This is a genomic window from Streptomyces sp. NPDC102283, from assembly GCF_044766265.1.
Taxonomy (GTDB): Bacteria; Actinomycetota; Actinomycetes; order Streptomycetales; family Streptomycetaceae; genus Streptomyces.
This window is the reverse complement of record NZ_JBIWLQ010000008.1, coordinates 227,346-342,180: the sequence shown is the minus strand read 5'-3', so window position 1 is coordinate 342,180 and position 114,835 is coordinate 227,346. Positions and strand designations below refer to the sequence as shown.

Genomic DNA, 114,835 nt, shown 5'->3' with positions numbered 1-114,835 from the left:
GTGGAGACCTCCCCCAGGACCTTCGCCGGGTCCATCGGGTCACGCCACGCGCAGGCGGCGAAGCGGGACTTGAGGTCCTCGACCGCGACCCTGTGCTCAGCGGTACCCGGCTCCGGCACCGTGCTCGGGAAGCCGCCGGAGCTCAGGAAGAGACGGGCGTTGTCCGCGCCGGTCGGCTCCCACGTGTCGTCCGTCAGATGCTCGTAGGCGTCCCGCAGGGCGATCTGCCGGTCCCAGTCCGGCTGGGCCGGGTCGGGTTCGCCGTACAGCGGCTGCCCCAGAGCCTTGACCGCCGCGACGGTCCCGGCGTCCGCCGGCGGCGTCGCGTCCTCGTAGAAGTCGCCCTCGTCCTTCCAGAACCGGTCGGCGATCCACCCCATCAGGCCGGTCTGGGAGTGGAAGTCCTCACGGTCGTCACTACCGGTCCCGGGCGGCCACTCGAAGTCGACGACGGAACCGAAGCCGCCCGGCGTCTCCAGCCCGGTTATCTTCCAGCTGTCGTGGAGCGCGTGGAGCCGGTCGAGCTCAGCACTGGCGGCGTCCCTGTCCGCTTGGTAGGCGGTGGCGAGCGGCGTGTCCTCCCAGTAGTCCCGGTCCGCCAGCTCGCGCAACCGCTCCGGACTCTGGTTGAGCCCGTCCTTCGCGGTGGCGGCCATGGACGTCCCGCCCAGCCGCAGCACGTCGCTCATCAGGCACTGGTCCTGCCGCAACTGCTCGGCGGAGGTGTCCTGGTTCCAGTCGTAGTCGCTGACCGGCACGGTCGCCGGCGCGGCGTAACGGTCGATCAGCTCCGGAGAGACGCCGACGCCGGCCAGGAGGACCCCGGCGAGCAACGGCGGGAGAACGCGGGCGGGCCATCGTGACAGCCGTGATGGGGATTTGGGCAACGCCCTTGGTCTGGAACGCACGTGCGCATCCTCTGTGTGATGGTGAGTGAGAGCGGAAGAGCGGAAGACAGCCGGTGGCAGCGATCGAGGCGGCGGAGAAGGCCACTCGGTCCGTCACCGCATCAGGAGCGGCGCGGCCTGGCCGAAAGAGGATGCACGGAGTGTGGACAACGCGCCACGACGGCGCGCCTTCTTCCCCCGCCGAATCAGCCGCCCCGGCCGCCCAGTTGATGTACGCAAGCACGGAGCAGGTCACTATCCGGCCCGGCGCGGCGTCATCTTAGAGAGCCGTCTACGCAGGTGAACAGGGGCGAAAGTGCTGTTGGCACAAGTTGACGAAAAGTCTCCCCGCCAAGGATCGGCCGAGTGGGTGCCCTCTGCATCCGCATCGGCCCGCTGCCCCTAGGAGAACCCTGTGCGCGAGATGTGTTCAAGCAGCGTGGATGAGAGCTCGGATGTGTACGTGGTTGGCTGAAACTCGTGGGTAAGCTTCAGCCTTTCGGACAACCGGTCCCGCTCCGCCCGGACGGCCCGTCACCCGTCCCCCGTCACCCGTCACCCGTCACCCCGGGACCTTCCAACGCGCCGAGGCGTCCGGTCGGTGGCTGCCCGTATCGCAGGCCGGGTACGGTGCGCCCGTCCTGGACGGGACGGCGGACGCGCGGGACAGCCCACCAACGCGCGCCGGTCAGCCGCCGCCTTGCTCGCAGGTAGAGGCAAGAGCCCTGGCGGCGGGGACCTCCGAGCGCGACGCGACGGTGGGACGCGCCGCCTTCGATGCCGCCACGAGGGCGTCAGAGCCCTTCCGGCGAGTTCGTCCTCCAGTCGGGGAACGGGGTCGCCGGAGCCGGCACGACCGCCGAACACGCCTGCCTCGGCTTCACATCATTACGAACCGGACATCACGCGACTACGCCGAAGCCTTGAGCATGGCCAGGGAGGCCGCGGCTATCACAGGAAGCGCGAGTTTGCGCACGGTGTTCCCTTCGGTCAAGTTGACCAGCTCTGATCAACATTCCGGGAACTCATGCGATCCGAACATGTGTCTGCGAGACCATAAAAAATGGAGCCAACTCCTCCATTCATGGGCGTTGCTGAAACCCGGAGCAATACTCAAGACCTGTGGATCGGCGTCGGGCGACCCGCGAAGGGGGAACCTTGTCGAATGGTCCTGGGCCAGTCTCGAGTCCCCTCTGTCAGCGTCGGGGGACTCCCGCTTCGGCAGGTGAGCCCGAGAGGGCACCGACAGGAGAACCACCCCGTCGTGACCAGCACCAAGCCCACCTGATCCGACCCGGACGTCACCTTCCACGAGGACGACTCCCAGGTCGGGACCGGTACGGCTCCGCAGTCGACGGCCGGCTTCCGCAACCTGGCCATCAGCACGATCCGCCTCGCCGGACGAGCCGGCATCGCCCACGCCCGCCGCTACCTACTCCACCACGGGACGCTTGCGCCGTTTACGACATCTAATCAACCATCATGAACCGGGCAGAACGGAACTACGCCGGGCCGTTCCTGGAGAACGACGACAGCTTCGAAACCGAACTCGCCGAAATCAAGCCATCACAACGAGGCTGAGATCAATCGGCCCACAGATCTCGACGACTGCTTTTCGCCCGCGATCAAGCCATGAGTACACATACTCATGCGCCCCATAAGAGCGTGTGGCGAAGATTCATCTATGCCATCAATTCGCTTCACTGCGTCCGTCGTCATAGCGGCTGCGGGCTCCCTCGCCCTGACCGCCTGCGGCACCCAGACGGCCTCATCCGCATCCACCGCCCCGGTCGGCTCCCAGGTCTCCGCCTCACCCGCCCGGCAGCCCACCGAGAAGCAGTTCCTCGACATCCTCAACAAGTTCGCGCGCCAATGCTCCCCCGACGCCCCCAGCGGCAGCGGCGCCGCACCAGATCCCGGGACACTGCCCGGCGGCATTCCCAGCGGTGTGGCCCCGCGCACCGACAAGCCCGCCGGGACACCTGACGTGAACGGTGACATACCCATCCCCGTCGATGATTCAGGTGAGATGCCCGACAAGCCCATGCAGTCCGGCCCACCACAGGAAGTCGAACTCGGCGAAATCGAAAAGTGCGCCGCCGCCAAGCACGCCGAGCGCCTGACCACCAAAGCAGCCGGAGAGCCGCACACCACCTACAGCACACTCCAGCAGACCATTATCGCCGCCGGATACCGTACCGACCGCATCCACAAGATGCCCGACCTCGGCGGCGACCCGCGCGCCCGAGTGGACCTTCGGTTCATGGGCTCCGGCCTGGCAGTGGAAGTCATCGGCACCGGAACAGGCTTGATCGCGGAACCCTTCGGCGCCCCCGAAGACGAGAGCGTTTCCGTGACTGAGGTGAGGCGGAAGCCGAACCTGGACGCACCGTCCTCCTGAACTGCGAGTGCCCCGTTCCGGGTTCGGTGGAGACTCGATTTTGTGAAGGGATTGAGCCATGGCGCGCCCTTCCCGCTACCTGCTTGAGCTGTGCCGTCGCGCGGTGCCGAGCAGATGCCCTCCTAGGCGTCATCTCACGTGGTGAGTTTGGCGAGCCGCTCGTAGCAGATCAGGGTGGCGGCGAGGCTGAGGAAGGCGGCAAAGTGGCGGCTCTTGCGCTCGTAGTGGATGGCCAGGCGCGCCGGTAGTTGAACAGCCAAGAGATGGTGCGTTCGACCTTCCAGCGGTAACGGCCGAGGCGTTCGCTCGACTCGATGCCACGTCGCGCGATCTTGGGTGCGATGCTCCGGTTCCGCAACCAGTGCGGATCTCGGGGTAGTCGTACCCTCTGGCTGCGCGGAGTTTGGAGGGTCTGCGGCGTCGAGGCCCGCGCGGCGAACGCACACCCACGACAGCCATGACCCGTAGCTTGAGGGCAAGGCTGTCGTGGGTGTTCGCAGCAGAGACCGCCGTGAGCAGCGGCAGCCCCTGGGCGTCAGTCAGGATGTGGAGCTTGGCGCCGGGTTTGCCCCGGTCGACCGGATTCGGACCTACGATCCGGCCCCCCTTTTCGCCCGGACCGAGGCAGAATCAACGAGGGCAGCGGACCAGTCGATCGCCCCTGCGGCCCCCAGCCGGTCAAGGACTTCGTTGTGGAGGCGCCGCCACAAGCCGGCTCTTGTCCAGGCAGCAAATCGGCGGTGCCGAGTAGCCGGGCTCCCGCCGAAGCTGGGCGGCAAGCGACGCCAAGCACATGAGGTGGTCAGCGCATACACGATTGGGCAGAACACCGTCCGGTCCGCCACCGGAGCCGTTCCACCGCCCTGCCGACGCGGCTTGAACGGCGGTATCAGCGGCGCCCACAATCTCCCACAGCCCGTCAGGAACGAGTGCGCGCTCAAGATCCATAGCCATGGCTGGTGATCATGCCTCAAAGTGGCTACGCCCGATGTCGGCCCTCCCGAGAGTGCGACGGCTGCCCAGCCCGGTCTTCTAACCTGATCGCGTGATCGACTACGACGGCGCCGGCCTCCCTATGGTTCAGGTGGGAGGTTCCGGGCCCGCACGCCTACTGCTCTCGGACCCGGCCCGACGGTATGAAGACGAACCAACGCTCGACTTCCTAGTCAGGGCCCACGGGCCCTGGGGGAATGTCGAGACCTTGGTGGAGACCTGGGACGGCGACGGACTCGACACCTTCCTCGCATCACTTGCCGAAGACTTCCGGGGCTGGGAAGGAGTGCGCACGTGGCACTCCCTCTGCTACGACCTGGCCATCTCAGCGGAACACCACCCTGGGGGCCGCGTCCAACTGACCTGGGGCATCCGCGACCGGGCGCCCTCCGAGGAATGGCAGTTCGAGACCAACACGGCGCACGCGGCAGGGGAGGACATGCGCAACCTCACCGCCGAAATCCACACGTTCATTGCGAGCGTTGCGGAGTAGCTGGACGAGCCCCGATACCGCGCCCCCACCACGTGAGACGACGCCTTAGGGTCCCCTGCCCGTCCAGGGTTCCGTGACAGCAATCGACTCGTGACTACTGATGGTGATATCCGGCTACATCCCAGTTGACGCAGCCAGGGCGCCTTCCGTCGGAGGCGACGAAGTCTTTTGCGACTTCCCGCACTTCTTCGATCGGGATTTATGAGAACAATGGAAAGTCGAAGGAGCTGCCATTTTGGCAGCAGTACACAGGTCCTCGGCCTAGTTCTCGGTTCCCGACGGAAACGACGTTTGGCACTTCGCAGTCCCCGTCGGCCGATGACACAACACCAGCCCTTCGGTCTGCGCGAACTCCAATCATGAAGGAGCGGTCAAGGACTCCAGAGGGAAGGCGGGGGCGGTCCAGCGAGTACATTCGAGCGACCTATTCCGTGATGCCACCCCCAGGAGAATATTAATCATTTCGTCAACGTCTTCGGGAGTAATGAGAATTTGAGGATTCTCACTGTGCTCGCGTCGATACACCGCCGCAATTCCGAGCATGCCCATTACTGTCTATTCCATCTTCTGAGACCGCGTTTGAGATCTGTCGTGTCCCGGTGCGGGAGGGGTCGTTGAGCCTTGCGTGAGTGACTCTGGGGGTGGGTACCCGTCGGATCTGGCGGAGGAGCAGTGGGAGCTGGTCGAACCGTTGCTGCCTGCGGCGAGGGCCGGGCCGAAGGGCGGGCGAAGGGAGAAGCACCCACGCCGGCGGATCGTGGACGCGATCTTCTCTGTGGTGCGGACCGGGTGCGCTTGGCGCCAGCTGCCGAAGGACTTCCCGCCCTGGCCCACTGTGTACTGGTACTTCACCTGGTGGCACGACGATGGCACCGTCGAGCGGGTCCACGACACGTTGCGCGGCCGGGTCCGTGAGGCTGATGGCCGTGCCGCGGAGCCGAGCGCCGGGCTGATCGACTCACAATCCGTACGCACGGCCGATACGGTCCCGGCGGGCACTCGGGGCTTCGACGCGGGTAAGAAGGTGAAGGGTCGCAAGCGGTTCATTGTCACGGACACCCTGGGCCTGCTGCTGGCGGTTCACGTAGTCGCGGCGAGCATCCAGGACCGCGACGGCGCGAAGCGTTCGTTGCTGTGGACACGCCTGGACCATCCGGGCGTGCAGAGGATCTGGGCGGACCAAGGCTTCGCCGGCCGCCTCGTGCAGTGGTTACGCACGATCCTCGGCCGCGATCTGGAGATCGTGCGCAAGGCCCCGGACCAGCGCGGATTCCAGGTCCAGCCCAAGAGATGGGCGATCGAGCGCACCTTCTCGTGGCTCACTGCCCACCGCCGCCTCGCACGTGACTACGAGACCAGCCCGGCCCGCTCAGAGACCATGATCCGCTGGGCAATGATCGGCATCATGGTCCGCCGACTCACCCGTGGCGGACCGGCGACGCGTCCCGGCGCGCGCTCGCTCCTGCGAAACGTTACGTAAAAATGCGCCGACCGTCCCTTCGAGGGGGAACCTCCTTCGTCGGTGCTCTATGGATCCAGGAAGCGCTCAACCTTCTGCTGCAGGTCAGTGGCCAGGCCAGTCAACTTCGAGACGATCCCGCGAAGCTCTCTGCCGAGTTCGGGGAACTCGACCCAGACCGATGGGTTCCTGGTGAGGACTGCAGACAGCAGATCACCTTCGTACATGTGCCCCTCTGCCATCGGGTTCTCCCGCAGTACCTCCACTGCCAGTGGCAGGAGGTAGGGCAGGCCGATGTCCTGCCCGATCAACAAGCGCCTGTCCTCGACGGTCAGCTCGCCGATCGGCCGACGCCGCAAGGCGTGTGCGGTAGTGACAAGACGGGTGTCGTCGGCTGTCGGGGCTGGCCAGCGGTCGCGTTCAAGCTCTTCAAGCGAGCGGTCACGATTCAAGGGGTGCGTCACCGGTCGATTGTCCTACGAGCAGATCTCAAACGCGGTCTGAGGGTTCGTCTCACGTGGTGCTTCTACGATGCGGCATGTTGCCGCATCGTGAAGGTCAGCTTGTCGCGTCTGTTGGTGCCGGACGAGCTGTGGGAGCTGACAGCTCCGTTGCTGCCAAGGTTCAAGTCCCGCCTGCAAGGTGGGGGGCGAAAGCTCCGGTGGACGAGCGGGCAGTGATCACGGCCGTGGTGTACGTGCTGACGAGCGGGTGCGCGTGGCGGTGTCTACCAGGGCCGTTCGAGGTCTCGTCGGCCACCACGCACCGTCGGTTCACCCTGTGGACCGAGGCCGGGCTGTGGCACAGCTCGCATCGGGCGGTGCTGGGCAAGCTCGGCGTCCGGGGGCCGGACCGGTCGTCCGCGATCGTCGATGCCGCCTCGGTGCGGGCGAAAGGCAGCCCCCTCCGCGCCTTCCTTGGCCTCGCCGCCACCCTGGCCTGCTACATGAGACTCGCCAAACTCCCCTTGTGAGACCCATTCGCAAGGAATCGACCAGGCCGAAGCCGCCTTGGCAGGGGCAGACTCTGTCGAGGACGTGGCCTCTCTCAGCTCGCGCGTCCCGCACCTGGTCCTCAGTGTCCTTCAAGCTCAGCAGTCATGCGCGGGTCGTCCGTCATCATGCGGGCCGCGAGCTGCCGTACTTGCTCCTCCACGGGCTGCTCGCGGGTGGTGAACAACTCGTACCAGTAAGAACGTGCACGCGCCCCGGATGCCTGAACCTCGTGGAAGTTGACATCGACCCCCTCGGGACTGGTGAGCCCCTCGGGCATGTCGGGCTCCTCGCGTCGTGGCGACACATTCGTGAGGACGCAGCCCCACCGCTCGAACCAGCCGCTGCCCTCAAGGGTCTGATGAAGCAGCCGGGCGACGGTGTCGACCGGCTCTTCCCAGCTGCGGTCGGCTGCGGCCCGTGCGAGTTCGGCTTCGTACTGGGCGGCATCGAACCAGAGGTCCGCGGGCACCGCAATGACGTTGCTGGTGTTTTCCCAGGCATCCCAGATCACCCGGTCTCCCTCGCGGCGCATGGTGACGTACAGAGCGCCGCAGCAGCCGGCGGTGCAGGGCGGCTCGGCGATGTTGACCCTGCGCGGCTCCTCCGTGACCGCCAGCGGCCAGCTCTCGGCAGGACCTGTCCAGTGCCGACGACTGAGTGCCATCCCTTCCGGGTGGACTGCCTTCAGAACGTCCACGCCATCGATCAGGGGGCGCACCTCGGCCCATGGGTCGGCCGCCCAGTCGTCCGAGAACCTGTGCTGCAAGGTCAAGGTACTAATCGCCAACTGGTCGGTCATCATTACATGATCGGCTAACGCCATGCAGCGGCATAATCATTTCTTGGGCGTGATCGGCCTCGTATAGTCGCGCCAGGGCAGTCACCACTCAGGGACGAAACTTCTCGAACCCGCCACGTGAGACACGGCCTGAAAGAGCTTTTTGTCCCGGCAGGGCTGTTTGCGAAGTCGACGGTTGGTCGCCGCTCGGGACTGCTTTGATCCGAAGAAGGGTGGCTCTGGCAAGATGACGTCATGTTCGATTTCGGCATCGCGGGCTACCAGCCAGCATGGTTGGACGGTCGTAGCGACGTCGTGCAGGAGCATGGGCACCGTCTGCTTGGTCTTGCTGGCCGGACGCTCACTAGGGTCTGGATGGTCTGGGACGTCAGGGATGACGAGTGGTTCTGCGATTGCCCGGTGCTGTTCGGCTTCGATGGCCAGCAGGTCGAGATCAACCATCAGAAGCTGGGCGATCTCTCCCTGACCTGGAACATGATCGACCCCACCTGTCCAGTCCGGTGGCCTGGCTTCGACCTGCAGTGGCGCCGCGAGCCTTTTCCCGAGCTGCAGGCTCTGCGGGGGCTGCCACTCAAGGGGGCCGAACTGCTCGAATGGACGGGCGGGGACGTCGCTCAGGGAAACGTCGACATCAGCTTCGCCTTCGAGGCGGGTCGCGTGTCCATCTTCAACGCGCTCGACGAGAACGGGGTGAGCTTTCACCTTCCCAGTCCGAGCCAACGCTCCCACCCGTTTCATTGACGCACTCGGAGTTCAGGTATCGCGCCAGTTCGGGGGGGGGATTGCCCGGTCAGCCGGCGGCTCATCAGGTCGACCATCGCCAGCTTGATCATGGCTTCAGAGCGGTGCGGTTGGGTTTCGTAGTCGCGGACGACGCGGCGGTGGTGCATGAGCCAGTCGAAGGTCCGCTCGACGACCCAGCGCCGCGGAATCACCTCGAAGCCCTTGTGAGCGGGGGCGCGGCGGGTGACTTCGACGTCGACGCCGAGGCGGGCGCCGTGGTCGATGACCTTGGTGCGGTAGCCCGTGTCGGCCCACGCCTTCGTGACACGGGGATGGTCTGAGACGATGCTCGAGAAAACCTGACTGCCGCCGACGCTGTCGGAAACGTTGGCGGCTGTGACCAGCACGGCCAGGAGGAGACCGAGCGCGTCGACGCCGATGTGCCGTTTGCGGCCCGCGATCTTCTTGCCCGCGTCAATGCCCTGGCCGGCCGCGGGCACATTGGCCGAGGTCTTGATGCTCTGGGCGTCCAGGACGCAGGCGCTCGGCCCGGCGTCGCGACCTTCGGCCTCCCGGACCAGTCGCCGCAGGAGACCGTTGAGCTGGCCGAAGACCTCGTCCTTCTGCCGGGCGGCGAAGTACCCGTAAACCGTCTCCCATGGGGCGAAGTCATGCGGCAGGTACCGCCAGGGAATCCCGGTCCGGTCGACGTAGAGGATGGCGTCCGTGATCCGGCGCAGATCGTGCTCGGGTGGCCGCCCGATGTCCAGGCCCTTCCCTCTCCGCTCGGCCCGCCAGGCTGTCAGAGTCGGTTCCAGCAGTCCCCAACGGGCATCGGACAGGTCACTCGGATAGGGCCGCTGCTTACGAGGCATGCTTCTGTAGTACAGATGGCCGCCGCCCCGCCACAGGGCGCAAACCGGTGCGACCGGAGGCGCGTTGGGATCAGACAGGAGCGAAGGGACTGCCCAGTCGACACGAAACGGTCCGTCACCTGATCTGCGATGAAGCGCCCCCGACAGGACAAAACGCTCTTTCAGAGGGTGCTTACGCAACACTTGATGCAGTTTCAGGTGCTATGCGACTCGGCTTGGGTGAGATGGGAGCTTCTCGAGGTCCCGGTGGTGCCAGTAGGGTGTTGATGCCGTGGTCTCGCCCGCATTCCTCCTGCCTCATCCCAGGACGCGCCGTCGTGCACCGTTCGCTTCGCGCGCCTGATGCATGTGCCTGGGCCGGATCCGCGGCCGGCCGGCACTCCAGAATCATGACTGAGCGCCGTCGCTGTCCAAGTTACCTCTCCGATGCCCGACGGGAGCTGGCCGAGCCGGTCCTGACCGCCTGGCGGGCAGAGCGCCGAGGCCGCGGACTGGACATCGGCAGGCCACCGAATCACGGCCTGCGAAGCCTGCTGGACGCGGTCCTCTACGTGAACCGCACCGGGATCCCCTGGCGCTATCTGCCGCACGAGTACCCCCACTGGAAAACCGTCTACGCCCACTTCGCCCGCTGGCAGGAAGAAGGCGTACTCGACCAGCTCAACAGCCTCCTCCGACGCCAAGTCCGCAGGCGGAAAGGCCGGGACGACGAACCGCCCAACTGCGTCATCGACTCCCAGAGCATCAAGACCTCCACCAACGTCCCCGCCACCGGGCAAGGCATCGACGCGGGCAAGAAGATCGTCGGCCGCAAGCGGAGCATCGTCATCGACACCGTCGGACTCCTCCTCGGCGTACTGGTCACCGCGGCCAGCGTGCAGGACTCGACCGCCGGCTTGCCCAGCGAGCCCCGGACCGTTGACGGTTCGGGGCGCACAGGCTGTTCACGGCGCTCGTCCGTAGGTCGGACGCGAAGTGCTCGATGACGGTGAAGCACACCTCGTTCACGGTTCCGACGAGGCGGCCGCCATCCTGGAAGTACACCTCCTTGGGCGCTCCGGCCGCGATCTCTTGGAGTCGGTTGGTGGCGTCCTGCTCCTGAGCGGCCGTCACGACTGGGTTTGGTGCCTTGCCATCAACTCCTGGAGATCTCACCCACGGCATACGCGCCGGCCGCGATGAAGCAGACCACGCCTACTCCCAGGAAGAGGACTCGGGTGACCGACTTGCCGATCACCGCGTTGCGCTCGTCCTGTCGCGCCGCGATCATTCTGCCTTGCGCCCGGGATGCGTAGATTCCGATGGCGACGAACAGCACTCCGAGCAGGACGAGCACGACAGCGACAATCATGATGGGTCTCCTGGTCTAGAATTGCCTGTTGGTAAAGTCTTCGGCGACATAATTCCCGATTTTCGTCGCTGCGTAGCAGTCGGCTCGGACCGCAAGGCCCACGCCACCGGTGGTGACGCCGAAAGTGGCTGCTGTAACCCCGCTGGCGGCCTCGACGAGCGCGCCACCAGCCATGCCCGCCAGCCCGGCAAAGCCCGCTTTCGTATCACCACTGGCGAAATCACCCACGACTCCGCCGATGTCGAATGCTGTTCCAGCCTTGTCCACGAATCCGCCCAGGCTGAGAAGTCCGGTGGGGTCGATCTTGTTGACGGGGTCGCCTGCGCGTAGAGGTAGGGGTTCTGTTCCTGGCCGGAGGGGTCGGGGGTGGTGAAGCGGCCGATGTTGGGGTCGTAGAAGCGGGCCGCGAAGCGGTAGGGCTGGGGGACCTGCTCCGTGGTGGTGGCACGCTGGACGCCGCTGGGGCTGTAGGCGTAGGTGTTGACCTTGGTTCCGGTCTCGTCGGCCAGGGCGACGACACTGCCGAGGAGCGCGCCGACGGTGCGCTCCTGATCAGCAATCACGGCCTGTACGGGCCCGGCGGCCGGTCCGACTCAAGGCCCGGCCCGACGACCCCGACCGGTGGGACTGGACCGGCGACACCCCTACCAGGAGCGCGTCGGGACGGGCTACCGGGCGATGATCGGCCGTGCATACGTCCTGCTCAGCGCCGACGCTGGAGGAACCTGCCGGCCCGGAACGTGGTCAGCGGACCCGCACAATAGTCAGCGTGCCGTGTCGGCCCGACCCGGCCAGCACCTCGACGACCAACCCAGTGTCGACACGGACGTACACCTCCCCCTCCGTAGGGGCGTTGGCGTCGTCCGGAAGCCCGGCAATGACCCGGCCGACGTGGACGGCAACCCCGGCAGCCAGCGGACCCGACAACCGCCTCGGATGAATGCGGAGGGCCCTCTGCCGCGGCTGTAACGGAGAAAGAGGCGTCGGCTTCCCGGACCCGCTGCCCCACCCCCGCTGACCTGCGGCGACCGGCTAACTAGCGGATTAGGAACTACGTTTTTCTTTGCGTATTACCGCGAAGGGAAGCAGAGCAATCCCTAGCAGTCCCATGCCCCCCAAGAAAAGATACATCCCGTCACCTGTCTGCACGCCAGCCACCAATGCCGCGATAGATATCACAACGCAAACGACGGAGAATACTTGCAGCTTGACCTTATCGTTCACCCTGAACTCCATATTCTTGCATGCTTGCCCTTAGTCGCGGCAACGGATGAATCCGTTGCCGCGACAGAGTTTGTGGCCAACGAGCTATCGGCACTACCGCACAATCATCCGTAGCTGATTATGTCCCATGCCTGCGTAGCCCATTGTGCTACCAACCGCGCAGCTGGCAGCTACCGCGCCTACCGTCCCGAGGGGGCCACCGAAAATGCTTGCGGCCTGGATGACTCCCGTTTCGGCTGCGGCACCAATTCCGCTAATGCAGCCGACAGCAGCTCCCACCCTATTCTCGTGATCGCTCAGGAAGTCTCCTGCTTTCTGAAGCCATCCAAAGGCCCGAAGGGTCGATGTTGTTGACGGGGTCGCCTGCGGCGTAGAGGTAGGGGTTCTGTTCCTGGCCGGAGGGGTCGGGGGTGGTGAAGCGGCCGATGTTGGGGTCGTAGAAGCGGGCCGGGAAGTGGTAGAGGCCGGTGGGGTCCTGGTAGCCGCCGGCGAAGCGGTAGGGCTGGGGGACCGTCTCGGTGGTGGTGGTGCGCTGGACGCCGCGGGGACCGTAGGCGTACGTGTTGACCTTGGTGCCGGCTTCGTCTGTCAGGGCGACGACGCTGCCGAGTGCGTCGGTCAGGTGGTAGTGGTTCTTCGCCCCGCGGGTCATGGAGTTCAGCGTGCCCCCGGGCTCGCGGTTGAATCCCGTGTCCACACCGGCTGTTGAGGTGGCGGCCAGGCCGAGGGGCCCGTTGTGGAAGAAGGTGTCGCCGAGCTTGATGCGCTCGGACTGGTCGGTGGAGCCGTACTGCCCGGCATAGGTCTTGCCGCCGGTCGTGATCGACGTCATCTGCGAATAGTCGGTCCACCTGACGCCGGTGCGGGTGGCCTCCGGGGTGGAGGCGCCGGCGGTCTCGTTGCCGATCTTGTCGTAGGACCAGTTCGTGGTCGAGCCGTCCTTCGCGGTGATCTGCTGGGCGTCGTTGACCGTGTAGGTGGTGCCGCGCGGGCAGCCCTTGTCCACGCCCTGCGAGGTGAGGTTTCCCGCGAGGTCGTAGCAGTACTGCCGCATAGTTGAGTCGGCACTCGCGGATGCGCATTCTGAGAAATTCACTGTGGATTCCGACGGATCCGTGACGTATCCGGCAGGCCCGGAAAAGGCCGACGGTGAGATCCCCGCTGGCGGCACAGCGGACGGTACGACTGATTCTGCGGCGCAGGGCATCTACGACCAAGCGGCCCTGTTCGACCTCAACACCCACTTCGGCCGCGCGCAAGCAATCGCCAGCCGTATCGCTCGCGCATTGAAGGAAGCGACAGCCGTAGACGAGAAGTGGGCACCGAAACTGCGAGCTCTGAAGGCTGGCGACGACCTGACCGTCTCTGACCGTGACTGGGCAGATGTTGGAAAAGACATGCGCGGCGTGCGCCAGAGTGCCGGAGACTGCCTCGCCGCACTTCCCGTCCCTCCGAAGGGCGGTGGTCCCGCAGACAACGCAGCGTGGTGGAAGGGCCTGACGGACGACCAGCGCGCCGACTACATCGCCATATAGCCGGTATCGGTGGGCGCTATGGGCGGCCTGCCGGCAGACATCCGCGACGAAGCCAACCGAGCTGCGTTCGCGGAGACCCGAGGGAATTACCAATCAGAACTCGATGGAATTCGCCAGCAGGAACCGCCGAGGTACGCAGTCACCCCGCAGGGCACAGTGCGGAGTGGGAAGTGGAAAGAATGGGATGAACGCTACTGAACTTGATTGAGTGATGTCGGTGCCGTTCGCCTGACAGCTGGCCATCGGCACAGGTAGCCGTTGGGTGTGAGGTATGCGCAGGGCGGCGGGCTGACCGACGCCGAGAGGACGACGCGGGAGCGGTTGCGGCTCCAGGCCGTGGAGCGTTTTGCGGGCGGGCGGAAGAACGCAGAGATTGCCGCTGCCCTGCGGATCAGCTTGCGGTCGGTCGAGCGGTGGCGCCGCGCCTGGCGCGAGAGCTGCGAGACGGGAGTCCTGTCAAGGGGGTCGCCGGGAAGACCTCGACTCAGTGAAGCCCAGATCGCCAGACTGGAGCGGGAGTTGGAGTATGGCCCGCTGGCTCACGGCTGGGCGGACCAGCGCTGGACCCTTGCACGTATCAAGACGTTGATCGGCCGGCTCTTCCACGTCTCCTACACGGTCGAGGGCACCTGGCGGCTGCTGAAGCGCCACGGCTGGAGCTGGCAGCAGCCCGCCAGGCGCGCGATCGAGCGCGACGACGACGCGGTCGAGGTGTGGAAGCAGGAGACCTGGCCGCGGGTAAAAGCACCGCGGCGGAGCGCGGGGCCTGGATCGTCTTCGAGGACGAGGCCGGGCAGTCGATGACTCCGCCTCGCGCCAGGACCTGGGGCCGGATCGGGCAGACCCCGGTTGTGAGGGTGAGGGGCCGCGGCTCAGGGCGCGTGTCGATGGCAGGTATGGCCTGCTACAAGCCGGGCCAGCGGTCCCGGCTGATCTACGCGATCCGCGAATACCGGGGCCGCAAGGACGAGCCGAAAGGCTTCGGCTGGCGCGACTTCCGCGACCTGATCCTCCGCGCTCGCCTCCAGCTCGGCGGACCGATCGTGCTGGTCCGGGACAACGTCCGCCTGCACCTGACAGCCGGCATGCGCGAGTTCATCGACGCGAACGCCGAGTGGCTCACCGTCTTCCAGCTCCCCACCTATGCCCCAGACCTCAACCCGGCCGAAGGCGCCTGGTCGCTGGTCAAGCGTGACATCGGCAACCTGGCTGCGGCCGACCTCGGCCAGATCACCCGCGCGGTGAAGCGCAAACTGAAGATGCTGCAGTACCGGCCGGAGGTCATCGACGGCTGCCTCGCCGGCACCGAGCTGGCCCTGTGAGCGTCGGGTCGACGGACACGAAATTGGCCTGAGGCCCAAAGCTGCTGGTCAGCTACGGTGGCGACATGACTGACAGCTTGTCCGAGGACATAGCCGACGTGCTTGACCTCGTCCTGAACCCGGACGAGCCTATTCACGTCGCCCTCCGACGGCAGGTGCCCCACCTCAGGATGAAATCCCGCTGTAAGTGCGGGTGCGGCACTGCCTACTTCGACCTTGATGCCGACGTGGTGGAGCCCGCGCCAACGGGCCCCGGCATCGTCGTGGCTGCCGACATGCAGCTGTTCACCGAAACCGGCGAGTGCCCTGGCGAGGTCCTGGTCTTCGCGCAAGGTGGCTACCTCTCATGGCTGGAGGTCTGCTCTTGGAGCGATGACGTCGAGGTGAATCTCGCCGCGGCGCGGCGCTGGCTACAGCCTTCGTCCTGGCCCCGAGCCGGTAACAGCAGGCATCTCGGACCCTGAGGCCGCCACCACGAGTCGACCGACATCACGAGTTCAAGTTCAGTAGTGACGCAAGAGACCATGGGGCCTTCTGGGATGCAGGCGTAGATGGCCCCTCGGTGAGCCTGAAGAATCAAGCCAATGTAATAGTCGGAGAATACGGCGATGCGACATTGAAGGAAGAATAGATAATTGAACCCGAAATCTGCGAAGATACTCATAGGCGTCGTAGCGATGTCGGCGATACTGATGGCGGGGTGCTCGATGTCAGGCAGTGGTGAGGGAAATACCCTAGAGCGGTGTTCCGGTCCGGAAGTCGAGGTCGAGATAGCAAATCGGTCCAGCGAGATCATGGACATGATGGCCACGAAAGGGAAGACGACGGAGTTGGGGCCGCGATCTTTCACATGCTCTCGTGAAGTCCAGGATGGTCGGATGGTCAGGCATCCCTGGTCTCTTTATGGGGTGAGCAACGACCGCCTAGAAACTGCTATGAAGAACCTTGCGGCCAGCCTTCCGGGAAAGGGTTGGAAAATTGTTGAGGATGGCGACGACGGAAGTAGTAATCGGAACCGGCAGATCCTTGCCGTTCACCTCGATACGCTCACTCAAATGGATGCCCGAAGGGTCTTGATACCAACCGCCCGATGATCACTGCCAGTGTATATTCGCACTGCTTCCTCGACGCCAATCGGTGATGGCGTCAATTGATTTTTCCTGCGTGATTCCGCTGGTGAATGAATTTGCATGCCCTGGCGCATCCTCAAGCGGATCCAATTCGGGCCATGCCTGATCGTCTGCTGCCCCCTCAGGTGCTGGCCTGACCTTGACCGGACGACGGGCCGTTCAAAGACGGGTTCTAGTTTTGTCCTGGCACGGGTGCATCCACAGGACACGACGCTTTCCGGGCGCTCGTCACAGATCGGACATGACATGCGCACGGGATAGTCAGGTTGCTGAAGGACTCCGAGGAGCACCTCCTCATCCCTACCCAGCAAAGCTGCCGCGAGGTCAGCCAGCCACGCAGCTGTCATGCGAATGCGGTTCACCACTTGTCCTCCGGGTGCTGACGTGGTGCCGGGGGTATGCGGGCGGAGTCACGGAGTATCAGCTGGCTGGTCGTCCTGCCACACCCAGCGGCCGTTGATGTCGGGCGCATAGATGCTCCTGCCGCCCGGGAAGGTGCAGCCGTCGTCAAGAAGCGCAGCGCAGGGGTTCTCATCATCCGTGAGGGTCACGGAGGGGGTTGCCCATCCACTGGTCCGCCGTGCAGTTCGACTGCTATCGAGATGGTTTGGTCGCTCATGCCGCTCTTCCGCCCCGATAGATACAGACCAATTATTGGTGGCCTGCCGACAAGAGCCGAAATCCCCTCGTGTCGCCCGCCTTCAGGCCCCGGAGCTGTGCTCCTGGACCTGGCCTCCCGGCCGGTTCACGCTTCCTGCGTCCAGAGGAACCGGAGTTCGGGATAGCGGTGGGTGGGGGCGTCGAGCAGCGGTCGGTGGAGCCCGAGCAGGAACCGGTCGAAGAACGCGGTGGCACAGGCGCGGGTGACCGTCGCTGCCCGGTGCGGTGCGATCGTGCCGAGGTAGTCGCTGAACAGCGGCTCGGGCCACCGCTCCCGGAGCCCGGCGGCGGCCGCGAGGGCGGGCACATCGGTGGCCGAGAGGTGGCCGCCGCCCGTCAGATGCAAGTGACGACCCCAACTTCGATGGTGGTCCCGCCACCGCGCCCATGTCTCGTGGTCCGGTGAGGAGGTCAGCAGCAGGAAGGGCCGGTCGAGCCCGGTCACGGCCACCGTGGTGCCGAACAGGCCGCCGTCCAGGTCGAGCCCGGCAACGAATCGGCGGTCGGTCCGCATGGCCTCGGCTGCGGCGGCACCGCCCAGGGAGTGGCCGAGCAGTCCGATGCGCTGGACGGCGCCCCCGGCGAGGGGGCGTGTGCGACGGCACAGCGCATCCGCGACGCAGCGCAGGTCCGCGGCGCGCACGGCGACTTCCAGCCGGTCCTGGGCGTCCCAGTCCTCAGGTTCGGCCGGCAGGGCGCCGAGCACCAGGCGGCCGTCGGGGAAGCGGACGGCTGCGGCATCGTAGGTGTGGTCGACGGCCGCGACGAGGTGACCGTGAGAGGCGAGTTCCTCGGCCAGGCCGCTGGTGAGGATGCGCGAGGCGCCGCGTCCGTGGCTCAGCACCACGGCCGAACGGGTCCCGGGGGTCGGGCGGCCTCCGGAACGGGCGTGCGTGCCGACGTCCTTCAGCACGTCCGGCCGCATTCCCCAGTCACCCTCCAGCGCCGCGGCGGTACCCGGGTCGGTGTAGGGGGCGACGGGGTTACGGCGGTGGGGCGAGGGAGCCCGGGACCCGGCGGGGCACCAGAGCTGCACCATGAGCCTGCGGGGGCCGGGACGCGAGTCGAACGGGTCAGTGCGCCCGAGATCGGTGAGCGGCAGGGAGCGGGTGGAGACGGAGTGCCTGCCGGTGGGACGCGGCAGCACGGCGCGCGTGACCGGCGGGGTGGTGGCCGGGGAGCGAGGGAGAGCGGCGGCGGCGGTCGGCAGTGCGCCGGAGCCGAGGGCCGCGAGGGCGACGGTGAGCGCTGCGCGTCGGGTGAACACCGGTATCTCCTCGGAGGAGGGCGATCGGGGGAGGTATCCAGCCACACCATATTTGGTCTGGACCAATAGCGGGAGGGGTTCCGTCGCGCGCTTGCCGATCCACCCGAGGGCACGATCAGTCGGCCGACTCACCATCGCTCGCGCGGAGGTGAGCCGGCTATCTCGGGCTCACCATCGCCACCTGCGCGCTGCTCGCCCTGACCGGCGAGCAACTTCAGCACCCCGGTGCCGGCGTCGCCATCCCCGGGGCGATCTGGCAGACGGCCGCCGCCCCCATCCTGCGCACGTGCCATCGTCAAGTAGCCCAGCCTTCCCCGCCCCTGCCCGGTCGTGCTCTCCGCGGGAGCGGAGGTGAGCCGTGGTTGCGTGCGTTGCTCGCCGAGGTACGCCGGTGGTCTCCGTGCGAGCGGAGGTGACCATCCACCGGGGCGTGAGTCGGGGCGCCCCGGCGAGGTGTCGACGGCGTCGTGTTATCAGTGGTGCCACCCTGCGATGCAGTTCTGCCCCGGAGCGGTATCAGTCGTTTTACGATGGACGTTCGCCGAAGCTGGGAGCCCATCGTGTCGGAACACACTCCGGACTGCCCGCCGAAGACTCCACCGCCACCAAAGCGGCCGATTTCGCCGCCGCGCCCGGAGACGAGCCTGGAGGGGACGGGACGGGCGCGGATGCTGGTGCGGAACCGGCGTTCGGCGAACTGGTCGTTGGAGGCCGCCCCGTGGGCTGCGCGGAAGGCGTCGGGGTGGGTGTTGGGGCAGTTGCACGATTGGGGTTACCGAGAGGCTGACGAGGCCGCGGCTGGACTGACGGAGCTGCTGGTGCGTACTGCGGTCGCGGATGGCGGCCGGCGTGTGTCCGTGCACCTCGCGGACCAGGATCGGCAGGCGTTGATCGTTGCGCTCTCCCACCTGCCGGGCCTCGCGGCCGCAGGCACGGCGGCGCTGCCAGAGCTGACCGGGCTGGGTGCGGTGTCGTGCGGGACGGACACGGCGGAGGACGGGCGCAGGGTGTGGGCGGTCCTCGACCTGTAGGCCGTGCGGTCCCACCCCGGCGGCGGGCGCCCGCCCACGCCCGGGGGTGAGTTCCGCTTCGCCAAGCCGGACACCTGGGGCGCACCGCGAGGGCCATGGCCCTCGACCGCCTCCACCTCCGGCTCACCACCCGCAGCGCGTGAATCGACCACACCGACGCACAGCCCGTCATCGAGGGCACGCTGATCCGCCTTCAGGTCGATCGTCTGCCCGGCGGCCACGATCCGCTGCCTCTGTGGCTGTGGTCCTCCCGGACCGGGATGACCGGCACGGATGTTGACCGGCGCTGGCAGACATTTCTCCGCCGGTTCGATCTGGAACACACCTTCCGCCCTCCCCCGCAGCCTCCGCCCCCTCAGGAGGCCCGGGGGTGCCCCGTCGGCGTCAGTGCGCTGCGGAGTGGAAGGGTTCGTGATCCCGTTCGTAGTTCGCCAGGGCCAGTCCGAGAGCGAAGAAGGTAGGGGCCCACTCCCCGACGAAGATGCCCCAGCGGTCCGCGCGTGCGGTGCCGGCTGCCTCGGCCTTCATGGATCCGCACCAGGAGGCGACGGACAACCCGATCGACGCGAACGCCGCGGTGTAGGCGTGCTCGGACTTCAAGCCCTTCTCGTGCAGCATCTTGACGATCATGGTGCTCCTCTGGGCAGACGGAACAGCGGTCTGTATCCACAGTCGCTCAATAGCTCCGGGCCTGCATCTCTGACCGGGCTCGGAAGTTCCCATCGGCCTGCACCCGGTGGGGATGCCGAACCCCTCCGAAGGACAGGGAACGATGGGCGAGGACGCGGCCGTCGGCCTGAGCAGGACGACTGAGTATGCACGAGGTGGCGCCCGGTTCGAGTAATTCACCTCATGCTCGGTGGCACGGAACTGGCAAGGATGCAGGGCATGGCCCCTCGCGGGTACGACGCTCTCTACCGACCGGCCCGAATCGCTCCTGCGCCCCGGCGCACCGCTGTGGTGCTCCTTGCCGCAGGACTGTGGGTGCTCACCATGACGTCCCTCGCTTTGCTGGGCTTCGTGGTCGGGATGACGACGCTGTGGAGCGCCGCGGAGGGCATACCGGTGGGGGGCTTCCTCCTCCGCTGCTTCGGCGGCCTGTCCGGCGGTGCGGCCGTGCTCGTCGCGGTGCGCCTGGCGCCGGGGGCGAAGCGCATGCCCCCCGACACACGCAGCCTCCTGCTGGCGGTCCTGGCCTGCCCTATCCCACTGGTCCTAGCGATTGCCATGTGGTTCTACGTCGCTTGACCGCTTTTCGGCGAAGAGGGCGGGAAGGTGCGGGGTGGAACGCGGAGCCCGTCCGGACACCCTTCGCACGTTGACCGGACGGGACGACCACTCCCCCGCCGCCTGAGCTTGCTCTTTAACCTGTGGTGCATCGAACTGTGCCGTTGACCTGCGCATTCGCCACACCAGCCGTGACTACCGCCGCCCCCTTAACTCCCTGGACTTCGCCGTGATCTGCTCGCGAGGTCACACACGCGCATGACCTCCCGCAGCGTCGGCCCCGCGGGGGTCCTCGCCGCGCCTGGCCGGTTCACGGGCGGGTGCCGGTGCGGGCGGTCGCCGTGTGGCGGTGATCGTCGGGGCTTCGTGACGCCAGAACCGGACTCCACGAAAGCCGGAGCGACGCTCCGCACCCTGACCAGCCTCTCGTGCGGTGAGCGCCACGCCGGCGACGTCGAGTGACCGGTAGGCGGCCTGCTCAGGCGCGTGGGCCCGCGCCGTGCAGCAGGGTGTCGATGATGCGGGCGGCGAGGGTGTCGGTGTCGATGCCGGTGTCGTCCGGGCTTCCGCGCAGCGACTCCCCGAGGAGCGCGTAGTAGACCCGCCGCAGCCAGTGGAGGTCGGCCGCCTCGTCGATGAGCTTCTCCGCCCGGGCTCGTTCCAGCACGGTGATGCAGCGTCGGCCGATGTCCTCGTGGAGGGCGGCCGCTTCGCTGCCGGGCTCGGCCGGAAGTTCCAGGGCGAACGCCCAGGCGCCCTTCACCTCCAGCACATTGGCCGTGATCCGGTGGAGTGCCACCAGGGGAGGGGCGGTGTCCGGCCGGCCGTCCTCCACGGCTTGGACGAGCCGGCGGGCGGCTGACGCGGCCAAGGCGTCGATCAGTACCTGCCGATGGGCGAAACGCCGGTGGATCGTTGTCCTGGCCACCCCCGCGGCAGTCGCGATCTGCTCCATCGACGCGGCGGGATCCACCGAGAGGACGCGTTCGGCTGCCTCCAGAATCGCGCGCACACTGCGTTCCGCGTCCGCTCGCAAGGGCCGTGCGGCTGTCTCACCCATGGCGCCTCCCACTCCTCTACGTGACCGCCGAAACGGTACACCACTGGGCCGTAACTGATTTAACTGCATCTACTCTGTTGCAATTAAAGGGCCATTGGATACTCTCTTGCCCTATCTACTCAATGGACGAAGGAGACCCCCGTGCAGAGTGCAGCGCTCATCACCGGCGCCTCATCCGGACTCGGGGCGGAGTTCGCCGCGCAACTCGCCGCCCGTGGGCACGATCTGGTCCTGGTGGCGCGTTCCGAGGGCAGGCTCACCGCCCTCGCCGAGCGCCTCGCCGCGCAGCACGGCATCCGCGCCCACGTCCTGGTCCAGGACCTCGCCGAGCCCGAGGCGGCCCAGCGGATCGCCGACAGCCTCGCCGCCCGGAGCCTGAGCGTCGACCTGCTGGTCAACAACGCCGGATTCGGCACATGCGGCCGCTTCGAGGACATCGCCGCGGACCGCGACCACGACCAACTGATGGTCAACGTCGTCGCTCTCGTCGGCCTCACCCACGCACTGCTCCCCGCCATGCTGCGGCACGGCACGGGCGCGGTCGTGAACGTCGCCTCCACCGCGGGCTTCCAGCCCTCCCCGTACTTCGCCGTCTACAGCGCGGCCAAGGGCTTCGTGCTGAACTTCGGCCTCGCCCTGCGCCAGGAGTACCGCGGGCGCGGCATCCGCGTACTCACTCTGTGCCCCGGCCCGGTCGACACCCCCTTCTTCGAGGCCATCGGCACCCGCAAGGCGGCCGTCAACGGCTCGATGACCACACCGGAACCGGTCGTACGGGCCGCTCTGCGCGCACTCGACCGCGACCGCGGCTACGTCACCCCCGGACTCGGCAACGCCCTGGCCGCACACCTGCTGCCGCGCCGACCGCGCACTCTGGTCGCCGCCCTCGCCGAGCGTGTCACCCGCAAGGTCCTCAGCCCCGCGGGCACCGTCCAGCAGCCGAAGGAGCACGCGGCGTGAGTTCCTCCACGGTTCCCGCCGCGGGGGCCGCGGTCGATGCTGCTCGTCGGTACCTCGACGGCCGTCTCGGCGACGATCGCCGACTACCCCGTCCTCAGCGACCAAGCCCTGCGCTACGCGCTCGCCGCGGCGATCCTCCTCGCCGTTGTACGCCACCGCCGCCTACCCCGGGCCCACCTGACCCCCCGTGACTACCTGCTCCTCCTGGCGCTTGCCGCCACCGGGCTGGCGGGCTTCAACATCTTTCTGGTCGAGGCCACCCGGCACGCGAGCCCCGCGATGATCGGCGCGGTGGTCGGAGCGATCCCCATCGTCCTCGCACTCGTCGGGCCCCTGACGGAGCGCCGCCGGCCGACCGCGCGCCTCGTCGGCGCCGCGGCCGTCGTGACCCTGGGCGCTGCCGTCGCCGCGGGACTCGGCGACGGCAGCCCGCACGGCCTGCTGCTGTCGCTGGGAGCGCTCGTCGGAGAGGTCGCCTTCTCACTGCTCGCTCTTCCGCTGCTATCCAAACTCGGCCCCATGAGAGTCGCCGCCTACCCCGCGGCGCCGGCCGTGCCCATGCTGCTGGCCGCGAGCATCGCCCTGGACGGCACGAACTCCCTCCGCCTGCCGACCCCCACCGAAGCGGCCGCCTTCGGTTACGTCGGCGTACTCGTCACCGCCACCGCCTTCTTCCTCTGGTACGAGGCATTGCGCCGCTTGGGCGCCGCGCACGCCGGGCTCTTCGCCGGGCTCGTCCCCGTGGGTGCGCTGCTCACCACCCTCGCACTCGGGCTCGGCGAGGTGGGCCTCGCCGATGCCGCCGGCGCCGCGCTCGTCACCGCAGGTGTCCTGATCGGCATGCGGCAGCCCGCGCCGACCGACTCCGCTGGGCAGGCCCCTCGTCCTGACCAAAAGTCCGGAACCGGGGACGAGAGGCGGGTGGCGGCTCCACGCGAGCGTGCTCAGGGCGGACTGCGAGGCATCTGCGATCCATTCTCCGATCGACAGCCACATGATCACCGGCACCGTGCCGCACTGTGCCTGCACCGTTTCCCGGACCCACCCCCATGAGAGCCGAGCGAGACCGTGCCTGCCTCCCCTCGCCGGCGCCCGCTCCCTCACCCATGCCGGGGCGCCGGGAGGGTGACCTCGACCAGGCCCCTCTCCCGGGCGGCACCGTTCAGACCGCAGGGTCATTGCGTGAAGAGGGTTGGTCTGGTTCGCCGGTCTCGTCTGTGACGTGACGTGACGTGACGTCCCTGTTCGTGGCGCCAGCAGACGAGTGCGCATCCCAGGCTCGGGAAGGCTTCGTGGATGTCATCGCGGATCCCAGCGGATGCGCAGGCGGCGGAACCAGTGCAGGTGAGCGAAGGCGCGCTCCACGACCCAGCGTTGAGCCCCGAGCCCGGAACCGTGCTCGGGGCCTCGGCGGGGAGCAATAGCCAAGACTTGTGGATCAAGTCAGCCCGATTTCTCGAGGTGTTGGAGTCGGTGGTGGGCCGCCTTGCGGACTCGGCGGGTCCGCCCGCGTTCTGCGAGTAGTCGCAGGACGTCGGGTGCGGTGACGATCTGTGTGGTCACGGCTGTGCGCTGAGCCAGTCGGAGGCGTCGGCAAGCTCCTCGGCGGCCCACGGTTCGCCCAGAGCGAGGGTCCTGAGCAGGCACCATTCGAGGAGTCGGGTGGTGAGGAAGTCGTGCTGGTCGATCACCCTGGACATGGCCTGGGCCCATGCCGTGAATGCCGGGTCGGTGAGAAGTTCGGTGGCCCGGCGGTCCATGTGTCGGCTCACCGCGCTGGCGGCCATGGTGGTGTCCTCGTCGCGCAGAACAGCAGCCAGCAGGTCGGCTTCGTCCGCCCCGGCGACGGTCTGCAAGGCCTGCGTGTAGTGGGTGAATCGCCGGTGCTCGGCGGGCTCGTCGCTTTGGTGCCGGCTGTTCATGCTGCCTTGCCTTCCGGCCGTTCCATGAGGTGGCCGTTCTCGAAGCGGGCGCCGGCCCGGACGAGGGCGACGAGGTGGAGTGCGGTGACCGCACGCCGGCGGCCGTGGGCGGATTCCACGAGCTGGAAGACCATCGCGAGGGCGGCGGCCGGGCTGCCGGCACCACGGGTGACCTTGGTCCGAAGCTTCACCGTGCCGAACGTCGACTCGATCGGATTCGTCGTGCGCAGATGCACCCAATGTTCGGCGGGGAAGTCGTAGAACGCCAGCAGTTCGTCGACCTCGCCGGTGATCTTCTTGGTGGCCTTGGGCCACTTCGCGCCGTACGCCTTCTCGAACGCGGTGACCGCCTTCCCCCGCGTGCGCGCGGTCCTCGGCGTTGCCGATCTCCCGCAGGGCCGCCCGTGCTCCGGGCTGCGCGGACTTCGGCAGCGCGTTCATGGCGTTCCGCGTCTCGTGAACCCACCACCTCTGGTGCCTGGCCTGCGGAAACACCTCCGCCCGGGCCCGCCACCGTCGCATCGCGCCGTCACCGACGACGAGTATCGGATCCGTCATCGGCTATGTACTGATCCACCTCCGCCTCCAAGGTCGGCGGCCAGCATCCGCCGGGCACCCTCCCGGACGATCTCGTCGATCAGGAAATGGCCTCGGTGGTGCCGTCCTCGTTGACTGCGCTGAGCATGGGCGCGCCGTCCCAACGGACGGTGCAACGTCGGTCCACTCGGTGACCTCTCGATCGCTCGGGAAGGTACGCCCTTTCACGTTCCAACCCGAGGCCGATCCACCGGTCCTGAGCATTGCTCCACTTCTTCATCAATCTTTTGAGCCGCACTCCGGCCCATCCGGCGCGGTCGTGCAGCGCGGACCGCCGCTGACGCTCCACCAGACTCCGCCGGCCGCGAGGTGTGAGCCACCGGGAGGCGAGGGGCCTTCCCGACGATCCCCTCCGCGGGCCCGGTGACGTAGCAGCGCCGAGAACCCTCAGTACAGCAGGTCCAGCTCCGCCCGGAGCGTCTTGCCCGGGTTGCGGTCGAGAACGGCCCAGCGGTCGGCCAGCGCGTCCACGATCAGCAGTCCGCGCCCGCTGTCGGAGCCGTCCTGCGGCGCGGAGATCTCGCCGGGTCCGGGCGGTCGGCACTCGCCCCGGGTGTCGGACACCTCGATCCGCAGGAGGCCGGGCGTCTCCGGGTCGCCGGGCAGGTGCGACAGGCGCAGTTCGAAGTCGCGGTCGGGTACGCGGCCGTGGGTCGCGGCGTTGGCCGTCAGCTCGCCGATGATCAGGGCCGCCGACTCCCAGGCGTCACTGAGGTACGGGATGCCCCAGGTGTGCAGCTTGTGGAGCCCGACGCGGCGGGCGAGCCGGGCACCGCGTGGATCCGCGTCGAAATGACGCTTGAACACATTTACGGTTACGGGGGGTTGGGTTGCCGTAGGCGCTTCCATGCCCCCAGGTTCCTGGCCTCACCCCCTTTCCACCAGGTCACCGACCCGTACGCTGAGTCAGCGTACGGGTGCGAAGGGTAGACGGTACGGGTCACGTTCCGTGAGCATGGACGGGTCGCGGACCAGGACAGGCGCACGGGGAGGTAGCCGTACATGACGCACGGCACGCACGACACGGACGGCATCGACAGCACCACGTACGGGACTATCGGCAACGGCGGCACACGCACCGGCGGCGAACCCGAGCCGCAGTACATCCTCAAGATGTTCGGAGAGGTGGTCAAGACCTTCCGCAAGCGGGCTCGGCTGACACAGGAGCAGTTCGCGCCACTCGTCGGGTACTCACCCGAGACCGTCGCCTCCATCGAGCAGGGCCGCCGGCTCCCGCCTCCGGACTTCGCGGAGCGCGCGGACAGTCTGCTCGACGCGTTCGGCGTGATTCTAGCGGCGGCAAAGCATCTGACGCACCGGAAGGGGCTGGCGAGCTGGTTCCGGCAGTGGGCGGAGCTGGAGCTGTCGGCGCTGAGTCTGTACACGTACGAGTGCCGGTTGATTCCGGGACTGTTGCAGACGGCCGCGTACGCGCGGACCTTGTTCACCGACCAGTTGCCGCCGCTCGCCGACGAGCAGATCGAGGCCCAGCTCGCGGCTCGGCTGGATCGTCAGCAACTGCTGCGCGAGCGACCGAACACCTCTTTCGGCTTCATCCTCGAAGAGCACCTTTTCCTCAGGGATTTGGGCGGCGACGAGGTCACCAGAGAGCTGCTCGACCACATCCTCGACCTGTCCGAGCTGCGCAACGTCAACATCCAGATCATGCCGCTGGTACGGCATCACCATGCTGGGCTGGACGGGCCGATGCAGTTGCTGGAGACGCAGGATCACCAGTGGTTTGGCTACCTGGAAGGGCAGAGGTACGGCCAGTTCGTCTCCGACCCCGGAGTGATCAGCGCGCTTCAGATGCGGTGTGCCAATATGCGTTCACCGGCTCTCTCGTTGGACGACTCCCAGAGCCTGATGCGGCGGATGCGAGGAGCGAGATGAGCACCACCCCCCTGGCCTGGTTCAAGAGCAGCTACAGCGGCGGCGACGGCGACTCCTGCGTGGAGGTCGCGCTGGAGTGGCACAAGTCGAGCTACAGCAGCGGATCCTCGGGCGACTGTGTCGAGGTCGCCACCTGCCCCTCCACCGTCCACGTCCGCGACTCCAAGCTCGACGAGAGCCCGCAGCTCGCCCTCGCCCCGGCCCCCTGGGCGCACTTCCTCGCGTACGCCGTCCGGGGCTGAGCCCCGGACGGCTCGTGGAGGGCGCGGCGGTCACGCGCCGTCCCGACCGCCCGTGGGCGTCGGCGGGGGCGGGCGCTGTGCGCGGCACCGCCCCCGATCGGCGTCTCGTCGGCGCCCGGACGTCAACGCCAGGGCGCTGCCTTGGCGTGGAAGGTCAGGCCCGGCCACGCCTCGACCGGTGTGGGTGAGTACACGATCCGCCCCGGGCACAAGCCCCGCTCGGCGAGCCCCTGGACGATCTTCGGGATCGCCGCGAGGGTCGTCGGCAGACCGTCGTGCATCAGGATGATGCCGCCCGGCTTCACGGTGAGCGCGTTCGCCACGATCGTCTCGGTGGGGATACCGCTCCAGTCGACGGTGTCGGCCGTCCAGATCACCTCCGTCATCCCCAGGCGGGCCGCGTCCCGCCGGGTCCGTGCGTCGGTGCTCCCGAAGGGTGGCCGGAACAGCGTGGGCGTACGCCCCGTCTGGGTCCGGACGACGCGGCTGGTGTCGCGGAGTTCGGCGAACGCGGTGGCCGCGTCGAGCTGTACGAGATCGGGGTGGGTGTAGGAGTGGTTCCCGACCTGATGGCCCTCGGCGACGATCCGCCGTGTCCCGGCCCGCTGCCCGTCGGCCAGTGTGCCGGTCACGAAGAACGTCGCCCTGACCCGTCCGGACTCCCGCAGCGCCTTCAGGTACTCGGTCGTGCGGTCCGTCGGGCCGTCGTCGAAGGTCAGGGCCACGTAACCCCCGGAACAACGGCTCCCTGAGTCTGCTGCCTGCGCGGACGCCTGCGGTAACGCGAGCGACGCCATCAGCATCGCAACAGCCGCGCTGAACCCTATGCGCGTTCTGTATCGCCTGCTCATACGGGGATCCTCTCCAGGGATGGACCGGTGAACCAGCGAGGCACCGGAGCCGCACGAAGCAGCGGCTCACTCACCCATATCCGCCCTGGGTATGGCTGCGGCCGGACGTCACACACATGACGCAGGACAGTCCTGTCCCACGGAAGAACGCGGCAAACGCGGAAAGCCGTGTGCGGGCCCCGGAAGAAACCGGCGGGCGCCGTCAGTCCAGGTTCAGCTCGGCGAGGAACGCCTCGGGGGTCACCGCGTAACCCATGGGGTTGATGACGGTGACGGGGCGGCCGTCGAAGACCACGGTGGGCGTGCCGGTGACCCCACTGGTCTCGAAGGCCGCCGAGACACGGCGGGCCCAGGGGAGGTAGAAGCCCTCGGTCACCTTGCGGTCGAAGTCGGGACCGCGCAGTCCGTCGACCTCCTCGGCCAGGCGCAGCAGGACAGCGGTGTCGGCGAAGGCGTCGTCGTCCTCGGCGGGTTGGGCGGCGAAGAGGTTACGAGGGAGCTGCTCGGCCACATCCTCCGTCTGTCCGAGCTGCGCAATGTGGAGGTCCAGATCATGCCTTTGGTACGGCACCACCACATGGCCATCGACGGGCCCATGCAACTGCTGGAGACGCCGAAGCACCAGTGGTTCGGCTATGTGGAAAGGCAGGAGCACGGGCCGTTCGTCTCCGACCTCAAAATGATCAGCGAACTCCAGATGCGGTGTGCCAGTATGCGTTCACAGGCTCTCTCGTTGGACGACTCCCAAAGCCTGATGCGGCGGATGCGAGGAGCGAGATGAGCACCACACCCCTGGCCTGGTTCAAGAGCAGCTACAGCGGCGGCGACGGCGACTCCTGCGTCGAGGTCGCCTCCTGCCCCTCCACCGTCCACGTCCGCGACTCCAAGCTCGACGAGAGTCCGCAGCTCGCCCTCGCCCCGGCCCCCTGGGCGCACTTCCTCGCGTACGCCTCCCAGGGCTGAGCCGGCCCCTGAAGGGCCAGGCCGTGTATCGGACGTGAAGCGCGCGGCTAGGGTGCCCGCATGACGCTCAGCCACATAGCCCTCTCATCAGGCCGTTCCATCGAGCTCACCGAGCTGCGGATGTCTTCGACCTACGGAGGCTTCCTGGAGGGCTACCCGTGCAAGCTCCTCAATGACATGAAGGTCAGCAGCCTCCAGCAGCAGGCTGAACACGCGTTTCCGTCCACGCCGGTCCATCTGGTTCCGCCGGCTCGCGAGTACCCGGACGAGGCCCCCGGCGGCTTCGGTCCCGTCGAGGTGCTGCCTTCCGTCGCCTGCATCGGCTTCTTCCGCTCGACACCGGTCGCCCCCGAGCTGGACTCGGTGCTGCATCGTTCCACTCTCACGGTGGTCTGGTTCCAGAACGGCTTGAACGTCCCGTCGGGCGAGGACGCGGACCTCGCGCTTCGCGGCATTCGCTGGCAGGAGCTGGCCCAGGACGGCGAGGTCTAGCGCCGGATGCCGGTCATGGCCGGGACACCAGCTCCAGCATCGTCCGCGGCGGCAGCGAAGGATTGGCGGCTGCCGCTTCCGCCACCTCCGGGTCGGAGTCGGTGAGCAGGCCCACGATGACCGCTGGTGGGAGGGCGGGGTGACCGGCCGCCACGGGCCTCGCCCTTCCGTTCTCCAGGCAGGGGAGCAGCGCGGGAGCCGTCGCCCGGCGGTGCCGGGCGATCTCCCGGAGCGCCTTGTTCACCGGTGGTTCGTGCCGGGCCAGCTCGGCCAGAAGCTCCGCAGGCGCGTCCGGGTTGGCGGCGACCTTGGCGAGGACCCTGATGCCGTGCCGGCCGGCCATGGAGCGCAACTGCGCCGCGGAGAGACCCGGGTGCGGGGCGATGCACGTGAGCACCTTCGCGTCGGGGTCGGCTGCCAACGCGTCGCGTATCGCGGCCGGAAGGTCGCGCCGTCGGGCCACGAGCATCCGTACGGCCGGGTGGGGCGACCGGGCCAGTTCCGCGGTCTCGGTGGCGGACGCGGTGGCGATCCGCGGCAGCAGGGCTTCGCCGGTCTTCGTCGTGCCGGCCAGCTCCGTGAGCACGTCCAGCGGGACGCGGGGGTTGTGCGCTAGACCGCGGCGCACGTCGGAATCGCGGTCCTTGGCCAGTACGCGGATCAGGTCGTCGTCCAGCGCGGGGTTCGCGGCGAGGTCCTCGCGTACTCCGGGTACCGGGTCCTCGGAGAGCCGTCGGCACACTGCCGGTGGCAGGTCGGGGCGGGCCGCCAGGGACCGGCGCAGCTGCGTGGAGAAGTGTTCGGCGAAGCCGACGGCGACCTCGGTCGGCGTGGCCGGGTTCAGCAGGGCCGCCTGCCACAGCTGGTGGGTGACGGATTCGTGGGAGCCGTCGCACGCGGCGTCCGGGAGCAGCTCGCAGTCGGGCCTCGGGCACTGCCGGTCGTGCGTGAACGGAATCTCCTCGTGGTCGCAGACCAGGCAGTGGAGCGCGGGAGGCAGTCCTTCGCCGGTGATCAGCGCCGCGAGCGTCTCCGGAGGCGTCGCCTCGTTGGCCGCCACCGCACGCCGGACCTCGGCGTGGGGGTGCCCGGCGAGCCCGGCGGCCACTTCCGGAGGAGCCCACTCGGCCAGCTCCGCGACCACACGGACCTCCGGGTCCGCGGCGAGCCGCTCCACCACATCGGGCGGGAGGCCGGGGCAGGCGGCCAGCTTCTCCCTTCGCCCGGCGTCCGCATCCGATGCGAAGAGCCGTGCCCATTCCGGGCGGCCGGCGCCTTCGTCGAGCAGGGCGAGTGCGGCCATCGGGTGCGTCGCGGGATCGATGTCGGCGGCGGTCAGGCGGCCCTCGTACGCGAGGCCGACCGCGCAGTCCCCCACGCGGGAGACCAGGGCTACCGCTTGGTCCCGGCTCAGATCCGCACGGCCGGCGAGGGCTTCGGCGAGGTCGGCGTCCGCGACCGCGATCAGCCGGTCGACCGCTGCGGACGGCAGTGACGGGTTGGCGGCAAGACCGCACAGGACATGGTTCACGGAGGCATCCTGCCGGTCTCCCGGCCGCAGGGCACGCGAATTCCGGGGCTCCGCAGGTCTGCCCGGCCGCCCGTCGCGGTGGCGGGGCCGCCCGTCGCGGTGGTGGAGCCCGGCGTCGACGGGTCAGGGCGTGACGATGGGGAAGTCGGGGTCGGGGGTGTCGAGCAGGCCGGTCAGGGTCGCGAAGACCTGCTGGTCGCCCTCGACGCCCACGCCGTCGAGCCCCTTGCCCGCGAGGATCCCGAGCAGTTGCGGTTTGGTCAGGGTCAAGGTGAGGTCGGCGGCCGGTGCCGGCCCCGCCGTCCCGGGGGCGGCACCGGTGCTGCGGTGGGTGAGGGCCCCGTTGGACAGCAGGAGGTGCCAGGCGCGGCCCTCGTCGGTGACGTTCCAGGTCATGGTGAGCTTCTCGTCCCACGCCCGGGGGCCGTCGACGCGGACGGCCAGCGAGTCGATGAGCATGTCGACGGTCAGGGCCATCGCCATCTCGGGGTTGGTCGTCACCAGCGAGGTGTGCGCGACGGTGCCGCGCAGTTCCTGGGCGCCCATCAGGTAGAAGTTGCGCCAGGTGGCGTTCTCCGCGCCGAAACCCAGCTTCTCGTACACCGACGCCAGCGCCTGCTTGGCGAGCGAGTCGCCGGGGGCGGCGAAGACCGCGTGTCCCAGCAGCGTCGCGGCGAACCGGAGGTCCCCCGAGGCCGCGTACTCCTCGCCCTTGGCGACCAGCGCCGGGACACCGCCGTAGTCGGCGGCGAACCGCTTGGCCTGCTCGACGGGCGGGTGCTCCCACAGGTGGGCCGGATTGCCGTCGAACCAGCCCATGTAGCGCTGGTAGACGGCCTTGGCGTTGTGGCTAACGGAACCGTAGTAGCCGCGGTTCGCCCAGCGGTTCGCGATCGCCGGCGGAAGCTCGATCCGCTCGGCGATCTCCGGTCCGGTCAGCCCCTGGTTGGTCATGCGCAGGGTCTGGTCATGGAGGTAGGCCCACATGTCGCGCTGGCCCGCCAGGTGGTCGACGATGCGGCCTCGGCCCCAGGTGGGCCAGTGGTGGGAGGCGAACGCGACCTCGGACTCTTCGCCGAACAGGGTGATCGCCTCGTCCAGGTAGTGCGCCCAGATGCGGGTGTCGCGGACCACCGCCCCGCGCAGGGTCAGGATGTTGTGCATGTTGTGTGTCGCGTTCTCCGCCATGCACAGGGCGCGCCGGTCGGGGAAGAAGAAGTTCATCTCCGAGGGCGCCTCGGTGTCCGGCGTCATCTGGAACACGATCCGCACTCCGTCGACGGTCTCCTCCTGGCCGGTGCGGGTGATGTCCAGCGTCGGCGGGACCAGGGTGATCGTGCCCGTGGACGTCGTCATGCCGAGCCCGGCGCCGATCTGCCCGGTGGGGCCCTTCTTCAGCTCGGCGCCGTACATGTAGACCGCGCGGCGGGTCATCGCGCCGCCCGCGTACACGTTCTCCGCCACGGCGTGCTCCAGGAACCCCGCGGGGGCGATCACCGGTACGGGGGCGTGGCCGTGCGGCAGAACCCCGCGGGAGCCGCCGAAGTGATCGCCGTGGGAGTGGGTGTAGATCAGTCCCGTGACCGGGCGGTCGCCGCGGTGCTCGCGGTAGAGCGCGAGGGCGGCGGCCGCGGTCTCCGCCGAGATCAGCGGGTCGATGACGATGACGCCGGTGTCGCCCTCGACCAGCGTCATGTTCGACAGGTCCAGGTTGCGGACCTGGTAGATGCCCGTCGTCACCTCGAACAGGCCCTGCTTGGCGCACAGCCTGCTCTGCCGCCACAGGCTCGGGTCCGCACTGGGCGGGCAGTCCTCGTCCAGGAACCCGTACGCCTCCCCGTCCCAGATCACCCGGCCGTCCTCCGTCCGGATCACCGCCGGGGAGAGAGCGGCGACGAAGCCCCGCTCGGCGTCGTCGAAGTCGGACGTGTCCGCGTAGTCGAGATCATTCGTGGAGAGCATGGAGCCCAGAAGACCCCATATCGACCGGACTCGCATCACATGTCCCGTGGTGCCCGCCCCGCGAACCGGATACCCGCCCGGTCCGTGCGCCGGTGCCGGGCGGGTAACGTAAAGAGGTACGGACTGATTGACTCATGGGCCTCCTGGCGGGCTGCGTGAACCCAGGAGGAGCAACATGACGACCAACCGCGGACGCAAGGACGTCATCCGCGACCGGATGGCCGCCACCGGCGAGTCGTACAACGTCGCCGCCCGCAACCTCAAGGCCATGAAGGACATGGGCGCGACCCGCGAGGCCGTCCTCGTGCAGCGCTGGAAGCCGGCCGACGGCTTCGACGTGCCGTGCCCGTGCGGCGGGACCTGCGAGCCGGGCGAGACCTGCGATCACTGCCACGCCCGCCACCGTCACATGAAGCGCTACCCGGGCTCCACCACCGAGGTCGAGACCTGGGCCGACCGCTACGAGTGCACCGGCTGCTCCTCCTCGTACACCCTGACCATCCACCTGGCCGGGCGGCCCTGGGGCGTCGCCGAGACCGTCGTCCGGGGCGGTTCGGCCGAGGAGGTCGTGCGGGCCCGGGTCTTCCCCGGCGTGATCCATCCGCTGCTGCGTTCGGAAGCGGCCGAGGCGGGCGGGAGCGGCGACGACGAGGAGTGATCGTCGGGGCCGCGCCGCTGTGGTGGAATCGGCCCCGTGACCGCTCAGGACATCGCCCGCAAGCTGCCGGGCATACCCACCCTTCGCGACCGCTGCCGCTCGATGGCGATGCTGGACGCGATCATGCAGCCGGACAAGCCGCATCTGCGCCGCCACGCGTTCGACGCGCACTGGTCCCCGGGCCGCGTGCTGGCCTCCATGGACAACGGGGGCGGGGACACCTACTCCATCGTCTTCTCCGCCGCGGGCGCGTACGTGATCGGCTTCGACCACACCTCCCCGCTGAACCCCTGCGCGAGCGACGACGAAGTGCCGTTCCCCGGAGTCCTGGACTCCGTTCCCGAGGTGTTCCGGTCCTGCGTTCAGGAGCCGTCGTTCCGCCTCGACGACATCTCGCTGGTGACCGCCTGCCTGTGGCGGGAGACCGGCGACACGGCCTGGCGCACGGGCGAGGTGGACCCGGCGCTCGGCGACGACGGGGCGGGCTGGCTGTTCGGGATGCCGGCCGGCGGGACGCCGGCGGCGTACGCCGACTGGGCCGCGTACTACTTCGACGCCCCGGTCGACCTCGACGCCGTACAGGACGTCTACGAGCTGCGGCCGCTCACGCCCGAGCTGGTCGGGGCCCTCAACCCGGCGGTGACCCCGGAGCGGCTCGCTGACGCCGTCGCGGGCATCGGGTATCCCCGGGCGGGACAGCGGACAGCACTGTGCCCCCGCCTCTTCCCTGCCTGCGCGAGGAGGGGCGGGGGCACACGTGAGCCGTCACGGCTCAGCTCTCGTCCGGCGCCAGGGTCAGCGAGATCGAGTTGATGCAGTAGCGCTGGTCCGTGGGGGTCTGGTAGCCCTCGCCCTCGAAGACGTGGCCCAGGTGCGAGCCGCAGCGGGAGCAGCGCACCTCGGTGCGGACCATCCCGTGGGCGCGGTCCTCGACCAGCTCGACCGCGTCGGTGTCCTTCGGGTCGTAGAAGGACGGCCAGCCGCAGTGCGACTCGAACTTGGTGTCGGAGCGGAACAGCTCCGCCCCGCAGGCCCGGCAGGAGTAGACGCCCGCCGTCCTGGTGTCGGTGTACTCACCCACGAAGGCGGGTTCGGTGCCGGCCTGGCGCAGCACCGCGTACTCGGCGGGGGTCAGCTCTTCCCGCCACTGCTCGTCCGGCTTCTCGACGTCGTACGACACGTCCCGCTCCTCAGCTCGACAGGGGGTCGCTCGATCCGGTCGCCACTCGGCTACCGGCCGCTCGACAGGTGGTCCAGGATGCGCGGGCCGAGGTCGGTGACATCGCCCGCTCCCATGGTGAGAACGAGATCGCCGGGCTTCGCCATTCCCGCGACGGCTGCGGGGACGTCGGCCTGGTCGTGGACGGCGGTGACCTCGGCGCCGGCCGCCTTCGCCGGGTCGATGATCAGGGCGCTGGTGATGCCCGGGACCGGGTCCTCGCGGGCCGGGTAGATGTCCAGGACGACGGAGGCGTCGGCGAGGGCGAGGGCCTGGCCCATCTCGGTGCCCAGCTCCTGTGTACGGGAGAACAGGTGCGGCTGGAAGACGACCAGGATGCGGGCGTCGGCGGCCGCGCCGCGCATGGCCTCCAGGTCGGCGGTCATCTCGGTGGGGTGGTGCGCGTACGAGTCGATGACCTGCACGCCCGCCGCCTCGCCCTTGAGCTGGAGGCGACGCTTGACCCCGGTGTAGCTGCCGAGCGCGGAGGCCAGGTTGTGCGCCGGGATGCCGAGGGCGACCCCGGCGGCGAGGGCTGCGACCGCGTTGTGGGCGTAGTGGCTGCCGGGCACCGAGACGGTGAAGGTCAGGAACTTGCCGTTGAGCAGGACCGTGACCTCGCTGGTCAGGCCGCGCGGGGTGACCTTGTGGACGGTCACGTCGGCGTTCTCGGCGGAGCCGTAGGTGACGACCTTGAGGTCGGAGAGGTCGCGGACCCGGCGGGTCAGCTCGATGGCGCCGGGCTGGTCGGCGGAGACGACCAGGGTGCCGCCGGGGACGACCTTGCCGACGAACGTCTCGAAGGAGTCGTAGATCTCGTCCATCGAGGCGTAGTTCGCGTGGTGGTCCAGCTCGACGTTGAGGACGATCGCGACCTCGGGGTCGTACTTCTGGAAGCTGCGGTCGCTCTCGTCCGCCTCGGCGACGAAGATGTCCCCCTCGCCGTGCGTGGCGTTGGTGCCGGGGCCCTCCAGGTCGCCGCCGATGGCGTACGAGGGGGCCAGGCTCAGCGAGGAGAGGGCGACGGCCAGCATCGACGTCGTGGTCGTCTTGCCGTGGGTCCCGGCGACCGCGATGGCGCGCAGGCCGTTCATCAGGGAGGCCAGCGCGTCCGAGCGGTGCACCACGGGGACCGCCAGCTCGTTCGCCCGGAGCAGCTCCGGGTTGTCGGCGCGGATGGCGCTGGAGACGACCACGCAGGACGCGTCGTCGGCCAGGTGGCCCGGCGCGTGTCCGATGTGCACGGTCGCCCCCAGCGCCCGCAGGGACTCGGCGGTGGCGGGCTCCTTCGCGTCGCTGCCCGCCACCTTCGCCCCGCGCTGGGCGAGGATCTTCGCGATGCCCGACATTCCGGCGCCGCCGATGCCGATGAAGTGGGGTCGTTCCATGGCGGCGGGAATGCCGGGTGCCATCTGTGCTCCTGCGTGGTCGCTACGGTTCGGACGGCGGCCGGGGGCCGACCCGGACCGCGGGGTCAGCCTATTCGCTGTGCGCGAAGAGCTTGAGCACCGGGACGCCGACCTTGTGCCGGGCGCGGGAGGCCCAGTCGCGGTGGAAGAACTCCTCCACGTAGTGCGGGGCGGTCAGGACGATGACCTCGTCCGCGCCTGCCTCCTCGACGACGGTCGTCAGTTTGTCCAGGGGGTGATTTTCGATCACCTGTCCGATCGCTTCGGAGCCCGCGTCGCGCAGGGCCCGGAGGGAGTACTCCAGGCCGATCTGCGCGGTCTCGCGGGCCTCGTCGCCCTGCGGCTCCTCGCCCTCGCGGACCGCTTCCTTCAGCTCCCCCATCGCCACGTCGTCGATCGCGCGCAGCAGGACATCGGCCTGGTCACCGCGCGGCTGCAACAGAACGACGAACGAGATCCGCTCCTCGCCGTGGAGGGTGGTGACGAAGTCCACGTCCTCGGGAGTGAGCGGCTTCTCGATCATCAAAACGCTTGTGAACACGACAGGCGCCCTTCCGCTTCTTCGTCTCGTCGACCGCCGGCTCGACCGTCGACGGTCGTTTGCTGAAACCATCCTTCCCCGCGCCTCCACGGGGACTGCAGGGGTAAGTGTGCCCAGCCGGAGCTAAGCGGAACGGTAAATTCCGCTATCTGTCGGTCCGACGGTACCGAGTGAAGAGGAACCCGGCCTCTTCCAGCAGTGATGCCAGGAAAAAACGTTCCGGCACGGTGACCCCGGGACCCCCCGCGATCCGCTGCGCGTCCCCGGCGGTCAGCATCGGGGACACCGTCAGGCACAGCTCGTCCAGCACACCGGCCGCCACGAACTGTCCGAGCAGCCGGGGCCCGCCCTCGGTGAGCTGCCGCCTCAGCCCCCGGTCGGCCAGCTCGCGCACGGCACGGGCCGGGTCCACCCGGGCGCCCTCGCCCGCGATCACCACCTCGGCGCCCGCCTTCCGGGCCGCCGCGACCCGGTCGGCCGAGGCCCCGGACCCGGTCAGCACGAGCGTCGGAACGAGCGGCTCGGTGAACAGCGGCAGCGAGAAGTCCAGGTCCATCGAGCCGGTCACCACCGCGACGGCGGGCGCGGGGCCCTGTCCGGCGGCGGCCCGCCGCGCGGCGAACGCCTCCCGGGCACGGGCCGGACGGTACCCCTCCAGCCGTACGGTCTCCGCCCCGGCGATCACCACGTCGGCCAGGCCCCGCAGGGTGCCGAAGATCCGCATGTCCGCCGCGCAGGAGATGGGCTGCGAGCGGCCGTCGTGCTGGGCGGCCCCGTCGAGGGTGGACACCATGTTGGCGCGCAGCCAGGGGGTTGCGGACCCTTCGGGCGGGCGGTCGGAGGGGTAGGCGTAGGCGTCCGCCAACTCGTCGAGGCTCCACTCGCGGTCGATGAGCGGCCCGGACGGGTCCTCCGCTCCCGAGGCGCTTTTTGTCAGGTCCGTCACAGGGAACAGGCTTCGCATGGGTTGCAGTCTGGCATGAGCCTTAGGGTGGAGAGTTGTGTCGTCATCCACCGCGTTTCCGGGGCAGAGCCCCCTTGCCGAAACGGCCCCACTGTCCCTGTGCGCCCGTGAGCCGCACGTTCCCGCAGACCGTCTGGTCGCCGAGATGGTGCCTCCGCCGCGCTTCGACTCGGTGCGCTTCGACACGTACGTCCCCGACCCGAACCAGCCCAGCCAGAGCGAGGCGGTCACCGTCCTGGCGGGCTTCGCCGCCGGGCTCGGCGGGGCGCACGCGACGGGGTCCGGGCGGCGCAAGTGGTTCAGCAGGAAGCCGGCCGCACCGGCCGGGCCGCGCGGCGTGTATCTCGACGGCGGCTACGGCGTCGGCAAGACCCACCTGCTGGCCTCCCTCTGGCACGCCACGCCCGCCGAGCCGTCGCTGAAGGCGTTCGGCACGTTCGTGGAGCTGACGAACCTCGTGGGCGCGCTGGGCTTCCAGCAGACCGTGCGGACCCTCAGCGGGCACCGGCTGCTGTGCATCGACGAGTTCGAGCTCGACGACCCGGGCGACACCGTGCTGGTGTCCTCGCTGCTCAGCCGGCTCGTGGAGGCCGGGGTGGCGCTCGCCGCCACCTCGAACACGCTGCCGGGCAAGCTCGGCGAGGGCCGGTTCGCCGCCGCCGACTTCCTGCGCGAGATCCAGGGCCTGTCCGCGCGCTTCCGCCCGCTGCGCATCGACGGCGAGGACTACCGCCACCGCGGTCTGCCCGAGGCGCCGCCGCCGTACGACGACGAGCAGGTCACCCGGGCCGCGTACGCCACCGCGGGCGCGTCCCTCGACGACTTCCCCGGGCTGCTGGACCACCTGGCCCGGGTCCACCCGAGCCGGTACGGCGCGCTGACCGACGACATCGCGGCGGTCTGCCTGACCGGGGTGAGCGCGGTGCCCGACCAGTCGACCGCGCTGCGCCTGGTGGTGCTGGCCGACCGGCTGTACGACCGGGAGGTCCCGGTGCTCGCCTCGGGGCTGCCGTTCGACCAGCTGTTCAGCGACGAGATGTTGAACGGCGGGTACCGGAAGAAGTACTTCCGGGCGATCTCCCGGCTGACAGCGCTGGCGCGTGACGCGAAGGGGCTGGTGGCGCAGTAGGTTCGGGGGCGTAACGCAACGGGACGCCGCACTCTGTGGGGCGCCCCGACTTATCCCGTACCACCGCGCACACCGTTCGAAGGGATTCAGCATGGCTACCACGCGTCAGGCGCACACGAACTGGGAAGGCAACCTGATCGAGGGCAAGGGGGTCGTCACCTTCGACTCCTCCGGCATCGGCGACTACCCCGTCTCCTGGCCCGCACGTTCGGAGCAGGCGAACGGGAAGACGAGCCCCGAGGAGCTCATCGCCGCCGCCCACTCCAGCTGCTTCTCGATGGCCCTCTCCCACGGCCTCGCCGGGGCCGGCACCCCGTCGACCCGTCTGGAGACCAAGGCCGAGGTGACCTTCCAGCCCGGTACCGGCATCACCGGCATCCACCTCACCGTCGTGGGCGAGGTGCCCGGTCTCGACGAGGACGCCTTCCTGAAGGCCGCCGAGGACGCCAAGGCGAACTGCCCGGTCAGCCAGGCGCTCACGGGCACGACGATCACCCTGACGGCCTCGCTCGCCTGACCTTCCGCGGACGGCTGCTCCCATCGGGGCCGCCACAGCGGCAACACGGGGCGCGGGGGTAGGCATGGTTCCCCCGCGCCTCTGTGCGTGCTACACACGTGCGGGTCACTTCACCTGTCCGCCAACAGGGAGTCACCTCATGTCATCCGCACCCCGCTCCACCGCGACACGACGCCAGGTCCTGGCAGGCAGCGGCGCAGCCGCCGCGATCGCCTTCACGGGAGCCTTCTCCGAACTCTTCGCGGGCACGGCCGCCGCACGCGGCCACGACGGCTACGGCCCTCTCGTCCCCGACCCCGACGGGCTGCTCGACCTGCCGAAGGGATTCCGCTACCGGGTGCTGTCCCGGGAGGGCGAACCGCTGCGCTCCGGCGAGGGGCCGGTGCCCGGCAACCACGACGGGATGGCCGCACTGCCCGGCCGCAACGGCCGGGTCCACCTCGTCCGCAACCACGAGAACCGGCACAGCGCCAAGATCGGCGTACCGACCGTCGACGGGCTGACCTACGACCCGGCGGCCAAGGGCGGCTGCACGTCCCTGGAGCTGGACGGCCGCAACAAGGTCCTCGGCGAGCGCGTCGCCATCGCCGGTACGGCGGTGAACTGCGCGGGCGGGCCCACCCCCTGGCGCACCTGGCTGACCTGCGAGGAGAACGAGGACAAGGCCGGGACCAACGGGTACACCAAGGACCACGGCTTTATCTTCGAGGTGGACGGCGCCGATCCGCGCCGCACCGGGGCCGTCCCGCTGACCGCGATGGGCCGCTTCCAGCACGAGGCGATCGCCGTCGACCCGAAGTCCGGGATCGTGTACGAGACGGAGGACGCGTTCGACAAGCCGTTCGGGCTCTTCTACCGCTTCCTGCCCGAGAAGCCGCTCGGCGGCACCGGTTCGCTCCGGGCGGGCGGGGCGCTGGAGGCGATGCGGGTCCCGGGCGTGCCCGACCTCTCCGCCGTCCGGGAGACCGGTACGAGCTTCGACCGGATCGAGTGGGTCCCCGTACCGGATCCGCTGGCGGCCCGGACCCCGATCCGCTTCCAGGACTTCGGCCCGAAGGGCGTCACGCACGCCCAGAAACTGGAGGGCTGTTACTGGGGCGGCTCGTCCGTCTACTTCGTCTCCAGCTTCGCCCGCAGCGACGAGGGTTCGGCGGCCGACCACTACGGCCAGGTCTGGCGCTACGAGCCGAAGAAGCGGCGGCTCACCCTGGTCGTGATCTTCGGCCCGGACACCGACATCCAACTGCCCGGCGAGTCGCCCGACAACATCTGCCTGGCGGGTGACGGCGGGCTGATGGTCTGTGAGGACGGCGGCGGCGCGCAGCACGTGCTCGGGGTGACCCGGCGCGGCGAGGTGTACACCATGGCGCGCGGGCGGCAGAACATCGGGACGCCCGAGGAGCCGGAGTGGGGGGAGTTCGCGGGGGTCGCCTTCTCCCCGGACGGTTCGACGATGTTCGTGAACTGCTACACGCCGGGGACGACGTTCGCGGTGACGGGGCCGTGGTGCTGAGGTAGCCGGGGTGGGACTCCGGACGTGACCGGGGCGGGACTCCGGAGCCGGCCGGCCGGGGCGGCACTCCGCCGGACACCGGAACGCCACCGTCCGATATAACCCGATTATCAGACATTTTCCGTTATTTTCCGTGGGTGATCACTGCTGCGCGGAAGACGCGGAAGATGCGGAAGACGACGACTCTGACGATCGCGGGGGTACTGACCGGCGCCGCCCTGGCCGGGTGCGGGGGCCCCGCCCCCGCACCCGCTCCCCCTCCCACCCCAGCGGGCTCCGTTCCGGCATCCGCTCCGGACTCCGCGGCACCGAAGAAGCCGCCCACGATGGCCCCCGGTCCGGCGGGCCGCACCCCGGTCTTCGAGCGGAGGCCGACGGGCGGGGGCGCGGCCGGCCGCGCGGCGGACAAGGTCGTGGCGCTGACGTTCGACGCCGACATGACGGCCGATCAGGGCCGCCGGGCGGCCTCCGGCGAGCGCTTCGACAATCCGGAGCTGGTCGCGCTGCTGCGCCGGCTGAAAGTTCCCTCCACCGTCTTCATGACCGGGCGCTGGGCCGAGGAGTACCCGGCGCAGGCGAAGGCCATCGGCACGGACCCGCTGTTCGAGATCGCCAACCACTCCTACAGCCACCACGCCTTCAGCTCCCCCTGCTACGGCCTGCCGGTGGTCGGGAAGGACACGATGGCCCGCGAGGTGGAGCGTGCCTTCACCGCGTTCCGGAAGGCGGGTGCGCGGAACGTGGTGCCGTACTTCCGTTTCCCCGGCGGCTGTTACGACGACACCGCGCTGCGCGCGCTGGCCCCGGCGAACGTGACGGCCGTGCAGTGGGACGTGGTCAGCGGCGACGCCTTCGCCACGGACGCGGACGCGGTGGCCGAGCAGGTGCTGGACGGGGTGCGGCCGGGCTCCCTCGTGGTGATGCACTGCACCCGCAGCGCGGCCCCGGCCACCGAGGCGGCCGTACGCCGGATCGTGCCGGAACTGCGCGCACGCGGCTACCGCTTCGTGAAGGTGTCGGAGTTGATGGAGGACAGGCCCTGAGCGTCGGCCGAGCAGCGTCGGCACAGCGGCACAGCGGCACAGCGGCACAGCGGCACAGCGGCACAGGCAGGGAAATCCAGGTGCGCCTGCCCCCACCGGCCCCATACGTTGGGTGAACAGGACATTCCCTTCCGAGGAGCCGACCGCTTGCAGGCCGCAGTAACCGTCACCCCCACGCAGATCCCGGACCTCCTTCTGGGCCTCGCCACCGTCCGTCCGGTGTTCCTCTGGGGCGCCCCCGGCATCGGGAAGTCCTCTCTGGTGAGGAAGTTCGCCGAATCCCTGGGACTGGAGTGCGTCAGCCTGCTGGGCACACAGCTCGCCCCCGAGGACCTGATCGGCGTGCCGCAGATCCGCGACGGCCGCTCCGTGTTCTGCCCGCCGGAGGCCATCGCCCGCGACGAGCCGTACTGCCTCTTCCTGGACGAGCTGAACGCCGCGACCCCGGACGTGCAGAAGGCCTTCTACTCACTCATCCTCGACCGCCGGATCGGCAGCTACGAGCTTCCGGAGGGCTCGATCGTGATCGGCGCCGGCAACCGCGCCACCGACAACGCCCTGGCACGCCCCATCGCCTCCGCGCTCGTCAACCGCCTCACCCACGTCCACCTGCGCGCCTCCGCCACCGACTGGCTGGTGTGGGCGGGCGAGAACGGCATCCACCCCTGGGTGGTGGACTACCTCGCCGACCGGCCCGACCACCTGTGGTCGCAGCCGCCCAAGACCGAGGAGCCGTTCTCCACGCCCCGCTCCTGGCACATGCTCTCCGACGCGCTGCACTCCTTCGGGCCGGCGCTGGACGAGGAGACGCTGAAGATCGTGGCCCACGGGACGCTGACCCCCTCCCACGCCGTCTCCTTCTGCGGGTACGCCAAGATCGTGCGGCACACCTACGGCATCGAGGCGATCATCAAGGGAGACGCCTCCTGGCCCCGCCGCACCGAGGACCGCGACCTGCTCTACTACCTCGCCGAAGCGTTCCGGGGACGGCTCGTCAAGGAGCTCCCGGTCCAGCGCGAGCACGCTTCGGCCGCCGTGCGCGAGACCTCGTACCGTGCGAAGTCGCTGCTCGTCCAGCTCGCCGAGATATCCGTCGAGGTCGCCCAGACCGTCATCGCCGAGGACGCCGACGGCAACCCGGTGCTGCCCGCCTGGTTCCTGGTGGAGGCCGCCCGCGACATGCCGCGGCTGGTCGAGGCCCGGCGTTGAGCCGGTCCCGCAAGCAGGGCGCGGACCGCCCCGACCCGGCCGCCGAGGCCTTCGCCGCCGGCGCCGAACTGGTGCGCCGCAACCCCGCGCTCGCAGCCGTCGACGCCGACTTCATCCGGGCCAAGGCCAATGCCGACGCCCCCGGCCAGGGCCTCGTCCGGGCGGACTCCAACGGGCGGGTGCACGTCCACCCCACCCGCCGGGCCGAACCGGGCGAGTGGGCCTGGGCGCTCGCCCACGCCCTCCTCCACCTCGGCTTCGGCCACCTCCCCGCCGCCAAGGAGCTCCGCGAGCAGCCCGACCGCTTCGCCCTCGCCGCCCGCTGCACCGTCGTCAACCGCTTCCTCGCCACCTTTCCCATCGGCACGGCCCCCGACCACCTCCCCGAGAGCTACCCCGACGGCGACGAGGATCAGCTCGCCGCCCGCTGGCGCAGGACCGGCGTCCCGGCCGTCTACGAGCGGTGCGGCACCGCGGACGGCGAGCCCGACCAGCTGCTGGTCCAGTGGCCGCGCTGGGACACCGCCCTGCCCGACCGCCAACTCGCCTTCGCGTACGCCCTGACCCGTACGGTCTCGGCCGCGATGGACGTCGCGGGAGGGCGACGCGACCGGCTCACCGGTGAACGCGTCGCCCAGCATCCCTGGGACCGCGCCCTCAACTGGTTCGTCTCGTCCTACCCGCTGCTCGGCGGCCTCGCGGCCGGACTGACCGTCGTCGCCGACGCCGAACTCGCCCGGGTGCACGCCATCTCCGTGGCCGCCGTGGACGCCGCCGCCGGCGAGATCTACATCAATCCCCTCAAGCGGTTCACGGACGAGGAGTGGCGGTTCGTCCTCGCCCACGAGATGCTGCACGCCGCACTGCGTCACGGCGGGCGCCGCGGCGCCCGCGACCACTACCTGTTCAACGTCGCCGCCGACTACGTCATCAACGGCTGGCTGGTCGAGATGGACGTCGGCGCGATGCCCGAAGGGCTGTTGTACGACCCCGAGTTGAAGGGGCTGTCGGCCGAGGAGGTGTACGACCGGCTCGCCACCGGGCTGCGGCGCGGCCGGCGCCTCGCGACCCTGCGCGGCAAGGGCGTCGGCGACATCCTGGGCGAACCCCTGCCCGGCCGCACCGGCGATCCGGTCGACCTCGACGCTTTCTACCGGCGCGCCCTCGTCCAGGGCCACCAGCTGCACACCGACCGACAGCGCGGCCTGCTGCCGGCCGGACTGATCCAGGAGATCCGCGCGCTCGCCCATCCGCCCGTCCCGTGGGACGCCCGACTGGCCCGCTGGTTCGACGAGTTCGTGCCCCGCCCCGAGCCGGTCCGCAGCTACTCCCGGCCCGCCCGGCGCCAGGCCTCGACCCCCGACATCCCGCGCGCGGGCCGCTCCTTCCCGCCCGAGGAGGTCGCCCGCTGCACCTTCGGCGTCGTCCTGGACACCTCGGGCTCGATGTCCGGCCCGCTGCTCGCCAAGGCGCTGGGCGCGATCGCCTCGTACGCCGAGGCCCGTGACGTGCCGGCCGCCCGCGTGGTGTTCTGCGACGCCGCCGCCTACGACGCCGGATACCTGGCACCGACGGAGATCGCCGGGCGGGTACGGGTGCGGGGGCGCGGCGGCACGATCCTGCAACCCGGTGTCGACCTGCTGCAACGGGCCGACGACTTCCCGCCGACGGCCCCGGTCCTGGTGATCACCGACGGCTGGTGCGACGTGCTTCGGGTCCGCCGCGAGCACGCCTACCTGATCCCGGAGGGCGCGGGGCTGCCGTTCACCCCGCGCGGACCGGTCTTCCGGGTGCGCTGAGCTGTTCCGGACGCGCTGAACGGCGGGGCCGGGCACGGGCGAGCAGCCGGACACGCCCTGGCTGTATCGGCCTAGCCGGAGCAGGCCGTGCGGCCCGCCTCCTGCCAGGCGCAGACCGGGCACAGCGTGGTGCCCTTCGTCGACTCCGGGTATTCGGTCGGCTCGCGGCACAGCACGCACTCGGCGTACGGAGGGCCTTCGGCCGCCCCGGCCGGCGGGGCCGGGGCGATCGGCCCCGGGGTCTCGCAGTACGTGTCATCCGTGTCCACACCCACGAGCCTACTCACCCCCGCCGGGCGGCGATCCGGCAGACGAGGAACGCCGCGGCAGCTGCGAGGACCGCCGCCCCGAGCAGGGGCAGGACGGGCGGTTGGACGGTCCCGGTCCGCGATCCCGTGACCAGGGCGGTGACGGCCGGGCGGGCCGGGGATCCGGCGGTCACGAGGGCGAGGAGCGACCCGAGCACGGCCGCCGCGACGGACCAGCCCCGGCGGAGCGGCACCGGACGGGTGCTCAACGCCCCCACCGCCGCGCCCAGCAGCACGCAGCACAGGGCGGCGAGCAGTCCGGCGAGCGCGGCGGCCGGGCGGGAGACGGCGCCCCCGTCGTCGGTGACCGGTTCGCTGATGAGCAGGACGACGACGGTGGTCACCACGGCGAGCGCCGCCGTACAGCCCGCGGCGGTGAGCAGCGCGGCCAGGTGGACCCGCCGGGGTCCCGCGGCGGCCGAGGCGACCGCCCGGGCGGCGGGCGGTTCCTGGGCGACGCAGAGGTGTACGGCCCACGCGGTGACGGGCAGCACGGCGGCGGCCGCGACGCCGAGCGAGCCCAGCACGGGCTGCCCGCTCCGCACGCCGACGGCGAGAACGGCCGCGTACAGCAGGAGGGGCGCCAGCCAGCGCTGGGAGCGGGCGAGCAGGGCGGCCTGGTAGCGGAGGAGGGCGGTCATGGCACCTCGGCCTCCTCTGCCTCTTGGGCCTCCTTTGCCTCTTGGGCCTCCTGGGCCTCCTGGGCCGGCGCGTGGCCTTCCGCCGGGGAGACCCGGCGGATGTGCCAGGGAGGACGGGCCGTGAGCAGGGCCGCCAGGAGTGCGTCGGAGTAGGGCGTGGGAACGCTGAGGCACACGACACCGGAGCCGGTCCCGCCGTCCGTGTCCGGGCCGTCCGTGTCCGGGCCGCCCCCGTCGAGACCGCCCGCACCCGCGCCGGTCCGGCTCCCCCGCTCCCGGACCGGGTCGCCCGGGAGACCGGCGGGCAGCGGTGCGCCGGGCGGGCCCTCGGCCTCGATCAGGACGCGGGGGCCGGGGTCGCGGCCCGTCGGCGTCGGGGCCGTCACCCGGTGGACCCCGCCGCCCCCGGTCCGCAGGACGAGGTCGGCGGCCCCGCCCAGGCGTCGCGGGTCGTGGTCGACGAAGACCACGGTGGCGCCCGCCGCGACGCGTTCCGCCACCGCGCGGTCCAGTTCCGCGCGGGCTGCGGTGTCGAGCCCGGTCCAGGCCTCGTCCAGGACCAGCAGGTCCGGTGCGGCGAGCAGCGCCTGGGCGACCGCGACCTTCTGGCTGGTGCCCTTGGAGAGTTCGGCCAGTGGGGTACGAGCGTGATCCGCCGCTCCGAACCGGGTCAGCCACTCCTCCGCGCGCCGCTTCGCCTCGGCGCTCCGCAGCCCGTGGATCCGGCCGAGGTGGACGAGATAGCCGGTGGCGGTCAGGGGCAGCGCCGCCGGAAAGCGCTCGGGGACGTACGCCGTACGGGTCCGGCGGCCGGTGATCCGGCCCTCGGCGGGAGCGTCGATCCCGGCGAGCAGCCGCAGCAGGGTCGACTTCCCGGCGCCGTTGGCCCCTTCGACCCGGACGAGCGTGCGCGCGGGCAGCGTGAGATCGACCCCACGCAGCACCCAGGCGCCGCGGAGTCCGTACCGGTGGCCCACACCCCGTAGAAGCACGGTCAGTTGGAGGTCTTCTCGGGCCTGGCCTCGCTCGGCCGCACGATGACGAAGCCCTCGCCCTGGAGCATCAGCTGGACGGCCTCGCCGGATCCGCCGCGCACCATCGAGCCGACGCTCTGCGAGCGGTTCAGGCTGGTCGTGAGCTGCTGGCTCCAGCCGACGACCGCGTCCGTGTCCACGTACACCGGCTGGGCGGCGGTCACGGGGATCACGATCGGGGTGCCCTCGCACATCAGGCCGAGCTTGCCGTAGCCGGTGAAGACGCTGTTGAAGAGGCCGCCGCCGACCATTCCGGCGCCCTTCACGGTCTTGATCTCGTAGGCGAGCGTGGGGTCGAAACAGAGGACGTTGCGGCCGTTGATGGTGATGGAGTCGCCCTGGTCCAGCTCGACGATGAAGCAGTTCGCCGCCTCGTGCGCGAACCACGCCTCGCCCTGGCCCCGGACGGCCATGAGGGCCAGGCCCTCGCCCGTGACCGCGCGCTTGAGCATCCCGCCGATGCCCTGACCCTTGCGCTCGAACTGGAGGTTGCCGCGGAAGGCGATCATCGAGCCCTGCCGGGCGTGCATCTCCCCGTTGACGGCGTACTTGATCGATTTGGCGTTCTGCAGGGTCATGCCGGGTGCGGTGGCCGGCTGGGCCATGTGCTCGCTGGAAAACAGATCGCTCTTCATGCGGAGCATCCTCACCCGGAGCCGGTCGTTCCGCCAAGCAGGTGACGCTTCCCGCCTGGCAGACTGGGACGGTGACCAGCAACGACACCTCACCCCCCGCCCCCGAGAGCCCGTTCCGGAGCGGCCGGACCGACCGCGACCAGGCACGGCAGTTCGTGCTGCCGCTGGTGATCCACCTGGAGAAGACGGACCCGCCCGCCCGCACGGACGCGCTGCGGGCCGCCGCCCGTGCGGTGCTGACGATCCTGTCCGACGAGCGGTCTCTCGGGGACGGCGAGTGGGCCGGGGCGATGCGGGACTGGGAGGACGCCCGGATCCGCAAGGTCGTGCGCCGGGCGCGCGGTGCGGAGTGGCGCAAGGCCGCGGCGCTGGAGGGCATCACCGTGACGGGCGAGGAAGGCGCGGAGGTACGGGTGTTCCCGCCGATCCCGCTGGACGGCTGGCCCAAGGAGCTGGCCAAGCTCCAGGTGTCGGGGACCGAGCTGGAGGACCCCGAGCCGCCCGCCGCCCCCGACCCGGCGGGTCCGGTGCTGTGGCTCAACCCGGAGCTGGAGATGTCCGCGGGCAAGACGATGGCGCAGGTCGGCCATGGCGCCCAGCTCGCCTGGTGGGAGCTGGGCGACACCGAGCGTAAGGCGTGGCGCGAGGCGGGCTTCCCGCTGTCCGTGGCCACCGCGACCCCGGAGGGCTGGCGGGAGCTGACCGCGAGCGGCTTGCCGGTGGTGCGCGACGCCGGGTTCACCGAGATCGCCCCGGGGCCGACCGTCGTCGCGGAAGGGGGCACGCACTACTGCCCCACCCCGCGCCTGCGACGCCCCTGAACGTACCGCTCTGCAGGAACCGGTCGTGGGCCGCGGCCGGAGCAGGCCGGGGTGCGGGGCTGTGCGTCTTCGGGGTGCGCGGTGGTCGTGGCCGAGATGCCCACCTCACCACAGACCGCACATGGCCAAGCACTACGTGTACTCCAGTAGCGTGGCCGCGGATGATCCGTGCGGGTACGTGGAGGTAGCAGTTGAACGGCTCCGGGGCGGCGGGGACCCGTCGGCGGCAGGTGTGGGCGCAGTCCGTGAAGAAGGCGCGGACGTGCCTGAGGAGCCTGGCGGAGGGCGACACGACCTCGCGCGAGCTGAAGGCCGTGATCGAGGAGGTACTGGCCCCCGAGTACAAGGGCCGGGTGCTCGTCGAGCTTCTGCAGAACGCCCATGACGCGCACCCGGCCACACCGGGCGACGGGCGGGTGGAGATCGTGCTCGACGAGACCGAGGGCGAGCACGGGGTCCTCTACGTGGCCAACGGCGGCCATGAGCTGACGCCGCAGCGCTTCGGCGCGCTGCGCCGGGTGGCGTCGTCCAGCAAGCGGCCGGACGAGGGCATCGGGCACAAGGGGGTGGGCTTCAAGAGCGTCCGTCAGCTGACCGAGGCCCCCGAGCTGTACAGCGTCTCGAGCCCGGCCTCGAAGACCTTCGACGGCTACTGCTTCCGTTTCGCCCGGCCGTCGGACTTTGACCGGCTGGCAGCCGAGGCCGCCCCGGACGACCCCGGAGCGGCCGACAGGCTGCGCGACAACCTGTCCGCGTTGACCCTGCCCGTACCGGTGGACGAGATCCCGGAGCCGGTGCGGCAGTTGTGCCGTCGCGGGATCGTCACTGTCGTCCGGCTGCCCCTCAAGGACGCGGAGGCCTGTGCCTCGGCCGTCCGCCAGTTACGCGAACTCACCGACGACCGCGCGCCGTTCGAGCTCTTCCTCGACCGGTTGGCCACGGTCGTGGTGACCCGGGTCGAGGCGGGCGCCGCCCCGAAGCGCGTCGTTTTCGGGCGGCGGGTGACCACGCTGTACAAGGCCCGCGGCCTCAGGATCGAGGAGGTGGCGCTGCGCCGCGGACGCCTGAAGTTGGTCCTGGTACGCAGCAGGGTGCCGGAGGAGCGCGTCCTCCCCGCCATCGCGGCCAGCGGTGACATGGGCAAGGCCTGGGACCGGTGGCGCGGGTCCGCCGAGGTGGTGGTGGCCGTCCCGGCGGGCGAGCCGCTGACGCGCGGCCGGCTCTACACCTTTCTGCCGATGAGCGCCACGACCGAGTGCCCGGTCGTCGGATACGTCAACGCGCCCTTCTTCGCCCACGTCAGCCGCCGTACGATCGCCGTCGAGACGCCGTGGAACCAGCTGCTGCTCGACGAGGTGGCCACGGCCTGCGCCCGGGCGGCCGTACTGGTCGACGAGGGGCGGGTGCGGCTGCCGGGCGGGGCCGTGATCGACCTGGTCTGCCGGAACGGCGCCGAACTGGAGCGGCTGCGGGAGGCGTTCCGGAAGCTGGACCGCAAGCTCAACGAGGTGGCCTTCCTACCGAGGGTGAGCCCGGAAGGCTCCCGTACCTCGTTCGACCACGGCTACCTCATGGAGCAGCCCGAGGGTGTCGAGGTCTTCACCTCGCAGGCCGTCGGCGCGACCGGCAGGGCGGCGGTCATCGACCCGGCCCTGCACCCGTTACGCGCTGAGAGGCTGCGGACGATGGGCCGTCTGCTCCGACTGCGGCTGGAGCCCGGGGCTCCCCAACTCGCCGAGTGGGCGGAGGCCGTGGCCGAGGGGCTGGCGGCGGCCACCGGGGCGGGGGAAGTCGACCACGAGCGCTGGGCCGACTTCTACCACGACCTGGCGGTCTCGTTCCCCGACGCCACCGGGCTGCGCGGCAAGCGGATCGTCCTCGACGCGGGCGGCCGGCTCGTCCCTGCCGGTGGCGAGCACGTCTTCTTCCCCGACACCGGCGACGTCCTGTTCCAGCCCGACGCGCTGCCCTCCCGTGTGCGCGAGCACCTCTCCTTCGTCCATGGCGCGATTCCGTGGTCGTCAGGCCGGGGCAGGACCCGAAGCCGACGCGTCGCCGGGCGCCGGTGGCTCGAACAGCAGGGCCTCGTGCAGACGTACACCCCGGCGGCGCTGCTGCCCGTTCTGACCGCGGTGATGCGGCAGGACGGGCAGGACGACGCGACCCGGCGCGAGTGCCTGCACCTGGCCTGCCGCCTGTGGATCGCGCAGGGCCCGCGCGCCGGACGCATCGAGGGCCTGCTCGTTCCCACCAGGAACGGCTGGTCGCCCAGTTGGCGCGCGATGTTCGGCCAGGGCTGGGCGGGAGCGGCCTCGGCCGTCGACGACACCCTCGTCCGCTTTCTGGACCTGACCCGGGCCCTGGACGGCTCGCTCCGGCAGGCCCACGACTCACTCCTGCGGCCGGCCGCCGAAGTGCGCGACGGCAGCGGCACCGACCCGGCGGCGTACCAGCGCTTCCTGGAACACCAGGGTGTGAGCCACGGCCTGCGCCCGGTCTACCTCGCGACCTCGGAGTCGGTGAAGGGGAGCCAGCTCAACCGGCCGTGGTCCTTCGATGCCTACAGGTCGATCTGCCGTACCGTCCAGGCGCACCGGGACTGGGCAGGGACCGCCCAGAACTGGCGGAGCCGGCACCAGGTCCGCTACCCGACCGTCGCCTACCAGCCCCAGAAACGTCAGCTGGCGAAGCTCCCGGGCCAGGACGTCTACGCCGAGTTCTCCGACGAGAGCCGTCGGCTCTACGCCGAGCTGATCATCCACGGCCTGGACAAGTGGCGCAACAGCGCCCTGGAGGCCAAGTTCGTCGGAGGCAGCGACAGCTCCGGCACCCTGTGGCCGACCCCGCTCGCCGCCTTCCTCTGCCGGGTGTCATGGATACCGCAGACCCTTGACCAACGGGGCCGGAGCACCTTCGCGCCGGTCTCGACCGCGTGGTGGTGGAGCGAGAGCGAGCAGCCGCCCGCCTACCTCTCGGTCGCGCCCGCGGGGCTGCGACAGCTGGCGACCGGCAAGGTGCTGGAACGGCTCGACCTGCTGGGCGTGCGCCACTGGTCCGACCCCCGTACCGCCCTCGACCGGCTCCGTCACCTGCCTCACCTACTGCTGGCGGCACCGCAGTTGCGCCATGGGGTGCACGTCAACGCGATCCGCCGCGCCTACGAGCAGGCCTGGTCGGAGCTGCTCCCGCCGCACCAGGGCCGGAACGGGCTGCCGACCGGCGGCCGATCCACCGGCCTGGAAGCCCTCCTGGTCTCCCGGGCCGGTGTCCTGGAGGTCCTCCGCGCCGCCCCCGACGACGAGGCGACCGAACCGGTCTACCTGCCGGGTCCGGGCAGCGGCCAGCAGCGCCGGCTGCTCGACCAGGTCCACGTACCCGTGGTGCCGTTGGACGATCGGGCCCTGGGCGGCCGGGTGCACGAGCACCTCGCGGACCACGACGGCTTCGAGCCCCGTTCGTGCGGCGAGGCGGCGGTCCAGGTGATCGCGGACCAGCTGCCCGCGTCGCAGGCGCCGAGCACGTCCCTGCTGGAGTTCACCGGCCCGTGGCTGCGCGTCCTGGTGGCCGCGGCGGTGGAGTACGACGAGGACCGCGCCCTGCGTCCGGAGATGGTCACGGTCGCCCGGCTCCTCCGGCGCCTGGACTCCTGCTCCCTGGTGCTCGCGACCGAGGCCGTCACCCATGTCGCCGGACACGTACTGGCCACCACTGACCGCTCGGTGCTGCACGACGACCCCGAGCGCCCCTGCCTGGTCGTCGTCCAGCCACCGCCGCGGGCGGACTGGCCGGTCCTCCAGACGGCCGCACCGGGCATCGCCGAGCTGATCGGCGCCCCCTACCTGGCCCGGGAGCTCGAACTCGCCCTGATGAGGCTGGAGCAGCGGATGCAGGGCCGGGGAACCGCCGACGTGACAGCGGCCGACCTGGCCGCCGCGCTCGACCTGCCGCTCCACCGGCTGGAGGCGGTGCTCTCCGACCGCGCCTCCGACCGCTCGGGCAGCGCCCGGCTGGTGCCCGTCCTCGCCTGCGAGGACGTCGAGTTGGCGGAACAGCTGCAACAGCTCCAGGAGACCTTCGACAGCCGTGAGGAGCTGCGGGGTTGGCTGGCGGGGAAGCTCGGCGCCGACCGGGCCGAGCTGCTGCTCTCCCTTCCGGAGGACGACTGGCAACGGCTGCTGCCGCGGCTCGGCGTGCCACTGGAGCGGGCCAACCGCGCGTGGGAGGCCCTCGGGCTGGCCACGATCGACAACTCCGCCATGCACACACGGCAGTTCGAGGCCTGGCTGCAGGGCGACCGCTCGCGGCTGGTCGACCGGGTGCGCGATGCGTTCGTGGCCTCTCACCGCGCCGGGCGGGAGCTCGGGGAGTACGTGCGGCTGCGCGAACTGCCGGGGCCCGCCCCCGACCCGGCGTGGCACCGGACGCTCTGGGAGCTCCCCGCCCGGCTGCTGGCCGACCACGCGGACCGATGGCTGGCCGAGCACCTGCCCCCGGCGGGCAAGGGCTCGGGGGCACTGGCGCCGGTGAGCGAGACCCGGGGCGTGTGCGTGGGCTTCGTGCACGCCCGGCTGCCGGAACTGCGCACCCTGATCGAGCGCTGGCTCACCCGGCAGGGGGCTGCCACGGAGTCCGCCTGCCCCGGAGCCGCCCAGGTGGCCCGGGAGATGGAGGCGGAGGGGCTCCTCGACTTCGCGCCGCTGACCCGCAAGGCACTGATCGATTGGCTGCGTTCGCGCGGCCACTGGCCGGAAGGGATGCCGGCCACGACGCGCCTCGGCGCCCTCGGCCCGGAAGGCGGCGCGGCGGGCCGACAGCTGTCGGCGTCGCGCGACGGGAGGGAAGCGGCACCGTCGGTGCGGTCCCAGGCGGCGACGCTGGAGTTCAACGGCGAGCACCTGCCCATAGGCAGGGACGACCTGCGCGAACTCGCGCGCCGAGTGGTGGCCGACCTCACCGAGGCGCAGCTGGCGACGCCGGTCGACGTGGTGACCCCCGAGGCGCCCTGCCCTGCTGCCGCCGTCCCGCGCCAGCGCGGATCCGGCGGCTCATCGAGCGGCACGAGCGGGATCCGGGATTCCGACAGCGGCGAGAAGCCCGTCGCGGTCGGCCTCGCCGGCGAGGCAGCGGTCGGCGCCTGGCTGGAGCAGCGCTTCGGGGTGCCGCCCGAGGTGTCGTGGAAGTCGGAGATGCGCCGCCACGTACTCGCCGACGGACAGGGCGACGACGACCTCGGCTACGACTTCCTGATCCGGGACGGCGAGCGCACACTGCTGTTCGAGGTCAAGTCGTCCACCGGCGCGGACGGTGACATCAACCTCGGGGACACCGAGACGAGGGCGGCGCGGGCGAGCCAACTGGAGTCCGACGTGGAGTACCGCATCGTCTACGTCTCCCACGTCAACGACCACGAGCGCCGGAGGATCACCCCGCTGCCCAGTCCGTTCAGCGAATCCGGCCTGACCGGCTATCAGGTGGTCAGCACCGCGATGCGGCTGCGCTTCGTCCTGCCGCGGGAGGGGTGACGGCTCTGCGCCGGCGCCCGGTCCGGAACGACATGCCCGGTCCGGACCGCTCATCCCGATCACTGCCCTCGTGGACCCGCCCACGGCAGAGGACGACTCCGACGGGAAACCGCCCGTGGGGCGCGTTCTCTCAGGTCTGCGTTCCGCAGCTCCTGCCTGCCGGAGCCTTCAGCCCCAGCCGGATCGCGTGCCCCGCGTTGACGCCGTACGCGATGTCGCGCAGGAGGTTCCAGGACTGTCGAAGCAGCATCCTCATCGGGCATCTCCACACGGTGTTGGCCCGGGATCGGGCGACGGAAGGACCCCCTCATCAACTATACCCACCTGTATAGCAACTGACAGTGCGCCGAACGGCTCCGCCCTTCCCCGGGTCGCGAAACCCGGGGAAGGGCGGAGCCGTTCGGCCGGCGGGCGCGGTCAGGACACCCCGGCGAGCCGCGGCTCGGCGGCGCGCGCCGCGTCGGCGCCGTACGCCCGGTCGATGCGGGCGATCAGATCCGACGAGGTCGGCTCGTACTCCTGGGTGCCGACCGATTCGAGCACCGTGGTGGCCATGGCACAGCCCAGCCGCGCCGCCTGCTCCCGCGTCCACCCCCATGCCGTACCGGCGAGGAAGCCGGACCGGAAGGCGTCCCCGGCCCCGGTGGGGTCGGCGATCCGGTCCGTGGGCACGGCCGGGATCCGCAGTACGGGGGCGCCTCGGTCGGCCAGGCGCACTCCGTTCTCCCCCAGGGTGGTGATCCAGGTCCCGACCCGTCCGAGCAGCTCGTCCTTCGTCCATCCGGTGCGCTCGACGAGCAGGGCCTCCTCGTACTCGTTGGTGAACAGCCACCGCGCTCCGTCGACCAGTCGGCGGGCCTGGTCCCGGTCGAGCCGGGCCAGTTGCTGGGAGGGGTCGGCGGCGACGGGGATACCGAGGCGGTGGGCGGTGGCGGTGTGCCGGAGCATGGCTTCGGGGTCGTCGGCGCCGACGAGTACCAGTTCGGGCCGAGCCGTGATCCCTGCCAGGTCGATCTGCGCGGCCTCGGCCATGGCCCCGGCGTAGAAGGTGGCGATCTGGTTCTGGTCCTGGTCGGTGGTGCAGACGAACCGCGCGGTGTGCAGGGACGCGCTGACCCGGACGGCGGACGTGTCGACGCCGTGCGTCCGCAGCCAGGCGTCGTACTCGGCGAAGTCCAGGCCCGCCGCGCCGACGAGGGCCGGTTCCAGGCCCAGCCGGCCGAGCCCGAACGAGATGTTGGCGGCGACGCCTCCTCTGCGCACCTCCAGCCCGTCGGCGAGGAACGACAGGGAGATCCGCTCCAGCCGCTCCTTGATCAGCTGCTCGGCGAAGCGGCCGGGAAACACCATCAGGTGATCGGTCGCGATGGATCCGGTCACGGCGATACGCATGGACAGCACTCCTTGGTCCGGTGGCCGGGAGGGAGGTGCGGCACCGGGGGGCGGGTGCCGCGCCGGGCGGGGGGGGGGGGGGGCCCCCCCCCCCCCCCCCCCCCCCCCGGGGGGGGGGGGGGGGGGGGCCGGGCCCCGCCCCCCCCCCCCCCCGCCCCCCCCCGCGCGGGGGGGGGGGGGGGGGGGGGGGGGGGGGGGGGGGGGGGGGGGGGGGGGGGCGGGGGGGGGGGGCCCCCCCCCCCCCCCCCCCCCCCCCCCCCGGCCGGTGTGCCGGGGTCGGTCCCGGCGTTGCACCGTCAGCCCGCCGCGACCGCCCTGCGCAGCGCGTCGGCGCGGTCGGTGCGTTCCCAGGTGAAGTCGGGCAGCTCGCGGCCGAAGTGCCCGTAGGCGGCGGTACGGGCGTAGATCGGGCGGAGCAGGTCGAGATCGCGGATGATCGCGGCCGGACGGAGGTCGAAGACCTGCCGGACGGCGTCCACGATCCTGGCCACGGCGACCGTGTTCGTACCGAACGTCTCGACCAGCAGACCCACCGGTTCGGCCTTGCCGATGGCGTAGGCGACCTGGACCTCGCAGCGGGCGGCGAGGCCTGCCGCGACGACGTTCTTGGCGACCCACCGGGTGGCGTAGGCGGCCGAACGGTCCACCTTGGAGGGGTCTTTGCCGGAGAACGCGCCGCCGCCGTGACGGGCCATGCCCCCGTACGTATCGATGATGATCTTGCGACCGGTGAGGCCCGCGTCGCCCATCGGGCCGCCGATCTCGAAACGTCCGGTCGGGTTGACCAGGAGACGGTACTCGTCCGTCTCCAGCTTGATGCCCTCGTCCGCCAGCTGGGCGAGAACGTGCTCGACGACATGCTCGCGGATGTCGGGGGCGAGGAGGCCGCCCAGGTCGACATCGCTCGCGTGCTGCGAGGAGACCACGACCGTGTCCAGGCGGACCGGTCTGCTGCCGCTGTACTCGATGGTGACCTGGGTCTTTCCGTCCGGCCGCAGATACGGGACGGTGCCGTTCTTCCGGACCTCGGTCAGCCTGCGGGCGAGGCGGTGGGCCAGCTCGATCGGCAGCGGCATGAGGCTGGGCGTCTCGACGGTCGCGTAGCCGAACATCAGCCCCTGGTCGCCCGCGCCCTGCCGGTCCAGTTCGTCGGGCTCCGCGGCGGTCCCGGAGCCGGCCTGCCGGGACTCCTGCGCGGTGTCGACGCCTTGCGCGATGTCCGGGGACTGCGCGCCGATCGACACCGACACGCCGCAGGAGGCTCCGTCGAAGCCCTTGGCCGACGAGTCGTATCCGATGTCGAGGATCTTCTTCCGCACCAGGGACGCGATGTCGACGTAGGCGGAGGTCGAGACCTCGCCCGCGATGTGGACCTGGCCGGTGGTGATCAGCGTCTCGACCGCGACGCGTGATGCGGGATCACGACTCAGCAGCGCGTCGAGAATGGTGTCGCTTATCTGGTCGGCGATCTTGTCGGGATGCCCCTCGGTCACGGACTCCGAGGTGAACAGGGTGCGGGACATGGCACTCCAAGGAGGTGGCGGACGGGATCGGTGGCGTCTGGCTCCGCTACGCCGTGGAGGCGGTCCTGCGGAAGACCCAGTAGTCGGCGCCCTCTTCCGCGATGTAGCCGGCGTCCGGCAGCTTGAACTGCAATGTGGCCAGCGCGGCGACCTCGGGCGACAGGGCGAACTCCTCGAAGCCCGTCGCGGTGGCGTAGCTGCCGCGGGTGGAGACCAGGATCAGCCCGCCCGGCAGGGCGTACTCGATCAGGGTGCGCAGCGCCGTCGGGCGCACATGGCCGAGGGTGAAGACACCGCTGGAGACGACGATGCCGTACTGGCCCAGCCGCTCGTCCCGCTCCGGTACGGAGAGGTCCACACCGCCGTAGACCTTCCGGTAGGCGTTGGTCCTGCGCGCCTCGGCGGCCATGTTCTCGGAGAGGTCGACGCCGTCGATCTCGTACGTGCCCAGGGTGGCGAGGACGCTGCCGACGAGGCCGGTGCCGCAGCCGGCGTCGAATATCTCCGTCTCCGGTGTTCCGTAGGCGGAGGCGAGCAGATGCACGAAGTTGGCCGCGACCCTCGGTGCCACCCACTTCTGGTCCGCCAGGTCCACGTCGTAGCCCGATGCCCAGTCCTCGTAGTACTTCTTCAGCCCGGGGGCGTCCCCGAAGAAGACGTGGGACTGCTTGATGTTCGTGAAGGAGGTGCTCATGGAATTACCTCTCTGTCAGGCCGAACCGACGATCATGACCGTTCCTTTTCTCGTCCCGCCAGGGCGGCGGGCACATCTGGCGCGTCCGCGTTCCTCTCCTCCTCACTCCCTCCCCCGCCGCCGCGCAATCGGGAGTTCCTCACGTCGAAGACCATGTAGACGCCGATTCCGGCGAGTACGAACAGGGCGCCGATGATCTCCGACCAGGTGGGCAGCCGGTTTTCCACCGGCAGACTCAGGACCGCTCCGAAGATCGTCTCCGTGGCGAGCAACGGCCCCACCAGGGGAACCGGAATGCCCTGCGCCGCCTTCACCCAGATGAGAGTCCCCCACCAGGAGGCGATGACGCCCAGGAAGACGCACCACGCGATGATCTTGAACAAGGGATACGGCTCGAACGTCTCGGGGGGCGTGGAGGCGATGGCGAAGGGCAGCAGCACCATCGAGGCTCCGCCGGCCCCCATCGCCACCAGCCCGGCCCAGAGCGTGGGGTCGGGCTTCGTCTCCCAGGTGCGTTGCGACTGGGCGTTGCGGACCACGAAGTAGGACCAGGTCAGCATCGCCCCGATCGCCAGCAGAATCGCGAAGATCGAATCGTTGGCGCTTTCCAGGTCCTCTCCCTGGATGAGGTCGGAGACGCTGAGGAGCCCCAGACCGACGATGATCAGCACGACGGGGGCGATCAGTTCACGCCAGGCCAGCCGCTTCTCCGCGAAGTTGCCCGCCACCGCGATCGTGATCGGCGACGATCCCACGACGACCGCGGTGATGAACCCGCTGTCCATGGTCGCCGAGTACGAAACGCAGACGTAGAAGATGAAGTAGCCCACGAAGCCGATGTAGAGGCCGAAGATGATTCTCCGGGTCGGCATCAGCCGGAGCTGCTTCCAGCCCCTCCACAGGACATAGAGACCGCACAGGCCGAACAGGGAATACCGGCCGGTGACCAGGAGGAGTTCGCTCGCGGGCCGCACGGCCGCCGGGGCGACGAAGGCGAAGGCCCAGAGCAGGGCGGCCGTCAGCGCGGCGAGGACGTTCTTCGGCGTACTTCCCATTACAGGCTGTGTTCCCGTTCGCGAGATTCCCCGGTGCCGAAGCCGTTCTGCTTCAGCCAATCAGGGTTGTAGATCTTGGAGATGTACTTGTTTCCGCTGTCCGGCAGGACCGTGACGACGGTGGCCGGGCCTTTCAGCGACCGGGCCACCCGCACCGCGCCCCACACGTTGGCGCCCCCCGTCCCACCGCAGACGAGACCCTCGCGCTGCGCCAGGTGGTGGCAGGTGGCGAAGGCGTCGGCGTCGCGGAAGCGCATCACGTCGTCGATCAGCGAGAAGTCCATGCACCGGGCCAGGTGGTCCTCGCCGACACCTTCCACGAAGTACGGGGCGATCTGCCCGGGGTCGACGACCCCGTCGTGGAAGTAGCGGTAGTAGATGGAGCCGACCGGGTCCAGCAGGACGGAGGTGACGGCCGGGTTCTTCGCCTTGAGGAACCGGGAGACCCCGGAGATCGTCCCGCCCGTACTGCCCGACGCGACGAACGCCGTCACCGCGTCCCCGAGCGCCTCCCATATCTCCGGGCCCGTGGAGCGGAAATGGGCTTCGGCGTTGAGGGGGTTGTCGTACTGGTTGAGCATGAACGAGCCGGGTGTCTCGGCGTGTATGCGCCTCGCGCAGGTCACATAGTGCTTCGCCGAACCGGGAGCGGCCGAGGTCGGACAGACGATGACCTCGGCGCCCATGGCCCGAAGGGCGTCCCGCTTCTCCTTGCTGACCTTGTCGGGCATGGTCAGGATCGCTCGGTAGCCGCGCGTGGCCGCCATCATCGCGATCGCCGCACCCGTGTTTCCGGAGGTGTTCTCCACGATCGTCCCGCCCGGTTCGAGCAGGCCCCGTCGCTCGGCGTCAGCGAGGATGTGACTGACGATCCGGTCCTTGATGCTGCCGCCCGGATTCATGAACTCGACCTTGGCGAAAAGGCGAATGCCGGCAGGAACATCGAAGGTCGTCAGTTCAACAAGGGGCGTTCCGCCGATGATCGACTGAATGTTCATTCCGAGTCCTTACTCAGTGGCACCGCGGGGAGAATGATCCGGGCACGGCGAGGAGACGTCAGAGAGCGGAGTCCGGGACCTTGACGGAGTCGAGTATCGCGACGGTGTGACCGACCTTCTGGCCCTTTTCCACCAGGGCCAGGGCGTCCACCGCCGATATCTCGTGCGGCGCCAGCTCCTTCTCCATCTGGAGGGCCTGTGCGCCGGCCGCCGCGACCGTGAGGCCGTCGAATGCCTCACGCAACACGTTCACCGGGTAGAAGTGGAACGGCCCGAGCCCTTCCCTCTCCCACCGGGCGTAGCCGCCGACGACGTCGTGCGGCTCGGACTGGACCTTCCACGTGTAGGTCAGAATGCTGCCGTTGTATCCGGCGGCGCTGGAGAGGGACAGGATCTCCGACAGTGGCACCCTCGCCCCGATCGACGAGAGCACCCGACCGCCGACGCGCAGGAGCGGGTGCGCCTGCTGGAGGGCCAGGTAGTGCAGGGTGACGAGGTTCTTCTCGGCGAAGCCGGGTATTTCCTCGCCGCGTTCCGCGATGAACGTCGAACTCGTCTGACCGTCGTCGAGGTCACCCGCTCCCCCCATGGGGATGTTGGGGAGGTTCTCGTAGACGACGTCGACCTGCGCGATTCTTCCGGCGAGCGGCGCGAGGATGTCTCCCGCGCCTCCGATCAGTTCGACGTCCTGGCTGACGAGGTTGTTCTGGATGTTCTGCCGCGCGCAGTCGAGGACGTCGTCGTGAAGGTCCGTGAAGCCCACCGTGTGCGCCCGGAGTATCTCCACGGCCGCCAGGACGTCCAGGCCCGCCCCGGTGCCGATGGTGCAGAACTTCGGGGCGAGGACGCCCATCCGGGCGAGGGTCCGGAACGCGGGAACGGCGACGCTGGCGACCCAGTCCGCGCGCGGATCGTCCGCTTTCGGAAGGTACGAATGGTCGGAGAGCTTGAGTCCCACGGATGACTTGATCCGCTCCGTGTCCCCGATGCGGAAGAACTCGCCCGGCGACACGACCAGTTCTACATAGTCGGCTTGCGTACCCATTTCAGCCTCCTGTGACGTGGCGACAACTCTGCTTCTGCGAAACCTTCCGGCCCGCCCCGGACCGACCGTCGGTCGGTCCGGGGCACGAAGCGGCCTGCACCGAAGGAATGCGGAAGTGGGTGAACGCGCCTGTTGAGGAACGGCATCCCTGCGGTGGAAGTGATTTCACTATCACCACCCCCAGAAGCCCTGTACAGGGCCGCCCTGTTGCCTCTCGACAGGCAACAGCAACACCACCGGACAGCTTGATCGGAGACAGGCGGCACGGTCACGGAAAGCGGTCCACCGGGAAGGCTCCGGGCACGCGTTCCGCCGCACGGACGCGGCGGCCGCCCTCCCGGACCGCACCCGCGATGACCCTTTCCGGCCATGCCGACGGGTGCCGTTGACACAGTGAGAATCGGCTCCCTAACCTGTAGCTATACCGGTTGGTATACATCGATGCCCCTCCCCCCACACCGAAGGAGAAACACGCGTGTCGTTCCGCGTGTCCGGCCGGGCACCCGACCGGCCCCCGAGTCCCCCCACCTCGGCAGAATCGGCAGAAGAAGAGAGCCCGTGAAGCCCGTACACGTCCACGAGGACGCCGAACTCCACCGCGAACTGCTGTCCCTCGCCTGCCGGTCGCTGGACCGGCGCGGCCGGCCGGACAGAGCCTCCGGCAGCATCTCGGTCCGATCCGGTGGGGCCGTCATCATCACCACGGGCGACCTGAACGAGGAGTCGCTCCGGCAGGACGCCGTGATGGTCGACCCCTCACAGGGGCTGCCCCTGCTCGGAGAGACCGATTGGCCTCCCCCCGAGACCCCGGCCCACCTCGCGCTCCACCGCCGGCTCGCCGGCCGCGGAGCTGTGGTCCACACCCACGAACCGCGCTCCCTGGCCCTCGCCGCCGCCGTTTGCAGAGCGCCCGGGCCCATCGGCGCACTGGTGCGGGTGGTCGCCCCGGAGTCGCGCGACCCCTCCCACCTCGTCGACCTCCCCGGCCGCCTGGAGCTCTCGGACGAGGTGCTGGCCCTCCTCGTCGAGGGAAGCGGGGTCCTCACCTGGGGGCGGGACACGGGCGAGGCCCTCAGCAGGCTGGAGCGGATCGAGGAGCTCGGTCGTCCGCTCCTGCCGGAGCACCCCGCCCACGCCGACGCGGCCAGGGTGACGGTCCGGTGACACTCCTGCAGGTCATGGCGGCCGCCGACCCCGGGTCGGTGCGGGTGCGGTCGGACGACCCGGACGTCATCCGCGGGGAACTGCTGAAGATCGGCGCGCGCTACGCGCGGTGGCACGCCGCCCGCCGGATTCCGGCCGACGCCGACGACGCCACCATCATGAACGCCTACCGCAGTCATATCGACCACGTCAGTGCCGAGATCGGCTACCACGTCGTCGACATAGCGCGCCTGACTCCCGCGTCGTCCGACCCGGGCCGCCAAAGGCGTAACCGGGCGAACCGCGAGAAGTTCCGCCGGGAGCACTTCCACGACGAGGACGTGGTGCGCTTCGTCGTGGCGGGGGCCGGCTGCCTCTACCTCCACGCCGCGGGCCAGGTGCACGCGATGCTCTGTACGGCCGGAGACCTGCTGTCGGTGCCCAGTCGTACGGCGCACTGGTTCGACGCCGGCGCGGACCCCCACTACACGGCGGTCCGCTTCCTCCGGGAGAGCGACCGGCACGGCGCCCGGTTCCCGCCGGACAGCATCGCCGCCCGCTTCCCGACGCTCGACGAACTGCTGGCGCCGTCCTGAGCGGTACGGCCCCACCCGGCAGACCGGCGCCGCCCGTGAGATCCGAGGCGCAGACAACGTGTGCGACTTTAGGGGATTCGCAGTGCTACGGAATTCAATGCACAGCACAGCAGTGACCCGGCCCGCCCACAGCGAGTCGGGCTGCCCGCCCGACACCGGCGACCCCGGGACCTTCGGCCAACTGCTCCGCGCCCACCGCGAGCGGCACGGGTTCTCGCTCGCCCAGCTCGCCACCCAGGTGCATTTCAACCGGGGGCACATCAGCAAGGTCGAGACCCACAAGCGGACGCCTTCGGTGGCCTTCGCGGAGGCGTGCGACCGTGCGCTGAACGCCGGGGACACCTTCACCTCCATCGCCACGGCCCTGGAAGCGAGCGCCCGTCAGCAGCCGGGGCGGGTGTACCCGGCCCAACTCCCCTCGGCCAAGCGCTGCTTCACAGGGCGCCGGGAGTGCCTGACCCAGCTGACCCGCCGATTGCAGGACGCCGGCCAGTCACTCGCCGTGCCGGTCGCGGTGATCAACGGGCCGCCGGGGGTGGGGAAGACCGCCCTGGCGGTGCAGTGGGCCCACCAGGCGGTCAGCGACGGCCGCTTCGCCGACGGGCAGCTGTTCGTCAACCTCGAAGGCCCCGAGCCGGGGACGGCGGCCGACCCGTTCGACGTCCTGGAGCACCTGCTCCGCGCGGTGGGCGTGCCGGGCGACAGCATGCCGGCGGACCTGGGCCAGCGCGCGGCCACCTTCCGCTCCTACCTGCACGGCCGCGAGATGCTCCTGGTGCTGGACAACGCCGCCGACGCGCAGCAGGTCCATCACCTGCTGCCCGGCTCCGCGGGCTGCGCCGTCGTGGTGACCAGCCGCTCGCGCCTGCCCGGGCTGCTGTCCCGGGTGGACGCCGTCACCGTACCCCTGGCGGAGCTGGGCCGACCGGAGGCCGCGATGCTGCTCCGCTCGATGATCGGGGACGCCCGTGCGGACGCCGACCCCGCCGCGGTGGCGGTCCTGGCCGAACGGTGCGGTCGGCTGCCCCTGGCCCTGGTGCTGGCCGCAGAGCACATCGTGAGCTGCCAGCACCGCAGCGCGGACCAGCTCGCCACGGAACTCGAGTTGGACAAGGCCCGGCTGGGACTCGCCGAGGGGGACGTGGTGCTCCGCAACTCGTTCGACACGTCCTACCGGGCCCTCGACGAGCAGAGCGCCCGGATGTTCCGGCTGCTCGGGGTACTCCCCGGTCAGGTGATCGACGCCGCCGCCTCCGCGGCGACCGCGGGGGTCAGTCAGGACGAGGCGGTACGGCTGCTGCGCGGCCTCGCGAGCGCGCACCTGATCCGGCGGCAGGACGAGCGCCACTACCTGATGCACGACCTGCTGCGCGCGTATGCGGCAGACCTGTCACGACAGTTGGACGGCGACTCCGCGAAGGCGGGACGGCAGGCGGCCGACACGGCCCTCGTCGCCTGAGGCCTCTCCGCTCCCCCACCCGCGGGTCACGCGGTGAGCGACCTCTCGACGAGGATCGCGGCCACCTGCTCGGCGCGCTGCACGGCCCGGTCCACCGACTCCATGGAACCGGCGATGGACGCTCCCTCGTGAAGGATCAGCACCTGGGCGGCCAGCTCGGCGGGCGCCTGGGCGTTGCCTTCCTTCGCGAGGTCCTCCAGATAGGCGAGGAACCAGGTCTTCTGATCCCGGGCGACCTCCCGGCCCGGGTGGTCGTCCGGAAGCTCCACGGACGCGTTGATGAAGGCGCAGCCCCGCCGGTTCCGCTCGTTCATCCAGTCGTGCAGGGCGCTGAAGGTGGCCAGGATCCTCTCCCCGGCGGGCCCCTCCTGACCGTTGACGTGCTTCACCAGCGTGGACCGCCACAGGCCGTCACGGGCCCGCAGGTAGGCGACGATGAGGTCCTCCTTGGAACCGAAGCAGTCGTAGAGCGTCTTCTTCGTGACGCCTGCCTGCTCCGCGATCGCCTCCACGCCGACAGCCCGGATGCCCAGATCGTAGAAGAGCCGTGAGGCGGTCTCGAGGACCTTCACGCCGGCCGGCGTCAGATGCTGGTTGCCGCGGCGCTTTGTCCTTCTGCCGGTGGTTTCGCTGCTGATGGTCACCCATCGAACGGTACACCCAGCGGTATACAGAGGATAGCTTCCGGACCGCCCCCGACTCCGGGCGGCGCGGTCGCGTCCGAGGGTACCCCGGCCCGCTCCGCGACCGCCTCCGCCGGCCGGGCAGGCGCCCCGGGGACATGCCGCCGATCGGCCCAATCGGGCCCCCGCGCCGGCCCGGGGGCCAGCCTGTGCCGGGTGATGGCGCTCGCGTGGTGCGGCGCCCGGACCCCGGAAGGGGAGGGTGGATGCCCCAGGCACACGAGATCGAGGTCGCCGTCTTCGACGTCCTCGGCACGATGGTCGACCAGCCGGGCGGACTGCGGGCCGCGATCCGCGCCGCGGTACCCGCCTTTGACGAGACGTCGGCCGACCGGCTGCTCGCCGTGTGGGAGGAGCACGTCGAGCGCGAGCAGCAGCGCATCGAGGACGGCGAACGGCCCTACGCGGACTCCGCCGCCCTCGACCGCGAGGCGGCGGCACGGGTGGCCGAACGCGCCGGGCTCACCGACCCCGCCGCCGTCCGGCGCCTGGCCACGGCGAGTCAGCGCCTCGACCCCTGGGAGGACTCCCGCGCCGGACTCGCCGGCCTGGCGCGGCTGTTCCCCGTCATCGGCCTCACCCATGCCAGCCGCGCGACCCTGCTCCGCCTCAACGCCCATACCGGCCTGCGGTGGCACCAGGCGCTCTCCGCCGAGGACGCCCGGGCCTTCAAGCCCGCGAAGGAGGTCTACCAGCTCGCCCTCGACACCGCGGGCTGCCCTCCGGAACGCATGGTGATGATCGCCGCCCACGCCTGGGACCTCCGGGGAGCCCAGGCGGTGGGCATGCGCACGGCCTACGTCCACCGGCCGGGCGGCGACCCCCCGAAGGAGACCGACACCTTCGACTGGCGGGCGGACGGCCTGGAGGAACTGGCCGCCGTGCTGGCCCCGGCCGCGTAGAGGGGGCGAACGGAAGTGCGCGGCTGTCCCGCGGGCCGCCCACGATGATGCCGATGCCCGGACGGGGACGGCGGTCCGGGAACCTCAAATCCAGCTCTGAACGTCTCCCTGGTCGGGTTCATCGCCGCCTGACGGGGCCATGACCCCTGAACAGAACGAGGTGAGCAGCGGGGGGACGGGGAAACGCCATGGAACTGGGCATCGGCATCGGCTGGCGGCCGGAGATCGCGGACGAGGTGGAGGCGCTGGCGGGGATCGACTGGGTCGAGGCCGTCGCGGAGAACCTCTGCGACGGCCATCTCCCGGACTCCCTCCTGCGGCTCCGGGAGCGCGGCGTGCGAGTGGTGCCGCACGGGGTGGCGCTCGGTCTCGGCGGCGCCGACCGCCCGGACCTCGTGCGCCTCGCCTCCCTCGCGGCGCGCGCCGAGCTGCTGGGGACACCGCTGGTGACCGAACACATCGCGTTCGTACGCGCCGGAGGGCCGCTGACCGCATCGCCGAGGCTGGAGGCGGGGCACCTGCTGCCCGTGCCGCGCACCTGGGACGCGCTGGACGTGCTGTGCGAGAACGTGCGGATCGCGCAGGACTCGCTGCCCGTGCCGCTCGCCCTGGAGAACATCGCGGCGCTGATCACCTGGCCGGACGAGGAGCTGACCGAGGGGCAGTTCCTGGCGGAGCTGGTCGAGCGGACCGGGGTGCGGCTGCTGATCGACGTGGCCAACCTCCACACCAACCACGTCAACCTCGGCCAGGACCCGGCGAAGGCGCTGGACGAGCTGCCGGTGGAGGCCATCGCGTACGTCCATGTGGCGGGCGGCGTCGAGCGCAACGGCGTCTGGCACGACACGCACGCCCACCCGGTGACCGCTCCGGTCCTTCAGGTGCTGGCCGAGCTGCGCTCCCGGGTCGACCCGCCGGGCGTGCTGCTGGAGCGCGACGACGCCTTCCCGCCGGCCGCGGAGCTGGCGGGCGAACTGGACGCGATCCGCGCGACGCTGCGGCGGGCGGCTCCCCCGGCGGAGCCGCGTCCCACGACCCGTCCCGCGCCCCGGGGCGCGACCGGCGACGGCGACGGCGACGGTGACCGTGTGCCCGCCGCCCCCGCGCCGGCCGGAACCCGCGACCGTACCGCCGTCGCGCAGACCGCGCTGCTCTCCGCGCTGGTGGCGGGAACCCCGGCTCCCGAGGGCTTCGACCACCGCCGGCTGCGGGTGCAGAGCCGGGCGCTGGCGGCCAAGCGCGCGGACGTCGTCGCCAAGGTCGCACCTGAGCTGCCGGAGATCCTCGGCGACGGCTACCGCGCCGCGTTCCTCGCGTACGCCGGGGGCCGCCCGCTGTCCGGCGGGTACCGGCGCGACGCCCTGGACTTCGCCGAGCACGTGCTCATCGCGGGCGGTCCCGCCGATCCGGCGGCGCGGCGCCGCCTGACGTACTGGTGGCAGGACCGGTCGGGCGCCCGGCCCCCGCGTCGTGGCACCCGCCTGGTCCGGGCGGCCCGTACCGCCCTCGTGGGGAAGTGAACGCCGTGAACGTGCTCGCGCTGCTGGTGACCCTCGCGGTCGTCGTCGCCTCGGTCCTGCTCATCGTCAAGGCGGTGGCCGTCCGGTCCCACCGCCCGTCGGCCCACGCCGGGCTCACGCTCCACCACCTGTACGAGGCGGCGTTCCTCAACGGCGGTCCGGCCAGGGTGGCGGACACCGCGCTGACCTCCCTCCAGTCGAACGGCCGGATCCTCATCGGCGGCCCCGGCATCGTCCGGGTGCAGTGGGCGGAAGCCAACGACGCGGTGGAGCACGCGGTACTCCAGGAGTTGTCCGCGGCACCCAGCGGCGCCCTGCACCTGGTGCGGGAAGCGGTGATGCGGCACCCGGCGGTCCAGGAGATCGGCGACGGGCTCGCCGCGCGCGGTCTGCTGGTGCCGCCCCAGCGGACCCGCCCGGTGCGGCAGTGGGCGCTGGTCCACAGCTCGGTGTGCCTGGGCGGCCTGCCGCTGGGTGTGGTGCTCACGTTCGTCCAGTACGCCGTGCACGACGGTTCCACGGGCTACCCCGTACCGTTCATCGTCACGATGCTGCCCGCGGTCCTGATCGGCGGCTTCAGCGGGCTCGTGGTCGCCGCCTCGCTCCGTTCCCGGATCACCCGGGCCGGCCACGACGCCGCCGGCTGCTTCCGGACCGCGTACGCCTCCGTGACGACCCCGGCCCATGTGGTGGCCACGGTGGGGCTGCGCGGTCTGGCGGACCCCGGGCTCCGGGCGCAACTGGCCACGGCCGCACGGATGTCCGCTCCACGCCGGCGGCTCGCCACGGCGGGGGCGGCCGGGACCGGGGCGGCGGACGCCGCCGTCCTGACGACCGTCTGGTGCGCCGCCTCCACTCCCGGCGGCTCCAGTTGCGGAGGGTCCAGCGGAGGCGGCTCCGGTTCGAGCTGTGGGGGCGGCTCCGGATGTTCCTCGGGGTCCGGCTGCGGGGGCAGCGGCGGATCGAGCTGCGGCGGGGGCGGCTCGGGAGGTTCCAGTTGCGGCGGCAGCTCGGGCGGATCGAGCTGCGGCGGGGGCGGCGGTTCCTGAACCGGGCCCCGTACCGGCGAGGCTGACCGCCCATCGGGGTCACGATCACGGACATGCTCGGACGGTGCTGGACATCATGTCCCGCCCGCCCGACCATCCCTCTCCGCATCCGCAGAGAGGCACCGCGCGTGAGAACTGCTGCGCTGTACACATCGATCGGCTCCCTGGTGCTGTCCGCCCTGGCCGCCGCTCCCGCCGGAGCCTGGGAGGGCCGGGGCCCCGCCGAGGCCCGGGGCACCGCGATCGCCGCCGCCCGCGCCACGGCCGCCGGGATCGATTTCGTCTCCTGCCCGGAGAAGGAGATGCTCCCGGACTCCCTGAAGTGCGGCACGGTGAAGGTGCCCCTGGACTACGCCGAACCGGACGGAAGGCAGCTCGAACTGACCGTCAGCCGCACCGGGGCCACCGGCCCGGCGGAGAACCGGCAGGGCGCACTCGTCTACAACCCGGGCGGTCCCGGCGCGTCCAGCATCACCTTCCCGATGGCCGGGGAGCTGCCGGAGTGGAAGGAGATCGCCGGGGCGTACGACCTGGTCGGCTACGCCCCGCGCGGGGTGAACGGCTCCTCCGCCCCGCTGACCTGCCAGGACCCGGCGGCGTACACGAAGGGCCCGACCGACGCGCCGACGCATCCGACGCGGGAGTACAAGGAGCGGCGCGTCGCCCGTGCGAAGGCGTACGCACAGGGCTGCGCCGAGCACGCGGGCGAGACGTTGCGGCACTACACGTCGCTCAACAACGCCCGTGACCTGGACGTCCTGCGGGCCGCGCTCGGCGAGGAACGGCTGACGTTCATGGGGGCGTCCTACGGGACGTACTTCGGCGCGCTGTACGCGACGCTGTTCCCCTCCCACGTACGGCGGATGGTCTTCGACTCGGTGGTCGACCCGGACCCGGAGCAGATCTGGTACCGCTCCAACATGGGCCAGTCGCTGGCCTTCGAGGCGCGCTGGGAGGACTTCCGCCGCTGGGTGGCCAAGCACGACGACGTGTACCACCTGGGAACCACTCCGGAAGCGGTGCAGACGCACTACGACGAGGTGCGCGCCGCGCTGGCCGAGAAGCCCGCGGGCGGGAAGGTCGGGCCGGGGCAGCTGCACTCGGCGTTCCTGGGGGCCGGTTACTACGACGACTACTGGGCGATGCGGGCGACGGCGCTCTCCGAGTACGTCCGGGGCAACCCGGAACCGCTGGTCGCGCAGGCCTCCCCGCGTGCGGTTGCGGCCGCGGACAACGAGAACGCCCAGGCGGTGTACACGGCCGTCGAGTGCAACGACGCGCCCTGGCCCGAGGACTTCGAGGTGTGGGACCGCGACCACACGGACCTGGCGCGCGTCGCGCCGTTCGAGACCTGGGACAACGCCTTCGCGAACCTGCCGTGCGCCTTCTGGCCCGCGCCGAGGCAGCGGCCGCTGGAGGTCGGGACGCGGTGGGGCGAGCTGCCGCCGGTGCTGATCCTCGCGGCGGAGCGGGATGCGGCGACCCCGTACCAGGGGGCGCTGGAGCTGAGGAAGCGGCTGCCCGGGTCGTCGCTGGTGACCGAGCGGGACGCCGGGACGCACGGCATCGGCGGGGCCGGGAACACCTGCGTCGACGATCATCTGCGGCGGTATCTGCTGACCGGTGAGGTGCCGGGGCGGGGTGCGGACTGCGCCGCGCACCCGGAGCCGAACCCGGTGTCGCTGGACTGATCGTCCGGCTGTCGGCGGGGCGGTACGGAGCGGGGGCCGCCGCACCATCTCGGTGCGACGGCCCCCGAAGCCGAACCCGGTGTCGCTGGAAGGCCGGGCGGCACGATCGGTGCCTCGTGCCCGCCCTTCTGATCTTCCGGGTTGGGGTGGTGCGGGACTCGCTGGTTATGCGAGCCCGGCCACCAGGTCGGTGACGCTCTTCCTGCGGCCCGTGTAGAACGGGACCTCCTCGCGCACGTGGAGACGTGCCTCGGAGGCGCGCAGGTGACGCATCAGGTCGACGATGCGGTACAGCTCGTCCGCCTCGAAGGCCAGGACCCACTCGTAGTCGCCCAGCGAGAACGAGGCGACGGTGTTGGCGCGGACGTCCGGGTAGCCCCGGGCCATCTTGCCGTGGTCCGCGAGCATGCGGCGGCGGTCCTCGTCGGGCAGCAGGTACCAGTCGTAGGACCGGACGAAGGGGTAGACGCTGATGTAGTCGCGCGGCGTCTCGTCGGCGAGGAACGCCGGGACGTGGGACTTGTTGAACTCGGCCGGGCGGTGCAGCGCCATGTTCGACCAGACCGGGTCGAGGGCGCGGCCGAGCTGGGTGCGCCGGAAGAGGTTGTACGCCTCCTGGAGCTCGTCCGAGGTCTCGGCGTGCCACCAGATCATGAGGTCGGCGTCGGCCCGCAGCCCGGACACGTCGTAGGTGCCGCGGACGGTGATGTCCTTGGCCGCGAGCTGGTCGAACAGCTCCTGGACCTCGTCGGCGTATCCCGCGCGGTCCAGCGGGAGCACGTCGCGCAGTTTGAAGACCGACCACAGGGTGTAGCGGATGACCTCGTTGAGGTCCTTGGCCTTCTTGCCGGCGTTCGGACTCTTGCTTGATGTCACAGTCTCAGGAGCACTCATACGGCTATTGTCCCGCCTCGCTCCCCGTGCCCCGAACCAGGGTCGACGTGGCGATGATCTCTCCCGTGATCTCCCGCGCGATCTCGTCGGCCGCCCGGCGCGCGCTCGCGATGCAGGCGGGGATGCCGACCCCGTCGTAGACCGCGCCGCAGACCCGCAGCGCGGGGAGACCCGCGACCGCGTCGCGGATGCGGGCGACCCGGGCGAGGTGGCCGACGGGATACTGCGGCAGGCCGCCGATCCAGCGGGTGACCTCGGTGTCCACGGGCCGGGCGGTGAGCCCGGTGGCCGCGGCGAGGTCGCGCAGGGAGACGGCGACGAGCTCCTCGTCCTCGCGGTGCAGATGGTCCTCCTCGCCGTACCGGCCGACGGAGGTGCGGAGCACGAACAGGTCGGGGGCGCTGTCCGCGACCCACTGCCATTTGTTGCTGGAGAACGTGGACGCCTTGATCGTGTGCCCGTCGACCGGCGGTACGAGGAAGCCGGAGCGGCCGCGCAGGGCCTCGTAGCGCTCGATGTCGGCCCGCCGGAAGGCGAGGGTGACCAGGGCCATCGAGGCGTACTCGACGCCGGACAGCTCGGCGGACGCGGCCGGGGACTCGGCGGCCAGCAGGGTGGCGGCGGACCAGGCGGGGGTGGCCAGGACGATGCCGTCGGCGGCGATCGTCCGGGTGTCGGTGCGGACGGCCCAGCCCGTTTCCGTACGGGTCAGGCCCAGGACGGGGGTCTCGGTGCGGATCTCGCCGCCACCGGCCCGTACGGCGTCGGCGACGGCGGCCGGGAGGGTGCCGATGCCGCCCTCGATGCCCTGGAAGACGGGTCCGGTCTGCTGCCGGGCCGCGGCCCGTTCCTGGATGCGGCGTACGCCTTCCAGCAGCGGCCCCCCCTCCTTCACCGCCTCGAAGAGCTGGGGGACGGCGGCGCGCATCGAGATCCGGTAGGCGTCGCCGGCGTAGACACCGCCGAGGAGGGGCTCCACCAGCCGGTCCACGACCTCGCGGCCGAGCCGGTCGGCGACGTACGCGCCGACCGCGACGTCGTCGCCGACGGGGGTCGGGGTGAGGTCGCGCTCCTCGGCGATCCGGGCCAGGCCCTCGGGTGACAGCACCTCGCCGAGCACCGCCGGGTCGCCGGGGACGCCCATGACGTGCCCCTTGGGCATGGGGCGCAGCGCGTCGCGCGTCCAGAGCGAGGCGGTGGCGGTGGCGGGCGGCTGGAGGCGGTCGGCGAGGCCCACCTCGCGGGCCAGGGCGACCGCCTCGGGGCGCCGGGCGAGCATCGACTCGGCCCCCAGGTCGACCTGGACGCCCGCGACCTCGCCGGTCATGAGCTTCCCGCCGAGCCGGTCCGTCGCCTCCAGGAGGGTGACCCGCAGTCCGGTGGCGACCAGGTGGTGGGCGGCCGCCAGGCCGGCGATGCCGCCGCCGATGACGACGACGTGGCCCGGGGGCGTTTCCGCACGCTGTTGAGAACGCTGCATGGGACCACTCTCTCAAACCCGTTCCGCGTCCTGACCGTGACCACTTCGAAACCGCCCACCGGCAACCGGTCCCGGAGCGGGCACGTCGAACCGGCACCATCAACCACCGTCCTGGGGGGACCAGTCATGGAATGGGACAGCAGAACCGATCGATCCTTCGCCCGAGGGCGAGCCGCGCTCGCCGCCGGGGTGCTCGGCCTCCTGCTCGCCGTCGGCGGCTGCGGGGCGTCGGGCGACGCGTCGGACGGCGCGAAGGCGGCGGACAGCAAGTACGCGCCGCCCGGGGAGCAGGAGGGAGCCGTCGCGGACGCGGACGGGGCCGCGTCGTCGGCCGAGAAGCGGGCGGACGGGAAACCGTCCGGGGCGAAGGCGGCGCCGAAGCCGGGAGCGGCGGCCACCCACGTCATCCGTACGGCCACACTCTCCGTCGAGGTGAAGAGCGTGCCGAAGGCGGCCGCCGCCGCGCGCGGCGCGGCCGAGGGCGCGGGGGGCATCGTCGCGACGGAGGAGACCGAGCGGCTCGACGACACGTACGAGATCTCGCACCTGGTCCTGCGGGTGCCGCAGGACCGGTTCCAGGAGGTGCTGCGGGAGCTGTCCGGTTCGGGGAAGCTGCTGTCGCGCGCCTCGAACGCGAAGGACGTCACCGACCAGGTGGTCGACGTGGACAGCCGGATCGCCACGCAGCGCGCGAGCGTGGAGCGGGTGCGGGAGCTGATGGACCGGGCGGAGAAGATCAGCGACGTGGTCGCCCTGGAGGGCGAGCTGAGCAGCCGTCAGTCGGACCTGGAGTCGCTGCTCGCCCAGCAGTCGAGCCTGAAGGACCGCACCTCGCTGGCGACGATCACCCTGGACCTGACGCCGCCGGACGCCCCGGACGACGACGGGCGGGAGGAGGGCACCGGGTTCCTGGACGCGCTGGGCGGCGGCTGGGACGCGTTCGTGACGATGCTGCGGTGGATCGCGGTGGCGTTCGGGGCCGCGTTCCCGTTCCTGCTCACCGCCGCTCTGGCGCTGGTGGGCTGGCGGGTGCTGCGGGCCCGGCGGGCGGCCCGCAGGGCCCCGGCGGCGCCCCGGACTGAGGCGGAGGGCACTTCGGCCCCCTGACCGCCGTAGCGTGGGGCTCCGACTCGGCGACGCGCCGAGCAGGCGCATCGGCGAAAGGGGACCCGGCATGGCAGCGGAGCGACTGGTGGTCATCGGCGGTGACGCGGCGGGCATGTCCGCGGCGTCACAGGCCCGCAGGCTGAAGGCGGCGGACGCGCTGGAGATCGTCGCCTTCGAGCGCGGCCACTTCGCGTCGTACTCCGCGTGCGGCATCCCGTACTGGGTGAGCGGCGACGTCGCGGCGCGCGACGACCTGATCGCCCGCACCCCCGAGGAGCACCGGGAGCGGGACATCGATCTGCAGATGCGGACCGAGGTGACGGAACTCGACGTGCCCGGGCGGCGGGTGAAGGCGCTGGACCGGGAGAGCGGGAAGACGTACTGGACGGGCTACGACAAGCTGGTGATCGCCACCGGGGCCCGTCCGGTGCGCCCGGCGCTGCCCGGGATGGACGCGCCCGGGGTGCACGGGGTGCAGACCCTGGACGACGGGCAGGCGCTGCTGGACTCGCTGGACGCCCTGGGCGCGCAGGAGAGCCGGCGGGCGGTCGTGGTGGGCGCGGGGTACATCGGCGTCGAGATGGCCGAGGCGATGCTCAAGCGGGGCTTCGAGGTGACCGTCCTCAACCGGGGCGAGCAGCCGATGGCGACGCTCGACCCGGACATGGGGCGGCTCGTCCACGACGCGATGGACGGGCTCGGGATCACCACGGTCAACGGGGCGGCCGTCACCAGGATCCTGACCGGTCCGGACGGCCGGGTGAGCGAGGTGGCGACGGACGCGGGGACGTATCCGGCGGACGTGGTGGTCCTCGGCATCGGTGTGGAGCCGGAGACGGAGCTGGCGCGCGGGGCCGGGCTGCCGGTGGGCCCGCACGGCGGGCTGCTGACGGACCTGTCGATGCGGGTGGTGGGCCACGAGAACATCTGGGCGGGCGGCGACTGCGTGGAGGTCCTGGACCTGGTGGCGGGCCGGACCCGGCACATCGCGCTGGGCACGCACGCCAACAAGCACGGCCAGGTGATCGGTTCCAACGTCGGGGGCGGCTACGGCACGTTCCCGGGCGTGGTCGGTACGGCGGTGAGCAAGGTCTGCGACCTGGAGATCGCCCGGACCGGGCTGCGGGAGAAGGACGCCCGCGCGGTCGGGCTGCGCTACGTCACGGCGACCATCGAGTCGACGGGGCGGGCGGGCTACTACCCGGGGGCGAAGCCGATGACGGTGAAGATGATCGCGGAGCTGCGTACGGGCCGGCTGCTCGGGGTGCAGATCGTCGGCCGGGACGGGGCGGCGAAGCGGGTGGACGTGGCGGCGGTGGCGCTGACGGCCGGGATGACGGTGGAGCGGATGACGGCGCTCGACCTGGGGTACGCCCCGCCCTTCTCGCCGGTCTGGGACCCGGTGCTGGTGGCCGCCCGCAAGACGGTGACGGCGGTGCGGGGAGCGGGGAGCTGAGAGCCCCGGGGGCCGGTTCTTTCGTCCGGCCCCCGTACGACCGGTCGTTCAGCGCGCGGTCTGCTCGTGGACGTGGCCCACGAGGCGGGTGAGCGCGTCCGGGTCCATGTTCGGCATGACGCCGTGGCCCAGGTTGAAGATGTGGCCCTCCAGACCGGCGGCGGCGTCCAGCACCTCGCGGGTCTTCGCCTCGACGGCCGGGGTCGGCGCGAACAGCACCGCCGGGTCGAGGTTGCCCTGGAGCGCCTTGCCGGGGCCGACGCGGCGGGCGGCCTCGTCCAGCGGGACCCGCCAGTCGACGCCGACGACGTCCGCGCCGGCCTCGCCCATCAGGCCCAGCAGCTCGCCGGTGCCGACGCCGAAGTGGATGCGGGGGACGCCGTAGGGGGCGACGGCGTCGAAGACCTTCGCGGAGGCGGGCAGCACCGCGCGGCGGTAGTCGGCGGGGGCCAGCGCGCCGACCCAGGAGTCGAAGAGCTGGACGGCGGAGGCGCCGGCCTCGATCTGCACCTTGAGGAAGGCGCCGGTGATCTCGGCGAGCCGGTCGACGAGGTCGGCCCACAGCTGCGGGTCGCCGTACATCATGGCCTTGGTGCGCTCGTGGTTGCGTGAGGGGCCGCCCTCGACGAGATAGCTGGCCAGCGTGAAGGGGGCCCCGGCGAAGCCGATGAGCGGGGTGGCGCCCAGCTCGGCGGTGAGCATCCCGATGGCCTCGGTGACGTACGGGACGTCCTCGGGGGTGAGGTCGCGCAGCCGGGCCAGGTCGGCGCGGGTGCGGATCGGCTCGGCGATGACGGGGCCGACGCCGGGCTTGATGTCGAGGTCGATGCCGATGGCCTTCAGGGGCACGACGATGTCGCTGAAGTAGATCGCGGCGTCGACCTTGTGGCGGCGTACGGGCTGCAGGGTGATCTCGGCGACCAGCTCCGGCATCATGCAGGAGTCGAGCATCGCGATGCCCTCGCGGACCTTCAGGTACTCGGGCAGCGAGCGCCCCGCCTGGCGCATGAACCAGACCGGCGTGTGGGGGACGGGTTCGCGGCGGCAGGCTCGCAGGAACGCCGAGTCGTGGGTGGCGTGGCGGACCGCGTCGAGGCTGGCGGAGGTCGTCGTCTGCTGGCCCGAAGGGCTGTCGTTGGCACTCACGCACAGAATCTTCGCACGCGCGCCGAAGGAGCCGGGCCCCGCACGGGTGTCTCTCCCTGCGCGGGGCCCGGCTTCCGCCTACTCTTCCCCGCATGGCTCCGGCTCAGGGACAATTTTCCGATCATTCCGACGGCGTGGAAAGCGAGGACCGCGCGGAGGGACCTTCCGTGCCGCCCGCGTTCCTGGCGGCGGTCGACGCGCTGCGCTCCGCGCGGCTCCGCCCGGAGCTGGAGGTGGAGGTGACCAGGCCGCCCCAGCGCCTCGCTCCGCACGCGCACGCCATGGAGGCGGCGGTGGTGGACGGCGAGGACGACCTCGCGGACGGCAGGCTGGTCCTGCTGCACGATCCGGCGGGGCACGACGCCTGGCAGGGCGCGTTCCGACTGGTGACGCTGGTCCGGGCGGAGCTGGAGCCGGAGATGGCGGCGGACCCGCTGCTCCCGGAGGTGTGCTGGTCCTGGCTGACGGGCGCGCTGGACGCGCGGGGCCTGTCGTACGGAGAGGCCGGCGGGACGGTGACGCGCGCCGGATCGCACTACTTCGGTGCGCTGTCCACGCGCCGCCCGGTGACGCAGATCGAGATCCGGGCCTCATGGACGCCGAGGGAGTCGCGCGGCGGCGTGCCGGACACGGCGGCGCACCTGATGGCCTGGGGCGACCTGCTGTGCCAGATCGCGGGACTGCCGCCGTCGGATCCGGCGGACGCGGCGGTGGTGACGTTGCCGCAACGGCGCGGGCCACAGGTTTCGTAACACTCCGTCACCCGTTTCGCACAAGCACCGGCTCTCTTTTCGTACAATCGATCGCGCGTCCTATTTGCCCGAATTGTTACTCATCAAATCGCGATCTTCCCCTAAAGGAGGACGGGTCCGCTGCCGAAGAGGTCAATGACCCTTCAAGCACGGTTCGCCCCCGGCTTCACCCCCCGAGCCGGCCCGTCCCGCCACTCCCCCAGGAGGCCTGGTGTCCGTTCTCCTTGAGCAGCCCGCAAGCCTGGTCGCCTACCGCCCGAACAAGCCGACGGCCATGGTCGTCGTGGCCGACCCGCGCGTCCGTTCCACCGTCACCCGCCATCTGTGGGCCCTCGGAGTACGTGACGTCATCGAAGCGTCGTCCATCGCGGAGGCACGCCCCCGCGTCGGCAACCCGCGCGACATCTGCATTGCCGACGTCCACCTGCCCGACGGTTCCGGGCTGACCCTGCTGTCCGAGACCCGTGCCGCAGGCTGGCCCAACGGTCTCGCCCTCTCCGCCGCCGACGACATCGGCGCCGTTCGCAACGCCCTCGCGGGCGGCGTGAAGGGCTACGTCGTCACCGGCACCCGAACCAACATCGGCCACCCCACCCGCCCCGGCGTCGCCCCCATCGGCGCCAACGCGGCCCGTATGCACCGCAGGCCTCCCGGCTCCCCGAGCCACCCGGGCGGCTACCGCGAACTGTCCGGACGTGAGGTGGAGGTGCTCCGCCTGGTCGCCGAAGGCCAGTCCAACAAGGCCATCGGCGTCTCGATGGGCCTCTCCGCCCTGACCGTCAAGTCCCACCTCGCCCGCATCGCCCGCAAGCTCGGCACCGGAGACCGTGCCGGAATGGTCGCGGTCGCCCTGCGGACGGGCATCATCCACTGACCGCACCCCGCCGGGACGTGCACCGATGTGCCTCCGGCTGGAATACGCGCATGGCCGCCCGTCGACGGAACGTTCCGTCGACGGGCTCCGTGCATACACAGATACCCTTGACACGTGACCGACGCCCAAGAGACCGCAGCAGACACTTCACTGCGAACCACCGGGGGCGCTCCCCCGGACGACGTCGCCCCGGCGCCGATCCCCTTGCTCGAACCGCGCGAGGGCATTCCCCCGGTGGTGACGTCCGACGACGCCCTCGCCGGGGTGATCGCGGCCTTCGCCGCGGGCACCGGCCCGGTGGCCGTCGACGCCGAGCGCGCCTCGGGGTACCGCTACGGCCAGCGCGCCTATCTCGTACAGCTGCGCCGCGAGGGCGCGGGCAGCGCCCTGGTCGACCCGGTCGGCTGCCCCGACCTCGCCGGACTCGGCTCCGCGCTATCGGGCACGGAGTGGATCCTGCACGCGGCGACCCAGGACCTGCCCTGCCTGCGGGACATAGGCATGACCCCCACCTCCCTGTTCGACACCGAGCTGGCCGGGCGGCTCGCGGGCTTCCCGCGCGTCGGCCTCGGCGCGATGGTGGAGAACGTCCTCGGATACGCCCTGGAGAAGGGCCACTCCGCGGTCGACTGGTCCACCCGCCCCCTGCCCGAGCCCTGGCTGCGCTACGCCGCGCTCGACGTGGAGCTCCTGATCGACCTGCGCGACGAGCTGGAGGAGGAGTTGGAGCGGCAGGGCAAGCTGGAGTGGGCCCGGGAGGAGTTCGACGCCATCGCCTCCGCGCCGCCCGCGCCGCCCCGCAAGGACCCCTGGCGCCGCACGTCGGGCATGCACAAGGTGCGCCGCCGCCGTCAGATGGCCGTCGTCCGGGAGCTGTGGACCGCCCGCGACCAGGTCGCCCAGCGCCGCGACGTCTCCCCGGGCAAGGTGCTCGGCGACGCCGCGATCATCGAGGCCGCGCTCGCGCTGCCGGTCGACGTACAGGCCCTGACCGCGCTGCCGGGATTCGGCCACCGCATGGGACGCCGTCAGCTGGAGCAGTGGCAGGCGGCCGTGGAGCGGGCCAAGGCGCTGCCCGAGACGGCGCTGCCGCAGCCGGGTCAGCAGCCTGCCGGACCGCCGCCCCCGCGCTCCTGGGCCGACAAGGACCCGGCCGCCGCCGCCCGGCTCTCGGCCGCCCGCACCGCCGTCTCCGAGCTGGCCGAGCGCCTCCACATGCCCCAGGAGAACCTGATCACCCCGGACACCGTGCGCCGGGTCTGCTGGGAGCCGCCGAAGAACCCGACCCCGGGCGCCGTGGAGGACACCCTCGCCGGGTACGGGGCGCGGAACTGGCAGATCCAGCAGGTCGCCCCGCTCCTGGTGCGGGCGCTGGACGCCTCCTGATCCCGTGACGCTGCGGACACCCTCGGTCACCGACCGAGGGTTTTCCGCTTCCCGGACCCCGCCCGCGGACCGAACCGATGGTCGAAATCGCGCCAGGTTCAGGGGCCCTTGCCTCCACGGCGCGGCGGCTTCGGCCCCCCTGCCGGGCGCCGGGGCGGTGTGACCTTCGACGCTCCGGCCGCGAGGGGTGGGCAGTCTGGTTACCCGCAAGTAGTATGAGGGCAGGCGGTGCGCCCCCGTGGCGTGCCCCGCAGCAGTGCCATCCCGCACCCTGGAGGAGAGCCACCGTGCCTCGTACCATCCGGGACGTCGTCTTCGTCGACGGCGTCCGCACCCCGTTCGGCAAAGCGGGCCCCAAGGGCATCTACCACGAGACCCGCGCCGACGACCTCGTCGTGAAGGCCATCCGGGAGCTGCTGCGCCGCAACCCGGACCTGGACCCCAAGAAGATCGACGAGGTCGCCATCGCCGCGACCACGCAGATCGGGGACCAGGGCCTCACGCTGGGCCGTACCGCCGGAATCCTGGCCGGTCTGCCGCAGTCCGTCCCGGGCTACTCGATCGACCGCATGTGCGCGGGCGCGCTGACCGCCGTCACCTCGACGGCCGGTTCCATCGCCTTCGGCGCGTACGACGTCGTCGTGGCCGGTGGCGTCGAGCACATGGGCCGCCACCCGATGGGCGAGGGCGTCGACCCGAACCCGCGCTTCGTGTCGGAGAAGCTGGTCGACGAGTCCGCCCTGTTCATGGGCATGACCGCGGAGAACCTGCACGACCGCTACCCCACGATCACCAAGGACCGCGCCGACGCGTACGCGGTGCGTTCGCAGGAGAAGGCCGCCAAGGCGTACGCCAACGGCAGGATCCAGCAGGACCTGGTGCCGGTCTCGGTGCGCCGCACCAACGCCGAGGCGGGCGAGACGGGCTGGGGCCTGGTCACCGCCGACGAGCCGATGCGCCCGGGCACGACCATGGAGTCGCTGGCCGGTCTGAAGACCCCCTTCCGCGCCCACGGCCGCGTGACGGCCGGTAACGCCGCAGGGCTCAACGACGGCGCGACCGCCTCCCTGCTCGCCGCCGAGGACGTCGCCCGCGAGATGGGCCTCCCGGTGAGGATGCGCCTCGTCTCCTACGCCTTCGCGGGCGTCGAGCCGGAGGTCATGGGCTACGGCCCGATCCCGGCGACCGAGAAGGCGCTGGCCCAGGCCGGTCTCTCGATCGAGGACATCGGTCTCTTCGAGATCAACGAGGCGTTCGCCGTGCAGGTGCTCGCCTTCCTGGAGCACTACGGCATCGCCGACGACGACGCCCGCGTCAACCAGTACGGCGGCGCGATCGCCTACGGTCACCCGCTGGCCTCCTCCGGTGTCCGGCTCATGACGCAGCTGGCCCGGCAGTTCGAGGAGCAGCCCGAGGTCCGCTACGGCCTGACGACCATGTGCGTCGGCTTCGGCATGGGCGCCACGGTCGTCTGGGAGAACCCGCACTTCAACGCTGACGGAGGCAACAAGTGAGCTCCACCACTGAGCTTCTGAAGGGTGCGGCCGAGCTGTTCCCCGGCGAGGTCGTCACCCAGGCACACGTACGCCACCTGGACCTTCCGGCCGGCGCGGGCAACTTCGCGCTCATCACGCTGGACAACGGCCTGGACCACACCAAGCCGACCACCTTCGGACCGCAGTCGCTGGCGAACCTGAACGCCGCGATCGACCAGGTCGAGAAGGAGGCGTCCGAGGGCACCATCACGGGCGTCGGCATCACCGGCAAGCCGTTCATCTTCGCGGTCGGCGCCGACCTCAAGGGCGTCGAGCTGCTCGGCCGCCACGAGGACGCGCTGGCCATCGGCAAGGGCGGCCACGACGTCTTCCGCCGCCTGGCCGGCCTCGCGGTCCCCACCTTCGCGTACTACAACGGCGCGGCCATGGGCGGCGGTGTCGAGGTCGGTCTGCACTGCACCTACCGCACCGTCTCCACCGCCATCCCGGCGTTCTCGCTGCCCGAGGTCTTCCTCGGCCTGGTCCCCGGCTGGGGCGGCTGCGCGCTGCTCCCGAACCTGATCGGCGCGGACCGCGCGGTCTCGGTGATCATCGAGAACTCGCTCAACCAGAACCGCCAGCTCAAGGGCAAGCAGGTCTTCGAGCTCGGGATCGCCGACGCGATCTTCGAGGGCGCGGACTTCCTGGAGCAGTCGCTGATCTGGACCGCGGCCGTCCTCAAGGGCGAGCTCGCGGTCGAGCGGCCCGCGATCGACCGCGGCGAGGGCTGGGACGCGGCCGTCGCCCGCGGCCGGGCCATCGCCGACTCCAAGGTGCACGGTGCGGCCCCGGCCGCGTACCGCGCGCTGGACATCATCGCGGCGGCGAAGGACGGCGACCTGTCCGCCGCCTTCGACGCCGAGGACCAGGCGCTGGCGGACCTGATCATGGGCGGCGAGCTGCGCAGCGGCATCTACGCCTTCAACCTGGTCCAGAAGCGCGCCAAGCGCCCGGCCGGCGCCCCGGACAAGAACCTGGCCCGCCCGGTCACCAAGGTCGGCGTCGTGGGCGCGGGTCTGATGGCCTCGCAGCTGGCGCTGCTGTTCCTGCGCCGCCTGGAGGTCCCGGTCGTCCTCACGGACATCGACCAGGCGCGCGTCGACAAGGGTGTGGGCTACGTCCACGCCGAGATCGAGAAGCTGCTCGGCAAGGGCCGTATCAACCAGGACAAGGCCAACCGCCTCAAGGGCCTGGTCTCCGGCGTCCTCGACAAGGCCGAGGGCTTCGCGGACGCGGACTTCATCATCGAGGCCGTCTTCGAGGAGATCGGCGTCAAGCAGCAGGTGTTCGCGGAGGTCGAGGCGGTCGCCCCGGCGCACGCGATCCTCGCCACCAACACCTCCTCGCTGTCGGTGACCGAGATGGCGTCGAAGCTGAAGAACCCGGAGCGGGTCGTCGGCTTCCACTTCTTCAACCCGGTCGCGATCCTCCCGCTGCTGGAGATCGTCCGCGGCGAGCGGACGGACGACGCCTCGCTGGCCACCGCGTTCGGTGTGGCCCGCAAGCTGAAGAAGACCGCGGTCCTGGTGAAGGACGCCCCGGCGTTCGTCGTCAACCGCATCCTCACCCGCTTCATGGGCGAGATCCAGAACGTCATCGACGAGGGCACCCCGGTCGAGGTCGCGGAGAAGGCCGTCGAGCCGCTCGGCCTGCCGATGTCCCCGCTGGTGCTCCTGGAGCTGGTCGGCCCGGCCATCGGCCTGCACGTCTCCGAGACCCTGAACCGCGCCTTCCCGGAGCGCTTCACGGTCTCGCAGAACCTCGCGGCGGTCGTGAAGGCCGGCAAGCGCGGCTTCTACGTCTACGACTCCGGTGCGCCGGTCCTCGATCCCGAGGTCGCGGCCCTCCTCAAGCAGGGCGACACCGTCCTCACCGAGGAGCAGACCCGTGACCGCGTGCTCGACGCGGTGGCGCAGGAGATCGGCCTGATGCTGGACGAGGGCGTCGTCGCCGAGGCCCAGGACATCGACCTGTGCCTGATCACCGGCGCGGGCTGGCCCTTCCACCTGGGCGGCATCACGCCGTACCTGGACCGTGAGGGCGTCTCCCAGCGGGTGAACGGCAAGCCGTTCCTCGCGCGGGGCGTGGCGAGCGTGCCGGCGTAACGCTCACGACGGACGGAACGCGAAGGGTACGACTCGGCGACGGGCCGTACCCTTCGTGCCTGCCCGGCCGGTCCCGCTGGAGTGATGACAGAATGACCTGATCCCATCCCCGAGCAGCCCCGGAAGTGGACGGTCGCCGTCCATGGGCAGGACGGCGTTCACGCACGGCATGACGGACACCAGGAATCACCTCGGCCGCAGAGCGGTCCTCCTCGCGGGCGGTGGCGCGGCGATCGCCGCGACGGGCGGCGTGCTGAGCTGGGTGAGCGGGCGGCGCGAGGACCGCGTACCGCCACCGGCGACGGTCGGTCTGTTCGCCGTGGAGGAGGCCGTGGCGCTGCTGCCGCCCAGTCCGTTGCGCACCGTCAGCGGGCCCCAGTCGTTCGCCTTCGACGCCGCGGGCGACCGGGTGTACGCACTACAGGTGATGGCGGACGGGCTCCGGCTCCCCGACGAGGAGGAGCCCGTCTCCGGTCGCGACCGGAAGATGGCGGGCGATATGTGCGTATCGGTGCTGTCCCTCTCGGGGAGTGCCGCCGGGCACATGTACCTACGGGGGTTCGGCCATGGGGTCTCGATGGGCGTGGAGTCCTCCGGCGAGGGCGTGGCTCTGTGGGTGGAGTCCGATGTGGACGAGCGGACCGGTTACGGCCGCGCCGTCGCCCGGGTCCCCTTCCGTGACGGGGCCGTCCTGGACAGTTCGTCGCCCGCCGTGCGGCACCACCGGCCGCTGCCGGGCAGCCGGCAGCTCCATCCCGCGTTCGACCCGGTGGACGACCGGGTCCTGGTGAGTCACTGGGTCGGCGAGGCGCACCACTACGCGGTCTACCGGACGGACGACTTCCTCGACGGGCGGTACGAACCCCTGCACACCGTCGCGGACGGCGCCCTGCGTGACGGCGAGTGGGTCCAGGGGTGCGCGCTGCACGGGAATCACATCTACCAGCTGACCGGCAAGGGCTACACGGACGAAGCCGGCGCCAACCCCCCGTCGGGCGGGGGCGACACCTTCGTGTCGGCGCTCGATGTGCGCACCGGTGAGGTCGCGGGCCGCCGCAAGGTGACCGTGGCGCCCGAGCTGGAATACCGCGAGCCCGAGGGGATAGCGGTGCGGGCCGCGCCGGAGCCCCAGCTCTGTGTGGGCTTCTCCGTCAAGACACCGGAGCGTCGGCGTCTGGCCGTCTACGCGTGCCCGGCTCCGGGCACCGCGGCCTGAGCCGACGCCACCGCCATCACATGTGGCGCAAATCCCGCAATTCGATCACGTGACAGCCAACCGTTCATAACTGTTCGGTATCCAGACGACAATTGTTCTACTTTTAACCCTTGAAAGTTCTCTGTTGAGTCCGAGCAGTGTCTAAAGTTTGATCGGATGCTTCACAAGTTCCTTACACACCGTCCGCGTCGGAGTCTCATCGCGGCGCGGCCCCCACTGTGACGTGCGGCAGTCCCTGTTTCTGGCCGGCACCGTAGCCAGCGCCGCACAAGATCATTCGAGGGAGGGGTCGGCAGCCCATGGGCAAGCAAAAACGTCAGGCCGTGCTGGGGGTCCTGATCGCAGCTGCTCTGGTGCTGAGCTTCGTGACCATGATGGCCGCGGTCGTGATGGTGTCGCTGCCCGTCTTCGCCGCCGCGGCGGCCGTCAGCTATCTGGCCGACCTGCTCCTGCACACCGCCGAGTCCTCCACCCTGGACCGGCTGCGCGACTCGCGGTTCGGACTCACCATCCGCTTCCTGATCCGCCAGTTCCTGCTGCTCGCGCTCTGCGGCGCCATCATCGACCTCGACTCGTTCGTCATCCAGATGACGGCGGTGGGCCTGCTGCTGCTCTTCACCCTGCAGCTCGTCTACGGGGCGATGATCAAGCGGGTCAAGTCCGAACGCGCGGCGCTGCCCTTCACCACCCGCGGGCTGGACCTCGAAGCCCTGGGCATCCGCCGCCTGCCGCATCCGTTCCTGACGAGCAAGCACGTCCGCAAGATGCTGCACCTGGACGTCCCACTGGTGGCCGGTGCGATCGGCACCGTCGCCACGGACGACTGGAAGTACGTGACCTTCGGCGGGATCGCCACGGTCTGGCTCGCCTTCCTGGCCGTGCTCGTCCTGCTGCCCGGCGCCCGGAACGCGCTGATCCTGCCCACCCACGACGAGGCCCTCGACGAGCTGAACTGGCAGCTCGGGCAGTACCGGCCGCAGGTCGCCCTGTACTTCACCTTCGCCGCCGTCTCCCGGGACTTCATGTACCAGGTGAACATGTGGCTGGAGTCGCTGGAGGAGCTGGACCTGCGTCCCATCATCGTGCTGCGCGAGCGGGCCACCCTGCGCTTCCTGGACGCCACCTCCGTACCGGTCATCTGCGTCCCCAAGGCCGAGTACCTGGCCCGTGTCGAGATGCCCGAGCTCCGCGTCACGCTCTACCCCGGCAACGCCGGAAAGAACGTGCACATGCTTCAGCGGCACGAGGTCAAGCACGTCTTCATCGGTCACGGCGACAGCGACAAGCTGGCCAGCAGCAACCGGGTCAGCAAGGTCTTCGACGAGATCTGGGTGGCCGGACGCGCCGGACGCGACCGCTACGAGCGCATCAAGCACGCGGTGACCGCCCACCAGATCGTGGAGGTCGGCCGACCGCAGCTGATGCCGCTGCGCCGCTGGACGGGTTCGGTCGACAACGAGATACCCACCGTCATCTACGCCCCCACCTGGGAAGGCTGGACGGACGACGCCTGCTACACCTCCGTCATCCCGGCCGGCGAGCAGCTCATACGCACCCTGCTCTCCTACAAGGAGCAGCTGCGGATCATCTACAAGCCGCACCCGCTGACCGGCACCCGCTCCCCCGCGGCCGCGGCCGCGCACCGGCGCATCATCGCACTCCTCCAGGAGGACAACACCCGCCGGTTCGGGCGCAAGATCCTCGACTCGAAGACCGCGGCCCGCCGACTGGCCCGGATCGACAGACGCCTCGCCGCGCTCCAGGAGCGGGGGGTCCGTTCGAAGTACCCGGACCTGACCGAGGCGGAGCGGACCACCCGCATCCGCAAGTTCCGCCATCAGGCCGGCGCGCTGTACTGGGACTCGCTGCCCGTCGACGCGCACCATGTCGTGACCGACAAGGTGCCCACGCTGTACGACTGCTTCAACCACTCCGACCTGCTCATCGGGGACATGTCGAGCGTGGTCTCGGACTTCGTGGCGACCCGTAAGCCGTACGCCATCTTCAATCTCGAAGGACTCCCCGACGCGGAGTTCCGCAACGAGCAGCGCACCGCGTACGCCTCGTACCTCCTGGACGCCGAGTGCAACGGCCTGGAGACGGCGCTCACCGCCATGCTCTCCGTGGACCAGGACGTGATGGCCCCGTACCGCGAACAGCTCAAGGAATATCTGCTGGGTCCGGACAATCCGCCGTCGACCATCCGCTTCGCCGAGGCCGCGAACACGCTGTACCGGTCCGGGATCCGGGACTTCCCCGTCGAGCACCCGGACCAGCCCGGCTTCCCCGGTCAGCAGCCGCGTCAGCCGGCCTGAGCGCGTACGGCCGCCACGCACTCCGCTTCGCCCGGACGCTCCGCGTCCGGGCCCCTTCTCCATCCTCACCCTCGACAGGAAGCAGGCTCCACTTGACCACGCTCGCCCCCCGTCGCCGCACCGTCGCCGTCGTCCTCGCCGGTGGCACCGGGCAGCGCATCGGGCTCGCCATCCCGAAGCAGCTCCTGAAGATCGCGGGGAGGCCCATCCTGGAGCACACCCTGCGGGTCTTCGAGAGCGCGCCGGACATCGACGACGTCATCGTGCTGATGACGCCGAGCCATGTGGCCGAGGCCGAGAAGATCGTCGCCGGGGCGGGGCTGCGCAAGGTCTCCGCGGTACTGGCCGGGGGTGGTACCCGCAGCGAGACGACGAACATCGCGATCGCCGCGGTGGCCGGGCGGTCCGGCGCCGACGAGGACTGCAACCTGCTGTTCCACGACGCCGTGCGCCCGATGCTGTCCCAGCGTGTGGTCAAGGAGTGCGTGGCCGCGCTGGAGCGTTACAGCGCCGTGGACGTGGCCATCCCGTCGGCCGACACCGTGATCGTCACCCGGACGCACGGGGACGACGGGGAGTTCATCACCGAGGTGCCCGACCGCGCCCGGCTCCGGCGCGGGCAGACCCCGCAGGGTTTCAGGCTCTCCACCATCCGCACCGCGTACGAACATGCCGCCGCGGACCCCTTCTTCCAGGCGACCGACGACTGCTCGGTCGTCGTGAAGTACCTGCCCGACGTCCCCGTCCATGTGGTGGCCGGCGACGAGTACAACATGAAGGTGACCCAGCCCGTCGACGTCTTCATCGCCGACAAGCTGTTCCAGCTCGCCTCCACGACGGCTCCGGCGCACAGCGGCGAGGAGTTCTACCGGGACCGGCTGGCGGGCCGGACCATGCTCGTCTTCGGCGGCTCGTACGGGATCGGCGGCGACATCGCCCGGATAGCGCGGGAGTACGGGGCGAACGTCTACGCCCTCGGGCGCTCCACGACCGGCACCCACGTCGAGAACCCCGATCACGTGGACGAGGCCTTCGCCACGGCGTACGCCGAGACCGGCCGGATCGACTTCGTCGTCAACACGGCGGGCGTGCTGCGCATCGGCCGGCTCGACCAGGCCGACAACGCCACGGTCCGCGAGGCGATGGAGGTCAACTACCTCGCGCCCGTCAACATCGCCCGCACCTCGTACAAGTACCTGGCCGAGAGCAGCGGCCAGCTGCTGCTCTTCACCTCCAGCAGCTATACGCGCGGCCGCGCCGAGTACAGCCTCTACTCCTCCACCAAGGCCGCCATGGTCAACCTCACCCAGGCCCTGTCGGACGAGTGGGCCGAGGACGGCATCCGGGTCAACTGCGTGAACCCGGAGCGCACCGCGACCCCGATGCGGACCAAGGCGTTCGGGCAGGAGCCGGAGGGTTCCCTGCTCTCGTCCGAGGAGGTCGCGCGCAGCTCGCTCGACGTGCTCCTGTCCGCGATGACGGGCCATGTGATCGACGTACGGCGGCAGGACCCGACGTCGGCGCCCGACTCCGCCTTCGAATCCGCGCTCTCGCAGGTCCTGAACCACACCGAGAGCCAGACCGACTGAGCCGCGCCGCACGGCCACTGATCCAGGGGGACCTGTGAAAATCGCATTCCTGATGTACAGCGCGTACGGGCAGGCCGGTACGTCCGTCGCCACACAGACCCTCGCCAACTCCCTCGCCGCCCGGCAGCACGAGGTCGAGCTGGTGAGCACGTTCCAGTACCACGACACCCCGCCGCTGCGGTTCGACCCGGGCATCTCGCTGCGCACTCTCATCGACACCCGTGACGGCTCGCCGGATCTCACCCATCCGCTGCACCAGGTCGCCACCGAGCGCTGCCCCGGCGCCGGGTGGAAGCCCGACGACAAGAACCGCTACAGCCGCCTCATGGACGAGCGCGCCGCCGAGTACCTGAAGAGCGCCGACGCCGACGTCGTCATCGCCACCGCGCCCAGCGCCATCGCGCTCGTGGCCGCCCTGGGCACCGGCAGATACGTCACGCTGGGCCAGGCGCACACGCACTACCACCACCAGAGCCGCGCCTCGCGGCAGATGCTGGACCTCGCCATCCCGCAGCTGGACGGCTTCGTCACGGTGACGTCGAAGGACGCCCAGACGCACCGGGACGCCTACGGCGCGGTCGGCACCGACTTCCACGCCGTTCCCAACGCGGTCACGAGCACGTTCATGCGGTCCGACGTACGTGAGTCGCGCATCGTCACCGCGTCGGGCCGGATGGTCGACTGGAAGCGGTTCGACCTCCTCATCGACGCGTTCGGGCGGCTCGGCGCGAAGTACCCCGACTGGACCCTGCGCGTCTACGGAAGCGGTGCGGAGAAGCCGAAGCTCCGCAAGCAGATCGACGACATGGGCGCGAGTGAGCGCATCCTCCTCATGGGGCACACGAAGCACCTGCGCGAGGAGCTGGCCAAGTCGGCGCTGCACACCTCGACCTCGACCGACGAGACCTTCGGACTGACGATCGTGGAAGCCATGACCTGTGGCGTCCCGGTGCTCAGCACCGCCGGCCCTCACGGCCCTTCCGAGATCATCTCCGACGGTGTGGACGGCGTGCTGTCCCCCGTGGGTGACGCGGAGACGTTCGCCAAGAACCTCGACTGGCTCATGGGCGACGCCGAGACACGGGCGCAGATGGGCGCCAACGCCGTCGAGAAGGCCCGCAGTTACAGCAACGAGTCGCAGGCCATCACGTACGAGTCGTACCTCGCCAGGCTGCTCACGGCCCGCGACTACCGCCCCGAGGCGCTCTGCCGGGCCACCTCCTCGGGAGACCTGGAACTCGTCGTCGACCCGACCCGGGCCACCGGCCACCGGTTCACCGTCCTGTGCGTGAACGCGACGGACGGCAGGCAGGCCCTGATGACGGGCCCCGCGGAGCAGACGGCCAACGGGCACTACGCGGCCATCCCCGGGCAGCTCCGGCTGGCGGCCGGGACCTGGAACGTCCTGCTGCGCCGCGAGGACGACGGAGTGATGCGCCGGATCAAGGTCAAGGAACTCCAGCAGTCCGCGAACTCGCTCATCTCCGGGGCGAGTTCCTCCCCGGTGCGCTTCCGGTCGTTCACGCGCTCGCCCGACGGCGGGTACCTCCAGATCGTCTCCCGCGAGCTTCCCGCGCACGCGGAGGTCCTCGGGATCGAGACGGCGGGCTCCTATCTCAACGTACAGATGTTCGCCCTGGGGGTCTCCGCCGCGCAGGGCGGTCCGCAGGTCGACGCCGACGGGCACGGCGCGCACATCATCGCGCAGAGCCGGAAGAACAAGGAGTCGTTCTTCACGATTCCCTGCGCGTTCTCGAACGGTGGCGCCAGCTTCACCATCGATCTCCTGCAGTACGGCGACCGCATGATCGAGCTCGACACCATCTGGGACCTCTCCCTGAGCATCCCGGCGAATCTGACGGTCTCGGGGACGGCGCACCGGCTGCGGATCGGCCGCTTCGCCGACGACATCGTGCAGCGGAAGCCCGTGAACGTCTTCCCCCAGCGGGTCGTCGCCACGCCGCAGGGCCGGTCGGTGCGATTCCACCCGTACTACACGGACAGCAACTACCTGTCGATCGGGCTGAAGCTCCTCACCTGAGCCCGTGGGGCAGAGGCCCGGGGCCGGTCCCGGGCCCGGGGACACGAACGGCGGGAGCGCCCCGAGGGTGCTCCCGCCGTCGCCGTCTCACACCCGTACGGAGGGCTCCAGGGCGAGGCCGGGCTCGCGCCGCTGACGGGCGACGTGCAGGGCCCCGTCCTCGCCGATCAGGGCCAGCACCACACGCCCGTACACGTCGTGCGCGAGCGCGGGACCGCCCGCGCAGCTCTCCCCGGTGGGCGACCACCACACGCCGCCGCCCTCGTTCTCCGTACCGCAGGCCGCCAGCATGACCTGCCCGTCGTGACCGCGGTGGGCGAGCACCGTGCAGTCGTAGCCGTCGAGCACGGCGCGCAGGGCCGCCACCGGGTCGTTCGAGGCCGAGCCGCCCAGGGAAATGGCCCAGGTGCCCGGACGGTACGCCACGACGCCTCCCGTGCCCTCGTCCACCCAGTAGAACGTCATCCGTTCCGGCGCGGTCTCCAGTGCGACGGCGCTTCCGGCCGCATGGCCGAACGGGATGTCCTGTTCACGCCGGAAGGCGCCGCCGGGCTCGCTCTGGGTCCAGCGCATCGTCAGACCGTCCCCGGGGGCGACCAGCTCGACGCGGCCGGTCGAGGTGGCGGCCGCGGCCGCTCCGTCCCGGACCCTTCCGACCTTCAGGTCCTGCCATCCCTGCCAGCCGCCGGCGGCGGTCTCACGCCGCATGACCAGACTGCCGTTCGCGTTCCGTACGAAGACGTGGAGCGCACCGGACTGACCCACCGCGGCGGCCGGGACGCCGATGCGCGCGGCCTTCTCGGGTTCCTTGTGCTGGTTCCCGAACGACCGCCACTCGGTGAGGGGCCGGCCGGACTGGAACTGGGTGGCGCTCACCAGGTCGACGGCCTGGCCGCGGTCCCCCTCGACGGCGCGGCGGCCGACGAAGTGCACGAAACCGTCCGCGCCCTGGGCCACGGACAGCTGCGTGAGATGCGGAGCCGGAATGAGCACCGGGCCGGTCCACCGGGGTCCGCCGGGGGACTCCTCCGTCCAGCGCAGGAGTCCCTGCGCGGCCGGGGCGTAGGCGGTGAGTCTGCCGTCCTTGCCCAGGACGAGCCACCGGCCGCCGGCGGTGGAGCGGGCACGGAGGGATGCGGGAGCGTCGTGCTGTGCGCGGGCGTCGTGGTCCTCGGCACCCGGGTGCGGGGCCCCTCTCCGGGCAGCGCGCTTGGATCTGACCGGCATGACGTGAGGTCGTCCTTCCCAGAAGTTCCTCGGCCCCGCCCCGGACAACGCGTTGGCGTCCCGACAGGCGGCAGACCGATACGCACCCATCATAGAATCTCTGTTCGGCCCGCGGTGCAGCGCTCCCCCGGCACGACAACGTGGCGGGGAGTCCACGGCGACATCGCGCCACGAGTGACGGACGTGTACGGGACCCGAAGAGCGCGTGAAGAATTACACAACATTCGAAAATCTGTCTATAGTGCACGCTCAGCCCCCCACGCGCGTGGACCGGCCCCACCCGAGTCCCCCACTCCACACCGCCCTTCCGGGCCAAGAGAACAAGGGACTCCTGCAGGATGAGCAACGACGTCATGCCTCCGGGCCCACGCGCCTCCCGACGCTCGGCCAAGCCCCCCAAGCGCCGCCGCGGACTCAAGATCACGCTCACTGTCCTGCTCGTCCTCCTGCTCGCCGCCGGGGGCACCGCGTACTGGCTCTACAGCCAGCTCGACGGCAACATCAAGGGCGTCGACATCGACAAGGCGCTCGGCGATGACCGCCCGGAGAAGCTGCCCACCAGCGGGCAGAATCTGCTGGTCCTGGGCTCGGACTCGCGTGCCGGGGCGGAGAACAAGGAGCTGGGCGGCGGCGGGGGCGTCAGTGGTGCGCGCTCCGACACCGCGATGGTGGTGCACATACCCGAGGGCCGGTCGAAGGCCGTCGCCGTCTCCATCCCGCGCGACACCCTGGTGACCCGGCCCGAGTGCGTCGGGGACAACGGATCCACCGTGTCCGCCAAGGAACGCGTCATGTTCAACTCCGTCTACGCGCAGGTCGGTCCGGCCTGTGTGGTGAAGACGGTGGAGAAGATGTCCGGCGTCCGCATCGACCACTACCTGGAGATCAACTTCGCCGGGTTCAAGGACCTGGTCGACGCCATCGGCGGAGTCACCGTCGACGTACCGCAGGACATCGAGGACAAGGCTTCCGGGCTGAGCCTCACCGCGGGCCCCCAGAAGCTGAACGGCACCGAGTCCCTGGCGTACGTCCGGACCCGGCACGGCATCGGCGACGGCAGCGACCTCGGCCGCATCGGGCTCCAGCAGCAGTTCATGATGGCCCTGCTGAGCGAGGTCAAGTCGCAGGATCTGCTGGGCAGTCCGGCGAACTCGTACAAGATCGCCAAGTCGGCCACCAAGTCGCTCACCACCGACTCGGGGCTCGCCTCGCTCACCTCGCTGGCGGAGTTCGCCCGCTCGATGAACGGCGTCGACCCGGCCTCGATGGAGACGATCATGCTGCCGGTGGCGTACGACAAGATCGACAAGGCCCGGGTGATCGCGGCCGAGCCGCAGGCGGGTCAGCTGTGGAAGGCCATCCGCGAGGACACCACGATCCCCGAGGAAGCGAAGAAGTCCCCCGCCACCGGGGGCTGACGAACCGTCGCGCCGCGCCCTCGTGACACCCTGCCGGGATGAGCGAGGACGATGCGGTGCTGGTGATCGTGGACGCCGCCAACGTGGTCGGTTCCGTGCCCGACGGATGGTGGCGGGACCGGCGCGGGGCGGCGACCCGGCTGCGCGACGCGCTGGTCCCGTACGCGGCGGCCGGGCTGCCGGGGCTGCCCGGCCCCGTCGAGCTGGTGCTCGTCGTGGAAGGGGCGGCCCGGGGCGTCGCCTCCGTGGCCGGGGTCCGGGTCGAGCCGGCCCCCGGCAGCGGCGACGACCTGATCGCCGAGCTGGCGGCCGGGGCCGCGCCCGACCGGGGCTGCGTCGTCGTCACCGCCGACCGCGGACTGCGGCAGCGGGTCGAGGCGTACGGGGCACGCTGCGTGGGGCCCCGTACGGTACGGCCGTCGCCGGACGCGTAGCGCTCCCCCGGACGCCGGGCTTCCTCAGGCCTCGGCCTCGGCCCGTACCTTCCGAGGCCGCTGCCTCCGGCCCGGGGGCGCGGCCGCCCTCGTCCCGCGCGGCCGTCCGAACCCACCACGCCCGACCTCTCCTCGCGGCCTTCCGGCCGTGCACCGGCGTGCGCCGAGCCCGGCACGATCCGAGCGGGACACCCTGGCCCGCCGCACCGGATTCCGATGCTGCCCGCCCCCGTGCCATGGGCCGTATACCACCGTCGGGTCGGCGATCAGGCGTTTCCATACCACGCATCCGTACGTTCCTTCTCAGCCGGTGCAACCGACACCGTCGACAGAGGAGAAGAACATGCCTGAGAACCAGAGCCAGGAGCCGACCGAGTCCGAGGAGTTCGAGGTCGTCGCGCACAGCGAGGACGGCGAGGACGAGGCGGGCAACTGCCTCACCAACAACAGCGACATGCTGCAGTAACTCGCCCGTCGAGTCCTGTGCACGGCGCGGGCCTCCGACGCTCGGACTGATCGTTCCGAGCGACGGAGGCCCGGCCGCCGTCAGGCCCGCCGGCGTCACACGCCCGCCCCCTGCCGGTCCTCCCGCCCGTTCAGGACCGCCACCGCCCGCCACGCCCCGAGGGAGCACCGAGTGACCCCCGCCGCCCTACCGGTACAGCGCCGGCGCCCGCACCGCGCCCCGGGCCACGTGGTGGGGGACCTCCCGGCACCGGCCGCTCCGCTTTCGCACGCGTCGTCCGGCATCCGGTCGGCGCGTCCCCGCCGGGGGGTGTCGTGAGGATCCTGCTGTGTCCGCTCAGCGACGGCGGTTACCTCTACCCGACGGTCGCGGCCGGTCGTGAACTCCGGCGGCGCGGCCATGACGTCAGCGTGCTGGGCCGGTCCGGCGCAGCCTCGGTCGCGGCCGACGCCGGCCTGCCGTTCGCGGCGGCGGAGGACTTCGGCGAACGGCGCGCGTTCTCCGTCGCGTGGTGGGGAAGCTCCGCCATGGCTCAGTACCGGGCGACCGTGCGCGCCGCCCGCGCGGACCGGGCCGACCTGCTGATCACCTCCGTGCTGTGCCACGGCACCCTGCTCGCGGCCGAAGTGCTCGGCCTTCCCGTGGTGGTGGTCGGGCTCTCGGTCCACCTGTGGGACTACCGGGCCGGCGGGGACGACGAGCCGCCGCTCGGCAGACCACGGTGGAACCGGACCCGCGAGATGCGTCAGCAGTACGCCGACGTGCGGGAACAGGCCGGGCTGCCGGCACGTGGGTCCCGGTGGGGGGACGACCCGCTGCCGGGCGACGCCCTTCTGCTGCGCGGCGACCCGGCGCTGGAGTACCCCGGCGCCGAACTGCCCGCCCGGGTCGTGCACGTGGGGCCGCTGCGCTGGGAGCCGACGCCCGGACCGGGCGAGGTCGACGCGGTCAGGGACCGGGTGGCGCGGGCCGGGAAGCCCGTGGTGTACGTGCACCTCGGGCGCGTGTTCGAGGGCGGCAGCCGGTGGCCCCACCTCAACGAGACCTTCACCGGCGGCCGGTTCCAGGCCGTGGTCGAGCAGGGCCGCTCCCCGAGCCCCGAACCCGCCCCGGGCGCGGACATCCTGACGGTGCGCAAGCCGTGGATGGGCCCGCTGATCGACCTGGCCGACCTGGTGCTGACCAGTGGCACCTCCGCCCCCGTACTGGCCGCCCTGCTGCGCGGCCGCCCCCTCGCGGCCTCGCCCAACGGCTCCGAGCAGCCGCTGCTCACCGGTGCCTGCATGCGCGCCGGCGTGGGCGTTCACCTGCCGAAATCCGCGCCGTCCAACTGGCCGACGCTGCTCGACTCGGCCTGGCGGGACGAGGCCCTGCGAGGCCGCGCCCGGGCCCTCGGCCGGAGGCTGGCCGCGGTGGACGGCGCAGCCCGGGCGGCCGATGTCGTCGAGCGGGTGGCCCAGCACTCCGTGACCCCGAAGGAGGACCATGACTACGCGAACGTCAGCCCCTGACGCGGACGGCGGGACAGCCGCCGCCGAGGATACCGTCTCGACCCTGGCAGCGGATACGGGGCGGTGGCTGGGGCTCCACGCGGGCCGTCTCGGCTCCCCGGCCGGCCGCGCCGAACTGCCCGTGACGCCGAGGGTGAAGGCTCTCCTGCAACTCGCGCTGCTCTGCCGCTGCTGGCACAAGGCCGCGCCGGACGACATCGCGCTGAGGCCCGTGCTCGCGGTAGTGGAACACGCATGGCGGCAGCCGGACTTCCCGCGCCTGCTCACCCATTCCCCCGACAGTGCGCGGCCGTTCGGTCTGGTATGGGCTGCGTTGGCACCGGCCGGGACCGTCACCGACGCCCGACGCGGTGTGCTCGACCGGCTGTCCGCCGACGGCTATCTGACACCACGCCGCAAGTCGCCCTACCTCCACCTGGGAACCAGGTTCTACGCCGAACTCGCCGGCCTCGGGCACGGACTGGCTTCGTACGAGGAGCTGTACGCATGCAGCGCACTGGCGCGCGCCGAGGGCGTGCCGGTGGCCGAACTGGACGTCTGCCAGGTGACGGACACCGTGTTCTACCTCTCCGACTACGGCTTCCGCGACACCGGCCTGGACGCGGAGGCCCGGGAGCGGGCCTCGCGCGTGGTGGAGCGGCTCACCGACCACTGCGTGCGCGAGGACGCGTGGGAGTACGCGGCCAAGCTGCTGCTCGCCCAGCACTGCCTGGGCTCGGATCCGCTGCGAACGCCTTCGGGGACGGCGGCCCTCGGGATGCTCGCGGGGGCCCGGTCGCCGGACGGTTCGCTACCCGGCAAGAGGGCCCGGGGACGGGCCCCGGCGTCCGCCCCTCCTCAGCAGTACTTCCGGTGGGCCTATCAGCCGACGCTCGTCACGGCGCTGACGACGCTGCTGCTCGCCAACGCCCGCCGCCCCCGCCCCGTTCCGGTCACGGCATCACCCACAGCTCGGAGGACGCGATGAGCCTGCAACAGGTCCAACTCCCGGACGGAGCGCGCCTCCTCGAGGGCAAGCGCAACTGGTGGTTCCTCGGCCGGGGCGGGGTCGTCCGCCTCGGCGGCCGGCACGTCACCCCCGAAGGGGACCTGCGGCCCGGCACCGAGCTCCGGCTGCGCGAGCGCGGCATGTTCGCCGCCCCGCCGGTCCGCTCGTACGCGCTGACCGTCCTCACCAGCACCAACTGCAACCTGGGCTGCGGATACTGCTTCCAGAACACCGCCCAGGACGCCACGGACGGCAGCCGTCCGCCCAGGATCGCCCGGACCCGACTCACCTCGGAGACCATCACCTCGATCCTCGGGTTCACCGAGCGGCAGATGGCCGCGGCCGAACTGGACAGGCTGCGGATCCTCCTGTTCGGCGGAGAGCCCCTGCTCAACCCGCGCGGCTGCCTGGAGCTGCTGGAGCGGGCTGCGGGCATCGGGATGACGTCGGCCTGGATGATCTCCAACGCCACACTGCTCAGCCCGCGGCTCGCACGGCAGCTCTCCGGCCTCGGGCTCGACTCCGTCCAGGTCACCTTCGACGGCGACCGCGCCGACCATGACCGTATCCGGGTCAACAGGGCCGACAACGGCGGCACTTACGACAAGATCGTCCGCAACATCGTCGCGGCGAGCGAGGTCACGCCGATCCGGTGGACCCTGCGGGTCAACGTCTCCCAGGAGACCTTCGACGGCGTCGACGCGCTCGTCGACCGGCTCGCGGCGGAACTGGACCCCTCCCGGTGCGCCCTGTACTTCGCCCGGGTCGGCGACGTGGGCATCGGATACGCCAACGACCTGCTGCACACGGGCGAGCTCTCCGCCTACTTCACCCGGTGGCAGCGTCGGGCGCTGGAACTCGGCTTCAGGGTGAGCCGTCCGGGCGCGCGACGGCCCTGCCTCACCTGCGGCCACACCGAAGGCCGCTACGGCGCGGTGATCAGCGCGGACGGGACCCTGGCCAGCTGCTGGGAGACCGCGGGCAAACCCGACTGGGAGGTCGGCACGGTGGCCGACGGATACCGGCCCGCGGAGGCGACCCGCGACCGCTGGATCTCCTGCGAGGACCTCTACCGCTACGACGAGGACGCCCGCGTCCTCACGCGGTTCCGCGACGACGTGGACGCCACCCTGCTCGACTACCTCGACGAGACGGAGCGCCTGTAGCCATGCCGTCATCTCTCGACCAGCTCTCCGCCGGCACGCTCGACTGGTTGGGAGCGAACCTGGACCACTTCGACCCGTTCGCGGCCGACGCGGGGACGCCGGCGCACCGGCAGGCCAAGGCCGTACTGGAACTGGCGCTGCTGTGCCACTGCTCAGCGCGGGCCGGCGGAGCCCACGACGAGCGGCTGGACGGGGCGACCGCCCTGCTGCGGAAACTCTGGCAGCGCCCGGAGTTCCCGCGGCTCTTCGACACCCACCCCCCTTCCGCCCCCACCTACGGACTGGCCTACGCCGCGCTGGCTCCCGACGGGATCGACGACACGGTGTGCCGGGCCACGCTCGGACGGCTCTCTCCCGGCTTCCTCGCGCCGGCCGGCAAGTCGCCGCTCAAGCGCATGGAGATCCGCTTCTACGCGGACAAGGCGGGTGCGGACCACACCATGGAGCCGTACGCCGAACTCGTCGGACAGAGCCCGCTCGTCACCCTGGCGTCCCCGGTGCCGGGGAGCGCGGAGAAGGAGGACGTGGCGGCGGGGGACGTGGCACCGCTCACCGACTCCGAGGGGTACTCCCTCACCCACGCCGCGTTCTTCCTCGGCGACTACGGGCGGACCGCGACCGGTCTGGCCGGGGACGCCCTGGCACACGCGCGGAACCTGGTCCGCAGGATGCTGGACCACTGCGTCCGGCAGGACCGGTGGGACCTGGCCGCCGAACTCGTCATCACGCAGTTCATCTTGGGTCTTGAGCCGCTGCGCACCCCTTCGGGGGCCGCGGCCGTGGAGTGTCTGGTGCGGGCCCAGCGGTCCGACGGGGCGATTCCCGGGCGGTCGGCCGCGCTCATGGCGTCCGCGTCGGCGCCGGCCGGGGAATTCTTCCGGAAGGCCTATCACACGACCCTGGTGACCGCTCTCATGACACTGGTCCTCTCCTCGGGGAGGCCGTCATGGCACCACGGCTGACCCTCATCAGCCCCGACTTCACACGGCTCTGGTTCGGACAGGCCGTCTCGTCCATCGGGGACATGGTCTTCAGCACCACCCTGATGCTGTGGGTGGCCACCGTGCTCGCGAAGGACGAGAGCTGGGCCCCGGCAGCGGTGAGCGGCGTCCTGGTGGCGGGCGGCACCGCCGTGCTCGTCGTCGGTCCGATCGCGGGCGTCTTCGTCGACCGCTGGGACAAACGCCGCACGATGCTCGGTACCGAAGTGCTGCGCGGCGGGCTGGTGGCCCTGCTGGCCGTCGTCTCCTTCCTGCCGGCCGACGCACTGCCGGCCGGGGTGTGGCTCACTCTCGTCTACGGCACCGTGCTGCTCCTGCACGCGGCCGCCCGGTTCTTCGCACCGGCCCGCTTCACCATCATCGCGGACCTGGTGACCGGGGACGCCGACCGCGCCAGGGCGGCCGGCATCACGCAGGCGACCAGTCAGACGGCGCTGATCGTCGGCCCGCCGCTCGCGGCGCCGCTGTTCTTCACGCTGGGCGTGCAGTGGGCCATGCTCTTCAACGCGCTCTCCTACCTGGTGTCGTACGTCGCCATCGCCTCGGTCCGGGCGGCCCCCGCCGAGAAGGCACCGGTCGACGGGAGCGGCACGGGGAAGGCCGCCGGTCACCGGTCCGGCGTGCTGCGGGAGTTCGTGGCGGGCCTCCGCTTCTTCGGGCGCAGCAAGTTCCTGGTGGCGCTGCTGGTCTTCGCCGTGATCGGCCAGTTCGGCGTCGGCGCGCTGAACACGCTCAACATCTTCTTCACGACCGAGAACCTGGGCATGTCGGCCAAACTCTTCGGCTACGTCGGCATGGCCATCGGGGTGGGCGGCATCGTCGGCGCGCTGTGCGCCGGCCGGGTGGTGCAGTGGATCGGGGCGCGGCGGACGACGTGGGTCAGCCTGCTGGTCAGCGGCGCCCTGCTGGTCGCCTATTCCCGGCAGACCGGGTTCGTCGGTGGCATCGTCCTGCTCGTCCTGTTCACCATTCCCCTCACCGTGCTGAACACCGCGATGGCCCCGCTGTTGCTCTCGGCGGCGTCCGCCGAGTACCGCGGGCGGGTGATCGCCGTGTTCCAGCCGATGACACAACTGGCGGCGATGGTCGCGGCGGCGCTGTCCGGCTGGCTCGCCGGCACCCTGCTGCGGGACTTCGACGGCTCGGTGGCGGGCCTGCGGTTCGGCCCCATCGACACGATCATCGCCGTGGCCGGGCTGTGCATCCTGCTGTCCGGCCTCTACGCCCGCGGCGCCCTGCCCGACCCCGAGACCGCCGAGGACGGCGGACCCGGCGGAGGACCGGCCGGGGAGGAAACGCCCGGTGCGCCCGCCGGACCGGCCGAGGTGCCGGCCACTCGCGCCGCCGCTGTCCGAGGCACCGCCCCACCACGACGAGGGAGCACCGAGTGACCTCCGCCGCCCGACCGGCACCACACGAGTACCCCCGCACGGCCCGGCAGGACGTCGTGGATGACGTGCACGGGGTGCCCGTCCCCGACCCGTACCGCTGGCTGGAGGACGCGAAGGCGGACGAGGTGATCCGCTGGGACGCCGAGCAGGAGACCCTCTACGCGGCGGAGCGGGCTTCCTGGCCCGGCCGGGAGCGCTGGGAGGCGGAGGTGGCGGCGCTCAACGCCGTCGATCGCGCGGCACCGCCCAGGGTCCGCGGCGGCAGGACCTTCTGGCTGCGGCAGGACGCGGGCCAGGAGCATCCCGTGCTCATGGTGGCGGAGCCCGAGGCTGACACGGGGGCGGAAACCGGGCGGGTGCTGCTGGACCCCCAGCTCCTCGATCCTTCCGGGCGCACCGCGCTCGACGCCTGGCAGCCGTCCCTGGAGGGCGATCTGCTGGCCTTTCAGATCTCCCGGGACGGCACCGAGGACTCGCGGCTCCAGGTGATCGACGTGGCGACCGGGAAGGTCGTCGACGGGCCGGTGGACCGGGTGCGGAGGTCGTCGGTCGCCTGGTTGCCCGGCGGCGGGGCGTTCTACTACGTCCGGCGGCTGGACCCGCGGCTGAACCCCGGCGAGGAGCAGTACCATCGCCGGGTCTGGCTGCACCGGGTCGGGACCGCGCCCGGCACGGACGCCCTGGTCTTCGGCGAGGGCCGGGACAGGACCCAGTTCTACAGTGTCTCCGGGTCCGCCGACGGCCGCTGGCTCGGGATCAGGGCCACGCTCGGCACCGGCCGCCGCACCGACCTCTACCTGGCCGACCTGACCGCGGGACCACTGGAACGGCCGCTGCTGGTGCCCGTCCAGGAGAACACCCCGGCCGCCACCCATCTGCACGTGGCGCCCGGCACCGGTCCGCGGGACCCGGTGTGGCTGCGCACCGACCACGGCGCCGCTCGCGGCCACGTCGTCGCGTGCCCGCCGGACGCGCTCCACCGGGGCCCCGAGGCGTGGCGGGAGGTGGTCGCGGGACGTCCCGACGCGGTCCTCACCCACTTCGCGGTGGTCTCGGGACCCGAGCTCGACCACCCGCTCGGCCTGGCCGGATGGACCCGCCACACGGTGGCGGAGGTGACCGTGCACGATCTGACGGACGGCAGGCAGGTGGCCTCGGTGCCGCTGCCGGGCAGCGGCACCGTCGACGGCTTCGCGTCCGGGCCGGCCGGTAGCCACGAGGCCTGGTTCACCTACACCGACTTCGTGACGCCGACGCGCGTCCTCCGCTTCGACGGGCGGACGTGCCGCGCGACGCGCTGGGAGCACGGCGCCAGGCACGCGCCCGAGGCCGAGGGGGCGATCACCCGGCAGGTCGCCTTCCCGTCCCGGGACGGGACGACGGTACGGATGTTCGTGATCTCCCCCACCGGCCGTCCGGACGTGCCGCGCCCGGCCCTGCTCACCGGATACGGCGGCTTCGGCCAGATCATGTCGCCCCGGTACCGGCCCCAGGTCCTCGCCTGGGTCAGGGCGGGCGGCGTCTTCGCCTGGGCGGGGCTGCGCGGAGGCGGCGAGGAGGGCGAGGAGTGGCACCTCGCCGGCAGCGGGGCCGACAAGCAGAACACCTTCGACGACTTCGCCGCCGCCTCCGACCACCTGCTGGCGGCGGGCTGGGCCGAGGAGGGCCGGGTCGCCGTCATGGGTTCCTCCAACGGCGGGCTGCTGGTCGGCGCGGCCCTGACCCAGGAGCCCGAGAAGTACGCCGCCGCGGTGTGCCGCGTCCCGCTCCTGGACATGGTCCGCTTCGAGGCGTCGGGGTTGGGGCCCAGCTGGGTGCCCGAGTACGGCAGTGTGCGCGACCCCGCCCAGGCGCGGACGCTGCTGGGCTACTCCCCGTACCACCGCGTCACGCCCGGCGTCAGCTACCCGGCGGTGCTGCTGGCCGCCTCGGACGGCGACACCCGGACCGACCCGCTCCACGCGCGCAAGATGTGCGCCGCCCTGCAACACGCCACGTCCGGGGCAGGGCCGGTCCTGCTGCGGCTGGAACGCGGCGTCGGGCACGGCGCCCGCGCTGTCTCGCGCGTGTTGGCGCTGGAGGCCGAGTGCCTGGCGTTCCTGGCCGGGCAGGTGGGGCTGCGGGCGCCGGGCGGGGCCGCTCCGTGAGGCCCCGGGCCCGGCACGGACGTCAGCGGCCCTCCTTGGCCATACGGCTGTGGGAGCGCCCGTACACGAAGTAGATGATCACCCCGAGGACCATCCAGGCGCCGAAGCGGACCCAGGTCTCCACCGGCAGGTTGAGCATCAGCCAGACCGAGGCGGCCACCGAGGCGATCGGGAGCACCGGCACCCACGGGGTACGGAACGCGCGGGGCAGGTTCGGCTGGGTGCGGCGCAGGACCAGGACGCCGAGGGCGACGATGACGAACGCGAAGAGCGTGCCGATGTTCACCAGGGTGGCCAGCTCCTCGATGCTCGTGAACCCGGCGATGATCGCGATCAGCACGCCGAGCAGGATCGTCGGGCGGTAGGGCGTGTGGAAGCGCGGATGCGTCTTGGAGAAGAAGCGCGGGAGCAGGCCGTCGCGGCTCATCGCGAAGAAGACCCGGGTCTGGCCGAGCAGCAGGATCATGCAGACCGTGGTGAGACCGACCGCCGCGCCGAAGCTGATCAGCCCGGCGTAGAAGGGGTGCCCGGTGGCCTTGAAGGCGTCGGCGAGCGGGGCGCTGACGGAGAGTTCGCGGTAGTTCTGCATGCCGGTAACCACGATGGAGACCGCCACGTAGAGCACCGTGCAGATGATGAGCGAGCCGAGGATGCCGCGCGGCATGTCGCGCTGGGGCAGCTTGGTCTCCTCGGCGGCGGTGGCCACCACGTCGAAGCCGATGAAGGCGAAGAAGACGATGGAGGCGGCGGTGAAGATGCCCATCACGCCGAAGTTCGTCGGTTCGTAGCCGAACAGGAGCTGGACGAGCGGCGCGTCCCAGCCGGAGCCCGCGGGCTGCTTCTCGGCCGGCGGGATGAAGGGCTTGTAGTTCTCGGCCTTGATGAAGAACAGGCCCGCGATGATCACCATGAGGACCACCGCGACCTTGATCGCCACCACGACGGAGGTGACCCGGGCGGACAGCTTCATGCCGACGACGAGGATGACGGTCAGCACCAGTACCAGGGCGAAGGCCAGGATGTCGAAGCCGAAACCTTCCGCCACGTCCGTGCCCGAGAGCACCTCGGGCATCGTCCAGTCGACGTTGTCCATCAGCGAGCGGACGTAGCCGGACCAGCCGACCGCGACCACCGCGGTGCCCAGCGCGAACTCCAGCACCAGGTCCCAGCCGATGATCCAGGCCACCAGTTCGCCCAGCGCGGCGTACGCGAAGGTGTAGGCGGAGCCGGCGACCGGGACGGTGGAGGCGAATTCGGCGTAGCAGAGCGCGGCCAGCGCGCACACGACGCCGGCCACGGCGAACGCGATGGCGGTGGCGGGGCCCGCCGTCTCCTTGGCGACCTGTCCGGTGAGGACGAAGATGCCGGTGCCGATGATGACGCCGACGCCGAAGACCGTCAGGTCCAGGGCGGAGAGGGACTTCTTGAGCGCGTGTTCCGGCTCCTCGGTGTCACGGATCGACTGTTCGACGGACTTGGTGCGGAACAAGCCGTTTCCGCGGGGTGGTGTGACCTGCGCGCTCACCTGCGATACCTCCACGCATTCGTTGTGAACGCCATGATGGGGACCCCGCCGCACGTGAACGCGCCATCTGGCCCGTTTCATGCGAATGGGCCGGGAGAACCACCCGTACAGGGGCGGTTCTCCCGGCCCATCGGCCGTACGGAGTGGTTGCGTCAGTCGCGGGCGGGCTCCACCGCACGGCTCTCGAAGCGGCCGTCGAGCTTGGCGACCAGGCCGGTGACCTGCCGGGCGATGTCCGGCGCGGTCAGTCCGATCTCGGCCATGACCTCGCCGCGCGAGGCGTGGTCGAGGAAGACCGGCGGGATGCCGAAGTCGCGCAGGGGTACGTCGACCCCGGCGTCGCGCAGGGCCTGGGCGACGGCGGAGCCGACGCCTCCGGCGCGACTGTTGTCCTCGACCGTGACGACGACGCGGTGGCGCTCGGCGAGCGGGGCGAGCGCCTCGTCGACGGGCTTGACCCAGCGGGGGTCGACGACGGTGCTGGAGATGCCCTGGGCGTCCAGCAGGTCGGCGATCTCCAGGCACATCGGGGCGAGCGCGCCGACGGAGACGATCAGGACGTCCGGACGGACGGACTTCGGCTCGCGCAGGATGTCCATGCCTCCGACCCTGCCGACCGCCTTGACGGCGGGGCCGACCGCGCCCTTGGAGAAGCGGACCACGGTGGGCGCGTCGTCGACGGCGACGGCCTCGCGCAGCTGGGCGCGGACCTGGTCGGCGTCGCGCGGGGCGGCGATCCGGAGGGTGGGCACGCACTGGAGGATCGACATGTCCCACATGCCGTTGTGCGAGGCGCCGTCCGTGCCGGTGATGCCGGCCCGGTCCAGGACGAAGGTCACGCCGCACTTGTGCAGGGCGACGTCCATCAGGACCTGGTCGAAGGCGCGGTTGAGGAAGGTGGCGTAGACCGCGAAGACCGGGTGGAGTCCGCCGGTGGCGAGGCCGGCCGCGGAGGCGGCGCCGTGCTGTTCGGCGATGCCGACGTCGTAGATCCGGTCCGGGAAGGCGGCCTCGAACTTGCCGAGGCCGACCGGCTGGAGCATGGCCGCGGTGATGGCGACGATGTCCTCGCGCTCCTCGCCGAGCTTGACCATCTCCTCGCCGAAGACGGAGGTCCAGTCGAGGCCGGAGGTGGAGATCGGCAGACCGGTGTCCGGGTGGATCTTGCCCACCGCGTGGAAGCGGTCGGCCTCGTCCTGGAGGGCGGGGGTGTAGCCGCGGCCCTTCTCGGTGAGGCAGTGCACGATGACCGGGCCGCCGAAACGCTTGGCGCGCTGGAGCGCGGATTCCAGGGCCTCGATGTCGTGGCCGTCGATCGGACCGACGTACTTCAGGCCGAGGTCCTCGAACATGCCCTGCGGGGCGATGAAGTCCTTGAGGCCCTTCTTGGCGCCGTGCAGGGTCTCGTACAGCGGGCGGCCGACGACGGGGGTGCGCTCCAGGATGTCCTTGCCGCGGGCCAGGAACCGTTCGTAACCGTCGGTCGTACGGAGCGTGGCGAGGTGGTTGGCCAGGCCGCCGATGGTCGGGGCGTAGGAGCGCTCGTTGTCGTTGACGACGATGACGAGGGGGCGGTCCTTGGCGGCGGCGATGTTGTTCAGCGCCTCCCAGGCCATACCGCCGGTGAGCGCGCCGTCACCGATGACCGCGACGACGTGGTCGTCCTTCTTCAGGACCTCGTTGGCCTTGGCGAGGCCGTCGGCCCAGCCGAGGACCCCGGAGGCGTGGCTGTTCTCGATGACGTCGTGGTCGGACTCGGCACGGGAGGGGTAGCCGGAGAGGCCGCCCTTGCTCTTGAGCCGGGAGAAGTCCTGGCGGCCGGTGAGCAGCTTGTGCACGTAGCTCTGGTGGCCGGTGTCCCAGAGCACCCTGTCCCGGGGCGATTCGAAGACCCGGTGCAGGGCGATGGTCAGCTCGACGACGCCGAGGTTGGGGCCGAGGTGTCCGCCGGTCTTGGAGACCGCGTCCACGAGGAAGGTGCGGATCTCCTCCGCGAGCTGGTCCAGCTCACCGAGGCTGAGCCGGTCCAGGTCGCGCGGTCCCTTGATGCGGGTCAGCAGATCCACCCGTGCCTCCTTGCGTTTGAGCTGATCGAGCGTGCCGATCCGATGAGTCTAATGTTCCGCTCGCGACGGCGGGCATCGGGCGGCCCTGTTCGAACCCGGAATGCCGGACACGCGCAGGTGCCCGGCACCCCTGGGGGCGCCGGGCACCTGCGCGGTTGTGCGGTCAGGCGCGGCCCGCGGTCTTCTGGGTCCTCCGGGTGACGGAGTCGATGACGACCGTGGCGAGAAGCACGGCGCCCGTGACCATGTACTGGATCGGGGTGGCGATGCCTTCCAGCGACAGTCCGTACTGGATGGAGACGATCACCATGACGCCGAGCAGCGCGTTCCAGGTGCGGCCCCGGCCGCCGAAGAGGCTGGTACCGCCGATGACGGCCGCCGCGATGACATTCATCAGGAGGTCGCCGGTGCCGGAGCCCTGGTTGGCCGCCGCGATCTTGGAGGCCCAGAACAAGCCTCCGATCGCCGCGAAGGTGCCCGCGATGGAGAAGACGGAGACCCGGATCGCGGTGACGTTGATGCCGGCCCGCCGGGAGGCCTCGACGCTGCCGCCGAGCGCGAAGATCTTCCGCCCGTAGGCCGTACGGCGGAGCAGGAAGTCCGTGCCGACCAGGACGATCAGGAAGAGGACCAGGGCGAGCGGCAGGCCGCGGTACTGGTTGAACATGTACGCGGCGGCGAAGCCGAACACGGCGATGACCGCGGTGCGCACGAGGATGTCGGCGAGCGGGCGGGCCGGGATGCCGGCCGCCTCGCGGCGGCGGGTGTCCAGGAAGGCCGCGGCGAAGTAGCCGACGACCGCGATGGCGGCGAGCCCGTAGGCGGCGGCGACGTCGGTGAAGTAGTACGTGGTCAGCTTGCCGACCACCCCGTCGCCGTCCAGGTTGATCGTGCCGGAGTCGCCGAGCAGCTGGAGCATGAAGCCGAGCCAGAACAGCAGGCCCGCCAGGGTGACGGCGAAGGCGGGCGCCCCGACCCGGGCGAAGAAGAAGCCGTGGATCGCGCCCATGACCGCGCCGCTGACGACGGCGACGAGGATCGCCAGCCATTCGTTCATGCCCTGGGTGACGCTGAGCACCGCGACGAGGGCGCCGGAGACACCGGAGACGGAGCCGACCGAGAGGTCGATCTCGCCGAGCAGCAGGACGAAGATGATGCCCACGGCCATCATGCCGGTGGCGACCATCGTGGTGGCGATGTCGCTGATGTTCTTCGCGGAGAGGAACTCGGAGTTCATGCTCTGGAAGACGATGGCGATGATCGCGAGGCCGACGATCACCGGGATCGAGCCCAGGTCGCCGCCGCTGATCTTGCGCTTGAACTCGGTGACGTAGCCGCCGAGGCCCTGTTCGCGGATGAGCAGGCGGGGGTCGATCACCGTGGCGGCGCCCTCGGCCGCGTCCGGGTTGCCGACCGGCGGCGCGTCGGCCGGGGTGCCGGCCTTGTCCAGTGAGGTGGCGGACTTGTCGGTGGTCACTTGGAAACCTCCGCGTTGCGCGCCGCACGTCGGGTCACGGCGTTTTCCGTGGCGCCGGTGATGGCGGAGATGATCTCTTCCTGGGAGGTGGTCTTCACATCGAAGACACCGTTGTTCCGGCCCAGCCGGAGCACGGCGACCTTGTCGGCGACGGCCTTCACATCGGCCATGTTGTGGCTGATGAGGATGACCGCGTGGCCGCGCTCGCGCAGTCGCTCGACGAGGTCGAGGACCTGGGCGGTCTGCTCGACGCCGAGGGCCGCGGTCGGCTCGTCGAGGATGACGAGCCGGGGCTCGCCGAGCATCGACCGGGCGATCGCGACCGTCTGGCGCTGGCCGCCGGAGAGCGAGGCGATCGGGATGCGGACGCTCGGGATGCGGATGGAGAGCGTGGACAGCAGCTCGCGGGAGCGGCGCTCCATCTCCACCTCGTCCAGGATGCCGAACCTGCGCAGTTCGCGGCCGAGGTAGAGGTTGCCGACGACATCGATGTTGTCGCACAGCGCGAGGTCTTGGTAGACGGTCGCGACGCCGAGGTTCTGGGCGTCGTGCGGCTTGGTGATCTGCACGGTCCTGCCCTCCCACTCGATGACGCCGTCATCGATGGGGTGCACTCCGGCGATCGTCTTGACCAGCGTTGATTTACCGGCGCCGTTGTCGCCCACCAGGGCGACCACCTCGCCGGCGTGGACCTCAAGCTCTACATCGGTGAGTACCTGGACGGCACCGAAGCGCTTGGAGACCCCTCGCAACGCCAACACGGGCGTAGCGGACACATGAACCATCTCCTTCGCCGCCTGACCGGCGGGGATGCCGCGCCCGGGGGAAGGCGCGGCGGTGTCGAGCACAGAGGGAAAACGGGGGTGAAGCGTTCCGTCCGACGCCCCGCCCGGTAGCGGGACGGTTGGTGTGCGGGGCGCCGGACAGGCTTCGTGGCGCGCGTGCGGGCCGGGGTGCGGCGGGCACGTGCGCGGGCGGTGGGACCGCCTGCGCCCTCGCGGGAATCGCGGCGGGCGCGGCGGCGGACGGGACCCGGCGGCTCGGGGGCGGGCCGGGTCCCGGGGGCCTACTTCAGACCGATCTCGTCGCAGGCGGCCTTGTACTTGGCCGAGCAGATCTCGTCCAGCGTCCAGATGGCGTCCTTGATGACGGTGTCCTTGATGTTGTCCTTGGTCAGCGAGACGACCGGGACGAGGACCGTCGGGATGCCCTTCTGGCTGGCGTTGTCGACCTTGGAGGTGGCGATGGAGTCGAGCTTCTCGCCCTTGGCGAGGGCGACGGCCATCTCCGCGGCGACGATGCCCTCGGCGGGGTAGGACTTGTAGACGCTCATGAACTGCTCACCGGAGACGATGCGCTGCACGCCCGCCAGTTCGGCGTCCTGGCCGGTGACCGGCGGGAGCGGCGAGAGACCTGCGCCCTTGAGGGCGGTGATGATGCCACCCGCCATGCCGTCGTTGGCGGAGTAGACGCCGTCGATCTTGTCCTTGCCGAGCGCGGTGATCGCCGCTTCCATGTTGGCGTTGGCGTTCTCCGGCTTCCACTCCTTGGTGTCGTACTCCTTGCCGTACTTCACCTTGCCGTCGAGGACCGACTTGGCGCCCTTCTTGAAGAGGGCGGCGTTCGGGTCGGTGATCGCGCCGTTCATCATCACGATCGTGCCGCCGTCGGCCTTGTCGCCCAGGGCCTCCAGCAGGGCGGTGCCCTGTGCGCGGCCGACCTCTTCGTTGTCGAAGGAGGTGTAGGCGTCGATGGGGCCCTCGGCGAGGCGGTCGAAGGCCACGACCGGGATGCCCGCGTCCTTGGCCTTCTTGACGCTGTTCTCGATCGCCTTGGCGTCCACCGCGCCGATGATGAGCGCGTCGACCTTGTTGGTGATCATCGTGTCGATCTGCTGCGACTGGGTGGTCGCGTCCTGCTTGGCGTTGTTGTAGGTGACCTCGGCCTTGCCGTTGGTCAACTCGCTGATCTTCTTCTCGATGATCGGCCGGTCGAACTTCTCGTAACGGGCCGTCTGGTTCTCGGGAAGGAGCAGACCTATCTTCAGGTCGTCGCCCTTCTTCTCCGACCCCTGTTCGGCCTTGTCACCGGACTCCTTGGCGCTCCCGCAAGCGGCCAGCGAGACCGCCATCGTGGTGGCGGCAACGGCAACGGCGGCACGACGCATACGCGTGTTCATTCTCGAACCTCCCTGACGAGGCCGCGACGTTGCGGCCGAGGTGGCTGGAAGTCAACTCGGCCGCAGCGTCGGCGTCAAGGAGTAAATTCTTAACGAGATGACAACGGTGCCATTCGTTATCTAAGTGAAGGCAGGAGTCGCCACGGGGAGGGTGCCCTCCAGAAGGGTTGAATCCCCCATCTCGCTGAGCACCAGGGCGAGTGCGCCCAGCACCTCGGCGCGCCCGCCGAGCGCGCCGGGCAGCACCGAGAGCTGCCGGGCCGCGCTGGGGATCGCGTAACGCGACACGGAGTCCCGTATGGGTCCCAGGACCAGCTCCCCGGCCTCCGCGAGCGAGCCGCCGAGCACGACCCGGCTGGGGTTGAGCAGATTGCACAGGTTGGCCACGCCGCTGCCGATGTGGCGGCCCACGTCGCCGATCACCCGGCGGCAGCCCGGATCGCCCTCCCGTGCCAGCTGGACCACCCGCTCCATGGTGAGCCCGGGGCCGTGGCTGGGCTGGAGCAGCGGCAGGACGTAGCGGGCGGCGGTGAAGGTCTCCAGGCAGCCGCGGTTGCCGCAGCGGCACACCGGGCCCGACTCGTCGAGCGTGATGTGCCCGATCTCGCCGGCCGTGCCGCCGGGGCCCCGGTAGATGGTCCCGTCGATCACCAGACCGGCGCCGACGCCGCTGGCGACCTTGATGTACGCGAGGTCCTTGACGCCCCTCCCGCTCCCCCAGACCAGCTCGCCCAGCGCCCCGAGATTGGCGTCGTTGTCGACGTACACGGGCACGCCGAGGCGGCCGGAGAGCTCCTCGCTGGGGTTGATGCCCGTCCAGCCCGGCAGGATCGAGGTGGAGCCCAGGGTGCCGGACTCGACGTCGATGGGGCCCGGCACGCCGAGACCGATGCCGATCACCTTGTCCGGGCCGATCCCCGTGGCCTCGATCAGCCGCTTGACCAGCACTTCCGCCCGGTCGAAGCCCTCGGCGGACGAGGCGTCCACGTCCAGCGGCTCGGACTCCTCGGCGAGCACCTGGTGGGCGAGGTTGCCGACGGCGACGCGCAGATGCGTATGGCCGAAGTCGACGCCGATGACGATGCCCGCGTCGCCGCTGAGCGAGACGCTGCGGGCCCGCCTGCCGCCCGCCGAGGTGGGAGTGACCTCGACCGTTCCGCCGTCCTTCAACTCCCGGACGATATTGGAGACGGTGGCCGCGGAGAGCCCGGTGCTCCGGGCGATCTCCGCCTGGGTGAGCGATCCCGCCATCCGTACGGCGCGGACGACCCGCTCCAGATTGGCCCTGTGCAGCGATGTCTGCGACCCGGGAGTCTCCATCGACTCATCCACTCCTGCCCTTGGCGGGCGGTCCTTGAGGACCGCCCCGGCCGGGGCCGCAGCGATGAGACCCCGGCTTCCTCCAACATGTGAACTCTAAGCTGACCGTTCGGGGGTACCTCCCGTCAAGACCTGAGCACGCGCACACCACGACGGCCCGGTGCCCCGGCGGAGGGATTCCGCCGGGGCACCGGGCCGTGCGCGAGAGGAGGGCTACTTCAGGGCGCCCGCCGTCAGGCCGGAGACGACCTGGCGCTGGAAGATGATGTACGCCGCCAGCACGGGCAGCATCGCGATCACCAGGCCGGCGAAGAGACCGGAGTAGTCGCCCTTGTAGCCCTGGCTGGAGGCCAGCTCCACCAGGCCCTGGGCCAGTACCCGCTTCTCCGGGTCGGTGTTCAGCACCGTGGGCAGCATGTACTGGTTCCACTGCCCCAGGAAGTTGAAGATGCCGACGCTGATCAGGCCGGGCTTGGCCATCGGCAGCATGACCTGGAAGAACGTGCGGGTGTGCGAGGCCCCGTCGATGATCGACGCCTCCGCCACCGAGGTCGGCAGCGTACGGAAGAACGAGGTCAGGAAGAACACGGTGAACGGCAGCGAGTACGCGATGTACACGAGGATCAGGCCGTGGATCGTGTTCAGCAGGCCCATGTTGTCCATGACGTAGAACAGCGGGACCAGCGCCAGCATGATCGGGAAGCTCATGCCGCCGACGAACAAGAAGTAAATGAAGCGGTTGCCCGGGAACTCGAAGCGGGCGAGCACATAGGCGGCCATGGACCCGAGCACCAGGGTGCCCGTGAGCGACCCGCCCACCACCAGGATGGTGTTCAGGAAGTACTCGCTCATGTGGGCCTGGCTCCAGGCCCGGCCCCAGCTGTCGAAGTTCAGCGAATCGGGCAGTGACCACGGGGTGTTGAAGATGTCCGCGTCGGTCTTGAACGAGGACATCACCGCCCAGAACAGCGGCAGGACGACCATGATCGCCCACAGGATCAGCATCCCGTGCGAGAAGACGTTGAGGACCTGGCCCTCGCTCTTCTTCGCGGGGGCCGAGGGGCTCTTGCCCACCGGCCCGGTGCGCTGGGCCGGCACCTTGGTCGCCGCGGCGTCGGAGGGGCCGGGGGGAGGGGTGTCAGTGGTCTTCATCAGAACTCCAGCCGCTCGCGTCGGCCCACCCGCATGACGATGGCGGCGAACGCCAGCGTCACGAGGAGCAGGGCGACACCGATCGTGGTCGCGTAGCCCGCCTGTCCGTCCCGGAACGCCGACTGGTACACGTACAGCGGCAGGACGGTGGTCGAGTAGTCGGGCCCGCCGGGACCGACGCTCATGATGTGGACGATCGCGAAGCCCTCGGCGCCGAGCGCCAGGATGCCCATGTAGACCCAGCCGGACTGGACCGTGTCCCACAGCAGGGGCAGCGTGATCCGGAAGAAGGTCGTGAAGCGGCTCGCCCCGTCCAGCAGGGCGGCTTCGTAGAAGTCCTTGGGGATGGAGGCCATGCCCGCGGAGAACAGCACCACGAAGAAGCCGGTCGTGCACCAGACGAGGACCGCCATGATGACCCACAGGGCCAGCTGCGGATCGCCCAGCCAGGTCGGCACGTCGTCGAAGCCGACGGCCTTGAGCGTGCCGTTGATCATGCCCTGGGCCGGGTCGAAGGCGAACTGGAACAGGATGGCCACGATCGCGATGGACAGCACCTGCGGGAAGAAGTACGCGATCTTGTAGAAGCCGGAGCCCCGTACGCCGGCGATCGCGGCGCCCTTGCGGCGCCGCCCGCCCACGTTGAGCATGAAGGCGAAGAAGAGCGCGAGCCCCAGCGTCACCAGCGGCAGCAGAATGGCCAGCAGCACGCTGTGCTGCAGCGATTTCCAGAAGATGTCGTCATCGAGCATCTTGGTGTAGTTGTCGAACCCGACCATCTTGAAGTCGGGACTCAACCCCGTCCAGTCCGTGAACGAGTAGTAGATGGACTGGATGAAGGGCCAGATGACGAAGATGACGTACAACGCCATCGGGACCACCAAGAACCCGATTATGAACCGGTATTTACCGTGTTGCATCGTTACCGACTCCGACCTTCCCCTGCTGCCCGCCGCTGGTGACGCGTGGTCACTGGTGCTTGAAGTGCTTGATGGACTGGTCCTTGGCGGTCGCGTCGGCGAAGGCCTGGATCTTCTTGATGGTCTCGGCCGGCTTGGCGCGGCCGGCCATCATCTCGCCGATCGCGGCGACGCCGATCTGCTCCTTCTGGAGCTTCACGTACCAGTCCTGCAGGCGCGGGTTGACCACGTTGGTGCCGGCCTTCTCCAGCGCGGCGACACCGGACTTCAGGCCGTCGGACAGCTCGATGCCGTCCGTGCCGCCGTTGAAGGCGGAGAGCGACTTGGTGCTGGTGGTGAAGGACTTGGAGGAGGCCTCGCTGAGCATGATGCGCAGCTGCTCCATGCCCCCCTCGGGGTTCTTCGCCTTGCTCGGGACGATGAACGGCTCGCCGCCGGACGCCCAGATGGTGCCGAAGGGCAGCGCGTCCGAGGAGTCGAGGCTGGAGGGAGCGCCCACGGACAGTTTGAAGTCCTTGGGGATGATCGCCGCTTCCTCGTTCTCGACCCAGGAACCGTTCGGGATGAACAGCGCCTTGCCACGGGCCCACGCGCCCTGGGAACCGCGGTGATCCAGGCCCGGGGTGCCATCGAGGATGTAGCCCTTGGCGACGAGCTCGTAGTACGCCTCGAAGGCCGCCTTGACCGCGGGGTGCTCCCAGGCCTTCGGCTCCAGGTTGTCGATCGCGTCGAGGACCTCGACGCCGCCGATCTTGCCGATGAAGGGGTACAGCGAGAAAGGGATGTAGTAGGGGTGCTTGCCCGGGTAGGTCCAGCCGGCGATGTCCTGCTTCTTCGCCTTCTCGCAGAGCGCGAGCATCTCGTCCCAGGTCTCCGGGTACGCGGAGTCGAGCTTCTCCAGCGCGGTCTGCGAGTACCAGACGCCGTAGACCGTGTACGCGTAGTACATGATCCAGACCGGGTCGCCGTCGAACTGGCCCATCTCGATGATGCCCGGCCGCAGGGTGTCGCGGACCTTCTTGGCGGGGTCGTCGATGGAGGGGGCGTCGAGCAGCGGGGTCAGGTCGGTGAGCTGCTTCTTGCCCACCAGGACGCCCATGTCCATCTGCTGGGCACCGGAGTTGTCGATCAGGTCCGGCGGGGTACCACCGTTGAACCGCGGCTGAAGAACCGACTGGATCTTCTGCGTCGCGGAGAACTTGACCTTCGCCTCGGGATAGGTCTTCTCGTAGACGGCCTTGGCGTCCTCGGCGTACTTGGTGCCGAAGCCACCGTCGAAGATGACGATCTCCAGCGGTGCGCTGCCGTTGACGGCCAGCGGGTTCTTCTCGGTCTTTTCGCCCTTTTCGACCTTGTCGTCGCTGCCGCTGTCGCCGCTCGCGCAGGCGGACAGGAAGCTCATCGTCGGAACAGCGATCAGGCCGAGTGCGGCAGAACGCTTGATCAGATCGCGACGGCCAAGGCCCTCATTGTTGTGGGCGGAGGTGGATCCCATGCTCAAGTCCTCGCCTTCTCCAGGACTCAGGCGGTGTACCGGTCACCCGTCGAAAACTCGCCTCAGGCGAAGGGCCCCGCCACCGCGGTCAGTTGCGCTTGGGTTGTGCGGATATGCAGATGTACCGGACGTGCCGGTGCCGTGGGGTGCCGGGAGACCGTACAGCGAGGACACCCCTGGCGTCCTCGCAACCGTCCCTGTTTCCCCCGCGCGCACGTCCGCGTGAAGCGGCCGTGCAGGTGCCGACAGGTATAGTCCACTTGTCGCCAACTGAGCAAGATCGAACGCAGGTTTGGGCGGCAGTCTTTCCCGAGTTGAGACCTCACGGACACCTCGGCACCCCGCACCCTCCTCCCGGGGCGACTATTTCCCCATACCGGCCGATTCGCCGAAGGGCCTCGCGGCAACACCCTTGACACGTCCCGTCACTTGGATCCCTACTGGACCTTGCATCCCAGTATGACAACGTTGTCCATGCATTTTCCCGGGGAGGAACGGCTCGGCATGCAGCCACCACGCGGCCTCAATCACGGATCCGACCAGGCCCCTCACGCGGTCCCCCGCCCGGCTCCCCGCCGGAGACGGACCCCCACAGCAGCCGCCCTGGCGGCGTCTCTCGCACTGGTGGTGATCGCCCCCGCGGTCGCCACCGCCCAGCCCTCCTCGCCGGACCGGAAACCATCCGGCGACCGGACGTTCAGCACCTCGTTCGAGGCGGACGAGAAGCAGCCGGACTGGCGCAGCACCGTCGAGGAGGGCCCCGACGGCGAGAAGCGCGCCTCGGGCGTCGACGGGGGCTTCTCCTCCGGCATACCGGGCAATGTCACCGACCGGGTGACGGAGCTTCGCGCGAGTGCCGAGAACACCGCGGGCGGCGAGGTCAAGGAGAACCTCGTCGATGTCGAGCCGGGCTCCAAGTGGCTGACGTTCAAGCCCACCGGCTGGGTCGAGTTCGATCTGGACGAACCCGTCAAGGTCGTGACGTACGCCCTCACTTCGGCCAACGACCACGCCGAGCGCGACCCGAGGGACTGGACGCTCAAGGGCTCGGCGGACGGCAAGGAGTGGACCGACCTCGACACCCGCACCGGCGAGACCTTCACCAAGCGGCACGGGACGAAGAGCTACGACTTCTCGGGCGACACCGCCTACCGGCACTTCCGCCTGGAGATCACGAAGAACAACGGCGCGGCTGACGCCCTCCAGCTCGCCGACGTTCAGTTCTCGAACGGTGACACCTCCGCGCCGGTCCCCGACGAGATGCGCAGCCAGGTCGACCGCGGCCCCTCCGGCTCCCCCACCGCGAAGTCCGGCGCGGGATTCACCGGAAAGAAGGCACTGCGTTACGCGGGCACCCACACGCCCGACGGACGCGCCTACTCGTACAACAAGATCTTCGACGTGAACACGGCCGTCACCAAGGACACCGAGCTGTCCTACCTGGTCTACCCGCAGATGGGCGAGACGGACCTGAACTATCCGGCCACGCACGTCGCGGT

Annotated in this window: 100 protein-coding genes and 9 pseudogenes (2 of these 109 only partly in view); 58 read left to right on the top strand and 51 right to left on the bottom strand. The window is 70.5% G+C overall.

Annotation, left to right across the window (positions count from 1 at the left end):
* Positions 1-689 carry the 5' end (the start) of an RICIN domain-containing protein gene (locus ACIRJT_RS18815; RefSeq protein ID WP_403910603.1) on the bottom strand. 3,661 nt of this gene lie to the left of the window's left edge, so the window shows 689 of its 4,350 coding nt (coding positions 1-689); its start codon is at positions 687-689; its stop codon lies off the left edge, out of view.
* 1,846 nt (positions 690-2,535) lie between these two features.
* Between ACIRJT_RS18815 and ACIRJT_RS18810 the strand changes: the two genes are divergently transcribed.
* The gene (locus ACIRJT_RS18810; RefSeq protein WP_403910524.1) at positions 2,536-3,288 is read left to right on the top strand and encodes a hypothetical protein; all 753 of its coding nucleotides are present in this window, start codon (positions 2,536-2,538) and stop codon (positions 3,286-3,288) included.
* Between the two features lie 134 nt (positions 3,289-3,422).
* On the opposite strand, the pseudogene ACIRJT_RS18805 reads toward ACIRJT_RS18810, so the two are convergent.
* Positions 3,423-4,242 (bottom strand): annotated as a pseudogene (locus tag ACIRJT_RS18805) (IS5 family transposase).
* Positions 4,243-4,363: 121 nt separating this feature from the next.
* Between ACIRJT_RS18805 and ACIRJT_RS18800 the strand changes: the two are divergent.
* The gene (locus ACIRJT_RS18800) at positions 4,364-4,774 is read left to right on the top strand and encodes a DUF6228 family protein (RefSeq protein WP_403910601.1); all 411 of its coding nucleotides are present in this window, start codon (positions 4,364-4,366) and stop codon (positions 4,772-4,774) included.
* A 94-nt stretch (positions 4,775-4,868) separates the two neighbouring features.
* Here ACIRJT_RS18800 and ACIRJT_RS18795 read toward each other — a convergent pair whose 3' ends face one another.
* Complete coding sequence (locus ACIRJT_RS18795; RefSeq protein ID WP_403910599.1) at positions 4,869-4,967, bottom strand: Imm1 family immunity protein; 99 nt, start codon at positions 4,965-4,967, stop codon at positions 4,869-4,871.
* A 432-nt stretch (positions 4,968-5,399) separates the two neighbouring features.
* Between ACIRJT_RS18795 and ACIRJT_RS18790 the strand changes: the two genes are divergently transcribed.
* Positions 5,400-6,254, top strand: a complete 855-nt coding sequence (locus ACIRJT_RS18790; RefSeq protein ID WP_403910522.1) for an IS5 family transposase — start codon at positions 5,400-5,402, stop codon at positions 6,252-6,254.
* A gap of 47 nt (positions 6,255-6,301) precedes the next feature.
* Here ACIRJT_RS18790 and ACIRJT_RS18785 read toward each other — a convergent pair whose 3' ends face one another.
* Complete coding sequence (locus ACIRJT_RS18785; protein WP_257135053.1) at positions 6,302-6,697, bottom strand: contact-dependent growth inhibition system immunity protein; 396 nt, start codon at positions 6,695-6,697, stop codon at positions 6,302-6,304.
* 74 nt (positions 6,698-6,771) lie between these two features.
* Here ACIRJT_RS18785 and ACIRJT_RS18780 point away from each other — a divergent pair, with 74 nt between their 5' ends.
* Positions 6,772-7,206 carry a transposase gene (locus ACIRJT_RS18780; protein ID WP_403910519.1) on the top strand — a complete coding sequence of 145 codons (435 nt, stop codon included), beginning with the start codon at positions 6,772-6,774 and terminating at the stop codon, positions 7,204-7,206.
* Between the two features lie 101 nt (positions 7,207-7,307).
* On the opposite strand, the gene ACIRJT_RS18775 is transcribed toward ACIRJT_RS18780, so the two are convergent.
* The gene (locus ACIRJT_RS18775) at positions 7,308-8,027 is read right to left on the bottom strand and encodes a hypothetical protein (RefSeq protein ID WP_403910597.1); all 720 of its coding nucleotides are present in this window, start codon (positions 8,025-8,027) and stop codon (positions 7,308-7,310) included.
* A 234-nt stretch (positions 8,028-8,261) separates the two neighbouring features.
* Here ACIRJT_RS18775 and ACIRJT_RS18770 point away from each other — a divergent pair, with 234 nt between their 5' ends.
* Positions 8,262-8,768 carry a hypothetical protein gene (locus tag ACIRJT_RS18770; protein WP_403910517.1) on the top strand — a complete coding sequence of 169 codons (507 nt, stop codon included), beginning with the start codon at positions 8,262-8,264 and terminating at the stop codon, positions 8,766-8,768.
* Here ACIRJT_RS18770 and ACIRJT_RS18765 read toward each other — a convergent pair.
* A complete protein-coding gene (locus ACIRJT_RS18765) occupies positions 8,762-9,625 on the bottom strand; it encodes an IS5 family transposase (protein WP_403910516.1) in 864 nt (287 codons plus the stop codon). The genes ACIRJT_RS18770 and ACIRJT_RS18765 overlap by 7 nt on opposite strands.
* 389 nt (positions 9,626-10,014) lie before the next feature.
* On the opposite strand from ACIRJT_RS18765, the pseudogene ACIRJT_RS18760 reads away from it, so the two are divergent.
* Positions 10,015-10,521 (top strand): annotated as a pseudogene (locus ACIRJT_RS18760) (transposase); the annotation flags it as partial.
* Between the two features lie 64 nt (positions 10,522-10,585).
* Here the strand turns inward: ACIRJT_RS18760 and ACIRJT_RS18755 are convergent.
* The 5 genes and pseudogenes from ACIRJT_RS18755 to ACIRJT_RS18735 form a co-directional block, all read right to left on the bottom strand.
* Positions 10,586-10,729, bottom strand: a pseudogene (locus ACIRJT_RS18755) (XRE family transcriptional regulator); the annotation flags it as partial.
* Positions 10,730-10,760: 31 nt separating this feature from the next.
* A complete protein-coding gene (locus ACIRJT_RS18750; RefSeq protein ID WP_403910514.1) occupies positions 10,761-10,976 on the bottom strand; it encodes a hypothetical protein in 216 nt (71 codons plus the stop codon).
* A gap of 15 nt (positions 10,977-10,991) precedes the next feature.
* Entirely contained in the window at positions 10,992-11,243 is a 252-nt protein-coding gene (locus ACIRJT_RS18745) for a hypothetical protein (RefSeq protein WP_403910608.1), read from the bottom strand.
* Between the two features lie 95 nt (positions 11,244-11,338).
* Positions 11,339-11,539, bottom strand: a pseudogene (locus ACIRJT_RS18740) (hypothetical protein); the annotation flags it as partial.
* A gap of 754 nt (positions 11,540-12,293) precedes the next feature.
* A pseudogene (locus ACIRJT_RS18735) lies at positions 12,294-13,248 on the bottom strand (RHS repeat-associated core domain-containing protein); the annotation flags it as partial.
* A 49-nt stretch (positions 13,249-13,297) separates the two neighbouring features.
* Between ACIRJT_RS18735 and ACIRJT_RS18730 the strand changes: the two are divergent.
* The 4 genes from ACIRJT_RS18730 to ACIRJT_RS18715 all read left to right on the top strand — a co-directional run bounded on the left by ACIRJT_RS18730 (position 13,298) and on the right by ACIRJT_RS18715 (position 15,521).
* Entirely contained in the window at positions 13,298-13,735 is a 438-nt protein-coding gene (locus ACIRJT_RS18730; protein ID WP_403910512.1) for a hypothetical protein, read from the top strand.
* 264 nt (positions 13,736-13,999) lie between these two features.
* Positions 14,000-14,539: a winged helix-turn-helix domain-containing protein gene (locus ACIRJT_RS18725; protein ID WP_403910511.1), complete on the top strand. Its 540-nt coding sequence runs from the start codon at positions 14,000-14,002 to the stop codon at positions 14,537-14,539.
* The gene (locus tag ACIRJT_RS18720; RefSeq protein ID WP_403910595.1) at positions 14,536-15,057 is read left to right on the top strand and encodes a transposase; all 522 of its coding nucleotides are present in this window, start codon (positions 14,536-14,538) and stop codon (positions 15,055-15,057) included. The genes ACIRJT_RS18725 and ACIRJT_RS18720 overlap by 4 nt, the downstream gene beginning before the upstream one ends.
* A gap of 65 nt (positions 15,058-15,122) precedes the next feature.
* On the top strand, positions 15,123-15,521 hold the full coding sequence (locus ACIRJT_RS18715) for a hypothetical protein (RefSeq protein ID WP_403910509.1): 399 nt from the start codon (positions 15,123-15,125) through the stop codon (positions 15,519-15,521).
* Between the two features lie 1,411 nt (positions 15,522-16,932).
* Here the strand turns inward: ACIRJT_RS18715 and ACIRJT_RS18710 are convergent.
* Complete coding sequence (locus ACIRJT_RS18710) at positions 16,933-18,114, bottom strand: alpha/beta hydrolase family protein (RefSeq protein ID WP_403910507.1); 1,182 nt, start codon at positions 18,112-18,114, stop codon at positions 16,933-16,935.
* 818 nt (positions 18,115-18,932) lie between these two features.
* On the opposite strand from ACIRJT_RS18710, the gene ACIRJT_RS18705 reads away from it, so the two are divergent.
* Positions 18,933-19,145 (top strand): hypothetical protein, encoded by a 213-nt coding sequence (locus tag ACIRJT_RS18705; RefSeq protein WP_403910505.1) that lies wholly within the window; start codon positions 18,933-18,935, stop codon positions 19,143-19,145.
* A gap of 9 nt (positions 19,146-19,154) precedes the next feature.
* Positions 19,155-19,477, top strand: a pseudogene (locus ACIRJT_RS18700) (transposase); the annotation flags it as partial.
* Between the two features lie 52 nt (positions 19,478-19,529).
* Here ACIRJT_RS18700 and ACIRJT_RS18695 read toward each other — a convergent pair.
* Positions 19,530-19,775 carry a hypothetical protein gene (locus ACIRJT_RS18695; protein ID WP_069755615.1) on the bottom strand — a complete coding sequence of 82 codons (246 nt, stop codon included), beginning with the start codon at positions 19,773-19,775 and terminating at the stop codon, positions 19,530-19,532.
* Between the two features lie 258 nt (positions 19,776-20,033).
* Between ACIRJT_RS18695 and ACIRJT_RS18690 the strand changes: the two genes are divergently transcribed.
* Positions 20,034-20,393 (top strand): hypothetical protein, encoded by a 360-nt coding sequence (locus tag ACIRJT_RS18690; protein ID WP_403910503.1) that lies wholly within the window; start codon positions 20,034-20,036, stop codon positions 20,391-20,393.
* Positions 20,394-20,850: 457 nt separating this feature from the next.
* Here ACIRJT_RS18690 and ACIRJT_RS18685 read toward each other — a convergent pair whose 3' ends face one another.
* On the bottom strand, positions 20,851-21,432 hold the full coding sequence (locus ACIRJT_RS18685; protein WP_403910501.1) for a TetR/AcrR family transcriptional regulator: 582 nt from the start codon (positions 21,430-21,432) through the stop codon (positions 20,851-20,853).
* Between the two features lie 141 nt (positions 21,433-21,573).
* Here ACIRJT_RS18685 and ACIRJT_RS18680 point away from each other — a divergent pair, with 141 nt between their 5' ends.
* The gene (locus ACIRJT_RS18680; RefSeq protein WP_403910499.1) at positions 21,574-22,392 is read left to right on the top strand and encodes an SDR family NAD(P)-dependent oxidoreductase; all 819 of its coding nucleotides are present in this window, start codon (positions 21,574-21,576) and stop codon (positions 22,390-22,392) included.
* A 36-nt stretch (positions 22,393-22,428) separates the two neighbouring features.
* Positions 22,429-23,445, top strand: coding sequence for a DMT family transporter (locus tag ACIRJT_RS18675; RefSeq protein WP_403910497.1), 1,017 nt, complete (start codon positions 22,429-22,431; stop codon positions 23,443-23,445).
* Between the two features lie 122 nt (positions 23,446-23,567).
* Here the strand turns inward: ACIRJT_RS18675 and ACIRJT_RS18670 are convergent.
* From ACIRJT_RS18670 to ACIRJT_RS18655, 4 genes and pseudogenes are all read right to left on the bottom strand, one after another.
* Positions 23,568-23,802 (bottom strand): annotated as a pseudogene (locus tag ACIRJT_RS18670) (hypothetical protein); the annotation flags it as partial.
* A 149-nt stretch (positions 23,803-23,951) separates the two neighbouring features.
* The gene (locus ACIRJT_RS18665) at positions 23,952-24,314 is read right to left on the bottom strand and encodes a hypothetical protein (RefSeq protein WP_403910495.1); all 363 of its coding nucleotides are present in this window, start codon (positions 24,312-24,314) and stop codon (positions 23,952-23,954) included.
* Positions 24,311-24,872 (bottom strand): annotated as a pseudogene (locus ACIRJT_RS18660) (transposase); the annotation flags it as partial. The pseudogene ACIRJT_RS18660 and the gene ACIRJT_RS18665, both read right to left, overlap by 4 nt.
* Before the next feature lie 426 nt (positions 24,873-25,298).
* A complete protein-coding gene (locus tag ACIRJT_RS18655) occupies positions 25,299-25,760 on the bottom strand; it encodes an ATP-binding protein (RefSeq protein ID WP_403910493.1) in 462 nt (153 codons plus the stop codon).
* A gap of 153 nt (positions 25,761-25,913) precedes the next feature.
* Between ACIRJT_RS18655 and ACIRJT_RS18650 the strand changes: the two genes are divergently transcribed.
* Complete coding sequence (locus ACIRJT_RS18650; protein ID WP_403910491.1) at positions 25,914-26,804, top strand: Scr1 family TA system antitoxin-like transcriptional regulator; 891 nt, start codon at positions 25,914-25,916, stop codon at positions 26,802-26,804.
* Positions 26,801-27,046 carry a DUF397 domain-containing protein gene (locus tag ACIRJT_RS18645; protein ID WP_403910489.1) on the top strand — a complete coding sequence of 82 codons (246 nt, stop codon included), beginning with the start codon at positions 26,801-26,803 and terminating at the stop codon, positions 27,044-27,046. The genes ACIRJT_RS18650 and ACIRJT_RS18645 overlap by 4 nt, the downstream gene beginning before the upstream one ends.
* 122 nt (positions 27,047-27,168) lie before the next feature.
* On the opposite strand, the gene ACIRJT_RS18640 is transcribed toward ACIRJT_RS18645, so the two are convergent.
* Positions 27,169-27,771: a polysaccharide deacetylase family protein gene (locus ACIRJT_RS18640; protein WP_403910487.1), complete on the bottom strand. Its 603-nt coding sequence runs from the start codon at positions 27,769-27,771 to the stop codon at positions 27,169-27,171.
* 328 nt (positions 27,772-28,099) lie between these two features.
* Positions 28,100-28,408 (bottom strand): DsbA family protein, encoded by a 309-nt coding sequence (locus ACIRJT_RS18635; RefSeq protein WP_403910607.1) that lies wholly within the window; start codon positions 28,406-28,408, stop codon positions 28,100-28,102.
* Here ACIRJT_RS18635 and ACIRJT_RS18630 point away from each other — a divergent pair.
* The 3 genes and pseudogenes from ACIRJT_RS18630 to ACIRJT_RS18620 form a co-directional block, all read left to right on the top strand.
* A pseudogene (locus ACIRJT_RS18630) lies at positions 28,361-28,678 on the top strand (Scr1 family TA system antitoxin-like transcriptional regulator); the annotation flags it as partial. The gene ACIRJT_RS18635 and the pseudogene ACIRJT_RS18630 overlap by 48 nt on opposite strands.
* The gene (locus tag ACIRJT_RS18625; RefSeq protein WP_403910485.1) at positions 28,675-28,860 is read left to right on the top strand and encodes a DUF397 domain-containing protein; all 186 of its coding nucleotides are present in this window, start codon (positions 28,675-28,677) and stop codon (positions 28,858-28,860) included. The pseudogene ACIRJT_RS18630 and the gene ACIRJT_RS18625, both read left to right, overlap by 4 nt.
* A gap of 60 nt (positions 28,861-28,920) precedes the next feature.
* Positions 28,921-29,352 (top strand): hypothetical protein, encoded by a 432-nt coding sequence (locus tag ACIRJT_RS18620; protein WP_403910483.1) that lies wholly within the window; start codon positions 28,921-28,923, stop codon positions 29,350-29,352.
* Positions 29,353-29,365: 13 nt separating this feature from the next.
* Here the strand turns inward: ACIRJT_RS18620 and ACIRJT_RS18615 are convergent, their stop codons facing one another.
* Positions 29,366-30,883 (bottom strand): hypothetical protein, encoded by a 1,518-nt coding sequence (locus ACIRJT_RS18615; protein ID WP_403910481.1) that lies wholly within the window; start codon positions 30,881-30,883, stop codon positions 29,366-29,368.
* A gap of 123 nt (positions 30,884-31,006) precedes the next feature.
* Positions 31,007-32,845, bottom strand: coding sequence for an alkyl/aryl-sulfatase (locus ACIRJT_RS18610; RefSeq protein ID WP_403910479.1), 1,839 nt, complete (start codon positions 32,843-32,845; stop codon positions 31,007-31,009).
* A 175-nt stretch (positions 32,846-33,020) separates the two neighbouring features.
* Between ACIRJT_RS18610 and ACIRJT_RS18605 the strand changes: the two genes are divergently transcribed.
* Positions 33,021-33,503, top strand: a complete 483-nt coding sequence (locus ACIRJT_RS18605) for a hypothetical protein (RefSeq protein ID WP_403910477.1) — start codon at positions 33,021-33,023, stop codon at positions 33,501-33,503.
* A 36-nt stretch (positions 33,504-33,539) separates the two neighbouring features.
* Positions 33,540-34,316, top strand: a complete 777-nt coding sequence (locus ACIRJT_RS18600) for a hypothetical protein (RefSeq protein WP_403910475.1) — start codon at positions 33,540-33,542, stop codon at positions 34,314-34,316.
* Here the strand turns inward: ACIRJT_RS18600 and msrB are convergent.
* From msrB to ACIRJT_RS18580, 4 genes are all read right to left on the bottom strand, one after another.
* The gene (msrB, locus tag ACIRJT_RS18595) at positions 34,276-34,683 is read right to left on the bottom strand and encodes a peptide-methionine (R)-S-oxide reductase MsrB (protein ID WP_403910473.1); all 408 of its coding nucleotides are present in this window, start codon (positions 34,681-34,683) and stop codon (positions 34,276-34,278) included. The two genes, ACIRJT_RS18600 and msrB, sit on opposite strands and share 41 nt — an antisense overlap.
* Before the next feature lie 50 nt (positions 34,684-34,733).
* The gene (gene murC / locus ACIRJT_RS18590; protein WP_403910471.1) at positions 34,734-36,134 is read right to left on the bottom strand and encodes a UDP-N-acetylmuramate--L-alanine ligase; all 1,401 of its coding nucleotides are present in this window, start codon (positions 36,132-36,134) and stop codon (positions 34,734-34,736) included.
* A gap of 67 nt (positions 36,135-36,201) precedes the next feature.
* Positions 36,202-36,654: an indole-3-glycerol phosphate synthase gene (locus tag ACIRJT_RS18585; protein WP_403910469.1), complete on the bottom strand. Its 453-nt coding sequence runs from the start codon at positions 36,652-36,654 to the stop codon at positions 36,202-36,204.
* A 163-nt stretch (positions 36,655-36,817) separates the two neighbouring features.
* On the bottom strand, positions 36,818-37,636 hold the full coding sequence (locus ACIRJT_RS18580; RefSeq protein WP_403910467.1) for a pyrimidine reductase family protein: 819 nt from the start codon (positions 37,634-37,636) through the stop codon (positions 36,818-36,820).
* Between the two features lie 37 nt (positions 37,637-37,673).
* Between ACIRJT_RS18580 and zapE the strand changes: the two genes are divergently transcribed.
* The 6 genes from zapE (at position 37,674) to ACIRJT_RS18550 (ending at position 44,846) form a co-directional block, all read left to right on the top strand.
* Positions 37,674-38,765, top strand: coding sequence for a cell division protein ZapE (zapE, locus tag ACIRJT_RS18575; RefSeq protein ID WP_403910465.1), 1,092 nt, complete (start codon positions 37,674-37,676; stop codon positions 38,763-38,765).
* A gap of 91 nt (positions 38,766-38,856) precedes the next feature.
* Complete coding sequence (locus ACIRJT_RS18570; RefSeq protein ID WP_018956892.1) at positions 38,857-39,282, top strand: OsmC family protein; 426 nt, start codon at positions 38,857-38,859, stop codon at positions 39,280-39,282.
* 139 nt (positions 39,283-39,421) lie between these two features.
* A complete protein-coding gene (locus ACIRJT_RS18565; protein ID WP_403910463.1) occupies positions 39,422-40,795 on the top strand; it encodes an alkaline phosphatase PhoX in 1,374 nt (457 codons plus the stop codon).
* A gap of 167 nt (positions 40,796-40,962) precedes the next feature.
* Positions 40,963-41,838: a polysaccharide deacetylase family protein gene (locus tag ACIRJT_RS18560; protein ID WP_403910461.1), complete on the top strand. Its 876-nt coding sequence runs from the start codon at positions 40,963-40,965 to the stop codon at positions 41,836-41,838.
* A gap of 147 nt (positions 41,839-41,985) precedes the next feature.
* Positions 41,986-43,047, top strand: a complete 1,062-nt coding sequence (locus ACIRJT_RS18555; RefSeq protein WP_403910459.1) for an ATP-binding protein — start codon at positions 41,986-41,988, stop codon at positions 43,045-43,047.
* The gene (locus tag ACIRJT_RS18550; protein ID WP_403910457.1) at positions 43,044-44,846 is read left to right on the top strand and encodes a hypothetical protein; all 1,803 of its coding nucleotides are present in this window, start codon (positions 43,044-43,046) and stop codon (positions 44,844-44,846) included. Before ACIRJT_RS18555 ends, ACIRJT_RS18550 begins: the two co-directional genes overlap by 4 nt.
* A 71-nt stretch (positions 44,847-44,917) precedes the next feature.
* Here ACIRJT_RS18550 and ACIRJT_RS18545 read toward each other — a convergent pair whose 3' ends face one another.
* From ACIRJT_RS18545 to ACIRJT_RS18530, 4 genes are read right to left on the bottom strand one after another with little or no spacing between them, the layout of a single operon-like run.
* Entirely contained in the window at positions 44,918-45,121 is a 204-nt protein-coding gene (locus ACIRJT_RS18545; RefSeq protein WP_403910455.1) for a hypothetical protein, read from the bottom strand.
* Between the two features lie 8 nt (positions 45,122-45,129).
* Positions 45,130-45,795 (bottom strand): ABC transporter, encoded by a 666-nt coding sequence (locus ACIRJT_RS18540; protein WP_403910453.1) that lies wholly within the window; start codon positions 45,793-45,795, stop codon positions 45,130-45,132.
* Positions 45,792-46,739, bottom strand: coding sequence for an ATP-binding cassette domain-containing protein (locus tag ACIRJT_RS18535; RefSeq protein WP_403910593.1), 948 nt, complete (start codon positions 46,737-46,739; stop codon positions 45,792-45,794). The genes ACIRJT_RS18540 and ACIRJT_RS18535 overlap by 4 nt, the downstream gene beginning before the upstream one ends.
* Before the next feature lie 50 nt (positions 46,740-46,789).
* Complete coding sequence (locus tag ACIRJT_RS18530) at positions 46,790-47,464, bottom strand: AIM24 family protein (protein ID WP_403910451.1); 675 nt, start codon at positions 47,462-47,464, stop codon at positions 46,790-46,792.
* A 71-nt stretch (positions 47,465-47,535) separates the two neighbouring features.
* Here ACIRJT_RS18530 and ACIRJT_RS18525 point away from each other — a divergent pair, with 71 nt between their 5' ends.
* A complete protein-coding gene (locus tag ACIRJT_RS18525) occupies positions 47,536-48,285 on the top strand; it encodes a peptidyl-tRNA hydrolase (RefSeq protein ID WP_403910449.1) in 750 nt (249 codons plus the stop codon).
* Positions 48,286-48,476: 191 nt separating this feature from the next.
* Complete coding sequence (locus ACIRJT_RS18520; RefSeq protein WP_403910447.1) at positions 48,477-53,807, top strand: sacsin N-terminal ATP-binding-like domain-containing protein; 5,331 nt, start codon at positions 48,477-48,479, stop codon at positions 53,805-53,807.
* A gap of 130 nt (positions 53,808-53,937) precedes the next feature.
* Here ACIRJT_RS18520 and ACIRJT_RS18515 read toward each other — a convergent pair whose 3' ends face one another.
* The 7 genes from ACIRJT_RS18515 to ACIRJT_RS18485 form a co-directional block, all read right to left on the bottom strand.
* Positions 53,938-54,063, bottom strand: coding sequence for a hypothetical protein (locus ACIRJT_RS18515; RefSeq protein WP_403910445.1), 126 nt, complete (start codon positions 54,061-54,063; stop codon positions 53,938-53,940).
* A 161-nt stretch (positions 54,064-54,224) separates the two neighbouring features.
* A complete protein-coding gene (locus ACIRJT_RS18510) occupies positions 54,225-55,199 on the bottom strand; it encodes a carbohydrate kinase family protein (protein WP_403910443.1) in 975 nt (324 codons plus the stop codon).
* 296 nt (positions 55,200-55,495) lie between these two features.
* Positions 55,496-56,722: a methionine adenosyltransferase gene (gene metK, locus ACIRJT_RS18505; protein ID WP_403910441.1), complete on the bottom strand. Its 1,227-nt coding sequence runs from the start codon at positions 56,720-56,722 to the stop codon at positions 55,496-55,498.
* Between the two features lie 46 nt (positions 56,723-56,768).
* Positions 56,769-57,416, bottom strand: coding sequence for a class I SAM-dependent DNA methyltransferase (locus ACIRJT_RS18500; protein WP_403910439.1), 648 nt, complete (start codon positions 57,414-57,416; stop codon positions 56,769-56,771).
* Between the two features lie 32 nt (positions 57,417-57,448).
* Positions 57,449-58,471, bottom strand: a complete 1,023-nt coding sequence (locus ACIRJT_RS18495) for a DMT family transporter (protein WP_403910438.1) — start codon at positions 58,469-58,471, stop codon at positions 57,449-57,451.
* On the bottom strand, positions 58,471-59,469 hold the full coding sequence (locus ACIRJT_RS18490; protein WP_403910436.1) for a PLP-dependent cysteine synthase family protein: 999 nt from the start codon (positions 59,467-59,469) through the stop codon (positions 58,471-58,473). Before ACIRJT_RS18490 ends, ACIRJT_RS18495 begins: the two co-directional genes overlap by 1 nt.
* A gap of 58 nt (positions 59,470-59,527) precedes the next feature.
* Positions 59,528-60,514 (bottom strand): class I SAM-dependent methyltransferase, encoded by a 987-nt coding sequence (locus tag ACIRJT_RS18485; RefSeq protein WP_403910434.1) that lies wholly within the window; start codon positions 60,512-60,514, stop codon positions 59,528-59,530.
* Between the two features lie 558 nt (positions 60,515-61,072).
* On the opposite strand from ACIRJT_RS18485, the gene ACIRJT_RS18480 reads away from it, so the two are divergent.
* From ACIRJT_RS18480 to ACIRJT_RS18470, 3 genes are all read left to right on the top strand, one after another.
* A complete protein-coding gene (locus ACIRJT_RS18480; protein WP_403910432.1) occupies positions 61,073-61,678 on the top strand; it encodes a class II aldolase/adducin family protein in 606 nt (201 codons plus the stop codon).
* Positions 61,675-62,253, top strand: a complete 579-nt coding sequence (locus ACIRJT_RS18475) for a cupin (RefSeq protein ID WP_403910430.1) — start codon at positions 61,675-61,677, stop codon at positions 62,251-62,253. The genes ACIRJT_RS18480 and ACIRJT_RS18475 overlap by 4 nt, the downstream gene beginning before the upstream one ends.
* Before the next feature lie 97 nt (positions 62,254-62,350).
* The gene (locus tag ACIRJT_RS18470) at positions 62,351-63,712 is read left to right on the top strand and encodes a helix-turn-helix domain-containing protein (RefSeq protein ID WP_403910428.1); all 1,362 of its coding nucleotides are present in this window, start codon (positions 62,351-62,353) and stop codon (positions 63,710-63,712) included.
* A gap of 26 nt (positions 63,713-63,738) precedes the next feature.
* Here the strand turns inward: ACIRJT_RS18470 and ACIRJT_RS18465 are convergent, their stop codons facing one another.
* Positions 63,739-64,356 (bottom strand): TetR/AcrR family transcriptional regulator, encoded by a 618-nt coding sequence (locus ACIRJT_RS18465; RefSeq protein WP_403910426.1) that lies wholly within the window; start codon positions 64,354-64,356, stop codon positions 63,739-63,741.
* 245 nt (positions 64,357-64,601) lie between these two features.
* On the opposite strand from ACIRJT_RS18465, the gene ACIRJT_RS18460 reads away from it, so the two are divergent.
* The 4 genes from ACIRJT_RS18460 (at position 64,602) to ACIRJT_RS18445 (ending at position 69,557) form a co-directional block, all read left to right on the top strand.
* Complete coding sequence (locus ACIRJT_RS18460; RefSeq protein WP_403910424.1) at positions 64,602-65,297, top strand: haloacid dehalogenase type II; 696 nt, start codon at positions 64,602-64,604, stop codon at positions 65,295-65,297.
* Between the two features lie 188 nt (positions 65,298-65,485).
* Positions 65,486-66,817, top strand: a complete 1,332-nt coding sequence (locus ACIRJT_RS18455) for a DUF692 family multinuclear iron-containing protein (protein WP_403910422.1) — start codon at positions 65,486-65,488, stop codon at positions 66,815-66,817.
* A 5-nt stretch (positions 66,818-66,822) separates the two neighbouring features.
* Positions 66,823-67,866, top strand: coding sequence for a TIGR04222 domain-containing membrane protein (locus ACIRJT_RS18450; RefSeq protein WP_403910420.1), 1,044 nt, complete (start codon positions 66,823-66,825; stop codon positions 67,864-67,866).
* Between the two features lie 128 nt (positions 67,867-67,994).
* On the top strand, positions 67,995-69,557 hold the full coding sequence (locus ACIRJT_RS18445; RefSeq protein WP_403910418.1) for an alpha/beta hydrolase: 1,563 nt from the start codon (positions 67,995-67,997) through the stop codon (positions 69,555-69,557).
* A gap of 165 nt (positions 69,558-69,722) precedes the next feature.
* On the opposite strand, the gene hemQ is transcribed toward ACIRJT_RS18445, so the two are convergent.
* Both hemQ and hemG read right to left on the bottom strand, forming a co-directional pair.
* A complete protein-coding gene (gene hemQ / locus ACIRJT_RS18440; protein WP_403910416.1) occupies positions 69,723-70,451 on the bottom strand; it encodes a hydrogen peroxide-dependent heme synthase in 729 nt (242 codons plus the stop codon).
* 4 nt (positions 70,452-70,455) lie between these two features.
* Entirely contained in the window at positions 70,456-71,931 is a 1,476-nt protein-coding gene (gene hemG / locus ACIRJT_RS18435; protein WP_403910414.1) for a protoporphyrinogen oxidase, read from the bottom strand.
* Between the two features lie 126 nt (positions 71,932-72,057).
* Here hemG and ACIRJT_RS18430 point away from each other — a divergent pair, with 126 nt between their 5' ends.
* The gene (locus ACIRJT_RS18430) at positions 72,058-73,038 is read left to right on the top strand and encodes a DUF4349 domain-containing protein (RefSeq protein ID WP_403910413.1); all 981 of its coding nucleotides are present in this window, start codon (positions 72,058-72,060) and stop codon (positions 73,036-73,038) included.
* Positions 73,039-73,105: 67 nt separating this feature from the next.
* Complete coding sequence (locus ACIRJT_RS18425) at positions 73,106-74,494, top strand: FAD-dependent oxidoreductase (RefSeq protein WP_403910411.1); 1,389 nt, start codon at positions 73,106-73,108, stop codon at positions 74,492-74,494.
* Positions 74,495-74,542: 48 nt separating this feature from the next.
* Here the strand turns inward: ACIRJT_RS18425 and hemE are convergent, their stop codons facing one another.
* Positions 74,543-75,640, bottom strand: a complete 1,098-nt coding sequence (hemE, locus tag ACIRJT_RS18420) for a uroporphyrinogen decarboxylase (protein ID WP_215103140.1) — start codon at positions 75,638-75,640, stop codon at positions 74,543-74,545.
* Between the two features lie 92 nt (positions 75,641-75,732).
* Between hemE and ACIRJT_RS18415 the strand changes: the two genes are divergently transcribed.
* The 9 genes from ACIRJT_RS18415 (at position 75,733) to ACIRJT_RS18375 (ending at position 89,453) form a co-directional block, all read left to right on the top strand.
* Entirely contained in the window at positions 75,733-76,392 is a 660-nt protein-coding gene (locus tag ACIRJT_RS18415; protein ID WP_403910409.1) for a DUF3000 domain-containing protein, read from the top strand.
* 211 nt (positions 76,393-76,603) lie between these two features.
* Positions 76,604-77,266 (top strand): response regulator transcription factor, encoded by a 663-nt coding sequence (locus ACIRJT_RS18410; RefSeq protein WP_003965521.1) that lies wholly within the window; start codon positions 76,604-76,606, stop codon positions 77,264-77,266.
* A 114-nt stretch (positions 77,267-77,380) separates the two neighbouring features.
* The gene (locus ACIRJT_RS18405) at positions 77,381-78,652 is read left to right on the top strand and encodes an HRDC domain-containing protein (RefSeq protein ID WP_403910407.1); all 1,272 of its coding nucleotides are present in this window, start codon (positions 77,381-77,383) and stop codon (positions 78,650-78,652) included.
* Between the two features lie 287 nt (positions 78,653-78,939).
* On the top strand, positions 78,940-80,166 hold the full coding sequence (locus tag ACIRJT_RS18400) for a thiolase family protein (protein WP_403910405.1): 1,227 nt from the start codon (positions 78,940-78,942) through the stop codon (positions 80,164-80,166).
* Complete coding sequence (locus tag ACIRJT_RS18395) at positions 80,163-82,292, top strand: 3-hydroxyacyl-CoA dehydrogenase NAD-binding domain-containing protein (protein ID WP_403910403.1); 2,130 nt, start codon at positions 80,163-80,165, stop codon at positions 82,290-82,292. The genes ACIRJT_RS18400 and ACIRJT_RS18395 overlap by 4 nt, the downstream gene beginning before the upstream one ends.
* Before the next feature lie 142 nt (positions 82,293-82,434).
* Complete coding sequence (locus ACIRJT_RS18390) at positions 82,435-83,508, top strand: signaling protein (protein WP_403910401.1); 1,074 nt, start codon at positions 82,435-82,437, stop codon at positions 83,506-83,508.
* A gap of 299 nt (positions 83,509-83,807) precedes the next feature.
* Positions 83,808-85,823 (top strand): hypothetical protein, encoded by a 2,016-nt coding sequence (locus ACIRJT_RS18385; RefSeq protein ID WP_403910399.1) that lies wholly within the window; start codon positions 83,808-83,810, stop codon positions 85,821-85,823.
* Between the two features lie 92 nt (positions 85,824-85,915).
* Entirely contained in the window at positions 85,916-87,412 is a 1,497-nt protein-coding gene (locus ACIRJT_RS18380) for an SDR family NAD(P)-dependent oxidoreductase (protein WP_403910397.1), read from the top strand.
* A gap of 34 nt (positions 87,413-87,446) precedes the next feature.
* Positions 87,447-89,453 carry a glycosyltransferase gene (locus ACIRJT_RS18375; protein ID WP_403910395.1) on the top strand — a complete coding sequence of 669 codons (2,007 nt, stop codon included), beginning with the start codon at positions 87,447-87,449 and terminating at the stop codon, positions 89,451-89,453.
* Between the two features lie 87 nt (positions 89,454-89,540).
* Here the strand turns inward: ACIRJT_RS18375 and ACIRJT_RS18370 are convergent, their stop codons facing one another.
* On the bottom strand, positions 89,541-90,680 hold the full coding sequence (locus tag ACIRJT_RS18370) for a hypothetical protein (protein WP_403910393.1): 1,140 nt from the start codon (positions 90,678-90,680) through the stop codon (positions 89,541-89,543).
* Positions 90,681-91,018: 338 nt separating this feature from the next.
* Between ACIRJT_RS18370 and ACIRJT_RS18365 the strand changes: the two genes are divergently transcribed.
* From ACIRJT_RS18365 to ACIRJT_RS18325, 9 genes are all read left to right on the top strand, one after another.
* A complete protein-coding gene (locus tag ACIRJT_RS18365; protein ID WP_403910391.1) occupies positions 91,019-92,098 on the top strand; it encodes an LCP family protein in 1,080 nt (359 codons plus the stop codon).
* 38 nt (positions 92,099-92,136) lie between these two features.
* Positions 92,137-92,532 carry an NTP pyrophosphohydrolase gene (locus tag ACIRJT_RS18360; RefSeq protein WP_403910389.1) on the top strand — a complete coding sequence of 132 codons (396 nt, stop codon included), beginning with the start codon at positions 92,137-92,139 and terminating at the stop codon, positions 92,530-92,532.
* A 343-nt stretch (positions 92,533-92,875) separates the two neighbouring features.
* Positions 92,876-92,998 (top strand): hypothetical protein, encoded by a 123-nt coding sequence (locus ACIRJT_RS18355; RefSeq protein ID WP_003965535.1) that lies wholly within the window; start codon positions 92,876-92,878, stop codon positions 92,996-92,998.
* Between the two features lie 314 nt (positions 92,999-93,312).
* Positions 93,313-94,509, top strand: a complete 1,197-nt coding sequence (locus tag ACIRJT_RS18350) for a glycosyltransferase (RefSeq protein ID WP_403910387.1) — start codon at positions 93,313-93,315, stop codon at positions 94,507-94,509.
* Positions 94,484-95,476, top strand: a complete 993-nt coding sequence (locus ACIRJT_RS18345) for a DUF6895 family protein (protein WP_403910386.1) — start codon at positions 94,484-94,486, stop codon at positions 95,474-95,476. Before ACIRJT_RS18350 ends, ACIRJT_RS18345 begins: the two co-directional genes overlap by 26 nt.
* Positions 95,473-96,663: a radical SAM protein gene (locus ACIRJT_RS18340; protein ID WP_403910384.1), complete on the top strand. Its 1,191-nt coding sequence runs from the start codon at positions 95,473-95,475 to the stop codon at positions 96,661-96,663. The genes ACIRJT_RS18345 and ACIRJT_RS18340 overlap by 4 nt, the downstream gene beginning before the upstream one ends.
* Before the next feature lie 2 nt (positions 96,664-96,665).
* Positions 96,666-97,625 (top strand): DUF6895 family protein, encoded by a 960-nt coding sequence (locus ACIRJT_RS18335; RefSeq protein ID WP_403910382.1) that lies wholly within the window; start codon positions 96,666-96,668, stop codon positions 97,623-97,625.
* A complete protein-coding gene (locus ACIRJT_RS18330) occupies positions 97,610-99,055 on the top strand; it encodes an MFS transporter (protein WP_403910380.1) in 1,446 nt (481 codons plus the stop codon). The genes ACIRJT_RS18335 and ACIRJT_RS18330 overlap by 16 nt, the downstream gene beginning before the upstream one ends.
* Complete coding sequence (locus ACIRJT_RS18325; protein WP_403910378.1) at positions 99,052-101,202, top strand: prolyl oligopeptidase family protein; 2,151 nt, start codon at positions 99,052-99,054, stop codon at positions 101,200-101,202. Before ACIRJT_RS18330 ends, ACIRJT_RS18325 begins: the two co-directional genes overlap by 4 nt.
* A 22-nt stretch (positions 101,203-101,224) precedes the next feature.
* On the opposite strand, the gene ACIRJT_RS18320 is transcribed toward ACIRJT_RS18325, so the two are convergent.
* From ACIRJT_RS18320 to ngcE, 9 genes are all read right to left on the bottom strand, one after another.
* Positions 101,225-102,691, bottom strand: a complete 1,467-nt coding sequence (locus ACIRJT_RS18320; RefSeq protein WP_403910591.1) for an amino acid permease — start codon at positions 102,689-102,691, stop codon at positions 101,225-101,227.
* A gap of 188 nt (positions 102,692-102,879) precedes the next feature.
* Positions 102,880-104,793, bottom strand: a complete 1,914-nt coding sequence (gene dxs / locus ACIRJT_RS18315; RefSeq protein WP_403910376.1) for a 1-deoxy-D-xylulose-5-phosphate synthase — start codon at positions 104,791-104,793, stop codon at positions 102,880-102,882.
* A 163-nt stretch (positions 104,794-104,956) separates the two neighbouring features.
* Positions 104,957-106,270: a sugar ABC transporter permease gene (locus tag ACIRJT_RS18310; protein ID WP_403910374.1), complete on the bottom strand. Its 1,314-nt coding sequence runs from the start codon at positions 106,268-106,270 to the stop codon at positions 104,957-104,959.
* Positions 106,267-107,055 (bottom strand): ATP-binding cassette domain-containing protein, encoded by a 789-nt coding sequence (locus tag ACIRJT_RS18305; protein ID WP_403910372.1) that lies wholly within the window; start codon positions 107,053-107,055, stop codon positions 106,267-106,269. Before ACIRJT_RS18305 ends, ACIRJT_RS18310 begins: the two co-directional genes overlap by 4 nt.
* Positions 107,056-107,336: 281 nt before the next feature.
* The gene (locus ACIRJT_RS18300) at positions 107,337-108,449 is read right to left on the bottom strand and encodes a sugar ABC transporter substrate-binding protein (RefSeq protein WP_403910370.1); all 1,113 of its coding nucleotides are present in this window, start codon (positions 108,447-108,449) and stop codon (positions 107,337-107,339) included.
* A gap of 120 nt (positions 108,450-108,569) precedes the next feature.
* Positions 108,570-109,769 (bottom strand): ROK family transcriptional regulator, encoded by a 1,200-nt coding sequence (locus ACIRJT_RS18295; protein WP_329160985.1) that lies wholly within the window; start codon positions 109,767-109,769, stop codon positions 108,570-108,572.
* A 213-nt stretch (positions 109,770-109,982) separates the two neighbouring features.
* Positions 109,983-110,921 (bottom strand): carbohydrate ABC transporter permease, encoded by a 939-nt coding sequence (locus tag ACIRJT_RS18290; protein ID WP_403910368.1) that lies wholly within the window; start codon positions 110,919-110,921, stop codon positions 109,983-109,985.
* Positions 110,921-111,841, bottom strand: coding sequence for a carbohydrate ABC transporter permease (locus tag ACIRJT_RS18285; RefSeq protein ID WP_403910366.1), 921 nt, complete (start codon positions 111,839-111,841; stop codon positions 110,921-110,923). Before ACIRJT_RS18285 ends, ACIRJT_RS18290 begins: the two co-directional genes overlap by 1 nt.
* A gap of 49 nt (positions 111,842-111,890) precedes the next feature.
* Entirely contained in the window at positions 111,891-113,336 is a 1,446-nt protein-coding gene (ngcE, locus tag ACIRJT_RS18280) for an N-acetylglucosamine/diacetylchitobiose ABC transporter substrate-binding protein (protein ID WP_403910364.1), read from the bottom strand.
* Positions 113,337-113,840: 504 nt separating this feature from the next.
* On the opposite strand from ngcE, the gene ACIRJT_RS18275 reads away from it, so the two are divergent.
* Positions 113,841-114,835, top strand: the start of a protein-coding gene (locus ACIRJT_RS18275; RefSeq protein WP_403910362.1) for a GH92 family glycosyl hydrolase. It continues 2,890 nt past the right edge of the window; 995 of the gene's 3,885 nt are visible here — the first part of the coding sequence; its start codon is at positions 113,841-113,843; the stop codon falls past the right edge of the window.

Coding starts and splice junctions, on each gene's coding strand:
- ACIRJT_RS18770 (WP_403910517.1), top strand. CDS start 8,262: ATGTTCGATTTCGGCATCGCGGGCTACCAGCCAGCATGGTTGGACGGT.
- ACIRJT_RS18385 (WP_403910399.1), top strand. CDS start 83,808: ATGGGCAAGCAAAAACGTCAGGCCGTGCTGGGGGTCCTGATCGCAGCT.
- ACIRJT_RS18455 (WP_403910422.1), top strand. CDS start 65,486: ATGGAACTGGGCATCGGCATCGGCTGGCGGCCGGAGATCGCGGACGAG.
- ACIRJT_RS18300 (WP_403910370.1), bottom strand. CDS start 108,449: ATGAACACGCGTATGCGTCGTGCCGCCGTTGCCGTTGCCGCCACCACG.
- ACIRJT_RS18690 (WP_403910503.1), top strand. CDS start 20,034: ATGGCCCCTCGCGGGTACGACGCTCTCTACCGACCGGCCCGAATCGCT.
- ngcE (WP_403910364.1), bottom strand. CDS start 113,336: ATGGGATCCACCTCCGCCCACAACAATGAGGGCCTTGGCCGTCGCGAT.
- ACIRJT_RS18415 (WP_403910409.1), top strand. CDS start 75,733: ATGGCTCCGGCTCAGGGACAATTTTCCGATCATTCCGACGGCGTGGAA.
- ACIRJT_RS18610 (WP_403910479.1), bottom strand. CDS start 32,845: ATGCTCTCCACGAATGATCTCGACTACGCGGACACGTCCGACTTCGAC.
- ACIRJT_RS18530 (WP_403910451.1), bottom strand. CDS start 47,464: ATGAAGAGCGATCTGTTTTCCAGCGAGCACATGGCCCAGCCGGCCACC.
- ACIRJT_RS18800 (WP_403910601.1), top strand. CDS start 4,364: ATGGTTCAGGTGGGAGGTTCCGGGCCCGCACGCCTACTGCTCTCGGAC.
- ACIRJT_RS18605 (WP_403910477.1), top strand. CDS start 33,021: ATGACGACCAACCGCGGACGCAAGGACGTCATCCGCGACCGGATGGCC.
- ACIRJT_RS18430 (WP_403910413.1), top strand. CDS start 72,058: ATGGAATGGGACAGCAGAACCGATCGATCCTTCGCCCGAGGGCGAGCC.
- ACIRJT_RS18340 (WP_403910384.1), top strand. CDS start 95,473: ATGAGCCTGCAACAGGTCCAACTCCCGGACGGAGCGCGCCTCCTCGAG.
- ACIRJT_RS18390 (WP_403910401.1), top strand. CDS start 82,435: ATGGGCAGGACGGCGTTCACGCACGGCATGACGGACACCAGGAATCAC.
- ACIRJT_RS18495 (WP_403910438.1), bottom strand. CDS start 58,471: ATGGGAAGTACGCCGAAGAACGTCCTCGCCGCGCTGACGGCCGCCCTG.
- ACIRJT_RS18695 (WP_069755615.1), bottom strand. CDS start 19,775: ATGATCGTCAAGATGCTGCACGAGAAGGGCTTGAAGTCCGAGCACGCC.
- ACIRJT_RS18490 (WP_403910436.1), bottom strand. CDS start 59,469: ATGAACATTCAGTCGATCATCGGCGGAACGCCCCTTGTTGAACTGACG.
- ACIRJT_RS18355 (WP_003965535.1), top strand. CDS start 92,876: ATGCCTGAGAACCAGAGCCAGGAGCCGACCGAGTCCGAGGAGTTCGAG.
- ACIRJT_RS18685 (WP_403910501.1), bottom strand. CDS start 21,432: ATGGGTGAGACAGCCGCACGGCCCTTGCGAGCGGACGCGGAACGCAGT.
- ACIRJT_RS18500 (WP_403910439.1), bottom strand. CDS start 57,416: ATGAGCACCTCCTTCACGAACATCAAGCAGTCCCACGTCTTCTTCGGG.
- ACIRJT_RS18485 (WP_403910434.1), bottom strand. CDS start 60,514: ATGGGTACGCAAGCCGACTATGTAGAACTGGTCGTGTCGCCGGGCGAG.
- ACIRJT_RS18715 (WP_403910509.1), top strand. CDS start 15,123: ATGACTGACAGCTTGTCCGAGGACATAGCCGACGTGCTTGACCTCGTC.
- ACIRJT_RS18570 (WP_018956892.1), top strand. CDS start 38,857: ATGGCTACCACGCGTCAGGCGCACACGAACTGGGAAGGCAACCTGATC.
- ACIRJT_RS18510 (WP_403910443.1), bottom strand. CDS start 55,199: ATGCGTATCGCCGTGACCGGATCCATCGCGACCGATCACCTGATGGTG.
- ACIRJT_RS18365 (WP_403910391.1), top strand. CDS start 91,019: ATGAGCAACGACGTCATGCCTCCGGGCCCACGCGCCTCCCGACGCTCG.
- ACIRJT_RS18645 (WP_403910489.1), top strand. CDS start 26,801: ATGAGCACCACCCCCCTGGCCTGGTTCAAGAGCAGCTACAGCGGCGGC.
- ACIRJT_RS18655 (WP_403910493.1), bottom strand. CDS start 25,760: ATGGAAGCGCCTACGGCAACCCAACCCCCCGTAACCGTAAATGTGTTC.
- ACIRJT_RS18675 (WP_403910497.1), top strand. CDS start 22,429: ATGCTGCTCGTCGGTACCTCGACGGCCGTCTCGGCGACGATCGCCGAC.
- ACIRJT_RS18720 (WP_403910595.1), top strand. CDS start 14,536: ATGACTCCGCCTCGCGCCAGGACCTGGGGCCGGATCGGGCAGACCCCG.
- ACIRJT_RS18305 (WP_403910372.1), bottom strand. CDS start 107,055: ATGGTTCATGTGTCCGCTACGCCCGTGTTGGCGTTGCGAGGGGTCTCC.
- ACIRJT_RS18425 (WP_403910411.1), top strand. CDS start 73,106: ATGGCAGCGGAGCGACTGGTGGTCATCGGCGGTGACGCGGCGGGCATG.
- ACIRJT_RS18775 (WP_403910597.1), bottom strand. CDS start 8,027: ATGACCGACCAGTTGGCGATTAGTACCTTGACCTTGCAGCACAGGTTC.
- metK (WP_403910441.1), bottom strand. CDS start 56,722: ATGTCCCGCACCCTGTTCACCTCGGAGTCCGTGACCGAGGGGCATCCC.
- ACIRJT_RS18585 (WP_403910469.1), bottom strand. CDS start 36,654: ATGATCGAGAAGCCGCTCACTCCCGAGGACGTGGACTTCGTCACCACC.
- ACIRJT_RS18285 (WP_403910366.1), bottom strand. CDS start 111,841: ATGCAACACGGTAAATACCGGTTCATAATCGGGTTCTTGGTGGTCCCG.
- ACIRJT_RS18295 (WP_329160985.1), bottom strand. CDS start 109,769: ATGGAGACTCCCGGGTCGCAGACATCGCTGCACAGGGCCAATCTGGAG.
- ACIRJT_RS18765 (WP_403910516.1), bottom strand. CDS start 9,625: ATGCCTCGTAAGCAGCGGCCCTATCCGAGTGACCTGTCCGATGCCCGT.
- ACIRJT_RS18360 (WP_403910389.1), top strand. CDS start 92,137: ATGAGCGAGGACGATGCGGTGCTGGTGATCGTGGACGCCGCCAACGTG.
- murC (WP_403910471.1), bottom strand. CDS start 36,134: ATGGCACCCGGCATTCCCGCCGCCATGGAACGACCCCACTTCATCGGC.
- ACIRJT_RS18370 (WP_403910393.1), bottom strand. CDS start 90,680: ATGCCGGTCAGATCCAAGCGCGCTGCCCGGAGAGGGGCCCCGCACCCG.
- ACIRJT_RS18780 (WP_403910519.1), top strand. CDS start 6,772: ATGTTGCCGCATCGTGAAGGTCAGCTTGTCGCGTCTGTTGGTGCCGGA.
- ACIRJT_RS18810 (WP_403910524.1), top strand. CDS start 2,536: ATGCGCCCCATAAGAGCGTGTGGCGAAGATTCATCTATGCCATCAATT.
- ACIRJT_RS18540 (WP_403910453.1), bottom strand. CDS start 45,795: ATGACCGCCCTCCTCCGCTACCAGGCCGCCCTGCTCGCCCGCTCCCAG.
- ACIRJT_RS18290 (WP_403910368.1), bottom strand. CDS start 110,921: ATGAAGACCACTGACACCCCTCCCCCCGGCCCCTCCGACGCCGCGGCG.
- ACIRJT_RS18625 (WP_403910485.1), top strand. CDS start 28,675: ATGAGCACCACACCCCTGGCCTGGTTCAAGAGCAGCTACAGCGGCGGC.
- ACIRJT_RS18330 (WP_403910380.1), top strand. CDS start 97,610: ATGGCACCACGGCTGACCCTCATCAGCCCCGACTTCACACGGCTCTGG.
- ACIRJT_RS18470 (WP_403910428.1), top strand. CDS start 62,351: ATGCACAGCACAGCAGTGACCCGGCCCGCCCACAGCGAGTCGGGCTGC.
- ACIRJT_RS18650 (WP_403910491.1), top strand. CDS start 25,914: ATGACGCACGGCACGCACGACACGGACGGCATCGACAGCACCACGTAC.
- ACIRJT_RS18620 (WP_403910483.1), top strand. CDS start 28,921: ATGACGCTCAGCCACATAGCCCTCTCATCAGGCCGTTCCATCGAGCTC.
- ACIRJT_RS18335 (WP_403910382.1), top strand. CDS start 96,666: ATGCCGTCATCTCTCGACCAGCTCTCCGCCGGCACGCTCGACTGGTTG.
- ACIRJT_RS18565 (WP_403910463.1), top strand. CDS start 39,422: ATGTCATCCGCACCCCGCTCCACCGCGACACGACGCCAGGTCCTGGCA.
- ACIRJT_RS18580 (WP_403910467.1), bottom strand. CDS start 37,636: ATGCGAAGCCTGTTCCCTGTGACGGACCTGACAAAAAGCGCCTCGGGA.
- ACIRJT_RS18345 (WP_403910386.1), top strand. CDS start 94,484: ATGACTACGCGAACGTCAGCCCCTGACGCGGACGGCGGGACAGCCGCC.
- ACIRJT_RS18750 (WP_403910514.1), bottom strand. CDS start 10,976: ATGATTGTCGCTGTCGTGCTCGTCCTGCTCGGAGTGCTGTTCGTCGCC.
- hemQ (WP_403910416.1), bottom strand. CDS start 70,451: ATGAGTGCTCCTGAGACTGTGACATCAAGCAAGAGTCCGAACGCCGGC.
- ACIRJT_RS18515 (WP_403910445.1), bottom strand. CDS start 54,063: ATGAGGATGCTGCTTCGACAGTCCTGGAACCTCCTGCGCGACATCGCG.
- hemG (WP_403910414.1), bottom strand. CDS start 71,931: ATGCAGCGTTCTCAACAGCGTGCGGAAACGCCCCCGGGCCACGTCGTC.
- ACIRJT_RS18560 (WP_403910461.1), top strand. CDS start 40,963: ATGCGGAAGACGACGACTCTGACGATCGCGGGGGTACTGACCGGCGCC.
- ACIRJT_RS18460 (WP_403910424.1), top strand. CDS start 64,602: ATGCCCCAGGCACACGAGATCGAGGTCGCCGTCTTCGACGTCCTCGGC.
- ACIRJT_RS18665 (WP_403910495.1), bottom strand. CDS start 24,314: ATGAACAGCCGGCACCAAAGCGACGAGCCCGCCGAGCACCGGCGATTC.